Genomic DNA, 103,821 nt, shown 5'->3' with positions numbered 1-103,821 from the left:
CTCATACGCTATACCGAGGCCGGTTATTTGCCCGTGGATAATAATGCCGCCGAACGTGCGATCAGGCCCTTCGTTATCGGCAGGAAAAACTGGCTGTTCAGCGACACCCCCAAAGGCGCGACGGCCAGCGCCCACCTTTACAGCCTGGTGGAAACCGCCAAGGCCAATGGGCAGGAGCCCTACGCCTGGCTGCGCCATGTGCTCGAGCGGTTGCCGACAGCTCAAGGCGCCGAAGATTACGAGGCGCTGCTGCCCTGGAACTGCACTCTGACTGCAGCACTGTAAAAGATCGGCACGGCCGCCAACAGACGGGGTTCATGGATCGCTTTCCACGCAGGAGCATGGGCACGATCAAAGTTTGTCGGCACCCATGCGCAATATGACGCCATTGATGCCGACACCATAGAGATGGAGTGACCGCCATGGACATTCGCCCGATTCGCACCGATCAAGACTATCGCGCAGCGCTCAAGGAAGTGTCGGCCCTGTTCGATCATGAGCCGGAGCCCGGCACGCCGGAAGGCGATCGTTTCGACGTCATGGTCACGCTGATCGAGGCCTACGAGTCGAAGCACTTCCCCATGGACCTGCCGAACCCGATTGACGCCATCAAGTTCCGCATGGAGCAATCCGGCCTGACGGCGAAGGATCTGGAGCCGGCCATCGGGCGGACCAATCGCGTGTATGAAGTCCTGAATGGCAAGCGCGCACTCACTCTGCCGATGGTCTGGCGTCTGCACAGCATGTTTGGCATTCCAGCGGAAAGCCTGATCAAGCCGACCTCTCGGGCCTGAATCCCAACCCTTTCTTGATGGCTCCCACGCTCCTGCGCCCCAGAGGCGCTGAGCCGAAGTGTCCCCTGCAGCGTGCCCACGCAGGAGCGTGGGCACGATCAAAAAAATCGTCCGCAACGCCATTTCAAACAAATCGTTCGGCAGCTAGTGCAAGCTTTGGAGTACGCGCATATGGCAAAGAAAAAAATTGGAAAACTACCGCCACGCTATTTGTTCATGCTGAACCCGTATGCCGATGTGCGTCTCAGTAAATGCCCTCAGTGCCAGAAACTCACGTATTTGCGGAAATTTGCTCTCTTCATCCACATCGATGCGTGGGGGCCGATGGCGCTCGGCAAAACCTGTCGCTATTGCTCGCGGTGCGAGTTGATCATGGCGCATCAGGATGAACTCGAGGCCCAACTGGCATACAGCTTCAGTCAGATGGCTCCCGCAGTCATCGGCAACGCGTATCTGGTGCTGGGAACGATAGACAAGAAGGTCTGGAAGGAGGGACTGGCAGGTGGCGGGGAACACCAGGGAGAGATGCTGCAGCATGTCGCCGATTTCAAGCGGGTATTGCAGCTCGTCGTGGAGCCGGGAGGCTGGTATCCCGCAGAACGCGAACAGCCACAATAAACGCGAACCTGCAGGACCTTGGTCTGCTCATGGTGGCATTTTGCCTGGAATTACTGGATTGGAGCGGACACGGCCCCTGCGCACACCGGCGCCATCCGCTCCAGCCCCGTCAGCTTATTTCCACCAGTACTCCACCTGCAGGCCGAAGTTGCCGCCATGACGTTCGGAGCCGAAGGCGCCGGTGTCGGACAGCGTGGTGTCGGGATCGGCCGCGCGCTGCGCCGCCTTGTTCCAGGTGGCGTAGGTGTAGAAGACGCGCACTTCCGGGCGCGCCCAGAAGCCCATCCCGCCCGGCGACCAGGTCGGCGCGACGGTGAACTTGGTCAGCTTGCGGGTGCCGCCGGACGTCATGACCTGGTCGTGCCCCACCTCGCCGCTCAGCTTGAACTGCTCGGTGAAGGCATAGACCGGCCGAATGCCGGCGGACATCCAGCGCAGTTCGGGACCGTCGGGGTTGATATTCTTCTCGTAGATGAACTCGAACTGGCCGCCGAAACGCTCGGTCGTCTGCCAGTCGAAATATTCGACGACACGCCAGGTCTTGTTGTTCCTGTTCAGGGTCGTGTCCCCCGTGTAGCCCAGCCCCGTGCCCGGTCCCTCGCCGTATTGCAGGGCGAAGGTGTTGAACTTGCCGCCGAGAAAGCCCGCCTGCTTGTGCTGCATGCTCACCGCCCAGCCACTGTGGGCATCTTCGCTGTCCGGCTTCTGCAGGTAGCTCAGGCCTACTTGCACCTCGCCGCCGGGATTGGTCTTGAAGCCGTTGACGTTGAAGTCGTGGCGGTTGATGTAGGGCTCCTGGTTCTTGTTGTCCTTGCGCGAGAAGACGTAGCTGTAGCGCAGGTCGCCGATCGGCACTTCGTCGAAACCGAAGCCGGTGGCGCTCTGGTTCCAGTAGTAGTAGTCGGTCATGTGGATATCGTTCCGCTTGTAGTAGCGGCGCCCGACCCAGAAGTTGCCGCCGTTGAGCACCCCGGCATTCTTCCACTCGACGAACATCTGCTGGACCCGCGAGGAGCCCCCGCCATGTTCGTTGGAATCCTTGAACTTCGGCATATGCCCAATGGGATTGTAAAAGCCGCCCATCACCAGGCCGCTGAGCGTCGAGCCATCGGCAAGCTGGACGAAATCGTGGTCCCAGGTCAGCTCGCTCCACAACTCGCACTCGTTGCCGAGCCGGTATTTCGAGCGCGCTCCGGGCAACTTGAAGCAGGATTGCGTACTGCCGTTGGTATTGCCGCCAACCCCGAGGCGGTAATAGCCGCTGAAATTGAGTGCCTCGGCTGGAAAGGGCAAGAAAAGACAGACACCCAGGGAAACAAGTATCGCCTTCCTCAAACTATTGCTCATGTCGACTCCCATCTTTCTTATTGTTTTCACGAACTGGAGGACTGAACCCATGACGGCAACCGTGGCCGTCGGGCAATCGAGTAATACCTGCCGTCCTGGTTCGCTGGCTTCTATAGCGGATGGCCGGGCTCGTTCAGCGAACGCCAAAATCCCCGGACAAGTTCGTCCGCCAAGTCGCGGCGAGTCCGGGCGGGGGCACTACGCTGAAAAGCCCTGCCCCGGCAAATGCATCTCTCTACGACACCGGCGAACACGAGACCGACGATTTCATCGGTCTCGCCACGCCCGTTTTTCGGACTTTCTTCGATACCCAGGCCCATTACGCAAAGTGCCGAGTGCGAAACGCCTCACCGATAGGGAGCGAGTCGAATTACAACCGCACAACCGGTGAGCAATATTCCCGGACCTTTGTGGACAAGTGTCCGGACGCAGGCGACAACAGCGCGACGAGGTATTCGCCGATATAACCGGCGGCCTGCGATTGCACACTTGAACAATGATGAACGTTTGAAAAATCCACGCTCCAAACACTCCTCGAAGTTCAAACCGACAAATGATCTACGCCACGGTTATAGGCACTCGGCCGGAACAGGCATGTCTCGGGGTATCCCCACTCGGCAGCCGGGAAGCCGGCGCCGCGACAGCTCGCCGAATGCCTGGTGGCCTGTTTGGTCGGTCAATTTCGGCGCCCGAGGCCTCGATACCGCGTTGCCGCTAGATCTTCACCCAGCGCTCCTCCCGCGCCGACTCGCGGATCGCCTGGGCCAGGCGCTCGACCTCCCAGGCCTCCTGGAAGTCCACGCCGGTCAGGCTGCCGTTGCCGGCCAGCGCCTCGAGCAGCGAGCGCACCTCCAGGGTCTTCAGCTCGTTGTAGCCGAGCTGGTGCCCGCCCGCCGGGCAGAAGGCCGCGTAGTCGGGCAGGTGCGGACCGGACAGCAGGGTGCGGAAGCCGTCCATGCCGGGGCGCCCGCCGGCCGTGTAGAGGCGCAGCTCGTTGAGCCGCTCCTGGTCGTAGACCAGGGTGCCGCGGGTGCCGCAGACCTCGAAGGCCAGGTGGTTCTTGCGCCCGTGCTTGAGCCAGCTGGTGGACAGCGTGCCGCGCGCGCCGTTGGCGAAGCGCAGCAGGACATGGGCCTGGTCGTCGATTTCGACGCGGCGCAGGCCGCCCTGGTGCGGGCGCTGGGCGTGGGCGGTGTGCAGGTCGGCGCAGAGCGCGGCGATGTCGCCGAGCAGAAAGCGCGTCAGCGACAGGACATGGCTGCCGAGGTCGGCCAGGGCGCCGCCGGCCTGCTCCGTCTCGCAGCGCCAGCTGAAGGGCCCCTGCGGATCGCCCATGAAATCCTCGCTGAACTCGCCGCGGTAGCCGGTGATCTCGCCCAGCTCGCCGCTGGCGATCAGCTCGCGGGCCAGTTTGAGCATGGGATTTTGCAGGTAGTTGTAGCCTGCCCGGTTGACCACCCCGGCCCGCTTCGCCGCATCGCGCATGGCGGTGGCTTCCTCGAGCGTCACCGCCAGGGGCTTCTCGCAGTAGACCGCCTTGCCCGCCGCCAGCGCCGCCATGGTCATCGGGTAGTGCAGGCGATTGGGGGTGGTGATGGCGACCAGCTCCACGGCCGGGTCGTTCACCAGGCTTTCCCAGTCGCAGGCCCGGGCGAAGCCCCAGTCGGCGGCGCAGCGTTCGGCGCGGGCCGCGTCGGCATCGGCCAGGGCGGCGAAACGCAGTTTGACGGGCAGCTCGAAGGTGCTGGCCGCGTGGTGGAAGGCCAGGGCGTGGGCTCGCCCCATGAAGCCGGTACCGATCAGGCCGATGCCGATCTCGCGCATGATTCACCTCGTGTCGTTGTATGGGTTGAAGGTTGGCTGGAAAAAGATCCGCAAGGGAGGGGAGCCGCTCCCCGGCTCAGCGCTTGGCCTTGCGCTTGTTGCGGTACTGGTCGACCACCACGGCGACGACGATGATCATCCCCTTGATGATGTCCTGGATGTAGGCATCGACGCCGAGGAAGGTGAAGCCGCTGGCCATCACGCCGAGGATCAGCGCGCCGATCACGGTGCCGGTGATCCGCCCCATGCCGCCGGCCAGGCTGGTGCCGCCGATCACCGCCGCGGCGATGGCGTCCAGCTCGTAGGACATGCCCATGCCGGCCTGGCCGGTGGCGGCGCGGGCCGAGGCGACCACGCCGGCGAGGCCGGCCAGCAGTCCGGCGATGCTGTAGACGACGATCAGGTGGCGCTTGACGTTGATCCCGGAAATCCGCGCCGCCTGCATGTTGCCGCCGATCGCGTAGGTGTACTTGCCGTACTTGGTGTAGCGCAGGGCGACGTGGAAGATCGCCGCCACCACCAGGAAGATGATCACCGGCATCGCGCCGCTGCCGATGGCGGTGTAGGAGTCCGACAGCATGCTGATCGGCTGGCCTTCGGTGTAGTAGCGGGCCAGGCCGCGGGCCGAGACCATCATGCCCAGGGTGACGATGAACGGCGGGATGCCGGTGGCGGCGATCAGGCTGCCGTTGATCACGCCCGCCAGCAGGCCCACGCCGATGCCGGCCATGACCGGCACCCAGACCGGCAGGTCGGTCAGCGCCGGGAACATCGCCCGGCCGAAGTCGGAGGTCTGCGCGAGACTCGCCGCCACCATCGCCGAGAGCGCCAGCACCGAGCCGGAAGACAGGTCGATGCCGGTGGTGATGATCACCTGGGTCACCCCGATGGCCAGCAGGCCGATGACCGACACCTGCAGGATCATCAGCACCAGGCGCTGGGAGTTCATCAGAAAGCTCTGCTCGCGCATCGCCCAGCCGAACAGCTCGAAGGCCAGGCCGATGCCGAGCAGCACCAGCAGGATGCCCAGTTCGGCCGGCAGCCGCCGGCTCCAGAGCGAGAGGGTTGCAAGGGGGTTCTTTTCCAGAATGGCGCTCATGGTTCCAGATCTCCGATTGTTGTTGTACGCCGGATGAGCCGCGGGGCCGCCACGGCGCCCGCCGGACTTCGCGAGCGATCAGTGGATGACGGGACTCCCCGAGGCCAGGTGCATCACGCGCTCCTGGGTCGCCTCGGTGCGGTCGAGAAAGCCGGTGACTTCGCCTTCGTGCATGACCATGACCCGGTCGCTCATGCCCAGCACTTCCGGCAGTTCGGAAGAGATCATGATCACCGCCATGCCTTCGCCGGCCAGCTCGGCGATCAGCCGGTAGATCTCGGCCTTGGCGCCGACGTCGATGCCGCGGGTGGGTTCGTCGAGGATCAGGATGCGCGGCTGGGTCATCAGCCAGCGGGCCAGCAGCGCCTTCTGCTGGTTTCCGCCGGACAGGTTGGCGATGCACTGCTCCAGCGAGGGGGTCTTCACCCGCAGCTTCTGGCGCATCTCCTCGCAGCGCTCGCGCAGGCGCTGCTGCTGCACGAAGCCCCGGTTGGCGTAGCCGGGCAGCACCGCCACCTCCATGTTTTCCTGCACCGAGAGGCAGGCGAAGATGCCGGTGTCCTTGCGGTCCTCGGTGAGCAGCGCCAGGCCCTTGCGGATCGCCAGGCAGGGGTCGTCCATGCGCACCCGCTCGCCGTCGATGTGGATCTCGCCGGCGGTGGCCGGGGTGATCCCGAACAGGGTCTCCGCCACGTTGGTGCGCCCGGAGCCCATCAGCCCGGCGATGCCGAGGACCTCGCCGGCGCGCAGCTCGAAGGAGATGTTCTCGAACACGCCCTCCAGCCCCAGGTCGCGCACCGAGAGCAGGACCTCCTCGCGGGGGACGCGGCGCTCGGGGAACAGCTGGGTCAGCTCGCGGCCGACCATCATCGAGATCAGCCCGTCGCCGTCCATGCTCTCGGCGCTCTGCAGGCCGACGTAGGTGCCGTCGCGGAACACCGCCACCTCGTCGGCGATGGCGAACACCTCGTCCATCTTGTGGGTGATATAGATGATGCCCTTACCCTGGGCCTTGAGGTCGGCGATGATCGAGAACAGGTGGGCGACCTCCTTCTCGGTGATCGCCGAGGTCGGCTCGTCCATGATCAGCACGTCGCTGTCGTAGGACACCGCCTTGGCGATCTCGACCATCTGCCGTCCGGCGATGCTCAGCTCGCCGACGGCCATCTTCGGGTCGAGATCGATGCGCAGGCGCCCGAACAGCTCGCGGGTCTGCCGGTACATCCGGCCGTGGTCGACCATGCGCAGTCCGTTGAGCGGCTCGCGGCCGAGCCAGATGTTCTCGGCGATGCTCATCTGCGGCATCAGGTTGAGTTCCTGGTGGATCATCGCGATGCCCATCTGCAACGCCTGCAGCGGCGTCTCGAGCCGCACCGCCTGGCCGCGCAGGCGCAGCTCGCCGGCGTCCGGCTGGTGGATGCCGGCGATGATCTTCATCAGCGTCGACTTGCCCGCGCCGTTCTCGCCCATCAGCGCCAGGACGGTGCCGGGACGCACGCGCAGCTGCACGTCGGAGAGCGCCACCACGCCGGGAAAGCGCTTGGTGACATTGACGATTTCGAGCAGGTATTCGGGTGCCGCCGGAGTCGGCAGGACTGCCGGGACGCTGTGGGCACCGGTTACGGAACTGAGCATGTTCACGATCTCCTCCTAGGGTCGATACCGCCGGATGGCGGGGCGGCCAGTCACTTGCGTTGCAATTGTGCGTAGTTGCCGGGCGTTACCAGCTGCCCGCGGACGACGGCGGCCAGTTGTTCATCAGGCCCCTGCCCTTCTCGCGTCGACCGACGGCGCGATGAGGCTCCCCACGCGGCCGAGCGGGCGGATCGGGTCGCCGGCCGAATCCTCGAACTGCAGCGTGGCGCGGTCCTGCAGGGCGCTGAGCGGGTAGGCGTAGGGGGCGAACGGGCCGACGGCGACGCCGATCCGAAGATCGGCCAGCGCGGCGGAACTGGCGAAGAACAGTGCAGCGGCGAGCAGGACTGCGCGCCGGCGGGCGAAGGCCCGGAAGGAACTGGCGGTATGCATGACGGCACCGTGCTTATTGTTGTTGGTGGCTTTCGTTCGTCTGGCAGGATTGAACTCTGATTGGAAATAAAATTCCAGTCAATACAATTTTGGAATTTTATTTCCCAAAGTATTCCGACAAATACCTTCCTACCCGCGTCCCAGACGCTCCCGAGCCCAACAAACAATTGATAAGCATTATCGTCTGAATTAAAGTCCCGGCTTCCCGCAGCGCCGCTGCGCCACCCCAGGGAGCGGAATTCGATGTTCGAGCTGGACGACGTCAGCTTCAGCCTGCCCGGCCGCCACCTGCTGCAGCAGGTCAGCCTGCAGATTCCCCACGGCCAGATGGTCGGCCTGATCGGCCACAACGGCTCGGGCAAGTCGACCCTGATCAAGCTGCTGGCCCGCCAGCTCGTCCCGGCCGGCGGCCGCCTGCGGCTGGACGGCAAGCCGCTGGATGCCTGGCCCGAGCGTGCCTTCGCCCGCCACGTCGCCTACCTGCCGCAACAACTGCCGGCGGCGGAAAGCCTGACGGTGCGCGAGCTGGTCGGCTTCGGCCGCTACCCCTGGCACGGCCTGCTCGGGCGCTTCACCGCCGACGACCGGGTCCACGTCGACCGCGCCCTGGAGCTGACCGGCACCGCCGGCTTCGCCGAGCGGCTGGCCGACCAGCTCTCCGGCGGCGAGCGCCAGCGCGTCTGGCTGGCCATGCTGCTGGCGCAGAACAGCCGCTACCTGCTGCTCGACGAGCCGACCTCGGCGCTGGATCTCGCCCATCAGGTCGAGGTCCTCGCCCTGGTCCGCGACCTCAGCCGCCACCTCGGGCTCGGCGTGGTGGTGGTGCTCCACGACATCAACATGGCCGCCCGCTACTGCGACCGCCTGGTCGCCCTGCACGGCGGGCGCCTGCTGTTCAGCGGCACGCCGGCCGCGCTGATGAACCCCGCCACCCTGGAGGCGATCTACGGCATCCCGATGCGCGTGCTGCAGCATCCCGACGGCGGCCAGCCGATCGCCGTGGTGCACTGATGCGCGCCCTGTTCGCCGCGCTGCTGCTGGCGCTCGCCACGCCCCTGCCGGCCGCGCCGCCGCAGCGCATCGCCACGGTCGACTGGGGGCTCGCCGAAACCCTGCTCGGCCTCGGCGTGACGCCGGTCGGCGTGGCCCAGCTCGACGGCTACCGGCGCTGGGTCGGCGAGCCGGCGCTGCCGGCCGAAGTGGTCGACCTCGGCCTGCGCGTCGAGCCGAACCTGGAGCTGCTCGCCGAACTCAAGCCCGAGCTGATCCTGATCAGCCCGCAGTTCGAGAACGCCCGCGCCCGTCTGGAACGCATCGCCCCAGTGCAGAGCCTGGCGCTGTTCACCCCGGACGGCGAGGCCTACAGCGGCGCCCAGCGGGTGGTCCGCGAGCTGGCCGCGCTGCTCGGCCGCGAGGCCGCCGGCGAGGCGCTGATCGCCCGCGTCGACGCCCGTCTGGCGGCGGTCCGCGCGCGGCTGGCCGAGCGTCCGCAGCCGCCGCTCTACGTGGTCGGCTTCCTCGATGCGCGGCACGTCCGCCTGTTCGGCGCGCAGAGCCTCTACCAGGGGGTGCTCGACCGGGTCGGCCTGCAGAACGCCTGGCGCGGGCGCACCAACTACTGGGGCTTCGCCCAGGTCGGCATCGAGCGGCTGGCCGAACGCCCGGAGGCGGCGCTGCTCTACCTCGAACCGCTGCCGCCGGACGCCGCGCGCGGTCTGGCCGCCAGCCCGCTCTGGCAGCGCCTGCCGCTGGTCCGCGCCGGGCGCGCGCACGCCCTGCCGCCGGTGTGGAGCTTCAACGGCCTGCTCGCCGCCGAACGCTTCGCCGGACTGCTCGAAGCGCAGCTGACCGCCATCCCCTCCCCAGCCCCCGACAGATCCCAGCCATGACCGACCTGCCCAGCGCCGCCCTGCCGGCGACCGTCACCCAACCGGCCAGCCGCACGCCGCTGCGGCTGTGCCTCGTCCTGCTGCTCGCCGCCGCCGCGCTGGCCGGCGCCGACCTCGCCGCGCGCCTGCCGGCGGCGCAGTGGCTGCCGGCGCTGTTCGCCCCGGCGGCGGACGACATGCGCCAGCTGCTGCTGCACTTCAGCTGGCTGCCGCGCCTGTGCATGGCCGCGCTGTGCGGCGCCGCACTGGCGCTGGCCGGCACCCTGATGCAACAGGTGCTGCGCAATCCGCTGGCCTCGCCGGGCACCCTCGGCGTGGCCAGCGGCGCCCAGCTGGCACTGGCGCTGGCCACCCTGTGGGCGCCGGAGCTGCTGGTCGACGGCCGCGAATGGGTGGCCCTGGCCGGCGGAGGCCTGGCCACCCTGCTGGTGTTCGCCCTCGCCTGGCGCCGCGGCCTAGCACCGCTGACGGTGATCCTCGCCGGGCTGGTGGTCGGCCTCTACCTCGGCGCCCTGGCCAAGGGCCTGATGCTCGCCCGCGAGCAGGACCTCAGCGCGGTGTTCATCTGGGGTTCCGGCTCGCTCAGCCAGAACGGCTGGCAGGGCGTGGCCTTCCTGCTGCCGCGCCTGGCCGTGGCGCTGCTCCTGCTGCTGCCGCTGCTGCGCCCGCTCGCCCTACTGGAGCTGGACGACAGCGGCGCGCGCAGCCTCGGCGTGCCGCTCGGCCTGCTGCGCTTCATCGGCCTCGCCCTGGCGGTCTACGTCAGCGCCTGCGTGACCAGCAGCGTCGGGGTGATCGGCTTCATCGGCCTGGCCGCCCCGGCCATCGCCCGCCTGCTCGGCGCGCGGCGCTTCGGCCAGCGGCTGCTCTGGGCGCCGCTGCTCGGCGCGGCGCTGCTGCTGCTCACCGACCTGGCGATCCAGCGCCTGGCCGGGCCGCTGGCCGAGCTGCTGCCGACCGGCGCCGCCACCGCCCTGCTCGGCGCGCCCCTGCTGCTCTGGCTGCTGCCGCGCCTGCAACTGACCGGCGGACGCCCGCAGCCCATTGCCGGCGCCGCGGCCTGGCGCCACCCGCAGCCGCGGCAACGGCTCGCCCTGCTCGGCGCCCTGCTGCTGCTCGGCGTGCCGCTCGCCCTCGGCGTCGGCCAGGGCCTGCACGGCTGGGGCTGGCGGCTCGACGGCGCGCTGCTCGACTGGCGCCTGCCGCGGGTGGTGGTCGCCCTCGCCGCGGGCGTCCTGCTGGCGCTGGCCGGCACCCTGGTGCAGCGGCTCACCGCCAACCCGATGGCCAGCCCCGAGGTGCTCGGCCTCGGCGCCGGCGCGGCGCTCGGCCTGGTGGCGCTGCTGTTCCTGCTGCCCGGCGCCGGCCTGGCGCTGAAACTGCCGCTCGGCGCCGGCGGCGCCCTGGCGGTGCTGCTCTTGATCGTGGCGATGAGCCACCGAAGCGGCTTCGCCCCCGAGCGGGTGCTGCTGATCGGCATCGCCCTGACCGCCTTCTTCGACGCGCTGCAGGTGATCCTGCTGGCCGGCGGCGATCCGCGCGGGCAGAGCCTGCTCGGCTGGATGTCCGGCTCCACCTACTTCGTCGACGCGCCGACCGCCTGGGCGCTGCTCGCCGGCGCCCTGCTGCTGCTCGCCGCGACCCTGCCCTGCGCGCGCTGGCTGGAGCTGCTGCCGCTCGGCGAAGGCAGCGCGCGCGCCCTCGGCGTGCCGCTGGGCCGCAGCCGGCTGTGCCTGCTGCTGCTGGCGGCGCTGATGACCGCCGGGGCGACCCTGGTGGTCGGTCCGCTGAGTTTCGTCGGCCTGCTCGCCCCGCACCTGGCGCGCCTGCTCGGCCTGACCCGGGCAGTGCCGCAGCTGCTCGGCGCCAGCCTGCTCGGCGCGCTGACCCTGCTGCTGGCCGACTGGCTGGGGCGCAACCTGCTGTTCCCGCTGCAACTGCCGGCCGGCCTGCTCGCCTCGCTGGTCGGCGGGGCCTACTTCATGTTCTGCCTGGGACGGCGCTGAGGGCGGTCGGGATCGGTCGGAGCCGGCGCGCAGGCATAACAACGTAGGGGGGCAACCCGCCGTTTCGGGGCGGGCCCTTGCCATTTCCGGCGGGTTTCACCCGCCCTACGGGGGCGGCGCGTCCCGGCGCGGACAGTCGTCGCAGAGCGGCAGGCCGAGGCGGTCGAGGATGCAGCAGCCGCGGCGCTGCCGCCACGGCGGCCGGCCGGCGCCCTGGGGGTGGTAGCGGACCGGCTCGAACAGCGGGTTGCGCGTGCCGTCCGGGCGCAAGGGGGACGCCAGCAGGGCGCGGCCGTCGGCCAGCCGGGCGGCGGGCAGCGGCAGGGCCTCGAGCTGGCCGAGGAACCAGTCGAAGTAGTCGCCGGCATTGCCCCAGAACAGCCGCGGTGCCGCCTTTGAATGCGCGGCGAGGATCTGGATCAGCGGCTGCAGGTGGCCGTCGAGCAGTTCGGCGAAGCGCGCGAAGGGATCGGGCGGCGGGCTCGCCCAGGCTGCGCCGGCATGCGGCAGCTTGAAGGCTTCAGGCAAGCCGTCGGCACCGGCCACCACCTCGATGTCGTCGAGCGCCAGCGGCAGGCGCCAGTCGAGGATCAGGCTGGCGGCCAGCACCGGCGGCAGCAGCCGGCGGAAGTAGTATTTCGACCACAGCGACAGCCGCGCGCGCGGATCGCCGCCGGCGTGTTCGGGGGCGAAGCGCGCCAGCTGCCCGTCGAGCGGCGCGGGAGAAAGGAAGACGCGCGCCGGCAGGGCGGCGCGCGGGTCGTCGGCCAGGGTCAGCACGTCGCGATAACTGGCGAAGGCGCCCTGGAACAGGGGAGCGAGCGGCGGGATCACTCAGGCACAGGCCGCCTGCGGCTGGCGGCAGGCTTCCAGCAGCGCGTCGGCCACTTCCTGGGAGCGCACCGCGACCACCGACAGCAGGGTGTCGCTGAGCCCGTGGCTGTCCTCGCAGCAGCCCTGCAGGAAGATGTTCGGCTGGAACCCCGGAGCGGTCGGCAGGCGGTAGCGGCGCTCCAGCTCGGCGTCCTTATGCAGGTGGCGCTCGATGCCTTCCAGCAGGTGCCAGTGGGCGTCGCGGCGGTAACCGGTGGCGAGCACCAGCAGGTCGAACTCGTGCAGCTCCTCGCCGCCGTCCTGGGTGTCGCACAGGTTCAGGCGCAGGCCGTCGGCGCCGGCCAGCACGGCCTGGACCTGCCGGTTGGCGAGCAGCCGGCGCTGGCTGGAGCCGGTCACCTGCTGCTGGTAGAGGTCCAGGTAGATGCTCTCGATCAGGTCCAGGTTGACCACCGAATAGTTGGTGTGGCTGAGCGAGCGGATCAGTTGCTGGCGCGCGGCCTGCGGCTGGCGGTAGACCACGTCGGTGAAGGCCGGGTCGAAGATCTCGTTGACGAAGGGGCTGTCGTCCGCCGGGCGCAGCGCCTGGGCGCGCATCACCAGGCTGATCTCGGCCTGCGGGTAGCGCCCGGCGAGATCGGTGTAGATCTCCGCGGCGCTCTGCCCGGAGCCGAGCACCGCCACCCGGTAGCGGCCCTCGCGCTCGGGACAGCACTGGCCGACGCGCTCCAGGTACTGGGAGGAATGGATCAGCCGCGGCTCGCCCTTGAGGCCGGCGAACAGCTCGGGGATCGCCGCCTGGGCGCCGATGCCGACCACCAGGTTGCGGGTCAGCCGGGTGCGCAGGCGGCCGTCGGCCAGTTTCGAGACCACCCGCAGGCGCTGCACCTCGCCGCGCTCCTCGACGCCCTCGACGGCGACCACCTGCTCGCCGTAGTGCACGCGCTCGGCGAACTGCGAAGCGGCCCAGCGCAGGTAGTCGTTGTACTCGATGCGCGACGGGCTGAAGGTGCCGAGGTTGATGAAGGGCAGCAGGCGCTGCTTCTCGTGCAGGTAGTTGACGAAGGTGAAGCGGCTCGCCGGGTTGCGCAAGGTCGCCAGGTCCTTGAGGAAGGAGATCTGCATGCGGCTGTTCTCCAGCAGCATGCCGCCGTGCCATTCGAAGGCCGGCTTGCTGTCCAGGAAGCAATGGCGCAGACCGGACTCGCGGGTCCTGGCGTCCTCCTCCAGGGCGATGGCGATGGCCAGGTTGGCCGGGCCGAAGCCCACGCCGATCACATCGTATTCCAGCGTTTCTATGCTCATGTGCACTGTCGATCCTGTCGTCTATGACATACCAAGGGTGGCCGCCGGTCCGCACGGCGGGCGCGGGGGGCCGAGTTCCTGCCTGACCTCATCAGTGATGGCCGCGTGAATGCCGCGACTCGCTTTATCAAGAACGGCTCACGCCAGCCGGCAGCGGGCGAAGAAGGCCTCGCGCTCCAGCACCATCAGGGCGGCGCGCTTGTGGGGAAAGTCGAACTCCTTGAGCCGGGCGAAGCCCAGGGCCTGGAGGTGCTGGATCATCCGCGCGTTGTCGGCGCGCGGTTCGCAGACGAGGCGCCGGGTGCGCGGCTCGTCGAGGAACAGGTAGTGGGCCAGCGCGCCGAGCCAGGCGGCGACCTTGTGCGGGCCGCGGTGGCGGTCCTCGCCGACCAGCATGTGGATGCCGCGGTCGTAGTCGTCGACCGCGTAGAAGGGCGCGATGCGGTCCTCCTTGGCCCAGTAGGCCTCGTAGTAGGCGAAGGGCTCGTCGTCGAAGGTACCGATCAGGGTCAGCACCCGCGGGTCGGCGGCCAGCGCCTCGAGGTAGCGGCGGTGCTGCGCCAGGTCGCCCTCCTCCTGCCAGAAGGCGGCCACCCGCGGATGGTTCTGCCAGCGGTTGAAGCGCGTCAGGTCCTCCTCGACGTCGAGGCTGCGCAGCGCCACCCAGGCGCCGAGGCGGGCGTCGAAGCGCCGGTAGACCTCGCCCCGCGGCTTGGGCGGGCGGCGCGGATGGCGCCGCCCGGAGGCGTGCAAGCACATCTGCTCGGGATAGCCGGCGCTGCGCCGGCCGCGCTGCCAGAGCCCCGGCAGCTGCCAGAAGGCGGCGCGCTCGACGACCGGCGCCCCGTCGTCGAGGCGGACCAGGCCGCTTTCCAGCAGCGCCTCCGGCACGGCGCCGGGCAGGGCCAGCGCCAGGCGCTGGCAGTCGGGGTCGCGGCTGAAGCGCCAGTAGGCCAGCGCCTGCAGGGCGAATTCCGGCGCGGCCGGCGGCTCGCCGTGCAGCGCTCCGTCGGCGCCGTCCAGGCGCAGCAGCGGCGCGCCGTCGAGCAGCAGCAGCGCACCGTCGGCGGACAGCCGCCGGCCGTCGGGCAGCGGCAGCTCGGGATTACCAGGAGTAGGTGAGCGAGGCGGTGACATTGCGGCGATTCCCGTAGTAGCAGTAGTAGTCGCAGGTGGCGATGTACTTCTTGTCGGTCACGTTGGTGGCGTTGAGCTGCAGCTTGACGGCGTCCCAGCTGTAGCTGGCCATCGCGTCGTAGAGGGTGTAGGAGGGGACTTCCATGGTCTCGGTGTTGTCGCCCCAGCTGTTGCCGGTGTAGCGCGCGCCGCTGCCCAGGGCGAGGCCGTCCAGCGGACCGCCCCTGAAGGTGTAGACCGCCCACAGCGAGGCCATGCGGTCGGCCACCGACGAGGGCGTCTTGCCGCGTTCGTCGGCGCGCGCCGACTTGGTGGTCTCGACGTCGAGGTAGGTCATCGAGCCGGTCAGGCTCAGGCGCTCGGTGACGTTGGCCACCGCCTCGAACTCGATGCCCTTGCTACGCACCTCGCCCAGCTGGGTCTGGATGCCGCCGGCGGTGTTCTTGCGCACGTTGCTCTGGGTCATCTCGAACACCGCGAGGTTGAAGGAGCCGTCGAAGCCGGGCGGCTGGTACTTGATGCCGGCCTCCCACTGCTCGCCCTCCTCCGGCTTGAAGGGATCGCCGGTGCGGCCGTTGACCTCGGCGACCGGCAGGAAGAACTCCGAGTAGCTGACGTAGGGGGTCAGGCCGTTGTCGAACAGGTAGGCCAGCCCGGCGTTCCAGGTGAACTCCTCGTCGCGGACGTTCTTGTTCACGCCGGTGGTGCGGTTGTCGATGTCGGCGCGCGACTTGTCGTAGCGCCCGCCGAGCAGCAGCACCCAGTGGTCGTCGAGCTTGAGCTGCTCCTGCAGGTAGAGGCCGAGCTGGTCGAAGCGGGTGCGAAAATCCTGCAGGTCGGCGTCGGTCACCGACTGCAGGCTGTAGTTGACCAGGCTGACCCGGCCGCCGTAGCTGGGGTTGTAGATGTCGATGGGGCTGAGCACCAGCGGATCGCTGGCGTAGTCCTTGTCGTCGATGTCGAGCTTCTGGTAGTCGAGGCCCATCAGCAGGGTGCTCTTCAGCCGGTTGCCCTCCCATTTGTAGAGCAGGCGGTTGTCCACCGAGATCGACTCGGACTGGCCGTCGGCGTTGCTCAGCCCGCGCATCAGCAGGCGCCGGCTGGGGTCGGCACCGGGCAGCAGGTCGTTCAGGTAGCCGGCGCTGTACATCTGCCGCAGCTCGACGTCCATGCGCCCGTAGCGCAGGTTCTGCTGGAACGACCAGGCATCGTTGAAGCGGTGGCTGAACTCGTAGCCGAAGCTGTACTGGTGGCGCTCGAACTTCTCGTAGCTCGGATCGCCCACCGCGTCCTCGTCGTCGATCTGCCCGTTGGCGGCGCTGTGGGTCAGGCTGCCCTCGGAGGGCAGGAACTGCAGCATCGGGTCGGAGTTGTCGCGATCCAGGCTGGCGCGCAGGGTCAGCGAGGTGTCGTCGGTGAAGTTGAAGGTCATCGTCGGGGCGAACAGCATGCGCTCGGCGTTGACGTGGTCGACCTGGGTGCCGTTGTCGCGGCTGAGCGCGGTGATCCGGTAGAGAATCCGCCCCTCGTCGTCGAGCGGGCCGCCCATGTCCAGGGTCAGCTGCTTGTGGTCGTAGCTGCCGTACTGCACGCCGACCTCGCCGAAAGCGGTGGAGGGCGCCCGCTTGCTGACCAGGTTGATCGCCCCGCCCGGCGGGTTCTGGCCGTAGAGCACCGAGGCGGCGCCCTTGAGCACCTCGACCCGTTCGAGCAGGAAGGGGTCGATCTGCCAGCTGAAGAAGCCCGAGGAATGGACCCGGTTGCCGTCGCGGTAGAGGCCGTTGTTGGCCTGCTTGAAGCCGCGGATGATGAACCAGTCCTGCTTGTTGTCCTCGCCGAAGTAGCCGGCCTGCACGCCGGCGGTGTAGCGCAGGGCGTCGCTGACGCTGACCACCTTGCGGTCGCGCATCTGCTGCTCGGTGGTGATGGAGACCGAGCGCGGGATCTCGTTGAGCGGGGTGTCGGTCTTGGTGGCGGCCAGGGTCCGCTTGGCGGTGTAGCCGGTGTCCGGGCCGACCGGGCTGCTGTCCGCTTCGCCGACCACGCTGACCTGCTCCAGCTCCAGTGTCCCGTCGCCCTCCTCGCCTTCCTCGGCAGCCGGCGCCGGTGCGGCCCCCAGACCCAGCGTACAGAGCAGCGCCACGGCCAGGCGGCGCCGGGCGAAGGGTGCCGACGGCCCCCACGGATGGTTCGACAACCTCATGCTCCTCAACCCCCACGACCCATAAATAAGAAAACGTCTTGTTTGCATTCGAACTGCCAGTAAAGACGGATCGAGTCATGAAAAATTTATGAATATCCGTGAAAAATTTGTTTCACGACTGCAACAGGTCGATCGGCAGGGAAATCCGGCGCGCCAGGAGCGCCAGGGCCGCGACGGCGCGCAGGGTGGAAAACGCACGCAGCGATTTTCCAGCGTGACCGCGGCCAGGGCGGGAAAGCACGCAGGGCGGGTAACCGCGCAGCGTTACCCGCCAACGGCAGCGGCGCTGCCGCCCCTACCCCTCCAGCCCGTCCAGCACCTGCGCCAGCCCGGCGAGCACCTCGGCGGCGCGGACGATGCCCAGGTGGTCGGTGTCGACGAGCCGCTCGCCGGCCGGCTCGCCCAGCACCCGGCGCAGCCCGGCGCGCAATTCGTCGGCACGCCCCGGCGGCTGCGCCGCCCACCAGCAGTGCGGGCGCACCGCCACCGGCGGCAACCGATAGTCCACGCACAGACGCCGCAGGTGCTGCTCCACCGACCAGGCGAACAGCAGCTCCTCCAGGCTCTGCCGGGCCAGCGCGTCCAGCGGCTGCGCGGCCAGCCAGGCACGGCCGGCCGCCGGCCAGTCCAAGGGCGCCAGGGGCGCGAGCCGCTCCAGCAACTGGTCCGGCGCCGCCAGTTCCGGCAGCAGCAGGCGCAGGTGCCCGGCGAAACGCGCCCGCGCCTCGGGATGGCGGGCATCGTCGGCGGGGATCTCGGTGCCCGGCACGTAGCAGTCGAGCAGGCCGAGGAAGGCCACGCGCTCGCCGCGCGCCTCCAGCCGCGCCGCCAGCTCCAGCGCCAGGCTGCCGCCCAGCGACCAGCCGAGCAGCCGGTACGGCCCCTGCGGCTGTTCGGCGAGCAGCGCCGCCAGGTAGGCGTCGGCCATCGCCGCGAGGCTTGCGTCGCGCCACTGCGGGTCGAGGAAGCTGCGGCACTGCAGGCCCAGCAGGCCGTGCCGGCCCTCCAGCGCTGCGGCCAGCGGCTGGTAGCCGGTGGCCCGGCCGGTGACCGGATGCAGGCAGAACAGCGGCGTGCCCGGCGCGGTCCGGCGTGACAGGCGCACCAGCGGCGAAGGCCCGGCGGCGCCGGCGCGGACCAATGCGTCGAGCAGCGCCAGCAGCTCGGCGCGGAAGGCCTCGGCCAGCGCGCGGACGGCCTCCTCGGCGTAGTGGCCGGCGGCGTATTCCCAGGCCAGCGCCAGCTCGCCGTCGAAGATCTGCCCGTTGACGGCCAAGGGAGTGCCCAGCGGGTTGTCGGGCGCCTGCTGGGCGCCCCCGCCTTCGAGCGGGCGGAACCAGCCGTCCGCCTCGCCGGCGTACTGCCCGAGGTAGTTGAAGGTCAGCTGCGCCGGCGGCAGCGCGGCCAGGGCGGCGCGCGCCTCGGGCGTGCCGAGCCAGCGCAGCGCGCCGTAGCCGACGCCGCCGCGCGGCACCTGGCGCTGCCCGGCGAGCACCTGCTCCAGCTGTTCGAGCGGCGTGCCGGCCGCCGGCAGGCGCAGCGGGTAGAGGCTGGTGAACCAGCCGACCGTGCGGCTCGGATCGAGCCCTTCGGCCAGCGCCTCGCGGCCATGGCCTTCGAGATCGACGCGCAGCGCCGGCGCGCCGCGCCAGGCGCAGTACGCCCGGGTCAGGGCGGCGAGCAGCAGGGCGTCGGCGCGCCCGCCGGCCGCGCCGCCGAGCAGGCGCTGCGTGGTCGCGCGGTCGAAGGCCAGGCGCAGGACGCGGCGCTCGGCGAAGCTCGCCCGCGCCACAGGCCGCGCCGGCACCGGGCCGGCCAGCCGCGAGCACCAGAGATCCAGCTCCCGGCGCGCCTCCTCGCCGGTCGCCCAGCGCTGCAGATGCTCGGCCCAGGCCTTGAAGGAGCAGGTCCGCGCCGGCAGCGCGACGCCCTGCCCCGCCGCCAGCTGCCGGTAGGCGGCCAGCAGGTCCTCCAGCAGCAGCCGCCAGGACACCCCGTCCACCGCCAGATGGTGGATGGCCAGCAGCAGGCGGTCCGGCTGTCCGTGCTGGCGCAGGTAGAGCGCGCGCAGCAGCGGGCCATGCTGCAGGTCCAGGCTGCGCTGGGCCGCCGCGCAGAGCGCTTCGGCCTCGCCGGCATCGAGGGCCTCGCGCCGCCAGAGCAGCTCATGGCGCGCCTCCAAGTCCCCGTACCACTGGCGCCAGACACCGTCTTCCTCGGCGAAACGCAGGCGCAGCGCGTCGTGGTACGCCACCAGCGCCTGCAGGGCCTGTTCGAGCCGGTCGGGATCGAGCGGGCGCTGCAGCTCCAGCCACAGCGACTGGTTCCAGTGCGCCGGCGCGGCCTGGCCGAGGGCGAAGAAATGCGCCTGGATCGGCGTCAGCGGCACGTCGCCCGTGGCCGGCCCGGTGTCGACGGCCGGGGCCGTCAGCGGGCGCGCCACGCCGGCCAGATCGGCCAGACGCTGATGCTGGAACAGATCGCGCGGCGTCAGCGCCAGTCCCTGCTGGCGTGCGCGGCCGACCACTTGCAGGGCGACGATGGAGTCGCCGCCCAGCTCGAAAAAGCGGTCCTGCCGCCCGACCCGCGGCAGGCCCAGCAGCTGCGCCCAGATCTCAGCCAGAATCCGTTCGCTGTCGGTCTGCGGCGCCTGGTAGTCGTCGCGGGCCTGCCACTGCGGCTCGGGCAAGGCGGCGCGGTCCAGCTTGCCCGCCGGGGTCAGCGGCAGGCGCTCCAGCACCACCAGTTGCGCGGGGACCATGTAGTCCGGCAGCACTTCGCCCAGTTGTTTCCGGAGCTGTTGCGGATCGAGCGGGCCGCGCGGCACCAGGTAGCCGACCAGTTGCCGGCCGGCCGGGGTTTCTCTTGCAACGACGGCCGCCTCAAGCACCGGCGGATGGGCCAGCAGGCGGCTCTCGATCTCGCCCAGCTCGATGCGAAAGCCGCGGATCTTCACCTGCTGGTCGAGCCGCCCCAGATAGTCCAGCGCGCCGTCCGCGCGCCAGCGCACCAGGTCGCCGGTGCGGTACATCCGCTCGCCGGGGGCGCCGAACGGGTCGGGCAGAAAGCGCTCGGCGGTCAGCTCGGGACGCTGGTGGTAGCCGCGCGCCAGGCCCACCTCGCCGCCGATGTACAGCTCGCCGGCCACGCCGAGCGGCAGCGGGTTGAGTTCGGCGTCGAGGATGTACAGCCGGCGCGGGCCGACCGGGGTGCCGATCGGCGCGTAGGCGGCGTCCAGTCCGGTGCCGGGGAAGGCTTCCCAGATCAGCGGGGTGACCACCGTCTCGGTGGGACCGTAGCCGTTGACGATGCGTTTGGGCTTCAGCACCCGTTGCAGGCGCTCGTAGGTCTCGCGGGTGAAGGCCTCGCCGCCGAGGGTCCAGGAGCGCACCGGCAGCTTCAGGCTCTGCGCCTCGATCCAGTCCAGCAGCTGGCCGACGTAGCTGGGCGGGAAGCAGGCGATGGTCACGCCCTCCTGCTGCAGCACCGCGCAGGTCCGCTCGGCCGTCCACAGCTCTTGGTCGCGGATCACCAGCCGGCTGCCGAAGGCCAGCGGCACCGCCCAGCGCTCCAGGGCGCCGTCGAAGCTGATCGAGGCGAAGTGCAGCTCCACGTCCTCGGCGGTCATGCCGTAGCGCTGGCCGATGGTCTGCACGTGCATGGAGAGGCCGGCGTGGTTCACCGCCACGCCCTTGGGCCGGCCGGTGGAGCCGGAGGTGTAGATCAGGTAGGCGAGGTTCAAGGGATGCAGCCGAACCGCCGGCGGCGTGGCGGCATGGGAACCTAAATCCAGTGCGTCGAGGCAGATCACGGCCACCGTCTCGTCCAGCGGCACCCGCCCGCGCAGCCCGGCGGTGGTCAGCAGCCATTTCAGCCCGGAATCCTCGGCCATATAGGCCAGCCGTTCGCGGGGATAGTCGGGGTCCAAGGGCACGAAGGCGCCGCCGGCCTTAAGGATCGCCAGCAACCCTTCGATCATCGCCGTGCCGCGCTCCAGGCACAGGCCGACCCGCGCCTCCGGGCCGACGCCGCAGGCGCTCAGCTGCCGGGCCAGGCGATTGGCGCGCGCCTCCAGCTCGGCGTAGGTCACCCGTGTCGCGCCATGGACCAAGGCGACGGCCTCCGGGCGCAGGCGGGCCTGCTCGGCGATCAAGTCGGGCAGCAGACAAGCGGGGTCGTGGGACTGCCGGCAGGCGTTCCAGGCCTCCAGCTGCGCCCGGTCCTGCGCGTCGAGCAGCTCCAGTTGCGCCAGCGGCCGGTCGAGGGACTCGCCCAGGCCTTCGAGCAGGCCGGCGAAGTGCCCGGCCATGCGCGCCACCAGGGTGCCGTCAAGGCGCTCGCGGGCATGGGTGAACACCAGGCGCAGCGCGCCGTCGGGGGTTTCCTCGCTGTCCAGCGCCAGGTCGAAGATGGCGTGCGGCACCGGCTGCTCCAGCGGCGTCAGGCGCAGGCCGGGCAGTTCGTGCAGCGCGCCGAGGTCGCGGCGCTGGTGGTTGAACAGCACCTGGAACAGCGGCGTCTGCCCGGGGCTGCGCGCGGGGGCCAGGGCCTCGACCAGCCGGTCGAACGGCAGGTCCTGGTGTTCCTGGGCCTCCAGGGCACGTTCGCGCACCTGGCCGAGCAGGTCGCGGAACGAGTCGGCCGGATGCAGCTCGGCGCGCAGCACCTGGGTGTTGACGAAAAAGCCGATCAGCGGAGCGATCTCCGCCCGCTGGCGGTTGGCCACCGGCACGCCGACGCGGATGTCGCGCTGCCCGCTGTAGCGCGCCAGCAGCAGCTGAAGGGCGGCCAGCAGCAGCTGGAACAGGGTCGCGCCCTCGCCCCGGGCCAGTTCGCCGAGGCGTGCGGCCAGCGCGGCGGGAATCTCCCGCACGGTACGCGCGGCGCTGCGTCCGGCGCCGCCGTCCTGGCGGTACGGCAGGGCCAGTGGCGGCTGCTCGCCGCCCAGCCGCTCGCGCCAATAGGCGAGCTGGCGCTCGCCTTCGCCGGCATCCAGCCAGGCGCGCTGCCAGAGGGCGAAGTCGGCGTACTGGATCGGCAGGGGCGCGAGCGCCGGCGCCCGGCCCTGCTGCAGCGCGGCGTAGGCGCCGGCCAGCTCGGCGGCGAACACGCCGATCGACCAGCCGTCGGAGACGATGTGGTGAGTGACGATCTGCAGCCGCCAGCGCGCCGCGTCGAACTGCAGCAGCTGCACCCGCAGCGGCGGGCCGCCGGCCAGGTCGAAGGGCCGCGCGGCATGCGCGTCCGCCAGCTCCGCAAGGCGCTGCGGCGCGCCGCGCAGGTCGTGCTCCTCCAGGGCCGGCGGCCCCGGCGGGTCGATGACCTGCCAGGGCTCGCCGTCGGCCTCGACGAAGCGCGTGCGCAGCGCCTCGTGGCGCTCGACGATCAGCGCCAGCGCGCCGAGCAGGGCCGGGCGGTCCAGCGTGCCGTCGAGGGCGAAGGCGCCGACCATGTGGTAGGCGCTGCTCTCCGGCTCCAGCTGGCCGGCCAGCCACAGCCGGCGCTGCGCGTGGGAAGCCGGCAGGCGTTCGCCGCGCGGCGCCGGCACCAAGGGCAGCAGCTCGAAGCGGATGCCCTTGGCCTGCAGCAGTTCGAGAAAGCGCTTCTGCTCGGCCGCGCCGAGGGCCAAAAAACGCCGCGCCAGCGCGGCCTTGTCGATCGGATTGCTCACAGTGCCTCCAGCTCGTCGAGCAGCGCCGCCATCTCCTGCAGCGCCCCGTCCTCGCCCCCGGCGCCGGCCGGCGCCTGTTGCGCCAGCGACTCGGCCAGGGCGGCGAGACTGTCCAGTTCGAAGAAGGCGCGCAGCGGCACCTCCAGGCCCAGGCGCTGGCGCAGCAGGGCGACCGCCCGGGTGGCCAGCAGCGAATGCCCGCCCAGCTCGAAGAAGTTGTCGTCGAGGCCGACTTGGGGCACATCCAGCAACTCTTCCCAGATCGCCGCCAGGGCCTGCTCCAGCGCGCCCTGCGGCGCGCGAAAGCGGCGCGTCTGCCAGTGCGGCTCGGGCAGCGCGCGGCGCTCCAGCTTGCCGTTGGGCGACAGCGGCATGCGCGCCAGACGCACCAGCGCCGCCGGCACCATGTGCTCGGGCAGCGCCGCCTTGAGCGCGGCCCTCAGCCCGGCCAGCCAGGCGGCCTCGTCGGCCGGTTCGCCGTCGGCGACCAGATAGCCGACCAGCTGCTTGCCGATCTGCGTGTCGCGGGCCACCACCACGGCTTCGGCGACTCCGGCCCGGGCGGCGAGCAGCGCCTCGATCTCGCCCAGCTCGACGCGAAAGCCGCGGATCTTCACCTGATGGTCGATGCGCCCCAGGTAGTCGACCGCGCCGTCCTCGCGCCAGCGCGCCAGGTCGCCGGTGCGGTACATGCGCGAGCCGGGCGGGCCGAAGGGGTCGGGCAGAAAGCGCTCGGCGGTCAGCGCCGGGCGGCGGTGGTAGCCGCGCGCCAGGCCGATGCCGGCCAGGTACAGCTCGCCCGGCACGCCCACCGGCACGCGATTGAGCTGGCCGTCGAGGATGTGCAGGCGCAGGTTGGCGATCGGCCGGCCGATCGGCACCGCCGCCCGCCCCTCGTCGACGCAGGTCCAGTGGCTGACGTCGATGGCCGCCTCGGTCGGGCCGTAGAGGTTGTGCAGGGCGACGCCCGGCAGGCGCTGGAACGCCCGCGCCTGCAGCTCGACCGGCAGCGCCTCGCCGCTGCAGAGGATGCGCGTAAGGCTGGTGCAGGCCTCGATCCCCGGGTGGGCGACGAAGGCCTGCAGCATCGAGGGCACGAAGTGCAGGGTGGTGACCCGGTGCCGGTCGATCAGCTCGACCAGCCGCTGCGGGTCGCGGTGGTCGCCCGGCGCGGCGACGGCCAGGCAGGCGCCGGTCATCAGCGGCCAGAAGAACTCCCAGACCGAGACGTCGAAGCTGAACGGGGTCTTCTGCAGCACGCAGTCGCCGGGGCCGATGCGGTAGGCCTCCTGCATCCACAGCAGGCGGTTGGCCAGGGCCGCGTGGCTGTTGCCGGCGCCCTTGGGCTGGCCGGTGGAGCCGGAGGTATAGATGAGGTAGGCCAGATCGTCCGGGTGCAGGACGACTTCCGGCGGCGTGGCCGGCTCGGCGCTGCAGTCTTCCGTGTCCAGGCAGAGCACGGCGAGGCCTGCGGGCAGCGGCAGGCCGTCGAGCAGCCGGCTGTGGCCGAGCAGCAGGGCGATGCCGGAGTCCTCCAGCAGATAGGCCAGGCGCTCGGCCGGATAGTCCGGGTCGAGCGGCACGTAGGCGCCGCCGGCGCGGACGATGGCGTGCAGGCCGAGCACCAGTTCCACCGAGCGCTCCTGGCTGATGCCGACCGGCACGCCGGGGCCGACGCCGCGGGCGCGCAGGCGCCGGGCCAGGCGGTTGATCGCGGCGTCCAGCTCGGCGTAGCTGAGCCGGCGCGCGCCGAAGGCCAGCGCCGGGGCGTCCGGGGTGGCCGCGGCCTGGCGGGCGATCAGCGCAGTGACCGGGACGAAGGGGCCGTAGTCGCGTTCGGTGCGGTTCCAGGCGGCGATGCGCGCCTCCTCCTCCGCGCTCAGCAGCGGCAGCCGGCCGATGGCCTGCTCCGGATCGTCGCACAGGCCTTCGAGCAGACGCAGGAAGTGCTGCACCAGGCGCTCGATGCGCGGCGTCTCGAACAGCTCGACGGCGTAGCCGACGAAGCCGGACAGGCGGCCGTCGGGGTCTTCCTCGGTGTCCAGCCCCAGGTCGAACTGCGCCCCGGCCGCGCCGGGGTCGAACGGCGCGACAGTCAGCCCCGGCAGCGCGTGCAGGGCGGAGAAGTCGACCGTCTGGTGGTTGAAGGCGACCTGGAACAGCGGGTGGTGGCCGAGGCTGCGCTGCGGCTGCAGCGCCTCGACCAGCTGGTCGAAGGGCAGCTCCTGGTGGGCCAGGGCCTCGCGGCTGGCCTGCTGCAGCTCGCCGAGCAGCCGGCGGAACGGCTTGTCCGCGCTCGGCGCGCCGCGCAGCACCAGGGTGTTGACGAAGCAGCCGAGCACGCCCTCGGTCTCCGGCAGACTGCGCCCGGCCACCGGCACGCCGACGCGGATGTCCTCCTGGCCGCTGTAGCGGTGCAGCAGGGATTGCCAGGCGGCCAGCAGCACGGCGAACAGGGTGGCGTTCTCGCGCCGGGCCAGCGCGCGCAGACGCGAGGTCAGCGCCTGCGGCACATTGAAGCGCAGGCGCGCGCCGCGCAGGACGGCGCGCGGCGGCCGCGGATGGTCGGCGGGCAGCTCCAGCAGCGGCTGGTGTTCGCCCAGCGCATTGCGCCAGTAGTCCAGCTGGCGAGCGCCCTCGCCGCCCGCCAGCCAGTCGCGCTGCCACTGCGCGTAGTCGGCGTACTGCAGCGGCAGCGGATCGAAGCGCGGCTCGCGGCCCCCGGCGAAGGCCGCGTAGGCGCGGCAGAACTCGTCGATGAAGCGCTGCAGCGACCAGCCGTCGGAGACGATGTGGTGCTGCACCAGCAGCAGGCGGTGCTCGTTCTCGCCCAGGCGCAGCAGGGCCACCCGCAAGAGCGGCTGGCGCGCCAGGTCGAAGGGCGTGTGCAGCAGCTGCGCGGTGATCGCCTGCACCGCCGCCTCGCGCTCGGCCGGGGTCAGCTCGGCCAGGTCGTGGTGGACGATGCCCTGCCCGGTCGGCGGCAGGACGAGCTGGCGCGGCTCGCCGTCGGCCTCGACGAAGCGCGTGCGCAGGCTCTCGTGGCGCGCCACCAGCAGGTCCAGCCCGGCCTGCAGGGCGGCGCGGTCGAGCCGGCCGTGCAGGTCGAGGCCGGCCGGCATGTGGTAGGCGGTGTTCTCCGGCTCCAGCCGGGCGAGGAACCACAGGCGGCGCTGGGCGTGGGAGAGCGGCAGGGCACCGCTGCGCGGCAGGGCGCGGATCGCCGGCGCCGGCTGCTCGGTCGGGGCGAGGCGCGCGGCGCAGTCGGCCAGCGCCGGCGTTTCGAACAGGGCGGCGAGGCTCAGCGCCAGGCCGTGCCCGCTGCGCAGGCGCGACACCACCTGCAGGGCGACGATGGAGTCGCCGCCCAGTTCGAAGAAGCGGTCCTGCCGCCCGACCCGCGGCAGGCCCAGCAACTGCGCCCAGATCTCGGCGAGGATGCGCTCGGGCTCCGTCTGCGGCGCCTGGTAGTCGTCGCAGGCCTGCCACTGCGGCTCGGGCAAGGCGGCGCGGTCCAGCTTGCCCGCCGGGGTCAGCGGCAGGCGCTCCAGCACCATAAGCTGCGCCGGCACCATATAGTCCGGTAGCGCCTCGGCCAGTTGCCGGCGGATCTCGAGCGGATCGAGCGGCCCGCGCGGCACCAGATAGCCGACCAGTTGCCTGCCGCTGGGGGTTTCTCTTGCAACGACGGCCGCCTCAAGTACCGGCGGATGGGCCAGCAGGCGGCTCTCGATCTCGCCCAGCTCGATGCGAAAACCGCGGATCTTCACCTGCTGGTCGAGCCGGCCCAGATAGTCCAGGGCGCCGTCGTCGCGCCAGCGCACCAGATCGCCGGTGCGGTACATGCGCTCCCCTGGAGAGCCAAAGGGGTCGGGCAGAAAGCGCTCGGCGGTCAGCTCGGGACGCTGGTGATAGCCGCGCGCCAGGCCCACCTCGCCGCCGATGTACAGCTCGCCGGCCACGCCGAGCGGCAGCGGGTTGAGTTCGGCGTCGAGCACGTACAGCCGGCGCGGGCCGACCGGCGTACCGATGGGCGCGTAGGCGGCGTCCAGTCCGGTGTCGGGGAAGGCCTCCCAGATCAGCGGGGTCACGACGGTTTCGGTGGGGCCGTAGCCGTTGACGATGCGTTTCGGCTGCAGCACCCGTTGCAGGCGCTCGTAGGTCTCGCGGGTGAAAGCCTCGCCGCCCAGGGTCCAGGAGCGTACCGGCAAGGTCAGTTGCTGGGACTCGATCCAGTCGAGCAGTTGGCCGACGTAGCTGGGCGGGAAGCAGGCGATGGTCACCCTCTCCTTCTGCAGCACCGCGCAGGTCCGCTCGGCGCTCCACAGCTCCTGGTCGCGGATCACCAGCCGGCCGCCGAAGGCCAGCGGCACCGCCCAGCGCTCCAGGGCGCCGTCGAAGCTGATCGAGGCGAAGTGCAGCTCCACATCGTCCGGGGTCATGCCGTAGCGCTGGCCGATGGTCTGCACGTGCATGGACAGCCCGGCGTGGTTCACCGCCACGCCCTTGGGCCGGCCGGTCGAGCCGGAGGTGTAGATCAGGTAGGCGAGGTTCAGCGGATGGATCGCCACCGTCGGCGGCGCGGCGCTGTAGTTGCCGGTATCGAGCAGGTCCAGGCAGAGCGCCTCGACGCCCTCGCCCAGCGGCACGCGCCCGCGCAGCGCGGAAGTCGTCAGCAGCCATTTCAGCCCGGAGTCCTCGGCCATGTAGGCCAGCCGCTCGCGCGGATAGTCCGGGTCGAGCGGCACGAAGGCGCCGCCGGCCTTGAGGATCGCCAGCAGGCCCTCGATCATCGCCGTGCCGCGTTCCAGACAGAGGCCGACCCGCGCCTCCGGGCCGACGCCGCCGGCGATCAGGTGCCGGGCCAGGCGGTTGGCGCGGGCCTCCAGCGCGGCGTAGGTCATGCGCGTGTCGCCATGGACCAGGGCGATGGCATCCGGGCGACGCCTCGCCTGTTCGGCGATCAAGTCGGGCAGCAGGCGGGCGGGGTCGTGGGACTGGCGGCCGGCGCTCCAGCTTTCCAGTTGCATGCGCTGCGCCGCATCCAGCAGGTCCAGCTCGGCCAGCCGGCGCGCCGGATCGCCGACCAGTTCGGCGAGGATCTGCCGCAGCAGGCCGGCCAGCCGCTCGATGGCCGGCGCGTCGAACTGCGCGCGGTCGTAGGCCAGCAGCAGCTCCAGCGCCTCGCCCGGCAGCACCGCCAGGGTCAGCGGGTAGTGGGTGGCCTCGTGGCTCTGCGGCGTGCCCAGGCGCAGAGCGCCGCGCTCGGCCTGGCGCAGGGCGTCGCCCAGCGGGTAGTTCTCGAACACCAGCAGGCTGTCGAACAGCGCCTCGCCGGCGCGCCCGGCCCAGCGCTGGATGTCGTAGAGCGGCGTGTGCTCGTGCTCGCGCAGCGCCAGGTTGTCGGCCTGCAGCGCGGCCAGCCAGGCGCCGAGCGGCTGCCCGGCGGGCAGCGCGACCGGCACCGGCAGGGTGTTGATGAACAGGCCGGGCAGCCGCTCGCTGCCGGCCAGCTCGGCTGGCCGGCCGGCCACGGTGGTGCCGAAGCAGACCCGCGACTTGCCGGTCAGGCGTCCGAGCAGCAGGGCCCAGGCGCCCTGGATCAGGGTGTTGAGGGTCAGGCCGTGGTGCTGGGCGAAACCGCGCAGCGCCGCCGCCTGCTCCGCCGCCAGCGGCAGCGGATGGCGCGCCGGACCTTCGCCCGGCGTGCGGCAAGGCAGGCTGCCGGCGACCCGGCCGGGCTCGGCGAAGCCCTGCAGCCGGGCGCGCCAGAAGGCCTCGTCGGCCGCAGCGTCGCGCCGCGCCAGCCAGGCGATGTAGTCGCCGAACTGGCCGGAGGGCGGAGCCAAGCGCTCGCCGTGGTAGAGCGCCAGCACCTCGCCGAGCAGCAGCGCGGTGCTCCAGCCGTCGAGCAGCAGGTGGTGCAGGGTCCAGACCAGCAGCCAGTCGCGCTCGCCGCGGCGCAGCAGGGCCAGGCGCAGCAAGGGCGGCCGGGCGAGGTCGAAGCCGCGGGCGCGCTCGGCGGCGCAGAAGGCCTGCTGCGCGGCGTCGAAGTCCGTCTCGGCGCGCCAGTCCAGTTCCTGCCAGGGCAGCGCGACGGCGTCGTGTACCGCCTGCAGCGGGGGTTCGCCGTCGAGGAAGGCGCTGCGCAGGATGGCGTGGCGCGCCAGCACCTCCTCCCAGGCCCGGCGCAGACGCGCCGGATCGAGGCCGGAGAGCGGCAGGCAGAGCTGGTTGACGTAGCTGCCGGCGCCGCCGAGCCGGCTGTGGAACAGCAGGCCCTGCTGCAGCGGCGACAGCGGGTAGAGGTCCGCGACGCCGCGCAGCGCGTCCAGGCGCGGCTGGTCGAGCCCGGCCAGCGGCACGTCGCTGGGGGTCAGGCCGGCGGGCGCGTGGATGCAGTGGGCGCGGATCGCCCGCAGCTCGTCCTGCAGGCGCTGCAGCAGGCCTTCGAGGGTCGGCCGCTGCCACTGGCTGGGGCTGAAGTCGAGGCGCAGGCGCAGGGCGCCGCCGCGCAGCTCGGCATCGATGCACAGGGGCGCGTCGAGCGGCGCGTCGGCCTCGCGCCAGAGGCCGGCGTCGAGCAGGCGCAGCGGCCCGCCGCGCGCGTCCTCGAACTGGCCCAGGTAGTTGAACAGCACCTGCGGGACGACGCCGTCCAGCTCGCCGCGCCGGCGCAGCAGGCCGTAGGCCAGGCCACCGTCGCGCACCGCGCGCAGCTGCTCCTTGATCGCCTTGAGGCTGCCCGGCAGGTCGGCCGCCGGCTGCAGGCGCAGTGGGTAGAGGCTGGTGAACCAGCCGACCGTGCGGCTGAGGTCGAGGTCGTCGAACAGCGGCGCGCGGCCGTGGCTTTCCAGGTGCAGGCAGACGCAGCACTGCTCGCTCCAGGCGCAGAGCACCCGGCTCAGCGCGGCGAGCAGCACCTCGTCGGCGCGCAGCCGGTAGGCCTGCTGGGCGGCCTGCAGCAGCTCGCGGCTGAACTCGGCGGGCAGACTCAGTTCGAGACGCTGGCGCTGGCCCTCGCGGGCCGATTCGCGGGACAGCAGCGGCAGCTGCGCGCAGGCGCGCTCCTGGGCCTGCCAGAAGGCGTGCTGCGCCTGCGCCGGGCCGGCGGCCCAGTCCTGCAGGCGCTCGGCCCAAGCCTGGAAGGAGCTGGTCCGCGCCGGCAGCGCGACGCACTGCCCCACCGCCAGCTGCCGGTAGGCGGCCAGCAGATCCTCCAGCAGCACCCGCCAGGACACCCCGTCCACCGCCAAGTGGTGGATCGCCAGCAGCAGGCGCTCGGCGCGGCCCGGCTGGCTCAGCCAGCAGGCGCGCAGCAGCGGGCCTTCCTGCGAGTCCAGGCTGCGCTGGGCTTCGGCGCCGAGCGCCGCGAGCTCGTCCTCGCCGGCCACCTCGCAGAGCCAGAGCAGCTCATGGCGCTCGTTTACATCCCCGTACCACTGGCGCCAGACGCCGTCTTCCGCGGCGAAACGCAGGCGCAACGCGTCGTGGTGCGCCACCAGCGCCTGCAGGGCCCGCTCCAGGAGGATCGGCTCGAGGTCCTCGGCCAGCTCGACCAGCAGGTACTGGTTGCACGGCGCCGTGCCCTGGCGTTCGAGCAGGCGTGCTTGGATCGGCAGCAGCGGCACGGCGCCTTCGGCCGGCCCCTGCTCGATGCGCAGCGCGGCCAGCGGCCGGGCCACCGCGGCCAGCGCCGCCAGGCTCTGCTGCTGGAACAGATCGCGCGGCGTCAGCGCCAGCCCCTGCTGACGCGCGCGGCCGACCACCTGCAGGGCGACGATGGAATCGCCGCCCAGCTCGAAGAAGCGGTCGTCGCGACCGACCCGTTCCAGACCCAGCAGCTGCGCCCAGATCCCGGCGAGGATGCGCTCGCTGTCGGTCTGCGGCGCCTGGTAGTCGTCGCTGGCCTGCCACTGCGGCGCGGGCAAGGCGGCGCGGTCCAGCTTGCCCGCCGGGGTCAGCGGCAGGCGCTCCAGCAGCATCAGCTGCGCGGGGACCATATAGTCCGGCAGCGCCTCGGCCAGTTGGCGGCGGATTTCGAGCGGATCGAGCGGGCCGCGCGGTACCAGATAGCCGACCAGTTGCTTGCCGCTCGGCGTCTCGCGGGCGATCACCGCCGCCTCCACGACCTGCGGATAGGCGAGCAGGCGGCTCTCGATCTCGCCCAGCTCGATGCGGAAACCCCGGATCTTCACCTGCTGGTCGAGCCGCCCCAGGTAGTCCAGCGCGCCGTCGTCGCGCCAGCGCACCAGGTCGCCGGTGCGGTACATCCGCTCGCCGGGGGCGCCGAAGGGGTCGGGCAGGAAGCGCTCGGCGGTCAGGCCGGGACGCTGGTGGTAGCCGCGCGCCAGGCCCACCTCGCCGCCGATGTACAGCTCGCCGGCCACCCCAATCGGCAGCGGGTTGAGCTCGCCGTCGAGCACGTACAGCCGGCGCGGGCCGACCGGGGTGCCGATCGGCGCGTAGGCCGCCTCCAGCGCCGTGCCGGGGAAGGCTTCCCAGATCAGCGGGGTCACCACCGTCTCGGTGGGGCCGTAGCCGTTGACGATGCGTTTCGGCTGCAGCACCCGCTGCAGGCGCTCGTAGGTCTCGCGGGTGAAGGCCTCGCCGCCCAGGGTCCAGGAGCGCACTGGCAGCTTGAGATGCTGCGCCTCGATCCAGTCGAGCAGTTGGCCGACGTAGCTGGGCGGGAAGCAGGCGATGGTCACGCCCTCCTGCTGCAGCACTTCGCAGGTCCGCTCGGCCGTCCACAGCTGCTGGTCGCGAATCACCAGCCGGCTGCCGAAGGCCAGCGGTACCGCCCAGCGCTCGAGGGCGCCGTCGAAGCTGATCGAGGCGAAGTGCAGCTCCACGTCGTCCGGGGTCATGCCGTAGCGCTGGCCGATGGTCTGCACGTGCATGGAGAGGCCGGCGTGGTTCACCGCCACGCCCTTGGGCCGGCCGGTGGAGCCGGAGGTGTAGATCAGGTAGGCGAGGTTCTGCGGGTGGATCGCCACCGCCGGCGGCGTGGCGTCGTAGCCGCGGCTGTCGAGCAGGTCCAGGCAGAGCGCCTCGACGCCCTCGCCCAGCGGCAGCCGCCCGCGCAGCCCTGAAGTCGTCAGCAGCCATTTCAGCCCGGAATCCTCGGCCATGTAGGCCAGCCGCTCGCGGGGATAGTCCGGGTCGAGCGGCACGAAGGCGCCGCCGGCCTTGAGGATCGCCAGCAGCCCCTCGATCATCGCCGTGCCGCGCTCCAGGCACAGGCCGACCCGCGCCTCCGGGCCGACGCCGCAGGCGACCAGGTGCCGGGCCAGACGGTTGGCGCGGGCCTCCAGCGCGGCGTAGCTGACGCGCGTCGCGCCGTGGACCAGGGCGACGGCATCCGGGCGACGCCTCGCCTGCTCGGCGATCAGTTCGGGCAGCAGGCGGGTCGGGTCGTGGGACTGGCGGCAGGCGTTCCAGGCCTCCAGTTGCGTGCGCTGCGCCGCGTCCAGCAGGTCCAGTTCGGCCAGCCGGCGCTCGGGGTCGGCGACGCACTGTTCGAGCAGGCCGACGAAGCCGGCGACCAGCCGCTCGACGCTCGCCGCCTCGAACAGCTCCTCGGCCCAGGCGACGGTGAGGCTCAGCCCGCCGTCGGCGCCGCGCACGGCGTCCAGCGCCAGGTCAAAGGGGATTTCGCGGGTCGGCAGCCGCTCGAACGTCGTGTCCAGGCCGGGCAGCCAGTCGGCCGGCAAGGGTTCGTCGTGGCGGTAGTTGAAGGCGATCTGGAACAGCGGCTGCTGGCCGAGGCGGCGCTCCGGCTGCAGCGCCTCAACCAGCCGCTCCAGCGGCAGCGTCCGGTGCGCCTGGGCGCGACGCAGCCGCGCGCGCACCTCGCCGAGCCACTCGCGCACGCTGAGCCGCCCCTGCGGACGGCCGGCCAGCACGACGGTGTTGACGTGGAAACCGAGCAGCGCCTCGTTGTCGCGGGTGCGGTTGGCCACCGGCACGCCGACGCGCACCTCGGGCTGGCCGGACAGGCGCGCCAGCTGCAGCTGGAGGACCGCGAGCAGCAGGTTGAAGGGGGTCGCCCGGCAGGCGCCGGCCAGCGCCTGCAGCCGCGCGGCCAGCGGCGCGGGCAGGCGCAGTTCGCGGAAACGCGCCCGGCAGGCCGCCCGCGACGGACGCGGACGGTCCGGGACGAGGCTCTGGGCCGGCACCTCGCCGGCCAGCTCGGCACGCCAGAAGTCCAGCTGGCGCCGGCACTCGTCGCCCGCCAGCCAGTCGCGCTGCGCCCGGGCGCAGGCGGCGTAGGCCGCGTCCAGTGCGGCGGCGTCCACCTGCGGCGCCTTGCCGGCGCGGAACAGGCGATAGCCTTCGGCCAGCTCCGCCATCAGCCGGCGCAGCGACCAGGCATCGAAGACCAGGTGGTGCAGCACCATCACCAGCGCATGGCGCTGCGCGCCGAGGCGATAGAGCTGGCAGCGCACCAGCGGGCCGCGGGCTAGGTCGAAGGGCCGCGCGACGAAGTCGCCGGCCCGGCGCTCGAGCTCCGCGTCGTCGGCGCCGTCCAGTTCGATGCGCTCCAGCGGCATGGGCACGACCTCGCCCGGGCGCTGCTCGGCGACGCCGCCCTGCTCGCGCAGCCGGGTGAGCAGGATGGTGTGGCGCGCCAGCAGGCGGTCGAGGCTGTAGCTCAGGGCCTCGGCGTCCAGCGGCCCGGAAAACCGCCAGAGGCCGGCGAGGTGGTAGGCGTCGCTGTCCGGCTCCAGGCGGCTGAAGAACCACAGCCGCTGCTGGGCCGGGCCGAGCGGCTGCCAGGCCGGCGCAGCCGGCGGCAGGGGGGAAAGCGGGGAATGGGCGGTCATGTCGGCACCTCGGAGGCGGAACGGCCCGGCCGCCGGGCGGCGACCGGAAGGGCGGCGAAAGCGGACGGCGGCGCCGGTCTCACTCGGCCATGGCCTCGCGCAGGCTGCGCGGGCGCATGTCGGACCAGATCCCGGAGATGTGCGCCAGGCAGGTCTGCCGGTCGCCGCTGACGCCGACCTCCTGCCAGCCGGCCGGCACCGGCTTGTATTCCGGCCAGATCGAGTACTGCTGCTCGGCGTTGACCACCACGTGGAACTGGGTATCGGCTTGGTCGAAACTCATGGCTTGGCTCCTGGTTCGGTCGGGCGGCACGGTGCCGCATCACTGGTTACAGACGGATAAAGACGCGAATAATTTTCATTAACTTGCAAATCGGACGCGCGACCGCCCTGCCCCGGCCGTAGCCGGGGGACGTGCACGGAGAAAACGGCTAGTCGGCGGCCAGCGCCCGCGCCGGCCCGCCGATGGCCTGCAGGGCGTCGGCGCTGGCGCGCGCGCGCTGCTCGCCGGTCAGCTCGACGAGCCGGCCGCCGTCCATCTTCAGCAGGCGGTCGGCCTGGTCGAAGTAGTGGTCGTCGTGGGTGATCGCCAGCACCGTCTTGCCCAGCGCCTTCAGCTGCGGCAGCAGCTCGCGGTAGAACAGCCGGCGGAACAGCGGGTCCTGGTCCGCCGCCCATTCGTCGAGCACCAGGATGTCGCGCTCCTCGAGCATCGCCAGCAGCAGCGCCAGGCGCTTGCGCTGGCCCTGCGAGTAGCGGGTGTCGAGCAGCCGGCCGCCGGCGTGGCGGACCTTGTGCGCCAGGTGCAGGCGCTCGAGCCAGTGGTCGGGCCCGCCCTCCGCGGCCTCGCCGCCCTCGGGGCCGAGCAGCCGGGCGAACAGGTGGAAGTCGGTGAACACGCTGGAGAACAGCCGCCGGTAGGCCGGCCAGTCGGCTGCGTCCAGGGCGCGGCCGTCAAGCAGGATCTGCCCGGCCACCGGCCGGTAGAGGCCGGTCAGAAGGCGCGCCAGGGTCGACTTGCCGCTACCGTTGCCGCCGACCAGGAACAGCAGCTCGCCGCGCTCGATGCACAGGTCCAGCGGGCCGACGTCGAAGCCGCCCTCGTCGCCCTCGCCGGGATAGCGGTAGACCACCCCGCGCAGTTCCAGGCGCTGCCAGGCCGGCGCCGGCGCCGGCGCCTCGAACTCCCGGCGCAGCGGCGCCAGCTCCAGGGCCTCCAGCGCGTCCAGGGCGACCCGCGCGGCGAGCAGGCTGGGCAGCGAGCCCACCGCGGCGATCAGCGGCGCGCGCAAAAACAGCACGGTGAGGGCGAAGGTCGCCGCCACCGCGGCGCCGGCCCAGCCCAGGCCGCCGGCGCAGTAGAACACCAGGCCGATGCTGCCGAGCACCATGATGTTCGCCCAGTTGCCGGCCAGGCCGTTGTAGATGTCGGCGCGGGTCACGTGGTGGCGGTAGGCCTCGGCGTCTGCGTCGAACTCCTCCTCGTACAGGCGGCGGGCGCGCTCGCGGTTCAGGGCCAGCTCCTTGCGCCCGTCGATCAGCGCCTGGTAGTCGCGGTAGAGGCGGTCCTCGGCCTCGCGCAGCAGGCGGATGTGCCGGTTGACCCGGCCGACGTACAGCCAGCCGACCGCCAGGGTGAAGCCCATCCAGGCGAGGGTCACGGCGAACAGCGGCGGCGACAGCCAGGCCAAGTAGGCGAAGGCGGCGACGCTCAGCACCAGGCCGTAGACCAGCTCCGGCAGGTGCACGAAGGCGATGGTGAGGTTGCGGATGTCGCTCGACAGGCTGGCGAGGATGCGCGAGCCGCCGAGCTGCTCCAGGCGCTGGATGTCGGTGTCCAGCAGGCACTTCACCAGGTCCCGGCGCAGGCGGTAGACGAAGCGATGGCCGAGGCGGTGCAGCGACACCTGGGCAGCCGCGGCGACCAGCAGCAACAGCGCCAGCAGGGCGCCGAACTGTGCCAGGGCGAGGCCCGGCCGGTCGCCGACGGCGATCAGCCGCAGGTTGATGAAGGCGAGGGTGCCGATGCTGAGCAGCACGCTGGCCAGGCTCAGCAGCATGACCCCGGCCAGGGCGCGGGGATTGTCGCGGAACAGCAGGCGAAGCAGTTTCATGGGATCGTCCTGTGCGCTGCGCCGTCCGGCGCAGACGGGTCAGTCGTCGGGTTTCAGGCGGTCACGGCAGTGACCCAGGGCGTCGCGGATCAGGAAGTGCACGGCGGTCGGCGAGGCGCCCAGGCGGGCGGCCACCTCGCGCTGGCTGTAGCCTTCCAGCTGGGTCATGGCGAAGGCCGTGCGGGCACGTTCGGGCAGTTCGTCGAGGGCCTCGAGCAGGGCGCTCCATTCGCACTGGCCGAGGGTCGCCCGTTCCGGCGAGGGGGTCGTCGCGACCTGCTCGCCGAGCGACGCCTCGTCGACGTGGTAGCGGTTTTCGAGGATCAGCCGGCGCAGGCGGTCGATGGCCTGGTTGCGCACTACCCGGAACAGGTAGCGGACCGGACACTGGATGTTCTGCACGGCACGGCCCTCCCAGAGCTTGAGGAAAGCCTCCTGGACCACGTCCTCGGCCAGCGAGCGGCAGCCCAGCACCTTGAAGGCGACCTCCACCAGCAGGCGCCACTGGCTGGCGTAGATGGTTTCCAGCTCCGTTTCCAGCGCATCCGCCGCGACCTGCACGCCGAGCGAACACGCAGCGCAACCCTTCATCGACAGCTTCCCTGACTCGAGCGAAGCAGCGAATCTAAATGATAAATATTATCAATACAATACTGGCAATCCGGCAAAGTCGCATCCTTGACGCATCGGCCGCCATCCGCCGCTATTGCTCCGTCCCGGCGAAACGGGTACAGCTAGGCGCCCGCACGCCCGCTCAGGAGCACTGCACGCCCATGCTGTCCACGGAACTTCTGCTCCTCGCCGTGCCGGCGGTACTGCTGACCGGCCTCTCCAAGGGCGGCTTCGGTGGCGCCTTCGGTGGCATCGCGGTGCCCCTCCTGGCCCTGGCGGTGCCGCCCACCCAGGCCGCGGCGATCATGCTGCCGATCCTCTGCACCGCCGATGTGGTCGGCCTGCGCGCCTACTACGGCAAGTGGGACGTGGCGAACCTGAAGATCATGCTGCCCGGCGCGCTGCTCGGCGTGCTGCTCGGCGCGCTAACCTTCGGCATGTTCAACGAGCGGGTCATCGGCCTGCTGATCGGCGGCATCGCGGTGGCCTTCGTGCTGCTCAACCTGCTGCGCCCGCCCACCAGCACGGCCGGGCTGCCGCCGGCCCGCGGCAAGGGCACGCTCCTCTCCGCGCTGTCCGGCTTCACCAGCTTCGTCGCCCATGCCGGCGGCCCGCCGGTGATGATGCACCTGCTGCCGCAGCAGCTGGACAAGGTGCGCTACGTCGCCACCATCAACGTGTTCTTCCTGCTGACCAACGCGGTCAAGCTACTGCCCTACGCGCTGCTCGGGCAGTTCTCCGCCGACAACCTGCTGAGCAGCCTCGCCCTCGCCCCCCTGGTCCCGCTCGGAGTGTGGGCCGGCCTCCGGCTGCAGGCGCGGGTCAACCACGTCTGGTTCTACCGCATCGCCCGCACCGGCCTGCTGCTCGCCGGGCTCCAGCTGATCGTCAAGAATCTCTGAGCCGGTCGGCCCGCCGTTCTGGACAAGCGCCCGCCGGGCTGGCGGATGTCGGGCCGAGCACACCCTTTCCCGCATCGGGCGGACCGCCGGGATGCGTCCCGCCGCCCTTTTGCCTTAAGCTGCGCAGCCACCTGCTCGAGCAGCGCCTCGAGGGAAATCGCCACCCCCGGAATCGACCCCAGGACCCCTGACATGAAGACACGCCATTTCCTGCCCCTGCTTGCCCTGACCCTGCTGCCCGGCGCCGCCTTCGCCCACCCCGGGCATGGCGAGAACGGCCTGATCGCCGGCCTGCTGCACCCCTTCGGCGGTGCCGACCACCTGCTGGCGATGCTGGCCATCGGCATCTGGGCCGCGCTGCAGCCGCGCGCCCTGAAACTCGCCGTGCCGGCCACCTTCCTCGCCGCGCTGCTCGGCGGCTTCGTCCTCGCCGTGAGCGGCGCCGGCCTGCCGCAGATGGAAACCGGCATCGCCCTTTCCGTGCTGCTGCTGGGCCTGCTGATCGCCGGCGCCGTACGCCTGCCGGCACCGGTTGCGCTGGCCCTGAGCGCGGCCTTTGCGCTGTGCCACGGCTACGCCCACGGCCTCGAAGCCAGCGGCAGTCTGGCGGCCTTCGCCGCCGGCTTCCTCGCCGCCAGCCTGGCCCTGCACCTGGGCGGCGGCCTGCTCGCCGCCACCGTGCAGCAGCGCCTGCCCCTGCTGGCCCGCAGCGCCGGTGCGGCCATTGCCGCCGGCGGGGCGCTGCTGATGATCTGAGCCCCCGACACCCTCCGGACCGGGCCTTGGCCCGGTCTTTTTTTGCGCAGCCACTCCCCCCAGCAAGCACGGCCAACCCTCTTCTTAAGTGACACGGATCAACGAAGGGTCACTTTCCTGCAAGAATCGCGACAAAATTTCTGTCGCCATCGCGACACTTTGTCGCGAGAGCCGCCCTTTCTGATGGCTAAGTGCTTGATTTTCTGTATTCAACCGTTTGGTATGTTTCGTGCATTGGTACAGTAGGAAGCCCACTGAAACGACTCTCGGAGGAACCGCCATGAACATGCACACGTTCGGCATTCTGACCCTGACCTTCAGCCTGCTGGCCCTGAGCAGCGTGCAGGCCGACGAGATCGTCGGGGAAACCGAAGAGCGGACGTCCGGCCAGTCGGCAGGCGGCATCACCGGCATGATGGTCGGCGCCATCGGCGGCCCGATCGGCGCGCTGGTCGGCGCCGGCGTCGGCGCGCTGGTCGGCAGCTCCAGCCAGGAGGCTTCCGCCACCGGCGATCGCACCTATCAGGTCCGCACCGACAGCGGCAGAGTGAAAGCGGTGCGCTCTCCCAACCGCCGCGGCGACCCAGTCGAGATCCGCGACAACCGCCCGAATCCAAAGTCCGCCGGCAAGTCCGCCGCCCTGGCCAATGCCAGCAGCGGTGCACGCACCCTGCACTGAAGCCGCCGCTTCCGCGCCGGATAACGCAGCCCCGCCGCCTACCAGATGGGGGCACCTAGCCCCGCATTTCCTGCCGCTCCAGCCTGGCCCGACCGCAGGCCGATGACTCCGTCGCGCCCGGGCAAGCACAGCACCCGTCGCAGACCCCCTCCTTAAGCATAAGAAGCGGATTCTTTTCTTGATCCACATCAATTGAAGGGTTAATTTCTATCCCAACGAAGACGAAGCCCTGCCAAAAGCACCGCGCCGCGTCCCGACCAAGCCCGATTTGACCCAGATCGCTGGAATGTTTCCTCGGAGGAACCGCCATGAAAAAGCTCGGCACCCTGGCCCTGACCCTGACCCTGCTGGCCGCCGGTAGCGTACATGCCGCTGAAGTTCTCGAGGAAACCAAGGATCACACCACCGGCAAATCGGTCGGCGGCATGAACGGCATGATGATCGGCGCGATCGGCGGCCCGATCGGCATGCTGATCGGCGCCGGCATCGGTGCCCTGTTCGGCGGCGAAGCCCAGGAGGCCGCCGGCCTCAGCGACCGCGCCTACAAGGTCCGCACCGCCGATAGCAAGGAAAAGGTGGTGCGCTCGCCGGCCCAGGAGTTCGCCGTCGGCGACAAGGTCGAAACCCGCGGCAACCGCGTGCATGACGCCGCCGAACTGGCCGACAACCGCCTCTACGACAGCGCCTACAGCTACCGCGAATAAGTTATCCACACCCCAAAACCCGGCTCTCCAGCCGGGCTTTTGCTTTTCGGGAGAGGCAGCCCGGCGTGCGACACGCATACCGCCTTCGAGACTCGCTGCACGTTTCGCCGAGCACGGCGAATCCAAGCCGCACCCGCCCGCCGCCTGCTGCCCTGTTCCCCCACCCCGCCTGACCATTGCTCCAGCCTCCTCCGCGACGCCGCCACGCCGGCTTTTGCGTGGTCTGCCATCGAGTCCGCCCAGCCACGGCACAAGAAAGCATTTCTCTTCTTGACCCACATCAATTGTAAGGTTAATTTTGGTTCCAACGGAGACAGAAGCCCTGCCAAAAGCCGTGCGTCGCGTCCCGATCAACGATTTGACCCAGATCGCTGGAACGTTTCCTCGGAGGAACCGCCATGAAAAAGCTCGGCACCCTGGCCCTGACCCTGCTGGCCGCCGGTAGCGTACATGCCGCTGAAGTTCTCGAGGAAACCAAGGATCACACCACCGGCAAGTCGGTCGGCGGCATGAACGGCATGATGATCGGCGCGATCGGTGGCCCGATCGGCATGCTGGTCGGCGCCGGCATCGGTGCCCTGTTCGGCGGCGGAGCCCAGGAGGCTACCGGCCTCAGCGACCGCGCCTACAAGGTCCGCACCGCCGACGGCAAGGAAAAGGTGGTGCGCTCGACCGAAGCGTTCGCCGTCGGCGACAAGGTCGAGACCCGCGGCAACCGCGCGTTCAGCGATGTCGCCATGGCCGACGACCGTCTCTACGACGGCGCGCTCAGCTACCGCGAGTAAGTATTTGCAAGTCCGAAAGCCCGGCTCTTCAGCCGGGCTTTTGCTTTCTGGGGGCGCCAGGTTGGTCTGGGCCTCAAGCCTTGTGTGTGAGCGCCGCGCGGGCCGAGGAAAGCAGGCAGCTTGAATAACCCAAGGTTAGGCCAACACCGCCCTTCTGACTTGTCAGCAAATCCTCGGTAACTGCTCCCCGTTCAACCAGTCCACCATCCGGCTCCCGCCGAACAGCGTCTCCATCTGCACGAAGCGGCGCTCGTCGGCCACCACCGTGCCGATGATCGCCGCCTCGCACCCCTGCGGATGGGCGCGCATGACCTCGAGCAGACGCTCGGCCTGCTCGGCCGGGCAGATGGCGACCAGCTTGCCCTCGTTGGCCACGTACAGCGGGTCGAGGCCGAGGAATTCGCAGGCGGCGCGCACCGGTTCGCGCAGCGGGATGGCCCGTTCGACGAGCTGCATGCCGACCCCCGACTGGCGGGCCAGTTCGTTGAGGGTGTTGCCCAGGCCGCCGCGGGTCGGGTCGCGCAGGCAGCGGATCTCCGGCACCGCCTCGACCATCGCGGCGACCAGCCCGTGCAGGGCCTGGGAGTCGGAGCCGATGTCGGCCTCGAAGCCGAGCCCTTCGCGCAGCGAAAGGATGGTCACGCCGTGGTCGCCGATGCTGCCGGAGAGCAGGATGCGGTCGCCCGGCCGCGCCTGGTCGCCGGAGAGGTGCAGACCGGCCGGCACCACGCCGACCCCGGTGGTGGTGATGAACACCCCGTCGCCCTTACCGCGCTCGACCACCTTGGTGTCGCCGGTGACCACCGGCACGCCGGCCTCGCGGGCGGCGGCGGCCATCGACTCGACGATGCGCGCCAGGTCGGCCAACGGAAAACCTTCCTCGAGAATGAAGCCGGCGGCCAGATAGCAGGGCCGGGCGCCGGCCATGGCCACATCGTTGATGGTGCCGTGCACGGCGAGGCTGCCGATGTCGCCGCCGGGGAAGAACAGCGGCGAGATCACGTGGCTGTCGGTGGCCATCACCACCCGCCCGGGCGGCAGCTCGAACTGCGCCTGGTCGTTGCCCTGGTCCAGCCATTGGTTGCGCAGGGCGCGGGCGAACAGCTCCTCGATCAGCTGGCCCATGGCGCGGCCGCCGCTGCCATGGACCATCTCCACGCTGCCGTTCTTCAGATCGAGCCGGCTCATCGGGCCACCTCCACGGCCGCCGCCTGGCGCTGGCGGCCGTAGGCGTACCAGGCGGCGCAGGCGCCCTCGGAGGAAACCATGCACGAGCCGAGCGGGTTGTCCGGGCTGCAGGGGTTGCCGAACAGCTTGCAGTCGCGCGGGCTCTTCGCCCCGCGCAGGATCGCCGGGCATTCGCAGGCCTTGTTCTCCAGCCCGGTGCGCGGTTCGAGGGCGAAGCGCCGCTCGGCGTCGAACGCGGCGAATTCCGCGCGGATCTGCAGGGCGCTGTGCGGCACGGCGCCCAGGCCGCGCCATTCGAAGCTCTCGCGTACCTCGAAGACCCGCTCGGTCAGCGCCTTCGCCTTGCGGTTGCCTTCGGCGGTGACCGCGCGGGTGAACTGGTTCTCCACCTCGGCGCGACCCTCGTTGAGCTGGCGTACCAGCATCAACAGCGCCTGCAGCAGGTCCAGCGGCTCGAAGCCGGCGATCACCAGCGGCGTGCCGTACTGCGCGGGGAAGGGCGCGTAGGGCGCGCTGCCGATCACCGTGCTGACGTGGGCCGGGCCGATGAAACCGTCCAGCTGCAGAGCGCCGGCGCGCGCCTCCGGGGTGGCGAGGATCGCGTGCATCGCCGCCGGGGTCAGCACGTGGTTGCAGAACACCGAGAAATTCGTCAGACCGAGCTTCCGCGCCTGCTCGATCACCAGCGCGGTGGGCGGGGTGGTGGTCTCGAAGCCGATGGCGAAGAACACCACCTCTTTATTCGGGTTGTCCTGCGCCAGCTTCAGCGCCTCGGTCGGCGAGTAGAGCATGCGCACCGCGGCGCCTTCGGCGCGCGCCTTGAGCAGGCTGACCCGGCCGGAGGCGGGCACGCGCAGCATGTCGCCGTAGGTGCAGAGGATCACTTCCGGGCGGCGCGCCAGCTCGATGGCCATGTCCAGCCGGCCGATCGGCATCACGCACACCGGGCAGCCCGGGCCGTGGATCAGCCGCACGTTGGCCGGCAGCAGGTCGGGGATGCCGTAGCGGAAGATCGCGTGGGTGTGCCCGCCGCAGAACTCCATCAGCCGGTACGCACGCGCGGAATCGGCCTCGGCGGCGATGCGCGCGGCGAGCTGGCGCGCGGTGGCGCCGTCGCGGAATTCGTCGACGTACTTCATGGTGCCTCTCCCTGTGCGGCCTGTTCGGCCTCGGCCAGTTGGCCCAGTTCGGCGAGCAGCGCCAGGGTGCGCTGCGCCTCGGCCTCGTCGAGCTTCTGCAGGGCGAAGCCGACGTGCAGGATCACGTAGTCGCCGACCTTGAGATCGTCGAGCAGGGCGACGTTGATGGTCTTGCGCAGGCCGCCGATGCAGGCGACCGCGCTCTGTTCGTCGAGCAGTTCCTCGATGCGGACCGGAATGGCCAGGCACATCACGCTTGTCCTCGTGTCGATGGGATATCCGGTGCCAGCAACGTCGCCCAGGCCTGGCCGAGGGCCAGACCGCCGTCGTTGAGCGGCGCCCGCCGCGGCAGCAGCGGCTCGAGACCGGCAGCCTGCAGGCGCATGCAGAGCCCGTCGCGCAGCCAGGTGTTCAGGAAACAACCGCCGCCCAGGGCGATCCGGCGCAGGCCGGTGGCTTCGGCCGCACGCGCTGTCCAGGCGGCCAGGGCCTCGATCAGCACGCCGTGGAACAGCTCGGCGCCGACCTGCGGGTCGTGCAGGTCCGCCAGGCGCGCCAGCAGCGGCGAGAGGTCCAGCCGGTTGTCGTCGCCGATCCGCCAGAGCGCGGGAACCGCTTCCGGCAGGCCGACCACCCGCGACTCCAGGCGCAGCGCCGCCTCGGCCTCGTAGCGCTGGCGCTCGCCGAGACCCAAGAGGCCCGCCGCGGCATCGAACAGCCGGCCGGCGCTGCTGCTCGGCGGGCAATTGAAGCCGCGTTCGAGCATCCGCGCAATGGCCGTGCTGCCCGGCTCGGCGGCGAAGCGCGTGGCGATCTCGTCGCCGCGACCCAGCGCGTGCAGGGCGCCGGCAGCCATGCGCCAGGGCTCGCGCGATGCCTGGTCGCCGCCCGGCAGCGGCAGCGGATTCAGCTCGCCGAGCCAGGTGCAGCCGTCCGCCATCACCTTCAACAGTTCGCCGCCGCGCAGCCGGCCGTCGGCGCCGAGGCCGAAGCCGTCCAGCGCCAGGCCGAGCACCGGCTCGGCGAGGCCGTGCTCGGCCAGCACCGCGGCGATATGGGCGTGGTGGTGCTGAACGGGGTGCAGCGGCAGGCCGTGGCGCTCGGCATGCTCGCGGGCGAAACGGCTGGCGAAGAAATCCGGGTGCAGGTCGCAGGCGATGCGCTCGGGACGGACGCCGAGCAGCTCGCCGAACTGCGCCACCGTGCGCTCCAGAGCGCGGCAGGTGTCGGCGCTGTGCAGGTCGCCGATATGCGGGGACAGCCAGGCACGGTCGCCCTGGGTCAGGCAGATGGCGTTCTTCAACTGGCCGCCGAGGGCCAGCACCGAGGGGCCGCTGCGGGCCAGGCGGATTTCCTGGGGCGTCAGGCCTCGGCCGCTGCGGATCACCACCGGCGCGCGGCCCAAAGCGCTGACCACCGAGTCGTCGACACGATTGACGATCTCGCGGTCGTGCAGCAGCCAGAGGTCGGCGATGCCGGCAAGCTTCTCGCGCGCCTCAAGGTTGTCGGTGATCAGCGGCTCGCCGCTCAGGTTGGCGCTAGTCATCACCAGCAGCAGATCCTGGGGCGCGGCGGTCCAGGCGCTGCCGGCCGGCCGCCCGGCGGCCTCGTGAAAGAGCAGCCAGTGCAGCGGGCTATGCGGCAGCATCGCGCCGAGCCAGGCCAGATCCGGCGCCACCTCGGCGGCGAGCAAGCCGTCGGCGGCGGGCCGCCTGCGCAGCAGCACCACCGGCGCGGCCGGGGCGCTCAGCTCGGCGAGACCGTTTTCGTTCAACTCGACCAGGGCCTCCAGCGACGCCGGGTTGGCGACCATCAGCGCGAAGGGCTTGGCCGGGCGGCGCTTGCGCCGGCGCAGCGCGGCCATCGCCTCGGCATTGCGCGCATCGCAGGCCAGGTGGAAGCCGCCGACGCCGCGCAGGGCGACAACTTCGCCGCGGCGCAGGGCGGCCAGCGCCAGCTCGACGGGATCGCCGGGCAGGCGCCGGCCCCCGCCGTCCTCGCACCACAGCCGGGGGCCGCAGGCCGGGCAGGCGATCGGCTGGGCGTGGAAACGGCGGTCGGCCGGATTTTCGTACTCGCGCCGGCAGTCCGGACAGAGTTCGAAGGCCGCCAGGCTGGTCTGGGCGCGGTCGTAGGGCAGGCGGCGGATCAGGCTGTAGCGCGGGCCGCAGTGGGTGCAGTTGATGAAGGGATGGCGCCAGCGGCGGTTGTGCGGATCGAAGAGTTCTTCGAGGCAGGCCGGGCAGACCGCGGCGTCCGGCGGCGGCGCCAGCACTCCGCTCCTCTCGTCGCGACTGGCCACGATGGCGAAGCCGGAAAAGCGCGTCCCGGCAGGGAGGTTCTCGTGCTGGAGGGCATCAAGCCGGGCCAGCGGCGGCAGCTCGGCGGGCAGGCGCCGCTCGAATTCGGCGAGCCTGTCCGCCGGGCCCTGCAGGTCGATGCGCACGCCCTCGCCGGTGTTGCACACCGCGCCGGACAGGCCGAGGGCGGTGGCCAGACGGTGCACGCCGGGGCGCATGCCGACCCCCTGCACCCGGCCGCGCAGCAGCAGGCGCACGCCCGCCTCCGCCGGCTGATTCAGAGCAGCGCCTCGAGGGCCTGCGCCTGGGCCCGGAGGGCGTCGATCCGGGCGCGCAGGCGGGCGCCGCGCTGGCGTTCGATCCAGGCCAGCCACTCGTCCATGCCCTCGCCGCTGCGCGCCGAGACGCGGATCACCTCGATGTCCGGGTTGACCCGCCGGGCGTAGGCGATGCAGGCCTCGACGTCGAAGTCCAGGTGCGGCAGCAGGTCGGTCTTGTTCAGCAGCATGAGGTCGGCGGCGTGGAACATGTCCGGGTACTTGAGCGGCTTGTCCTCGCCCTCGGTGACCGAGAGGATCGCCACCTTGTGCGCCTCGCCGAGGTCGAAGGCCGCCGGGCAGACCAGGTTGCCGACGTTCTCGATGAACAGCAGGCCGCCTTCGAGGCCGTCCAGCCGCGTCAGGGCGTGGCCGACCATGTGCGCGTCCAGGTGGCAGCCCTTGCCGGTGTTGACCTGCACCGCCGGCACGCCGGTGGCGCGGATGCGCGCGGCGTCGTGGTCAGTCTGCTGGTCGCCCTCGATCACCGCCAGCGGCCGGCGCCGGCCGAGCAGCTCGATGCTCTTGGTCAGCAGGGTGGTCTTGCCCGAACCGGGGCTGGATACCAGGTTGAGGACGAACAGCGACAGGGCGTCGAAGCGCGCGCGGTTCTCGGCGGCGTAGCGGTCGTTCTTGCCGAGGATGTCCTGCTCGATCTGCACCATGCGGCTCTGGCTGAGGCCCGGCGCGTGGGCGCGGGCCGGGCCCTGGCCGAAGTGCAGGTTGAGGCCCTCGACCACCAGCGGCGCGGCCTCGGCCGGAGCCGGGCGACGCACGAAGGCGTGCTCGTGGTGGTGATGGCCATGATGATGGTGGTGCTCGCCCTCGATCCGGGTCTCGCCCTCGGCGCAGCCGCAAACGGTACACATGCTTACTCTACCTCCAGTTCCTTGACCCGCAGCTCGTCGCCCTGGGTGACCTGCAATCGGTAACTGCCGCACTGCGGGCAGGCGTCGTAGCGCTGGCGGATCGCCACGCTGGCGTTGCAGCCGAGGCACCAGGCGCGCCCCGGCAGCTCGACGATCTCCAGGCGCGCGCCCTCGGCCAGGCTGTGGCGGGTCACCGCCTCGAAGCAGAAGCGCAGCGCCTCGACCTCGACCGCGGCCAGCGGGCCGATCTCCAGCCACACCGCCTTGACCCGCGCGAAGCGCTGCGCCGCGGCCTGCTCCTCGAGCAACTGGACGATGCCCTCGGCGATCGACATCTCATGCATGAATGATCTTCACCTCGAACGCGACGCAGGGATCGACCGCGAGGATCAGCGCGCGCAGCAGCGCCTCGCTGTCTTCCTCGGCCACCCGCACGCCGCACAGCCAACGGCGCAGCGGGCCGTCGGCATGGAAATTCCAGTCGGTCGGCGCCAGCAGTTGCCAGGCGCCGACCAGCCCATTCTCCACCTGCACTCGGCACAGCAAAGCGCCGCGGGCGGTCTGCGCCAGGCCGACGCCCTCCCCCGCCGCCAGTCCGGCCACGGCCGGCGGCAGCGACGGCTGCTGCAGCGAGTCTATCGCCTGCGCCGTGCGCCGCAGCAGCGCGCCGACGTGCTGCTCGATCTGCGCGGCCGCCGTCGCCTGCATCCCGGCGACGGCCGCCGGGCCGGTGATCCGCGGCGCACCGGCGATCTCGGCGCGGGCATCGCCGGCACGCAGTTGCGCCAGCAGCGCCGACAGAGCGGCCGGATCGAAAACCGCCGGCAGCGGGCCGCCGAGGGCGACCTCCCGCCAGCGGCTCAGACGCGGACCCAGCCAGTCGGCCGGGATCGGCAGCTCCAGATCGGCCCAGGCAGCAGCCAGCTCGGCCAGCGTCTCCTCAAGCTGCGGATCGGCCGGCAGCGGCGAGGCACGGAAGACAGTCAGCGGCTGCAGCAAGGCCGCGCCGCGCCGACACAGGGCGACCAGTGCCTTGAGCCGCTCCAGGGGCAGCGGCAGATGCCAGTCCTGCACCAGGCGCAGCAGGGATTCGCGGATCAGCTCCAGCTCGCTGAGCTGGGTGCGGCCCTGCTCCACCTCGGGCACGGCCGGCCAGCCGGCGGCCCGCTCCAGCGCCCGCAGCGCCGCCACCTGCTGGGCGGCGGCACACAGGGCGAACAGCAAGGGGATACGCGCCAGAGCCGCCTCCGCGGTCTGCCCGACCAGCAGGCGGGAAAGCTGCGCCAGCGGGCGCTGCAGGCGGGTGTCGACGGCACGGATGACGCCGTCCTGCAAGCGAACCTCCACCTGCAGGCGCCCGGCCGGTTCAGCCCAGGCGCTCACGGCGTGCCGCCGAGGGCGCGACGGAACAGCGCGCGGCGGGTCAGTTGCGCCGGTTGCGGCGACTCGGGTTCGGACTCGGGTCCGGCAAAGATCAGCCGGAGCACCTCCTCGGCCATCGCCCGCGCCTCGGCCTGGCCGGGAAAGTCCTGCATCGGCGAACACAGCGAGGCGCTGGCGTAGCGGCCGAGGCTTTCGTCCTCGTGCAGGGTGCATTCGTAGTCGCCGGAGGGCAGCGCCAGCACCGCGCGCTCGCCCTTGGCCGGCAATTCGGCCCCGGCCGGCGGCCGCCAGAAGAGGTTCATGCACCAGGGCGTGATCAGCACGCCGAGCGCGCCGACGCCCTCGACCGCGCGCCAGCCGAGCAGTTCCACGGCGAGCGCCGGGTTGCACACCGGCAGCTCGGCCATGCGCGTGCCGACCGCCCGGTAGTAGGCCTCGATATCCGCCGCCGCGAGCATCGGCTCAGTCGTCCACGACCATGAACTGCTCGCGGTCGCCGTCGCACCGCGGGCAGCACCAGTGCGCCGGCAGGGCGGCGAAGGGCGTGCCCGGCGGGATCTGCCAGACTTCGTCGCCCAGGGCGGGATCGTAGCGATACCAGCAGACCTTGCACTCCAGCACGGCGTCGTTGGCCAGACGCGCGGCGTCCCCCAGGTAGCTGCCCTCGAAGCGCGTGCTCACTCCAGCGCCTCGCGGATCTCGCGCAGCCGCTCGGCGGAGTCGTCGATGTCCTCCTGGGCGGCGCAGGCCACCTGCGGGATGCTGGTCACCTCCAGGGTGTCGAGGATCAGCCGGTCGGTGCTGTTGAAGTACTGCACGCGCCAGATCCCGGGGGTCGCGGTGCTGGCGATGCGGCAGTTGCCGTAGCCGCGCGACAGCACGGTCACCGGCCCCTCGCCGAGTTGCTCGGCGAGGAAACGCTGGTCCTCCGCGGAGAACGGCAGCAGCGACAGGTTGATCACGTGCGGCGTGGCGCATTCGCGCTCGGCATGCTTCTTCGCCGCGTCGAGCAGTTCCACCAGCACCGGGCCGGCGTTCAGCAGATCGTCCGGCAGCGTCGCGCCGAGGCGCGGCCAGCGGGCCTCGGCGAAGGCCCGGCGGCGCACCAGCGCGGGAACGTCGGCGACCTCCAGCCACTGGCCGACGACCTCGCCCAGACCGACCTGCAGTTGCACCCACCAGACCCCGGCGAGCACGGTTTCCTGGATGCGCACCGGGCGCTGGCCGCCCACCTGCACCGCCACCTCGCCCTCGCCGAGGATCTGCTGGAGCAGCGCCAGGTCGGCCTTGGGCTGGCGGTCGAGGCCGATCACCCGGCTCTGCTCGCCGACCCGGTAGGCGATCAGCGCCTCCTGCAGCCGCTCCAGCAGCGCCAGGGCGATGGGGTGCTTGCCCAGTTGCTCGGGCTCCGGCAGCGGCGGGCGCTCGAAGGTGTGCATCGCGCGGGGCATCGGCAGGTAGTCGAGCTGTTCCTCGTCGCCGAGGGAGCCGGGGCCGAAACCGGCCGGGAGAATGGGCAGATTGCCGGTCATGGTTGGCTTGCCTCCGTCGGGCTGCAGGTGGGTGCGCCGCGCTCCGGCGACAGCACGGGAAGGGGGGGAAGATCCTGGGGGGTGCCGGCGAGGATCGGCGGGATGCGCTCGAGGTATTCGCCCCAGTTCAGCACCCGCGACAGGCTGCCGAGGAAGCGCCCCTCCTTGAGGAACACCAGGCTCGGCCAGACGGAAAAGCCGTAGCGCCCCTGCAGGCCGGCTTCGTCCGCGCCGACGATCAGCGCAGGCGCGAGCTGCGGGAAGGCCTTGACCAGCTCCGGGAGGATCACCGCGACGTCGAGCGTCTCGGGAAAGCGCCTGGGATCGCCGGCGAAGAACAGCACGGAGAACGGCTGCGCCTGCACCTGGCGGTCGAGACCGGCGGCGTCCAGCAAGGGGTAGCCGAGCGTCGCGGTCAGACGCTCGATCAGGGGGTGGCTCATGGGGAATTCGGCTCCTTGGGGGGCAGTTGTGCCTGCAGGTGGGGCGGCAGTTGCGGCTCGCGGTCGAGGTCGGCGAACAGCCCGTCGAGGGCGGCCAGATCGCCGCTCTGCACCGCCTGCAGCGCACGCAGGGCCTCGCGGATCTGCGCGGCGCGCTCGGCGTCGAGGGCTTCGCGGGCGGCATCGAGGAACACCAGCAGCCAGTCGCCGGGCGCCGGCGGCTCGATCAGCCGGGTATCGATCCAGCGACTGTCCTGGCCGTCGCCGCACAGCGCACGGCCCGGCGCGCACTCCAGCACCTGCAGGGGAATACCGATGCACATGCTCAGTCGTCCCCCCGACCCGGTTGCGGGATGAAGCGGATGTCGCCGTGGCGGTAGGCCAGCTCCTCGGCCGGCCGCTCGGCCTCGTAGCGGCCCAGGGCCAGTTGCTCGGGAGCCAGTTGCTCGGCACAGTCCTCGCGATGCTCGGGCAGGATGCCGCGCTCGGCGAGGTAGGCCAGGGCGATCGCCAGCGCCGGCTCCAGCTGGGCCCGCACCGGCTCGCGCAGGCTGCCGCCGAAGTCCTCCAGCTCCGCGGGCTGCACGCCGACCAGCAGCAGCTCGCGCGGATAGGCGCCGGTGAACTCGGCGAGCGCCAGCACGTCCTGGAAGCCGGTCTGGTGCAGGCTCATGCGCTTGGCGCCCATGAACTTGGGCACCTCGTCGTCGCGCACGATCTTCAGGGTGCCGGGCGGCAGGCCGTAGTCGACGGCGTCGAAGACGATCAGGCAGTCGGCCTGCTGGACGTGCTGCACCAGGTAGATGCCCTGGGTACCGCCGTCCATCAGCCGCACCCCGTCGGGAAAGCGGTAGCGGGCGTTGAGCAGCTCGACGCAACGTACGCCGAAGCCTTCGTCCGCCCAGAGCAGATTGCCGATGCCGAGAATCAGGATGTTGGGGCTGGAGCCTGTCATGGATCGTTTACCACCGGGCGGCGCGGCCCGGACCGTGGGTCAACTCGCACGTCCCTGATGGCGAAAACCCGTGACGACCAGCGACCCGGGCGGTGAAAAACAGTGCGGCGCAGACTGCCTACGCCCCCTGGCGGTGCGCCAGCGGCGGTCAGTCCGGCCGGTCGTCCTTGAACATCCGCCAGCCGCCGACCATGGTGGAGATCAGCGACTGCCGGGACACGATGTCTTCGCGCACGGCCAGGTAGACATGCACCATGACGAAGACCACGAGGTACCACATGCCAAGATGATGCCAGGTATGCACATCCTGGCTCTGGCCGAACAGCGGGATCACCCAGCCGAACAGCCGGTCGGCCCAGCTGCCCTGCCCCAGGCCCTCGGCATAGAGGGCGAAGCCGGTGACGCTCATGAAGAGCGCGCCGACCACGAAGAAGCAGAACATCGCCAGCTGGCCCAGCGGGTTGTGGCCGATGTACTTCTTCGGGATCTTCTCGAGGAACAGGTACCAGCGGATCTCGTGCCACAGCTCGCCCCACCAGGCCTTGCGGTGCACCGGGACGAGGAACAGCTCGCGGGCGTGGTGGTTGCCGACGAAGGCCCAGTAGACCCGGCCGACGAAGCCGATCGCCAGCACGTAGCCGGCGGCGAAGTGGGCGAAGCGGATGTAGCCCATCAGGTAGTTGTCCGTCGCCTCGCCGGGCATCGCCGGCAGCGGCGCGCCGATCAGGTAGCCGGTCACGCCGAGCACGACGATCGACAACGCCGTCACCCAGTGCCAGAGGCGCAGCGGCGCCTCGTAGACATACACCGCGGTCTGCTTGCGGACCTTCTCCTGGCCGTCGCCGGTTTCCAGGGATTTTTCCAGTGCCATCGTGCAATCCTCCGGTTCAGCGGACCTTCACCCGGGTCAGCTCCTGGCCGTCCGGCGACATCACGTGGGTCGAGCAGGCCAGGCAGGGGTCGAAGCTGTGCAGGGTGCGCAGGATCTCCACCGGCTCGTCCGGACGCTCCATCCTGGTGTTGAGCAGCGCGGCCTCGTAGGCGCCGATGTTGCCCAGGTGGTCGCGCGGGGTGCCGTTCCAGGTGGTCGGCACGATCGCCTGGTAGTTCTCGATCTTGCCGTCCTTGATCCTGATCCAGTGGCCCAAGGCGCCGCGCGGCGCCTCGTTGATGCCGACCCCCTTGGCCTCCTTCGGCCAGGTGCTCGGGTCCCACTTCTCGACGTTGGCGGTGGCGCGGTCGCCGGCCTTGATGTTGCCGACCAGGGCCTGCCAGTCGTCGAGCATGCTGTCCACCGCCAGCTCGCACTCCAGGGCGCGCGCCAGGGTGCGGCCGAGGGTCGAGGGCAGGAACTGCTTGAGGCCGAGGGCCAGGCCGGTGCTCTGGTTGAAGGCGGCCAGCGAGCGGTCGACCTGTTCCTTGACGTACTCGCGGCCGGAGGCATAGGCGATGATGTAGCGCGCCAGCGGGCCGACCTCCATGGCGTGGCCGCGCCAGCGCGGCGCCTTGATCCAGCTGTACTTGTGCGCCTCGTCGAGCTCCTGGATGTTGGTGCGGCTGCCCTTGGTGTTCGGACCGAGTTCGAATTTCGGCTCGGTGACGCCGTCCCAGGGGTGCAGGCCCTTGGTCTCGTCGGCGTAGGTGTACCAGGAGTGGCTGACGAACTCCTGGATCTCCTGGGGATCGCGCACGTCGACCGGCAGCACCTCGTCCCAGTTGCCGCCAACGATGGCGCCGGCCGGCAGCAGATCGCTGGACTTGTCGTACGGCACCTTGGTGAAAGTGCCGTAGGAGAGCAGGTTGTGCCCGGCCAGGCCGCCGCCGTACAGCCAGTCCTTGTAGATCCCGGCGACTGCCAGGACGTCCGGCAGGTAGACGTTCTTGGTGAACTCGCGGGCCTCGTGGATGCGATCGAGGACGAAGTTCAGGCTGACCATGTTGACCGGCGCGCCGGCGGCGCCGACGTCGTCGAGGTTGATGGCGCAGGCCACGCCGCCGACCATGTAGTTCGGGTGCGGGTTCTTGCCGCCGAAGATCGTGTGGATCTTGACGATGTCCTTCTGCAGGTCCAGCGCTTCCAGGTAGTGCGCCACCGCCATCAGGTCCGCCTCGGGCGGCAGCTTGTAGGCGGGGTTGTCCCAGTAGCCGTTGGCGAACAGGCCGAGCTGGCCGCTCTCGACGAACTTCTTCAGGCGGGTCTGCACGTCGCGGAAGTAGCCGGGGCTGGACTTGGCGTGGGCCGGCGAGACCGCCTGCTGCAGGGCGGAAGTCGCCTTGGGGTCGGCCTTCAGGGCGTTGACCGGGTTGACCCAGTCCAGCGCGTGCAGGTGGTAGAAGTGCACGATGTGGTCGTGCACCTGCAGCGTCTTGTCCATCAGGTTGCGGATCAGGTGCGCGTTGTAGGGGATCTGGATGCCGAGGGCATCCTCCACCGCGCGCACCGAGGTCAGCGCGTGGGTACCGGTGCAGACCCCGCAGATGCGCTCGACGAAGGCCCAGGCATCGCGCGGATCGCGGCCCTTGAGGATGACCTCGAGACCGCGCCACATGGTGCCGGTGGAGACCGCGTTGGTGATGACGTTGTTGGCGTCGACGTTGACCTCGCAGCGCATGTGGCCTTCGATGCGGGTCACCGGGTCGACGACGATGCGCCGGCCGGACTTGTCCAGCTGGCTGGCGTTCGGAAGGCTGCTCATGCCTGATCCCCCTTGTTCTGCAGACGCTTGATGGCGGTGACCGCGGCGTGGGCGGCGATGGCGGCACCGACGCCGCCGGCGACGGCGGCGCCGATCTGGTCGGCGTTCTTCTCGATGCCGAACTGCGGAATGCTGCTCAGCCGCTCATAGAACGAGCCCTTGTCCCAGAAGCCGTCCTCCGAGCAGCCGATGCAGCCGTGGCCGGCCTGGATCGGGAAGGAGGTGCCTTCGTTCCAGCGCACCGTGGAACAGGCGTTGTAGCTGGTCGGCCCCTTGCAGCCGACCTTGTACAGGCAGTAGCCCTTGCGCGCGCCCTCGTCGTCCCAGTGCTCGACGAACTGGCCGGCGTCGAAGTGCGGGCGGCGGTAGCATTTGTCGTGGATGCGCTGGCCGTAGAACATCTTCGGCCGGCCCTGGCGATCCAGCTCGGGGAGCTTGCCGAAGGTCAGCATGTAGGTGATCACCCCGGTCATCACCTCGGCGATCGGCGGGCAGCCCGGCACCTTGATGATCGGCTTGTCGGTGATCACCTTGTGGATCGGCACCGCCTGGGTCGGGTTCGGCCTGGCCGCCTGCACGCAGCCCCAGCTGGCGCAGCTGCCCCAGGCGATCACCGCCTTGGCGTCCTTGGCGGCGTGCTTGAGCTGGTCGACGAACGGCTTGCCGCCGACGATGCAGAACATCCCGTCCTCGTTGAGCGGCGGGTTGCCCTCCACCGCGAGGATGTACTCGCCCTTGTACTTCCTCATGGTCTCTTCGAGGGCCGCTTCGGCCTGGTGGCCGGCGGCGGCCATCAGGGTGTCGTCGTAGTCCAGGGAGATCATCGACAACACCACGTCCTTGACCAGCGGATGCGCCGAGCGGATGAACGACTCGGAGCAGCAGGTGCATTCCAGGCCGTGCAGCCAGAGCACCGGGGTGCGCGGCTTGGTTTCCATCGCGTGGGCGATCTGCGGGGCGAAGGCGGGACCGAGGCCCAGGGCTGCGGCCGTCAGACTGCAGTACTTGAGAAAGCTGCGCCGGGTGATGCCCTGACGCCGCATCACGTCGTAGAAGGTTTCGAGTTGAGACATGCCGTTACCCTTGTGGCCAGGTCGCTGCGACGCCCCTGCGTGCCACGTTCCGGTCATGGCGGTGCGCCGGTGGAGTTGTCCACGGTTGGTGAAGAAAAAACCGCGCGAATAATGCGCCAATGCCATGATTTTGTCATGACTCGGCATGGGGGTATTCGTCGGAAGCCAGGCCCGGCCGCTCTGGCCCGGACCTCGGATCAGGCCAGCAGCGCCACCGCCTTGATCTGCGCCCACATCCGCTTGCCGGGAGCGATGTCGAGCTGGTCGCAGGAGCGACGGGTGATGCGGGCGATCAGCGGGGTACCTTCGGCATCCAGACGCACCAGCACGTGGGCCGGGGTGTCGGCCTCGACCACCTCGCGGACCGTGGCGGGCAGCACGTTGGTGATGCTGGTGTCCTCGATCCGATGGAGCGCCAGGCTGACGTCGCGGGCGTGCACGCGCAGCCGCAGGCGCTGGCCGAGGGCCTCCGGGCGGCGCGCGACGAGGACCGCGCCGCCGGGGAATTCGAGACGGGTGAGGTGATAGCGGTCGTCGTGCTCGGCCACCCGCGACTCGACGACCACCCCGGCGTCCTCGCTGAAGGCGGTCGGCAGGTCGAGCCGCGCCAGGGTTTCCTGCAGGTCGCCCTGGGCGGCCACGCGGCCCTGATCGAGCAGCACCACATGGTCGGCGAGGCGCGCCACCTCGTCCGGCGAATGGCTGACCAGCAGCATCGGGGTGTCCAGCTCGTCGTGCAGGCGTTCGAGGTAGGGCAGGATCTCGTTCTTGCGCTTGAGGTCGAGCGCCGCCAGGGGCTCGTCGAGCAGCAGCAGGCGGGGGCTGGTGAGCAGCGCCCGGGCGATGCCGACGCGCTGGCGCTCGCCGCCGGACAGACGGCCGGGCAGGCGGTCGAGCAGGTGGCCGATGCCGAGCAGTTCCAGCACCCGCTCCCAGGACACCCGCCGGCCGGCGGCGTCGACGCGCTTCATGCCGTATTCCAGGTTGCGCCGCACCGACAGGTGGGGAAACAGGCTGGCCTCCTGGAACACGTAGCCGAGGGCGCGCTTGTGGGTCGGCAGGAACACCCCGGCGGCGCTGTCCTGCCAGAGTTCGCCGTTGATCTCCAGGCGCGCCTCGGCGGCCCGCTCCAGGCCGGCGACGCAGCGCAGGATCGTGGTCTTGCCCGAGCCGGAGTGGCCGAACAGCGCGGTCACGCCATGCCCCGGCAGCGTCAGGTCGACATCCAGCGCGAACCCCGGATAGGTCAGCCGGAAACGGGCACGGATGCCATCCGCCGGCACGCTGGCCGAACGGGCGGCGGCTCCGCTATCGGCGACAGAGAGTTCGAAGGTGGTGCTCATCGGTGAACCTCCCGGCGGATCAGCTCAGCCCCGGTTTGAAGCGACGACTGGAATAGAGCGCGAGCAGCACGAAGAAAGAGAACAGCACCATGCCGCCGGCGAGCCAATGGGCCTGAGCGTACTCCATCGCCTCGACGTGGTCGAAAATCTGCACCGCCACGGTACGGGTCTTTTCCGGGATGTTGCCGCCGATCATCAGCACCACGCCGAACTCGCCCACGGTATGGGCGAAGCCGAGAATCGCGGCGGTGACGAAACCGGGCCGCGCCAGCGGCAGCACCACGGTGAAAAAGGTATCCCAAGGGCCGGCGCGCAGCGTCGAGGCCACCTCCAGCGGGCGGTCGCCGATCGCCTCGAAGGCGTTCTGCAAGGGCTGCACGACGAAGGGCAGGGAATAGAACACCGACGCCACCACCAGGCCGGTGAAGGTGAACGGCAGCGTGCCAAGGCCCAGGGACTGGGTCAGCTGACCGATGGGGCCGTGCGGCCCCAGGGTCACCAGCAGGTAGAAGCCGATCACGGTCGGCGGCAGCACCAGCGGCAAGGCCACCACCGCCCCGATCGCCCCCTTCAGGCGCGAGCGGGTGCGCGCCAGCCACCAGGCGATCGGCGTGCCGACCACCAGCAGCAGCAGGGTGGTCAGCGAGGCCAGCTCCAGGGTCAGGCGAATCGCCGAGAGGTCGTGTTCGGACAGCGGCATTGCCGGGGCTCCTGCGCTTACTTACAGGTCGTAGCCGTAGGCCTTGATCACCTTGGTAGCCTTGGGCCCCTTGAGGTAATCGACCAGCGCCTTGGCCGCCGGGTTGTCCTTGCCCTTGGCGAGAATCACCGCGTCCTGGCGGATCGGGTCGTGCAGGCTGGCCGGCACGGTCCAGCCGGAGCCTTCGGTGAGCTTGCCGTCCTTGGACACCTGCGACAGGGCGACGAAACCGAGCTCGGCGTTGCCGGTGGCGACGAACTGGTGCGCCTGGGCGATGTTGGCGCCCTCGACGAGTTTCGGCTTGACCGCCTCGCTCAGGCCGAGCTTGGCCAGCACCTGGGTGGCGGCCAGGCCATAGGGCGCGGTCTTCGGATTGGCGATGGCCAGGTGCTTGAAGGCGTTCTTCTTCAGTACCTCGCCCTTGTCATCCACGTAGCCGGGCTTGGCCGACCACAGCACCAGCTTGCCGATCGCGTAGGTGAAGCGCGAACCCGGGACGGTGGCGCCTTCCTTCTCCAGCTTCTCCGGGGTGGTGTCGTCGGCGGAGAGGAAGACCTCGAAGGGCGCGCCGTTCTGGATCTGGGTATAGAAACCGCCGGTCGGACCGAAGGAGGCGATCACCTTGTGGCCGGTGTCCTTCTCGAAGTCGGCGGCGATTTCCTTGATCGGCGCGGTGAAGTTGGCGGCGACGGCGATCTGTACCTCGGCGGCCTGGGCGGCACAGGCAATCAGACCGGCACTCAGGGCGACGAACAGGCGGGACGGCGAAAAGCTCATGGGTGGCACTCCATGTGAAGGGAAAGGGGAAAACTGACGGCTCAACCGTAGGCGGCGAGGATCACGCTGGACGACTTGAAGAAGGCGCAGGCCTCCACGCCCGGTGCCAGGCCGAGGGCCTCGCAGCTGTCGCCGGTGACCACGCAGGTCACGCTGCGTCCGGACGGCAGGGCCAGGGTCACCTCGCTGTTCACCGGCCCCTCGTGGATCTCGACGACCTCGCCCCACAGCTGGTTGCGCGCGGTGAGCTTGAGCGAGCGCTCGGTGGTGAGCATCACCGAGGAGGACTTGACCAGGGCGAAGACCTCCTTGCCCATGGCCAGCTCGAGGTTTTCCGCGCTGGCCTTGGTGATGATCGCGGCGATCTCGTTCTGCGCATCGAGGCGGATGCGCACCTCGTAGTCGACGCCGCCGACCCGCAGGCCGGTGATGGTGCCGGCGAACTGGTTGCGCGCGCTGGTCTTCAGGCTCATCGAGTGCATGAGCCGCTGGAAGGACTGGATGTCGCCGCCGGTCACTTCGTTGAGGCGCTCGGAAAGGCGGTCGAGGGCGCTCTGGTACTCGATCTCCAGGGCGCGGTACATGGCGATGATACGGCGGCCGTACTCGGTGAGCTGGGTGCCGCCGCCCTGGCGGCCGCCGGCGACCCGTACCACCAGAGGCTCGGGGGCGAGGTTGTTCATGGTGTCGATGGCATCCCAGGCCGCCTTGTAGGACAGCGGCACGGCCTTGGCGGCCCGGTTGATCGAGCCCTCGCGCTCGACCGCCTCGAGCAGGCGGATGCGGGTATCGGACAGGGCGGTGCCGACATCGGTGTCCAGGGACATGCGGGCAAGGAAACGGGTGGCGGTCATCGTCGGTGGCCTGCAACTTATCTATCTAGCGAGGTTTATATAAGGCAATTCACATGCCAAATGGTACTTTCCTAGTGTTCCGTGTCTACAACAGCCCTGTCTATACTCCAGACTCGCATAGCCCGTCGGCTTTGCGACAAATTATGTTGTGGATGATATAACGGTTGTACCAAAACCTGCACGCCATCGGACGAGGAAAACAGCATGAAAATCAGTGCCCGCAACGTCTTCAGCGGTACCGTCAGCGCTCTTAAAGAAGGCGCGGTCAACGCCGAGGTGGACATCGCCCTGAGTGGCGGCGACAAGCTGGCCGCCGTGGTGACCATGGAAAGCGCCAAATCCCTAGGACTGGCCGCCGGCAAGCCGGTGGTCGCCGTCATCAAGGCGCCCTGGGTCCTGCTGATGACCGACGGCAGCGGCTATCGCCTGTCCGCCCGCAACATCCTGACCGGCACCGTCAAAACCATCGAGGCCGGCGCGGTCAACGCCGAAGTCACCCTGACCCTGGCCGGCGGCACCGAGATCACCTCCGTGGTCACCAAGGAAGCCGTGGCCGAGCTGGGCCTGAAGCCGGGCGGCAGCGCCAGCGCGGTGATCAAGGCCTCCAACGTGATCCTCGGCGTCCCGGCCTGAGACCGAGCGGCCCCCTTGTCCGGGGCGGCCGGAGGCAAGAGGCGTGCCGGCAACGGGCACGCCTGCCCGCTCTCCCGCTCTTCTCCCCCGCGCCTCCCACCCGGCGCAACGCCCTGTGCGCCAGTACCCGACCTCGGCCAGCGGCCCCAGCGAACTCGACCGGCCACCGGCCATCGTCCGCGGCGAAAGCCTTCAGCTCCGGCTGACACAGGCCTGGCGGCGCTCGCGCGCAGCAGCGGGCATCCGGGGCCGGGTTCGGCAGCCTGGAGAAAGCCCCACGCACGGCGGGCGGAAAGGGTGTTGACCAAGACGGGAAAAGGACGGGGCGCAGCGGGGGATACGGGGGAATTGCGGCAAGGGGCGGCGTGGCCGCCGCCCCTCGGGAAGGCGACAGCTAGTGCTGGTGCCCTTCCCCGCCGCAGGAGTGCTCGTCGTGGGGCTTGCCGGGCGGCAGCTCGTTGGCCAGGTAGGCCTTGACCGCCCGTTCCGGGTCGCTCTCGCCGGTGGTGAGCAAGGTCACCCCGCGCTCGCCGAGACGGCGGATCACGCCATCGCCGGCGGTCGCGGCGATGGCCACGTCCATGCCGTGCAACGGATGCCGCTCGGGGTACTCGGTAGTGTGCCAGAGGTGCAGGGAGGCCTGCTCCTCCAGCTCGATGGCATAGATGTTCGCCGGCGCCTGGCCGGGCCAGACGTCGAACACCACCCAGCGCTGGGCACGCCCGGCATGGTCGGCCACCCGACCCTGGCGATCGACCGCCACGGCAATCAGTCGACGTGCTTCGCTCATGCCTTGACCACCTCTTCCTCGTCGGACACGGCGAAGCGCACGCGCTCTTCGGCGGCAACGCCGACGAACTTGGCCAGCCACGGCGGCGGCGAACCGGCCATGACCGCCTGCAGCTCGGCGATGGCTTCCTGCGCCGCACCGCCCTTGGGCTTCTTCAGCGGATGGATACCGGCGCGGACCACCTTGGCTGCCGCCGGTCCGCCGATGGAGACCACGTAGAGCACCTGGCAGTCCTGGATCTGCTCGACGCGCCAGGCGTTCTTGTCCTCGGCCAGCGCTACGTCCAGGGTCGAGCGGATCTCGACCAGCGCCTTCTCCTTGGCGCTCACCTGATAGATGAGAAAGCGCAGGCAGGAACCGAAGTGCCCGTCCAACTGCTCGCCGTTGTTGGAGGCGATGGCCACGCGGATCGAGCCTTCCGGCATGCGCTCCAGCTTCACCGGCTGGGGCAGGCTGTCGACCTCGGCCTCGCCCCAGAGGATGCGTACCGCATCCTTCAGCGCCGACATGGGGGTGTCGAGCATGTCGACATCTTCCTCGGAGCCGGCCAGACCGATCTTCAGGTCGGTGACGCTCACGCCTTGCAGGCTTTCCTCGGTCAGCGGACCGTCGATCTGCTGATGCAGGATTTCCAGCAACTGGCCAACCGTGGTACCGGGCAGAGCCCTGGCAGCCAGGGCAATACGCAGGGCGGTTTCGCGACTCATGTTCACGGGGGTTACCATAAGCGGCCTCCTGGGCGACTCAACTCAAGCGTCATCGTCATCATCGTCGTCGTCGAGTACCCGCGTGATGCGCTGGTAGACCTCCACGCGGTCGCCTTCCTTGAGCGGACTGTCCAGCTTGACGAACTTGCCGAACACCCCGACTTTCTGCTTCTTCAGGTCGATGTCCGGGCAGCAGCGCAGCAGGCCGGACTGTTCGATCGCCTGCTCCACGCTGCAGCCGTCCTCCACCTTGCAGCTGAGCAGGAGGGGCTTGGCCGGATCGGCGTATACCACTGAAACTCTCATCTTGAACTCACTCCTCGGCCGGGGGTTACTGCAGGACCACCAGCTCGCCATGGGTCTTCTGCCGGCGTTCGGCGCGCTTGCGGTCGATCACCCGCTTGGCGGCCAGCAGGAAGCCTAGGACGATGAAGGCGCCCGGCGGCAGGATGGCCAGCAGGATGCCCTGGAAGTCGGGAATCACGGTGATTTCCATCCACTTGAAGTACGGGCCGAGCAGCGAGGACGCCTGGGAGAACAGGGTACCGCTGCCGAGGATCTCGCGGATACCGCCGATCACCACCAGCACGGCGGTAAAGCCGGCGCCCATGCCGGCGCCGTCGAGCATCGAGGGGATCACCGGATTCTTCAGGCAGAAGGACTCGGCACGGCCGAGCACCGCGCAGTTGGTCACGATCAGCGCGATGAACAGGCCGAGCACCTTGTACAGCTCGTGCATCCAGGCGTTCATCGCCATGTCGATCAGGGTCACCACGCCGGCGATCACACCGATCATCACCGGGTTGCGCACCTCCGGGGAGATGGTATGGCGCATCGACGAGATGAGCGCGTTGGTGAGGATCAGCACCAGGGTGGTGGCCAGGCCCATGCCCAGGCCGTTGGTGGCGGTGGTGGTCACCGCCAGGGTCGGGCAGAGCGCGAGCATCTGCACCAGGGCGACGTTGTAGTCCCACAGGGCCGAGGTGAAGTAGTGCCACGGCACCTTCTTTTCGGGCGCACTGACGGTGGGGGCTCCGCATTGACTCATGGTTAGGCTCCTCTTACTCGGCTTTCAGCTGCTCGGCATGCCGGACCTGGAACTGCAGGCCCTGGAGCACGGTCTTGACCACGGCACGCGGGGTGATGGTGGCGCCGGCGAACTGGTCGAACTGGCCGCCGTCCTTCTTCACCTTCCACTTGTCCAGCGCGGTGTTGTCCAGCGACAGGCCGTCGAAGGACTTGATCCAGTCGCTGCGCGAAACCTCGATCTTGTCGGCCAGGCCGGGGGTTTCCTTGTGCGACAGGATGCGTACGCCGAGGATCTTGCCCTGGGCGTCGACGGCCATCATCTGGTTGACCGGGCCGCCGTAGCCGATGTTGCTGCCCTGGAAGACCACCGCGGTGAGCTTGCCCTGCAGGCGCGCCGGGAACACCTCGACCTCGCCGAGCTGTTCGTCCTGCACCTTGAAGCCGTCGGCCAGGGGGTTGTTGTCGTACAGCGCGTCGGGCAGCACCTGGCGCAGCGTGGCCAGCCGGTCAGCCATCTGCTGGTCGGCGATGGTGCCCCGGGTCATGACGTTGCCGACCAGCAGGAGCAGCGCCACCACGGCGCAGATCAGGCCCAGCGACAGGCCCTGGTAGGCCACCTGCGGGCGCCAGCGTTCCAGGCGCTCGAGGAGCGAAGGTTTGCCCGCGACCGTCTCGGCGGGCGCGGCGGCCTCTTCGGCCGGAGTCATCGTCGTCTGGTTCATACCTTGTCCACCTCTTTAACCTGGCTGGTCCACTTGGCCGCGACCAGCGGCTTGCCCCGGGTATTGCGGCCGTAGGCGCGCGGGCGCCAGTAACGGTCGATCAGCGGGGTCAGCGCGTTCATGAAGAGCACTGCGAAGGCCACCGCCTCGGGGAAACTGCCCCAGGTACGGATCACGTAGACCAGCACCCCGCAGCCGACGCCGAAGATCAGCCGCCCTGCGCGGCTGATCGGCGAGGTGACCGGGTCGGTGGCGATGAAGAAGGCGCCCAGGATCAGGCCGCCGGAAGTCAGGTGATAGAGCCCGCCGGCATAGCGCTCGGGATTGATCAAGTAGGCGAGGGCCGCCATCACGAACACGCTCGCCAGCATGGCGACCGGGATCTCCCAGTGGATGATCCGGCGCAGCACCAGCCAGCCGCCGCCGACCAGCAGCAGCAGCTCCGAGGTCTCGCCAAGGCTGCCGGGGGTGCTGCCGAACAGTGCCGAGATCACGCTGAAGCTGCCGGCCAGGATGTCCTCGGCGGTGCGATGGAGGGTCAGTTCGGTCTTCAGGTTGCCCAGCGCGGTGGCGCCGGTCATGCCGTCGGCCAGCGGAGCGCCGCCGAAGGTGATCGCCAGGCTGTCGAAAAAGCCCGGGGCCGACGCCGAGAACAGCGGGTGGGGCAGCGCCCAGGTGGTCATGTGCAGCGGGAAGGCGATCAGCAGGGCGACCCGCGCCAGCATGGCCGGGTTGAAGATGTTCTGGCCGATGCCGCCGTACAGCTGCTTGCCGATGCCGATGGCGAAGAGGCTGCCGCCGACGCCGATCCACCAGGGCGCCCACGGCGGCAGGGAAATCGCCAGCAGCCAGCCGGTGAGCAGGGCCGAACCATCGAGCAGGCGGCGCATCGGCTGCCCCATCAGGTGCAGGCAGGCCGCCTCGATGGCCAGGGCGCTGGCGCAGGTGACCAGCCACAGGTTGATCGCCGGCCAGCCGAACATCACCAGGCCGAACAGGGTGGCCGGGGTGAGCGCCAGGCACACGTCCAGCATGATGCGGTTGACCGAGGAGCGGTCGTGGGCGAACGGCCCCGCCGCGACGCTGATGGTACTCATGACTCTACCTCACTGCTCGGCTCGCCAGCCGGCTTGGTGTCTTTCGCCTTGGCGGCCTTGGCGGCCTCCTTGGCGGCCTTGGCCGCCTCCTTGGCGGCTTTGGCGGCGGCCTTGGCGGCCTCTTCTTCTGCCAGACGCGCGGCGCGGGCCTCGGTCTGACGCTTGATGTGGTCGGACTTGCGGGCCGCGCTGCGGCGCTCGTCCTGCTGGCCCTTGGCGTACTGGAAGTACTGCACCAGCGGGATGTGCGAGGGGCAGACGTAGGAGCAGCAGCCACAGAGGATGCAGTCGCGCAGGCCGTATTCGCTGGCGCCGTCGTAGTCGTCGACGCGGGCGTAGAGGGCCATGTCCAGCGGGGTCAGGCCCATCGGGCAGGCGTCCACGCAGCTCGCGCAGCGGATGCACGGCGCCGGGTCCTTGTTCGGCAGCTCGTGCCGGGCCAGCGCCAGCAACCCGGTGGCGCCCTTGATCACCGGCACCTGGGTGGAAGGCAGCACCGCGCCCATCATCGGCCCGCCGAGCAGCAGCTGCTCGGGGGTGCCGGTCAGGCCGCCGCAGGCATCGATGAGCGCCTGGACCGGGGTACCGATCAGCACGTCGAGGTTCTGCGGGGTCTTCACGCAGGCGCCGGACACCGTGACCACCCGCGAGATCAGCGGGCGGCCGAAACGCAGGGCCTGCTGGATGGCGTACACGGTACCGGCGTTGTGCACCAGCACGCCGACGTCGGTACTGCGCCCGCCGGCCGGCACTTCGCGACCGGTGACCGCCTGGATCAGCTGCTTGGCCGAACCCATGGGATAAAGCGCCGGCACCGACACCACCTCGATGGCGCCGAAATGTTCGGCGGCGGCGCGCATCGCGGCCAGGGCCTCGGGCTTGTTGTCCTCGATGGCGATGACCACGCTGTAGGCGCGCAGGATGTGCTGGATCAGCCGGGCGCCGTCGACGATGTCCTCGGCGCGCTCGCGCATGATCCGGTCGTCGCAGGTCAGGTAGGGCTCGCATTCGCTGCCGTTGACCACCACGGTCTTGATCTCGTGGCGGGTGCCCTGCTTGAGCTTGACCGCCGCCGGGAAGATCGCCCCGCCGAGACCGACGATGCCGGCCTGGGCGACGCGGTCGGCGAGCACCAGCGGGTCCTCGGCGAACGGATCGCCGGACACCTCGAGGTCGATCCAACGGTCTTCACCGTCGCTTTCGAGGACGATGCCGGTGGTGGTCAGACCCGACGGGTGCGGGGCGGGAATCGGCCCGATGGCGACGATGCGCCCCGAGGTGGGGGCGTGTACCGGCGCGGAGACCTCGGTGGGCGGGAAGGCCAGCAGTTGGCCCTTGAGCACCGTGTCGCCGACCTTGACCATCGGCAGGGCCTCGGCCCCGGCATGCTGGCGCAGCGGCAGGTAGAGACGCGGTGGCAGCGGCAGGCTGCCGATGGGCTGCGCGGCCGAAAGATCCTTGTGGGCGGCCGGATGGACGCCACCGCGGATACTGGAAAGATTGAAGTGCATGCGAAGGCTCCGTAATCGACTCAGGCGGCGGCGGGCTTGTCCCAGCGCCAGGTGTCCAGGGTCTGCTCCTGCGGGGCCAGGAGGACGCAGTCTTCCGGACAGGCGTCGCGGCACTTGCCGCAACCGGTGCAGGCATCCTCCAGCACCACGTGGACCTGCCCGCTGGCGCCGACGATGGCGTCGGTGGGGCAGGCACGGTAGCAGCGGGTGCAGCCGATGCATTGCGAGGCTTCCACCCGCGCCATCATGGGGGCGGCCATCTGGCTGGCATCCAGGGCCACGCCGAGGATCGCGGCGAGCTTCTCGGCCAGACCCACGCCGCCGGGCGGGCAGCAGGTGACTGCCGCATTGCCCTCGACGATCGCCGTGGCGGCGGCGCCGCAGCCCGGGAAGCCGCACTGTCCGCACTGGCTGCCCGGCATCAGGTCACTGACTTCCTTGATCAGGGGGTTTTCGTCGCTGACTGCGAACTTGCGCGCCGCCAGGCCGAGGCCGCAGCCCAGGAGCACGCCCATCACGGCCAGAGCCAGAGTTGCCTCTATCATAAATTGCCCTCCTCTCGTCGCCGGTCGTGCCGGCCGTCAGTGTCAGAATCAGATCAGGCCGCCAAAGCCCATGAAGGCCAGCGCCAGCAGGCCGGCGGTGACGAAGGCGATCGGCGGACCGGAAAAGGCGGCCGGCACGTTGGCCAGGGCCAGACGCTCGCGCAGCCCGGCGAAGATGATCATGATCAGCGAGAAGCCCAGGCCCGAGCCCAGGCCGAACAGCACGGCCATGGTCAGGTTGTGGCCTTCGCGCACGCTGAGCAGCGGTACGCCGAGCACGGCGCAGTTGGTGGTGATCAGCGGCAGGTAGATGCCCAGCGAGCGGTACAGCGGCGGGCTGACCTTGCGGATGATCATCTCGATCAGCTGCACCATGCCGGCGATGACCACGATGTAGGCGAGGATGCGGATGAAGCCGATGCCCAGCGGCAGCAGCACGTAGTGCTCGAGCAGCCAGCTGCTGGCGCCGCCGAGGGCCATCACCAGCGTGGTGGCCACGGCCATGCCGATCGAGGGGTCGAGTTTGCTCGACACGCCCATGAACGGACACAGGCCCAGAAAGCCCACCAGCACCACGTTGTGAACCAGCACGGTGCCTAACAGAAACAAAACGTAATCCATAGCGACCTCACCTACTCGGCTGAACCTTATCCATGCACCTTTGTCGGGCGCACGCTATTGCCGAGTGTTTTCTGCATCAAGCATGCCACCGCTCAAAATTTGTCCGGGCGCACCTTGCATGCCCCGAAAAGATTGACCTAAATCAATAAATGACTTCGCCAGGCCGACCGCCTATCCACCCGGCGCCCCCGGTTTTGTAAGGTTTGTGACAGCTCGTTACGGCGCCCGCCGCCCGGCTGTGCGCTTTCGCACAGCTTGAGAGCGATGCCCCCGGAAAACCGCCGCGGCGCGATTTTCCCCAGCAACCCGAGGTGCCCCGGCATCCGATGTACGGCACAGGATTTGCTAATTTTTTCAGGCCAAACGCACCGCTCCGGCAGACGCGCACCCCGCGATCGCCGGTTCCCCTGGATAGACGAGGCACAGCATGACCCCGGCCAACCCGACCCTGAGCAACGAGCCACGCGCGCCTCACGCCGAGAGCGACGAGCTGCTCCCCGAGATCTTCCGCCAGACGGTGGAGCATGCGCCCATCGCCATCTCCATCACCGACCTCAAGGCCAACATCCTTTATGCCAACCGCGCCTTCCGCACCATCACCGGCTACGACAGCGAGGAAGTGCTCGGCAAGAACGAATCGATGCTCTCCAACGGCACCACGCCGCGCCTGGTCTATCAGGCACTGTGGGGCCGGCTGTCGCAGAAGAAGCCCTGGTCCGGCGTGCTGGTCAACCGGCGCAAGGACCAGAGCCTGTACCTCGCCGAACTGACCGTGGCACCGGTGCTCAACGAGGCCGGCGAGACCATCTACTACTTGGGCATGCACCGCGACACCAGCGAATTGCACGAACTGGAACAACGCGTCAACAACCAGCGCCTGATGATCGAGGCAGTGGTCAACGCCGCGCCGGCGGCGATGATCGTGCTCGACCGCCAGCACCGGGTGATGCTCTCCAACCCGAGCTTCTGCCGCCTGGCCCGCGACCTGGTCGAGGACGGCAGCAGCGAAAGCCTGGTGGCGCTGCTGCGGGAAAACCTCGCCGCCGCCTTCGAAACTCTGGAGAACCAGGGCAGCGCCTTTTCCGGCAAGGAGATCTCCTTCGACCTCGGCGGCCGCTCGCCGCGCTGGCTGTCCTGCCACGGCCGGGCCATCCACATCGAGGACGAGCAGGCCCACGTGTTCTTCGCCCCCACCGAGGAGCGCTACCTGCTGCTGACCATCAACGACATCTCCGAGCTGCGCCAGAAGCAGCAGGACTCGCGGCTCAACGCGCTGAAGGCGCTGATGGCCGAGGAGGAGCTGCTGGAGGGCATGCGCGAGACCTTCAATGCCGCCATCCACCGCCTGCAGGGGCCGGTCAACCTGATCAGCGCGGCGATGCGCATGCTCGAGCGGCGTCTCGGCGACCAGGCCGGCAACGACCCGGTGCTGAGCGCCATGCGCGAGGCCAGCGCCGCCGGCATGGAGGCGCTGGACAACCTCAGCGGCTCGATCCCGGTGCGCCTGGGCGAAACCAAGATGCCGGTCAACCTCAACCAGTTGATCCGCGAAGTGATCACCCTGTGCACCGACCAGTTGCTGGCCCAGGGCATCGTCGTCGACTGGCAGCCGGCGCTGCGCCTGCCCTGGGTGATGGGCGCGGAAAGCGGCCTGCGCAGCATGATCAAGCATCTGGTCGACAACGCCATCGAGTCGATGAGCCAGAACCAGGTCAGCCGCCGCGAGCTGTTCATCAGCACCCGCGTGGAGAACCATCTGGTACGCATGGAGATCACCGACAGCGGCCCGGGCATCCCGTCCGACCTGGTGCTGAAGGTGTTCGAACCGTTCTTCAGCACCAAGCCGCCCCACCGCGTCGGACGCGGCATGGGCCTGCCGGTGGTCCAGGAGATCGTCGCCAAGCACGCCGGCATGGTGCATGTCGACACCACCTATCGCGAGGGCTGCCGAATCGTCGTCGAGCTGCCCTTCTCGGCCTCCACTTGAACAGCGACAGGGAATGCCCATGAATGCAACCATCCCTCAGCGCTCGACCAAACAGACCCAGGTCGAACTCTATGACCTGCAATTGCAGGCCCTGGCGAGCATCGCCCGCACCCTCAGCCGCGAGCAGCAGATCGATGAGCTGCTCGAACAGGTCCTCGCCGTGCTGCACAACGACCTCGGCCTGCTGCACGGCCTGGTGACCATTTCCGATCCGGAGCACAGCGCCCTGCAGATCGGCGCCATCCACACCGATTCGGAAGCGGTCGCCCAGGCCTGCGAGGGGGTGCGCTACCGGAGCGGCGAAGGCGTGATCGGCAACGTGCTCAAGCACGGCAACAGCGTGGTCCTCGGGCGCATCTCCGCCGACCCGCGCTTTCTCGACCGCTTGGCGCTGTACGACCTGGAAATGCCCTTCATCGCCGTGCCGATCAAGAACCCCGAGGGCAACACCATCGGCGTGCTGGCGGCCCAGCCGGACTCTCGCGCCGACGAGCAGATGCCGGCGCGCACGCGCTTTCTGGAGATCGTCGCCAACCTGCTGGCGCAGACCGTGCGCCTGGTGGTGAACATCGAGGACGGCCGCGAGGCCGCCGACGAGCGCGACGAACTGCGCCGCGAGGTGCGCGGCAAGTACGGCTTCGAGAACATGGTGGTGGGCCACACCCCCACCATGCGCCGGGTCTTCGACCAGATCCGCCGGGTCGCCAAGTGGAACAGCACCGTGCTGGTGCTCGGCGAGTCCGGCACCGGCAAGGAGCTGATCGCCAGCGCCATCCACTACAACTCGCCGCGCGCGCACCGCCCGTTCGTGCGCCTGAACTGCGCCGCGCTGCCGGAAACCCTGCTCGAGTCCGAACTCTTCGGCCACGAGAAGGGCGCCTTCACCGGCGCGGTGAAGCAGCGCAAGGGACGCTTCGAACAGGCCGACGGCGGCACCCTGTTCCTCGACGAGATCGGCGAGATCTCGCCGATGTTCCAGGCCAAGCTGCTGCGCGTGCTGCAGGAAGGCGAGTTCGAGCGGGTCGGCGGCAACCAGACGGTGCGGGTCAACGTGCGGATCGTCGCCGCCACCAACCGCGACCTGGAAAACGAGGTGGAAAAGGGCAAGTTCCGCGAGGACCTCTACTACCGCCTGAACGTCATGGCCATCCGCATCCCGCCGCTGCGCGAGCGCACCGCCGACATTCCCGAGCTGGCGGAATTCCTCCTCAGCAAGATCGGCCGCCAGCAGGGCCGCCCACTGACCGTCACCGACAGCGCGATCCGCCTGCTGATGAGCCACCGCTGGCCGGGCAACGTGCGCGAGCTGGAGAACTGCCTGGAGCGCTCGGCGATCATGAGCGAGGACGGCACCATCACCCGCGACGTGGTTTCGCTGACCGGGGTCGACAACGAGAGTCCGCCGCTCGCCGCTCCGCTGCCCGAGGTCAACCTCGCCGACGAGAACCTCGACGACCGCGAGCGGGTGATCGCTGCCCTCGAACAGGCCGGCTGGGTGCAGGCCAAGGCCGCGCGCCTGCTGGGCATGACGCCGCGGCAGATCGCCTACCGCATCCAGACCCTCAACATCCACATGCGCAAGATCTGACAGGAACCCCCGGCAATGGATGGCCGGACCTCCCTCCCCTCTTCCCGAACCCGCCCGCCACGGGCCTCCGCCCACGGCGGCGGCACCTTCCCCATCCCTGTTCGCCACACTTGTCGCTTGTCGTACAGAAGCGCGCGCCGAGCCGTGCGGATTTGTCCGTTGCGCGACAAACCGGACCCTGAATTTTCAACTAAATCCTTTAAAAACAGATACTTAATTAATCGGCACGGGTATTGCTGGGCTCTTGGGGTAAAGACTCTCTCAGCCGGAGACCAGACCATGGAACTGAGCGTACTTGGGCAAAACAATGGGGGGCAGCAAAGCGCTGGCGGCTGCTCCTCAAGTAGCTGCGGCAGCACGAACGATCAGCTCTCCCACCTGCCGGACCACATTCGCGAGAAGGTGCACAACCACCCCTGCTATTCGGAAGAAGCGCACCACTATTTCGCGCGGATGCACGTGGCGGTGGCCCCTGCTTGCAACATCCAGTGCCACTACTGCAACCGCAAGTACGACTGCGCCAACGAGTCGCGGCCGGGCGTGGTGTCCGAGGTACTGACCCCCGAACAGGCGGTCAAGAAGGTCAAGGCCGTGGCCGCCACCATCCCGCAGATGACCGTGCTCGGCATCGCCGGCCCCGGCGACCCTCTGGCCAACCCGCAGCGCACCCTCGAGACCTTCCGCATGCTCAGCGAGCAGGCGCCGGACATCAAGCTGTGCGTCTCCACCAACGGCCTGGCCCTGCCGGAGTGCGTCGACGAGCTGGCCAAGCACAACATCGACCACGTGACCATCACCATCAACTGCGTGGACCCCGAGGTCGGTGCCAAGATCTATCCGTGGATCTACTGGAACAACAAGCGCATTCGCGGCGTCAAGGCGGCCAAGATCCTCATCGAGCAGCAGCAGAAGGGTCTGGAGATGCTGGTCGCACGCGGCATCCTGGTGAAGGTCAACTCGGTGCTGATCCCCGGGGTCAACGACGAACACCTGAAGGAAGTGAGCAAGATCGTCAAGGCCAAGGGCGCCTTCCTGCACAACGTCATGCCGCTGATCGCCGAGCCCGAGCACGGCACCTTCTACGGCGTGATGGGCCAGCGCAGCCCCGAGCCGGAAGAACTGCAGGACCTGCAGGACGCCTGTGCCGGCGACATGAACATGATGCGCCATTGCCGCCAGTGCCGCGCCGATGCGGTCGGCATGCTCGGCGAGGATCGCGGCGACGAGTTCACCCTCGACAAGATCGAGTCGATGGACATCGACTACGAAGCGGCGATGGTCAAGCGCGCCGCCATCCATGCCGCGATCAAGGAAGAGCTGGACGAGAAGTCCGCGAAGAAGGCCCGGCTGGCTGGCCTGTCTGTTGCATCCGTACAGAACAGCACGAGCGGCCGCTACCGTCCGGTGCTGATGGCCGTGGCCACCAGCGGCGGCGGACTGATCAACCAGCACTTCGGCCATGCCAGCGAGTTCCTGGTGTACGAGGCCTCGACGTCCGGCGTGCGCTTCATCGGCCACCGCCGGGTCGACCAGTACTGCGTCGGCAACGACACCTGCGGCGAGAAGGAAAGTGCCCTTGCCGGCAGCCTGCGCGCCCTGAAAGGTTGCGAGGCGGTGCTCTGTTCGAAGATCGGTTTCGAGCCCTGGAGCGACCTGGAAGCCGCCGGCATCCAGCCCAATGGCGAACACGCCATGGAGCCGATCGAGGAAGCGGTCATGGCGGTCTACCGGGAAATGATCGAGTCGGGTCGCCTGGAAAATGACGGAGCCCTGCTGCAGGCCAAGGCCTGAGCAGGGTACGGGACAGTTCGAGGATTGCGTGGAGGTGCGTTATGGCGCTGAAGATTGTGGAATCCTGTGTCAATTGTTGGGCCTGTGTCGATGTCTGTCCGAGTGACGCGATCTCCGAGGGTGGCTCGCACTTCAAGATCAGTGCAAGCAAGTGCACCGAGTGCGACGGGGGCTACGAAGAAAAGCAGTGTGCGAGCATCTGTCCGGTCGAAGGCGCGATCCTGCTCGCCGACGGCACCCCCGCCAACCCCCCGGGCTCGCTGACCGGCATTCCTCCGGAGCGTCTGGCCGAAGCCATGCGCGAAATCCAGGCCCGCTGAGAGGAGAGCCGAGATGACCAGCACCAGTATCGTCTTCTACGAAAAACCCGGCTGCGCCACCAACCGTCTGCAGAAGCAGCTGTTGCGCTCGGCCGGCCTGCAGCTGGAAGTCCGCAATCTGCTCAGCGAACCCTGGACGTCCGAACGCCTGCGCTCGTTCTTCGGCGAGCGGCCGGTGGTCGAGTGGTTCAACCGCTCGGCGCCGGCGATCAAGTACGGCGAGTTGGACCCCGCGCAACTGACCGCCAGCCAGGCGCTGGAGATGATGCTGGCCAACCCGATCCTGATCCGTCGCCCGCTGATCCGCTACGGCTCGCAGTACATGGCCGGTTTCGACCTGGTCAAACTGTGTACCCACCTGCCGACCCAGGGCGATCTGCCCGAGCCCGATGCCGAGCTGGAAAGCTGCGCGGTCGGCCAGGGCTCGATCGGCTGCCTGGCCGCGGGGAGCCAGTAATGGCCTCGGCAGTGGCCTTCCAGGAGGCCATCCCGCCAGCCGTGCGCCAAGATGGCGCCAACCGCCTCTGGCTGGAGCAGATCGTCCGCTCCCAGCGCGGCGGACTGAGTTGCCTGCCGTTCCAGCTGGGCCTCGACGAGCAGAGCTACGCCGAGCTGATCCGCACCTATTTCCCCGCGCTGGCCACCCAGACCAGCGCCGGCCAGGGCTCGCTGGCCCACGAATGCAGCGAGCTGCGCGAAGACCTGCTGGAAATGCGCCGCGACGAATGGGAAGAACTGCGCGACCTGCTGCTCGGCAGCCGGCGCGGCGACGCCCCGGAGGAAATCTGGATCGCCAGCATCGTCGCCGCTGCCTGCCTGGGCGGCGACCACCTGTGGCGCGACCTGGGGCTGGAATCCCGCCAGCAGCTGCACGACCTTCTGACGCACAACTTCCCCAGCCTCGCCGCGCGCAACGTGCGCAACATGCGCTGGAAGAAGTTCTTCTACAAACAGCTGTGCGAACAGGAAGGCGGCTACGTCTGCCGCTCGCCCAGCTGCGAGCAGTGCCCCACCTACCACGACTGTTTCGGAGAAGAAGTATGACCCCGTTCGCCCGCATCGGCGTCGAGCAGGCCGAAGCCCTGCTGACCGGCCAGGACAATGTCATGCTGCTGGATACCCGCGACGCCCGCGCCTATTGCCAGGGGCACGATCCGCGCGCCATCCATCTCAGCGACCTGAACCTGCGCACCCTGCTGAAGGTCACCCCGAAGCAGGTGCACCTGATCTTCTGCTGCGCCGACGGCGATTCCAGCCCGGACATGGCGCGCCTGTTCGGCGAATTCGGCTTCATCAACTGCTACAGCCTGGAGGGTGGCTACGCCGCCTGGCAGGCCAGGCCGTCGCGCGCGGTCAAGGCACACGGCATCCGCGCGCAGCACACCGCTGCCCTGCCGGCATAAGGAGAGAACCATGCAAGTACTGGACACCGAAGCACGCATTCGCAAGCAGATCGCCGAGAACCCGGTGATCCTCTACATGAAGGGCACCCCCGCGGCACCGGAATGCGGCTTTTCCCGTGCCGCCGTCGGCGCCCTGAGCAAGATCGGCAAGCCCTTCGCCTTCGTCAACGTGCTGGCCGCCCCGCACATCCGCGAGAAGCTGCCGAAGCTGTTCCAGTGGCCTACCTTTCCGCAGCTGTTCGTCAACGGCGAACTGATCGGCGGCTGCGACATCGTCCTCGAGATGGAAGCCGACGGCAGCCTGCAAGCGCTGCTGGAAAAGGCCACCGCCCAGGCCTGACCCCGCTCCGGCACCCCACCGATCCGCCGGAGTTTGCTGCTTCTCGAACCGTAGGGCGTAGGGGGTGAAACCCGCCTTGTGGAGCGGCTCCCACCACGTCCGGCGGGTTGCACCCGCCCTACCAGCGGATCGCCGCAAGCTGGCTCCTACAACGGCGCCGCGCCCTCAGCGCAACCCCAGACGCCTGGCCAGGCGATGCAGGTTGGCGCGGTCCACGCCGAGCGCACGGGCCGCGGCGGCCCAGTTGTGGTCGTGGGCCTCGAGAGCGGCGAGGATGCGCTCGCGCTGGAACCCCTCCACCGCCTGGCGCAGGTCGCCCGTCGCCGGCGCCTGTGCGGCGTCGGCCGCAGGCGTCTCGCTGCTCACGGCAGCCGGCAGATCCAGCAGCTCCGGGCCGACGCTGAGAATCCGCCGGTGCTCGCCGCCGGCCATCGCCCTGAGCGCCGCACGGCCGATCAGGTGCTCCAGCTCGCGCACGTTGCCCGGCCAGTCGTAGGCGAGCAGCGCGGCCTGGGCCTCGGTACTCAGGCGCAGGCCGCGCAGGCCGAGGCGCGCGCGGTTCTCCTCGAGGAAGAAGCCGGCCAGCAGCAGCACGTCGCGGCCGCGCTCGCGCAGCGGCGGCACCGGCAGCGGATAGACGCTGAGGCGGTGGTAGAGGTCGGCGCGAAAGCGCTCGGCACGCACCTCGCCGGCCAGGTCGCGGTTGGTCGCGGCGATCACCCGCACGTCCACCCGGTGCTCGCGGTCGGAGCCGACCCGCTGCAGCTGGCCGCTCTGCAGCACCCGCAGCAGCTTGGCCTGCACCGCCAGCGGCAGTTCGCCGACCTCGTCGAGGAACAGGGTGCCGCCGTCGGCCAACTCGAACTTGCCGCTGCGCTCGGCCACCGCCCCGGAGAAGGCACCGCGCACGTGGCCGAACAGTTCGCTCTCCACCAGGGTATCGGGCAGCGCCGCGCAGTTCAGGCTGATCAACGGCTTGTGGGCACGCGCCGAAGCAGCGTGGATGGCCTGGGCCACCAGTTCCTTGCCGACCCCGGTCTCGCCGCTGACCAGCACGCTCAGGTCGCTGCCGGCGACCACCGCGATCTCCTCCAGCAGGCGCCGGTGGGCGCGGCTCTGGCCGATCAGTTCGTGACCGGCCTGGCGGTCGGCGGCCTCGCGGTAGGCCTCCATCAGCCGCTCGTCGCGCTCGGCGCGGCGGGTCAGCGCGCTGATCCGCTCGCCGACCTGCACGGTGGCGGCCGCCAGGCTGGCAAACGCCTCCAGGGTCGTCAGGTCGATGCCGTCGAAGCGCGCCGGGTCGAGGGCATCCAGGGTCAGCAGGCCCCAGGGGCGCTCGTCCAGGTACAGCGGACAGCCGAGGCAATCGTGGACCTCCAGTTGGCTGGAAAGTCCTTCGACTAGGCCGTCGTAGGGATCGGGCAGGCTGCAGTCGCTGGCGAAGCGGGTCGCACCGCGCCGCTCCAGCAGCGCCTGCAGGCGCGGGTGCTCGGCGAGGCGGAAGCGCCGCCCCAGGGTGTCCGGGCTCAGCCCGTCCACCGCCAGCGGTACCAAGAGATCGCCGTCCAGACGCAACAGCGCCGCGGCGTCGGCCGGCAGCAGCCGACGCAGAGCGCCGAGCAGGCGCCGGTAGCGCTCGTCCTCCGGCAGTTCGCGGGTCAGGTCGGCGACCAACGGAAGAAAGGCGGCAAGCAGCGGATGCGTAGTCATTTCGATAACATGCTGTCTGGTTGACTACGCAGCACCGTAGTCAAAAGAACAGCAATAGGCAACCGGCCGGCGATTTCCGCGGCCTGCGGCCCTGGCACGAAAACTGATGGCAATTACTGTATCGCTGGCGGCGCCTCGAGCGACCGCCCCCTTGCAAGTACCGTTACAGGAGTCGCCCATGCTGACCGATCAACAACGCGCCATCGTCAAGGCCACCGTGCCGCTGCTGGAAACCGGCGGCGAAGCCCTGACCCGCCACTTCTACCGGATCATGCTCGCCGAGTACCCCGAAGTGCGCCCGCTGTTCAACCAGGCCCACCAGGCCAGCGGCGAGCAGCCGCGGGCGCTGGCCGGCGCCGTGCTGATGTACGCCCGGCACATCGACCGCCTGGAGGCGCTCGGCCCGCTGGTCGGACAGATCGTCAACAAGCACGTCTCGCTGCAGGTGCTGCCGGAGCACTACCCGATCGTCGGCGCCTGCCTGCTGCGCGCGATCCGCGAGGTGCTCGGCGAAGAGATCGCCACCGACGCGGTGCTCGACGCCTGGGGCGCGGCCTACGGGATGCTCGCCGGGCTGCTGATCGGCGCCGAGGAAGCGGCCTACGCCGCCAACGCCGCCGCACCGGGCGGCTGGCGCGGGGCGCGGGCGTTCCGCGTGGCGCGCAAGGTGGTGGAGAGCGAGGAAATCGTCTCCTTCCACCTGCGCCCGGCGGACGGCGGCGCCCTGCCGGCCTTCCTGCCCGGCCAGTACATCGGCCTGCGCCTGCTCCTCGACGGCGAGGAAGTGCGCCGCAACTACTCGCTGTCGGCGGCGTCGAACGGCGAGGAATACCGCATCAGCGTCAAGCGCCACGCCGAGGGCCGGGTCTCCCGCCACCTGCACGAGCAGGTCCGCGAAGGCGACCGCCTGGAACTCTTCCCGCCGGCCGGCGAGTTCGTCCTCGATGCGTCGGACAAGCCGCTGGTGCTGATCGGCGCCGGCGTCGGCGTCACCCCGCTGCTGGCCATGCTGGAAGCGGCGCTGCCCGGCGGCCGGCCGATCCGCTTCATCCACTGCGCGCGCCACGGCGGCGTACAGGCCTTCCGCCAGCAGATCGAGGCGCTGGCCGCGCGGCATCCGCAGCTCAAGCCGTTCTTCTGCTACAGCGAGCCGCGCGCCGAGGACCGCGCCGACGCCAGCGGCCGGCTCGACGCGCAGCGCCTGGCCGCCTGGCTGCCGGCGGAGCGCAACCTGCAGGCCTACTTCCTCGGCCCGCAGCCGTTCATGGCCCAGGTCAAGCGGCAACTGCGCGAACTCGGCGTACCGCAAGCACAGTGCCACTACGAGTTCTTCGGCCCGGCGCAGGCGCTGGACTGACGCCGCCTGCAGGCGCTGCCGGCGCGAGCCGGCGGCGCCCGGTGGACAGGCCAAAGCCATCCCCTCTAGAGTGCGGCCTCTGCCGACGCCGGGTCGGCACAGCGGACCCTCTCTCATGGCTCAGGAACACCTCTTCGGCGAAGCCTACCAGCCGGCGCAGATCGCCCGGCGGATCGAAGGCATGGGCGTCGCGAAAGCCCGCGCCGACGCCCTCACCGTGCTGGTGCTGGCGGTGCTCGCCGGTGCCTTCGTCTCCCTGGGCGCCCTGCTCTACACCGTGGTACTCAGCGAAAGCGGCCTGGGCCTCGGCCCCTCCCGGCTGCTCGGCGGCCTGAGCTTCTGCCTAGGCCTGGTGCTGGTGGTGATCGGCGGCGCCGAACTGTTCACCGGCAACAACCTGCTGGCGATGGCCTGGGCGAGCCGGCTGATCGACAGCCGCGCGGTGCTGCGCAACTGGGTGCTGGTCTACCTGGGCAACGTGGTCGGCTGCCTGGGCACCGTGCTGCTGGTGGTCTGGGCGGGCACCGCCGGCCTGGGCGACGGCGCGGTGGGCGAAATGGCGCTGAAGATCGCCCACGGCAAGGCGCAACTCGGCCTCGGCGCAGCCTTCGCCCGCGGCATCCTGTGCAACGCCCTGGTGTGCCTGGCGACCTGGCTGGCGATGGCCGGGCGCAGCGTGACCGACAAGATCCTCGCCATCCTCTTTCCGATCGCCGCCTTCGTCGCCCTTGGCTTCGAGCACTCGATCGCCAACTGGTTCTTCCTGCCGTTCGGGCTGGTGCTGGACGGCCAGGGCACGCTGTCGCTCGCCGGCGTCGCCGGCAACCTGCTCGCGGTGACCGCCGGCAACCTGGTCGGCGGCACCCTGCTGGTCGCCGGCATGTACTGGCTGGCCTACCTGCGCGGCGACGACGGACAAGCGCGCCCGTCCTGAGCCATCGCCCGCCTGCTCGAGCCGCAAAAGCGAAGGGGGCCCGAAGGCCCCCCTTGCTGTGCGCGAACGGCTATCAGGCTTCGAGCTTGCGTGGCGCCATGAAGAACATCCAGGTCAGCGCCAGGAAGTACATGCTCGGGATGGCGATGAACAACACGGCGTAGTTGTTGTTGGTGGCGGTCAGCACGTAGCCGACGAGCTGGGTCATGAACATGCCGCCGATCGCCGCGCACATGCCGCCGAAGCCGAACACCGAACTCATCAGGTGCTTGGGCGTGTAGTCCATCACCAGGCTCCAGATGTTGGCGGTCCAGGCCTGGTGCGCACCGACGGCCAGGGAAATCGCCAGCACCGCGATCCACAGGCCGCTGGCATTGGCGGCGAACACCACCGAGCAGATGCAGGTGGCGAAAAGCAGCATCGACAGCAGACGCGCGCGGATCGCATTCATCCCGCGACCGATCAGGAAGGAGGAGAGGATACCGCCGCCGATGCTGCCGAAGTCGGCGGTCAGCCAGATGACCATCAGCGGGATGCCCATCTGGGTGACGCTGATGCCCAGGCTGTACTGCTGGTTGAGGAACGGCGGCAGCCAGTACAGGTAGAACCAGAACACCGGCGCGGTGATCATGTAGGCCCCGGCGAAGGCCCAGGTGCCGCGCCGACCCAGGATGCTCGCCAGAGACGCCTTGGCCGGCTCGGGCTCGACTTCCTTCTGGATATAGGCCAGTTCGCCCGGCTTGACGGTCGGGTGCTCTTCCGGGTTGTAGTACTTCAGGGCCCAGAACACCACCCAGACCAGACCCAGAGAGGCCATGGCGACGAAGGCGGCCTGCCAGCCCCAGACGCTGAGGATCAGCGGCAGCAGCGCGGGGGTGAGCATCGCGCCGACGTTGGTGCCGGCGTTGAAGATGCCGGTGGCCAGGGCGCGCTCGCCGGCCGGGAACCACAGGCGGGTGGTTTTCACGCAGGCCGGGTAGTTGGCCGCCTCGGTCAGGCCGAGGATGAAGCGGCAGACCATGAAGCCAACCGCGGAGGTCGCCAGGCCATGGGCGCCGGTGGCCAGGCTCCAAAGCAGCACGGCGAAGAAGAAGGCGCGCTTGACGCCGACCTTGTCGATGAAGCGGCCCTGCAGGAAGAAGCCGACGGCGTAGCCGACCTGGAACCAGAAGTTGATGTTGGCGTAGTCCATGGTGGACCAGCTCATCTCCTTGGCCAGGATCGGCTGCATCACGCCCAGGGCGGCACGGTCGATGTAGTTCAGGGTGGTGGCGAAGAACACCAGGGCGAGCATGCCCCAACGTACCTTGCCGACGGCGAGGGCGGCACGGATCTTGGTGCCGACCGAGTCATGGACCGATGCAGAGGGTCCGGCAGCCATAGGTGTAGCCATGGAATTACCTTGCGAAGTGAACATTTTCAGTAGCCATCCGTTCAGGGACCAGGAGCGCAGCTGCCCGGTCGAACCTCTTTCGTGCCCCAGTAATGCCGGCGGAGCCAAGCGTCCTTTTCCGGGCGTGCAACGGGCCATCCGGCCTGCCGGCGGGAATGCTCGGAATTACTGGTTGCGGTGAGTGGCGCGGGTTCAGCGGAAAACGATCGGGTCGCGACTAGACCAAAGAATGACGACGCAGGCGGCGCGAATGCCGTTGGAGCGGGATACCCGCACGGGCATGGCGAGGAAGAACGCAGGCTTGGCGGAATTGAACTATGCACATGAGCGTTTACCAATCTTGAAGTTGTTATGGTGTGGTGGGCTCTGGTTGCCCGACGAGTCGGCCTGCAACCTGACGACAATCTTGGACAGTGCTCAAAAAAGCGTCAATCGACTAACCGGGCTTCTGGTCGATAACCGAACAGAACTAACCATCCGGTACATTTTGCCACCGATCCGTGCCCAGACCTGTCCTCGGCGTCACGATCATATCAGTCTGCGCCACGGCCCCTGCGCGGCACAGCGACGGAGAGGGGGATCGCCCGGTGCAGACACGGCACCCGGCGGCGGGCCGGACGATCAACGCGCCAGCGCCGTTGCGCACGGACAGCCGGCAGCCGAGCGGCTTCTTCAGACTGGATTTTATACACACGCGCCGACCACCCACCGGGATGGGCGGCGGCGAGAAACGCTCCGGAGGATCGAGATCCGTCGAGGCCTGCCGGAAAAAGAGGAAGGATCGGCGGGACGCCATCCGCTTTCGCCGGACAGCGCCCCCCGTGCCGCCTCAGGCGGCGACCGGCTCGGACTGCGGGGTGCCGATCGCCTCGAGTTCGGGGGTGGAGGCGAAGATGAAGTCGTCCGCGGAAAGCTGGTCGACGTGATTGCCCTCCAGGGCGATCTCGAAGCGGTTGCCCTCGGCGTCGCCGTCGAGGTCCTTGAGGTAGGTCTTGGTGCCGGCATCGTTCAGCACCACCGCGAGGGTGCCGCCGTAGCCGTCGCCCAGACCGCTGTAGCCCAGGGCGGAGAGGTCGATGAGGTCGGCGCCGTGGGTAAAGTCGCCGATGCTGTCGGTGCCGTTCACCCCGCTGGTGTAATTGCGGAAGCTGTCGAGTGGGTCGCTGAAACGGAAGACGTCGTCGCCGCTGCCGCCGATCAGGGTGTCGCGGCCGGCACCGCCGTCGAAGATGTCGTTGCCGGCCCCGCCATCCAGATTGTCCTGCCCGGCTCCGCCGAGCAGTTCCTCGGCCGCGCTGCTGCCGACGATCGTATCGTCGGACTCGCTGCCGCTCAGCACGGCCCGCTCGTCGAAGATCAGGTTGGCTTCGCCCAGCGTGCCGTGGTTGCCGTTCAGGGCGACCTCGAAGCGCTCGCCCTCGGCATTCGCCTCGAAGCTCTTCAGGTAGGTCCGCGTGCCGGCGCTGTTCACCTGCACGGCCAAGGTGCCGTCGTAGCCGTCGCCCAGGCCGCTGAAGCCGAGGCCGGAGAGGTCGATGCGGTCGCTGGCCTGGTCGAAGTCGACGATCAGGTCGTTGAAGGTCGAACTGGCCGTACGGTAGCTGTCGGTCAGCTCGCTGAAGCGGAACACGTCCGCCCCGCCGCCGCCGCTCAGGGTATCGCGCCCGCCGCCGCCGTGGAGGGTTTCGTCGGCGTCCGTGCCGGCCAGCGTATCGTTGCCGGTCGTGCCCTCGAGAAGCAGCGGCCCGCCGGGCGCGGCGAAGACGAAGTGCTCGGCGCCGAGCAGCCCCTGGTAGTTGCCGTCGAGGGAGAGTTCGAAGCGGTAGCCGCTGGCGTCGCTCTCGTAGCTCTTCAGGTAGGTACGGTCGCCGGCGCTGTTGAGCACCACGGCGAGGGTGCCGTTGTAGCCGTCGCCGAGGCCGGAAAAGCCCAGCGCGGAAACGTCGAGGCGATCCTCGGCCAGGTCGAAATCGACGACGCGGTCGACCTGGTTGTCGGGGCTGTCGTAGTTGCGCTGGCTGTCGGAGCGCGCGTCGAAACGGAAGATGTCCGCCCCGGCGCCACCGGTGAGGGTATCGCGCCCGGCGCCGCCGACCAGCAGGTCGTTGCCGCCGGCGCCGTCGAGGTTGTCGTTGCCGGCGTAACCGAGCAGCGTCTCGGCGGACGAGGTGCCGAGCAGCGCATCGTCGCCCGCGCTGCCCTCGATGGCGGCACGCTCGAAGAGCAGGTTGTCGGCAGTCAGCAGGCCGGTGAGGTTGCCCTCCAGGGCGACCTCGAAGCGCCGGCCTTCGGCATCCGCCTCGAGGCTCTTCAGATAGGTGCGGCTGCCGTCGGCGTTGGTCTGCAGCAGCAGGGTGCCGTTGTAGCCGTCGCCCAGGCCGGAAAAGCCCAGTTCGGAGAGGTCGAGGCGGTCCTTGGCCGGGTCGAAGTCGACGATCAGGTCGTTGAAGCTGGCGCTGGCGGTGCGGTAGCTGTCCTCGCGGGCGGAGAAGCGGAACACGTCGGCGCCCTCGCCGCCGGTCAGGTTGTCGCGCCCGGCGCCGCCGTCGAGGATGTCGTTGCCGGCGCCGCCGTCCAGGCGGTCGTTGCCGGCCCCGCCGAGGACCAGCTCGTGGGCGTCGCTGCCGGTCAGCACGTCGTTGCCGTCGGTCCCCTCGATCGTCGCCTGCTGGCCGGTTCCGGGCTGGTCGGAAACCGTCGAGTGGGCGCCCTGGAGCAGCACGGCATCGCCCAGCACGCCGTCGATGCTGTTGTCGTAGAGGCTGCTGTAGTCGGTGCCGTCGTTGCGCTCCTGAATGCCGTAGGTGGAGTTGGCCGAGCCGCTGATGACGTTGCCTTCGATCCAGGTGTTGACCGTCGCGTAGAAGTTGCCGGAAACCCCGGCGGTATCGTCGTAGGACTGCAGGGTGATTTCGGGATAGCCCCCGTTCTGCGCGTTGTCGTGGATCTGATTGTCGAGGATCTGCACCTCCTGGGCGCCGTAGACGCGTACGCCCGAGGAGCCGTTGCCGTAGATCTCGGCATCCTGCACGGTGACGTTGTTGCTCAGCTTGATCAGCACGCCCTCGAGACCGTTGTCGTAGTAGGAACCGCCCTCGATGAGGATGTTGGCGGGGTGGGCAAGGTCGTACGAGCCGCGCTGCACCACCACGCCGGCGCCACCGTTGCCGTAGGCGACGTTGTTGCTCAGGACGAAGTCGTGGGTGCTGGTGACGACGTTGAAGCCGTGGCGGTCGTTGTCGTAGGAGACGTTGTTCTCGAACACCCCGTCGATCTGGAAGTCGGCGACGAAGCCGTCGAGGCCGTTGTCGTGGGCGACGCTGTCGCGGATCGTCAGGTTGATGGTCTGCTCGTGGGGATCGAAGCCGTAGCCGGACATCTCGCGGATTTCCACCCGCTCCAGGGTGACGTCGCGGTCGGCGCCCTCCTGGCCGGGGATGTAACCGTTGAACCAGCCGTCGACCTTGCCGGTGGTGTTGTCGCGGTTGCCGTCGAGGGTCAGGTCGCTCATGCCGAAGTTGCTGGTTTCCTCGCCGTAGGCCGAGCGGACCAGGCCGGTGATCTTCTGGTCCGAGCCGTCGACCAGCTTGATCACCGTCTCGCCCATCCCGGCGCCGACCAGATAGACATTGCTCTTGAGCATCAGGCAACCGTCGGAGGGCTCCTCGCCGCCGCTGACCCGGTATTCGCCGGCCGGCAGATAGACGGTGCCGCCGCCCGCCATCCAGGCGGCATCGATCGCCGCCTGGATGGCGGCCGTATCGTCGCTGACGCCATCGCCCAGCGCCCCGTAATCTTTAACATTGAAATCCATCTGCCCGCTTCCCGATCCAGTGATGTGCAGCCGGACGCTGCGTGAGAAATGGAGGAGGAAAAGTCGACTGTGCGAACAAGTCTTTCCCGTCTCCGGCTTGGACGCGACTGCACGGCCCGGCTCGCCGGCGCCGGTAAGGCGCGCGGGCGAAACAGCCGACTGCGTTGTTGCCGGATGAGACTGGCGGGGGATTCTTTAGTTCGCCCGGCCCCGGGCGAGTGCGGGGCCGTCCGGAGCCGGGCAGGCGGGCCGCAGCGGCCCGTTGCGTCAGGCCGCCAGGTCGGTCGGGGTGCCGGCGCTGCCGAGCACTTCCAGTTCGCTGACGGTGAAGGCGATGTCGGCCTCGGAGAGGCTGTCGGAGTAGTTGCCGTCGAGAGCGATCTCGAAGTGGTTGCCTTGGGCGTCGGCCTCGCGGTCCTTGAGGTAGGTCCGGGTGCCGTCCGCGTTCAGCAGCAGGATGAGGGTACCGTCGTGGCCGTTGCCCAGACCGCTGTAACCAAGGGCGGAGAGGTCGAGGAGGTCGGTGCCGACGGTGAAATCGACGATGTCGTCGACCTGGCCGGTCCCGGCAGCGTAGTTGCGGGAGCTGTCCAGGCGGTCGGCGAAGCGGAAAATGTCCGCACCGCTGCCGCCGGTCAGGGTGTCGCGACCGAGGCCGCCGTCGAGCAGGTCGTCGCCCGCGCCGCCGTCGAGCAGGTCGCGTCCCGCTCCGCCGAGCAGCTCTTCGGCCGCCGCGCCGCCGGAAAGCCGGTCGCCGCCGCTGCTGCCGTTCAGGGTCTGGCGCCCGTCGAGGATCAGCTGCTGTTCGCCCAGACTAGAGAAGTCGCCCTCCAGGGCGATCTCGAAGCGTCGGCCGTCGGCATCCTCGTCGAAGTTCTTCAGGTAGGTGCGGTTGCTCGCGCTGTCGAGCCACAGCTGCAGGGTGCCGTCGTGGCCGTCGCCCAGACCGCTGAAGCCCAGTCCGGAGAGGTCGATGCGATCCTTGGCCGGGTCGAAGTCGGCGATCAGGTCGCTGAAACTGTCGCTCGCGGTGCGGTAGCTGTCGGTCAGCGACTCGACGCTAAAGACGTCCGCCCCCTCGCCGCCGGCCAGGTGGTCGCGCCCCCGACCGCCGGACAGGTTGTCGGCGCCGGCGCCGCCGTTCAGCAGATCGTCGCCCCCGCCGCCCGCCAGGCTGTCGCCGCCGCCGGCACCGTCGAGGGTTTCCGCGGCCGATGTGCCGAGCAGGGTGTCGTTGCCCTCGCCGCCGGCGATGGCGCGGCGCGCGAAGATCACGTTGTCGGCGTCCAGCAGGCCGGTCTGGTTGCCTTGCAGGGCGAGCACGAAGCGCCGGCCGTCGGCGTCGGCTTCGTAGCTCTTCAGGTAGGTGCGGCTACCGTCGCTGCTGGCCAACACCGCCAGGGTGCCGTTGTAGCCGTCGCCCAGACCGCTGAAGCCGAGTCCGGCGAGGTCGACGCGATCCTGACGGGCATCGAAATCGACGATCAGATCGGTGAAGTTGCTGCTGGCGGTGTGGTAGCTGTCGCCGATCGCCGTGAAGCGGAACAGGTCGGCGCCCTCGCCTCCGGTCAGCCGGTCGCGGCCGGCGCCGCCTTCGAGGATGTCGTCGCCGGACGCGCCGTCCAGGTAATCGTTGCCGCTGGCGCCGAGGAGCAGGTCGCCGGCCGAAGTGCCGGTCAGCGTATCGTCGCCGCCGCCGCCCTCGATCAGCTGTGCCGAGCCGCCGGACGACTCGCTGAAGGTCGAGTGTTCGCCGCCGAGCAGCACCGTGCCGCGCTGGGTACCGCTGATGCTGTTGTCGCTGACGGTGCTGTAGTCGGTGCCGTCGGTACGCTCCAGCACGCCGTAGGTGGAGTTGGCCGAGCCGACGATGGTGTTGCCCTGCACCGTGGCGTTCAGCGTCTCGTAGTAGTTGCCGGACGCCCCGCCGGTATCGTCGTAGGCATCCAGGAGTACTTCGGCATTGGCGCCGTTCTGCGCATTGTCGTGAATGTCGTTGTCGAGGATCTGCACGTTCTCGGCGCCCTGCACGCGCACCCCGGCCGCGCCGTTGTTGTAGATCTCGGCGCCCTGCAGGGTGACGTCGGTGCTCATCTTGATCAGCACACCCTCCCCGCCGTTGTCGTGGAAGGCCCCCCCCTCGACCTGGATGTTGTAGGGCAAAGGCCGGTCTTCCGAGTTGCGTTGGATCACCAGGCCGTTGGCGCCGTTGCCATAGGCGACGTTGTTGCGAAAAACGATGTCGTGGCTGCTGGTGGTGAGATTGAAGCCGTGGCGGCCGTTGCCGTAGGAGACGTTGTTCTCGAAGGTGCCGTCGATCTGGAAGTCGCCGACGAAGCCGTCCTTGCCGTTGTCGTGGGCGACGCTGTCGCGGATCGTCAGGTTGATGGTCTGCTCGTGGGGGTCGAAGGCATAGCGAGACACCTCGCGGATTTCCACCCGTTCGGCGGTGACGTTGTAGTCGGCGCCGTCCACCTCGGGAATGTAGCCGGTGTAGAAGCCGTCGACCTCGCCTTCGGTGTGGTCCTGGTTGCCGTCGAGCGTCAGGTCGCTGATCCCGTAGTCGTGGGTCTCCTCGCCGTTGGCCGAGCGGATGATGCCGGTGAGTTTCTGGTCCCAGCCGTCGACCAGCTTGATCACCGTCTCGCCCATCCCGGCGCCGACGATATGCACGTTGCTCTTGATGATCAGCGCGCCGTCGGAGGCCTCGTCGCCGCCGCTGACCCGGTACTCGCCGGCCTCCAGGCGAACGGTGCCGCCCCCGGCCTTGTAGGCGGCATCGATCGCCGCCTGGATGGCGTCCGTGTCATCCGTTTGTCCATCTCCTTTTGCACCAAAATCCTTGACATTGAACTCCATCTACTTCGCTTCCGTATGCAAATTGCGCAGCCGAGCGCTTTTGAGGGAAGTGAGACGAGGAAATGCCGACTGCCCGAACAAGCATTCCCTGCCTCCGGCATCGTCGCGACTGTTCGACCCTGCGCCCGAAGCGCGTCCGAGCGCTCCCTGAATGGGCATGGGAAAATGCTCGGCGGAAAGGCCGACGCGGTGCCGTTCGCCTAGACTGACGAACTAATATTTAGTTCTTTATGGAATTATGAATTTATTTTTAATAATTGACATGCATCACGAAAACGCACTCCAAAACCCGCCTCAATCGCTCGGCAGGCCTTGTCCCATCAGCATTTCGGTACGTTCGTACTCGTAAAAACCATCCGCTTTTCTTTCCCAGGGGGCATGTGCCGCCCATCGCTTCCTCGCGAACCAATCATTGGCACGCCAGTCCCACCCCCCGGTACCGCGTCGGCCTGATCTCCCGGAGCGTTTTTCCATGCCCTTCGCAAGCGCCCGGAAGCGCTTCGGGCGCAGAGGTCGAACAGTCGCGACGATGCCGGGGGCAGGGCAAGGCCAGCCGGCATTTCCCGCCTCGACTCCTTCAAACCGCGCTCGGCTGCGCATTCAGTATACGGAAGCGAGTAGATGGATTTCGATGTCAAGGATTTTGGTGCAAAGGGTGATGGCAAGACCGACGATACGGATGCCATCCAGGCGGCGATAGACGCCGCCTACAAGGCCGGGGGCGGCACCGTTCGCCTGTCGGCCGGCGAGTACCGGGTCAGCGGCGGCGACGAGGCCTCCGACGGCGCGCTGATGATCAAGAGCAACGTGCATATCGTCGGCGCCGGGATGGGCGAGACGGTGATCAAGCTGGTCGACGGCTGGGACCAGAAGCTCACCGGCATCATCCGTTCGAAGAATGGCGAGGAGACCCACGACTACGGGATCAGCGACCTGACCATCGACGGCAACCAGGATCACACCTCGGGCGAGGTCGACGGCTTCTACACCGGCTACATTCCCCGCAAGGACGGCGCCGACTACAACATCACCGCCGAGCGGGTGGAGATCCGCGAAGTGTCGCGCTACGGCTTCGACCCCCACGAGCAGACCATCAACCTGACGATCCGCGACAGCGTCGCCCACGACAACGGCAAGGACGGCTTCGTCGGCGACTTCCAGATCGACGGCACCTTCGAGAACAACCTCTCCTACGACAACGGCCGCCACGGCTTCAACATTGTCACCAGCAGCCACAACATCCTCCTGCGCGACAACGTCGCCTACGGCAACGGCGCCAATGGCCTGGTGGTCCAGCGCGGCTCGGAAGACATCGAGCATCCCTACAACATCCAGATCGAGGGCGGTTCCTACCACGACAACGGCGAGGAAGGCGTACTGATCAAGATGACCAGCAACGCCAGCCTGCAGGGCGCCGAGGTCTACGGCAACGACGCGGCCGGGGTGCGCGTGCGCGGCGTCGACGGCGTGCAACTCCTCGACAACGACATTCACGACAATGCGCAGGGCGGCGGCAAGGCGGAAATCGTCCTGGAGGACTACGACGACCACGACGGGGTGTCCGGCAACTACTACGAGACGCTGAACGCCACAGTGCAGGGCAACCGCGTCGACGGCGCGGCGCAACTGCTCAGCAGCGAGGGGCGCGACCTGCTCGACGGCGCGGCGGGCAACGACCTGCTCGACGGCGGCGCCGGGCGCGACACCCTGAGCGGCGGCGGCGGTGCCGACACCTTCCGCTTCGCCGACCGCCAGGACAGCTTCCGCAACTACGAGGGCGACACCAGCCGGGTCGACGACATCGTCGACTTCACCCCGGGCGCCGACCTCATCGATCTCTCCGGGCTCGGCTACAGCGGCCTGGGCAATGGTCACGACGGCACCCTCGCCCTGCTGCTGAACGAGGACGGCACCAAGACCTACCTCAAGGACCGCGAGGCCGACGCCGGGGGCAACCACTTCGAGATCGCCCTCGACGGCAACCTCGTCGACAGCCTCTCGGAGGCCGACATCGCCTTCGACGCCACCCAACTCGAACTGCTCGGCACCACCGACCTGCAGGCCTGAGCCGCCAGCCCGGCCCCGCGCAGCCCCCTTGCGCAGGGGCCGGGTTCTGCCGCTCCGCCCGCGGCAGCGAAACCATTCCCTTCGCCACGCCCGACGGATAGCGCCTGCCGCCGCTCAGCGCCGGCAGGCGGCGCGGCCGATCGCCCGTTCGATGTCGCGCTTGCAGGCCAGCAGCGCCTCGCGGATCGCCTCGATGTGCCGGGCGGCGCGCGCCGCGGGCAGCACCACGGAGATCGCATAGCAGCCCAGGTAGGTGTCCAGGGACACCGAGCCGCCGCTGATGCCTTCGCTGCACTCCTCGTGGTCGAAGGTGAAGCCGCTCTTGCGGATCTCCGCCAGCTCGGCCAGCAGGGCCGGCAGGTCGCGGGTGTGGCGGGTCATCAGCGGCAGCGGATCGGGCAACAGCGCACGCACCTCGTCGTCGCCGAGGCCGGCCAGCAGCACCTTGCCGGCCGAGGTCGAATGCATGGGCGCGAAGGCGCCGATGGGAAAGACCACGCGCAGATCGCGCTCGGCGACGATGCGGTCGAGCACGTGGATCTTCTCGCCGGCCCGCTTGGACAGGGCCACCGACTCCTGCAGCCGGTTCGACAGGCACTCCAGATAGGGCCGCACCAGGGAAATGATGTCGGTCTGGGTCTGGTGGACCAGTTGCCCCAGCGCTGCGCCCAGGCGAAAGCCGCCGCTGGGACCGAGGGCCTCGACCAGGTATTCGGCCTCCAGTGCGCAGACGATGCGCTGCACCGTGGAGCGCGGCAACCCCACCGCCTGGGCGATGGCCGCCAGGCTGAGCCCCTGGGGATGCTCGCTCAGGGTGCGCATGATCGCCGCGGCGCGGGCGATTACCTGGATGCCGCCCTGTTTGCTGTCGTCGCCGCTTTCCGGCTCTTGTCTGCTCATCGCTGGCTACTCGTCAAAATCATCGCGGCCCCTCCGTCCGCACAACCCCGGCGCGGAATCGTCGAATCGACCATCCCTGCCGCTCCTCCCTGGACCGGCCGGCATTTTCTCGTCTGTCACAGGTTTTTACGAATCCACTATTACCCCGCAAAAACCACCTAATGATACACTGCACCGCAATACGGTACAAAAATCCTCCTTCCCCCTTTCGTCAGGAGACCCGCCCCGTGAAACGCAGAGCGCCGTTCCCCTTCATCCAAAGCCTGCCGCTGGCCGCAATCCTGCTGCTGGCGGCGTGCAAGGAGGCCGAGCAGGCGGCCGCCCCCGCACCCCCGCCCGCAGAAGTCGGCGTGTATACCGTGCAGGCCCAGCCGCTGACCCTGACCACCGACCTGCCGGGCCGCACCTCGGCCTTCCGCGTCGCCGAAGTCCGCCCGCAGGTCGGCGGCATCCTCCAGGAGCGCCTGTTCACCGAAGGCAGCGAGGTGAAGAAAGGCCAGCCGCTCTACCAGATCGACCCGCGCACCTACGAGGCGGAAGTGGCCCGCAGCGAAGCCAACCTGGCCAACGCCGAGAACCTCGCCAGGCGCTACGAGCGCCTGCTGCAGACCAGCGCGGTCAGCCGCCAGCAGTACGACGACGCCATCTCCGCCCTGAAGCAGGCCCAGGCCGAGGTGCGGGTCCGGCGCATCGACGTGCAGTACACCAAGGTGCTGGCGCCGATCAGCGGACGCATCGGCCGCTCCACCATCACCGAAGGCGCGCTGGTCACTACCGGCCAGACCCAGGCGCTGGCCACGGTGCACCAGCTCGACCCGATCTACGTCGACGTCACCCAGCCGATCGTCCGCCTCCTCGAACTGCGCAGCGCGCTGGAGTCCGGCCGCCTGCAGAGCAGCGGCAAGGACCAGGCCGAGGTCAGCCTGACCCTGGAGGACGGCAGCGTCTATCCGCTGACCGGCACCCTGAAGTTCTCCGAGGTCAACGTCGACCAGGGCACCGGCTCGGTGACCCTGCGCGCGGTGTTTCCCAACCCCGAGCGCAAGCTGCTGCCCGGCATGTTCGTCCACGCCCAGCTCAAGGAAGGCGTGCAGCAGAACGCCATCCTGGTCCCGCAGCAGGCGGTCATTCGCGATGTCCGCGGCGTCGCCACCGCCTGGGTGGTCAAGCCGGACAACAGCGTCGAGCTGCGCGAACTGGAAACCCTGCGCACCGTGGGTAACGCCTGGCTGATCGGCAAGGGCCTGGCCGGCGGCGAGCGGATCGTCGTCGAAGGCACCCAGCGGGTGCGCGGCGGCGCCACGGTCAAGCCGGTCGAGGCCGGCAACGTCAACCTGGTCGCCGACTTCGCCCCGGCCACCGGCCAAGGGGGACGCTGAGCCATGTCGCGCTTTTTCATCGACCGGCCGATCTTCGCCTGGGTGATCGCCCTGGTGCTCATGCTCGGCGGCGGCCTGGCCATCCTCAAGCTGCCGATCACCCAGTACCCCAACATCGCCCCGCCGGCGATCCAGATCAGCGTCACCTACCCCGGCGCCTCGGCGCAGACGGTGCAGGACACCGTGGTGCAGGTGATCGAGCAGCAGCTCAACGGCCTCGACGGGCTGCGCTACATTTCCTCGGTCAGCAACGCCGACGGCAGCCTGCAGATCACCGTGACCTTCGAGCAGGGCATCAACCCCGACATCGCCCAGGTCCAGGTGCAGAACAAGCTGCAGCTGGCCACCCCGATGCTGCCCCAGGAAGTGCAGCGCCAGGGTATCCGGGTGGTGAAGTACCAGGTCAACTTCATGCTGATCCTCGGCCTGGTGTCCACCGACGGGCGGATGTCCGGCTTCGACATGGGCAACTACATCACCTCCAACCTCCAGGACCCGATCTCGCGGACCAAGGGGGTCGGCGACTTCCAGGTGTTCGGCTCGCAGTATGCGATGCGCATCTGGCTCGATCCGGAGAAGCTCAACAGCTACCAGCTCACCCCGCAGGACGTGGTCGACGCCGTCTCCGCGCAGAACGTGCAGGTCTCCTCCGGCCAGCTCGGCGGCCTGCCGGCCAGCAAGGGCGTGCAGCTCAACGCCACGGTGATCGGCAAGACTCGGATGCGCACCGCCGACGAGTTCAAGGAGATCCTCCTCAAGGTCAACCGCGACGGCTCGCAGATCCGCCTCAAGCACGTCGCCGAGGTCGGCCTGAGCGCCGAGAACTTCTCCATCGCCTCCAAATACAACGGCATGCCGGCCGCCGGCATGGCCCTGCGCCTGGCCCCCGGCGCCAACCTGCTGGACAGCGTGAAGGCGGTGCGCGAGACGGTGGACAACCTCAAGCCCTACCTGCCCGAAGGCGTCGAGGTGGTCTACCCCTACGAGACCGCGCCGATGGTCTCCGCCTCCATCGAAGCGGTGGTGCACACCCTGTTCGAGGCCATCGTGCTGGTCTTTCTGGTGATGTACCTGTTCCTGCAGAACTTCCGCGCCACCCTGATCCCCACCCTGGCGGTGCCGGTGGTGCTGCTGGCCACCTTCGGCGTGCTGTTCGCCTGCGGCTTCACCATCAACGTGATGACCATGTTCGCCATGGTGCTGGCCATCGGCCTGCTGGTCGACGACGCCATCGTGGTGGTGGAGAACGTCGAGCGGATCATGGTCGAGGAAGGCCTGTCGCCGAAGGAGGCGACCCGCAAGTCGATGGGGCAGATCTCCGGCGCGCTGGTCGGCATCGCCCTGGTGATCTCCGCGGTGTTCCTGCCGATGGCCTTCTTCGGCGGCTCCGCCGGGGTCATCTACCGGCAGTTCGCGATCACCATCATCTCGGCGATGTCCTTCTCGGTGCTGATCGCCCTGATCTTCACCCCGGCGCTCTGCGCCACCCTGCTCGCGCCGGTCGCCCAGGGCGAGCATCACGAGAAGCGCGGCTTCTTCGGCTGGTTCAACCGCACCTTCGAGCGCAGCGCCGACGGCTACCAGCGCGGCGTGGGCGGGATCATCAAGCGGCGCTGGCGCTTCATGCTGATCTACCTACTGCTGATCGGCGGCGTCGCCTTCATGTTCCAGAAGCTGCCCGGCTCCTTCCTGCCCAACGAGGACCAGGGCACGCTGTTCGTGCAGGTGCAGCTGCCGCCCAACTCCAGCGCCGAGCGTACCGAAGCGGTGCTGGCCGAGGCGCGCGACTACCTGCTCAACGAGGAAGGCGCCACCGTGGCCTCGGCGTTCACCGTCAACGGCTTCAACTTCGCCGGCCGCGGGCAGAGCTCGGGCCTGTTGTTCGTCAGCCTGAAACCCTTCAGCGAGCGCCCCGGCCTGGACATCTTCTCCCTGGCCCAGCGGGCGGCGGTGCGCTTCGCCAGGATCAAGGATGCCATGGTGATCCCGGTGGTGCCGCCGGCGGTGCGCGAGATGGGCAACGCCACCGGCTTCGACATCTTCCTGCAAGACTACGCCGGCCTCGGCCACGAGGCGCTGATGGCGGCGCGCAACCAGTTCCTGCGGCTGGCCGCGCAGGAGCCGATGCTGACCATGGTGCGCCCCAACGGCAAGGACGACGAGGCGCAGTACCAGGTGACCATCGACGACGAGAAGGCTCGTGCGCTGCAGGTCTCCATCGAGGAGATCAACAACACCATGTCGGTGGCCTGGGGTTCGTCCTACGTCAACGACTTCATCGACCGCGGCCGGGTCAAGCGGGTCTACGTCCAGGGTAAGCAGGACGCGCGCCTGGCCCCGGAAGACTTCGACAAGTGGTACGTGCGCAACGCCCAGGACGAGATGGTGCCCTTCTCGGCCTTCGCCAGCGGCCAGTGGGTCTACGGCTCGCCCAAGCTGGAGCGCTACAACGGCATCGGCTCGGTGGAGATCCTCGGTCAGCCGGCCGCCGGCTACAGCACCGGCGACGCCATGGCGGTGGTGAACCGCATCGCCGCCCAGCTGCCGCCGGGCATCGGCATCGCCTACACCGGGCTGTCCTACGAGGAACGCGCCGCCGGCTCGCAAGCCCCGGCGCTCTACGCGCTGTCGCTGCTGATCGTGTTCCTCTGCCTGGCGGCACTGTACGAAAGCTGGTCGGTGCCCTTCTCGGTGATGCTGGTGGTACCGCTCGGGGTGCTCGGCGCGGTGGCCGCCACGATCCTGCGCGGGCTGTCCAACGACGTGTTCTTCCAGGTCGGCATGCTCACCACCATGGGTCTTGCGGCGAAGAACGCGATCCTCATCGTCGAGTTCGCCAAGGACCTCCACGAACACCAGGGCCGCACCCTGCTGCAGGCCGCCAGCGAGGCCGCGCGCCTGCGCCTGCGGCCGATCATCATGACCTCGATCGCCTTCGCCCTCGGCGTGCTGCCGCTGGCCATCGCCATCGGCCCCGGCAGCGGCAGCCAGCACTCGATCGGCACCGGCGTGCTCGGCGGGACCCTGGCGGCGACCTTCCTAGCTATATTCTTCGTGCCGCTGTTCTACGTCACGGTGGCCAGGGTGTTCGAAAGGAAAGAGAAGACGGCCGAAGAAACGCAAGGAGTGACTGCTTGACTGCTCCCCTCCCTGAAGGAAGGGAATTCCCAATTCAACGAGAACAGGACAACGGTACTTGACCGATGCCACTTACATTCTCTCCAAGGGCTAACACCGCCAGCCCGGCGGCTTTGATGTTGACCGCGGCGTTCACGTCGCGGTCATGCGCGGTTCCGCACTCCGGGCAGGTCCAGGAGCGGATCTGCATGGGCAGGGAAGCGACTGTGTTCCCGCAACGCGAGCAGCGCTTGGAACTGGGATACCAGCGGTCGATCCCGACCACCTGCCTCCCGGCCCAGCCACCCTTGTATTCCAGCTGGCGGACGAACTCGCCCCAGCCGGCATCGGCGATGGCTTTGCTCAGTCTCGGGTTGCGGATCAGGTTCTTCACGGCGAGGGACTCGATGCAGACCACTTGGTTCTCGTTGATCAGTCTGCGGGACAGCTTGTGCAAGCGGTCCGTCCGGCAATCGGCGATCTTGGCGTGAATACGGGTCACCTTCAGCCGAGCCTTGGCGCGGTTCTTCGAGCCGAGCGTCTTCCTGCTCAGTCGACGTTGCGCTTTGGCAAGGCGGGCGGCGTATCTGGCCGTATGGCGGGGATTGCCGACTCGTTCGCCCTCGGAGGTGACGAACAGGTCTTTCAAGCCCAGGTCGATGCCGATCGTCTTCGGCGTGACGGGCAGGGCCTCTGGCTCGAACTCGCACAGGCAGGAGACGAAGTACCGGCCTGCGCAGTCCTTGGAGATGGTAACGGTAGAAGGCTCACAGGGAAGTGGCCGACTCCAGCGGATAGCCAGAGGCTCGTCGCACTTGGCGAGGAACAGCGTTCCGTCACGGTAACGGAAGGCCGAACGGGTGAACTCGGCGGACTGCCGGTGCTTCTTGCTCTTGAAGGCCGGGTACTTGGCCCGTCCCTCGAAGAAGCTCTTGAACGCCGCCTGCTGGTGGCGGAGGCACTGCTGGAGCGGGACGCTCGACACCTCGTTGAGAAAGGCTGTTTCCGGCAGCGTCTTGATCGCCGTCAGCCGGGCGCTGGCCTGCGTGTAACCGACCGCCTGCTGTTCCTTGAAGAACGCATCGGTACGCCAGCGCAACACCGAGTTGTAGACGAAACGCATGCACCCGAACGTCCTGGCAAGCAGTTCTGCTTGTTCGGGAGTTGGGTAGAAGCGGTATTGGTAGGCGCGTTTCGTCATGTCTCTGAATAAACAAATCAATGTAAAGATAGCAACCACCTGAGAAGGAGGCAGCGAGAACAGGGGCGCTCTGCGAGCGCCGCGCTATCCCTCCCCGCCCTAAAGGACGGAGTTTCTCGCGCAAATCGGATGAAGCACGGATACCTGAGCCTGGCGGTGGCCTGCGCCCTGGCGCTGCCGGGGTGCACCCTGATCCCCGACTACTTGCGCCCGGAAGCGCCGGTCGACGCCGCCTGGCCGCAGGGCGCGGCCTATGCGCCGGAGCAGCCGGCCGCCGGACCGGCCGCGGACCTGGGCTGGGAGGCGTTCTTCCGCGACCCGGCGCTCAGGCGGATGGTCGAGCTGGCCGTGGACAACAACCGCAACCTGCGCCAGGCGGTGCTCAACGTGGAAGCCTACCGGGCGCTGTACCGCGTGCAGCGCGCCGAGCTGTTCCCGGAGATCGGCGTGGAAGGCACCCAGAGCCGCCAGCGCTGGCCGGCCGACTATCGCAGCGGCGGCGGCGGCGGTTCCGGGGGCAGCGGCAGCGGCAGCGGCGGCGGCCAGTCGGGCACCAGCACGACCACCACCAAGGCCGAGGCCTTCATCCAGACCCACCACTCGGTGACGCTCGGCACCAGCGCCTGGGAGGCGGACTTCTTCGGACGCATCCGCAGCCTCACCCGCCAGACCGAGGAGGACTACCTGGCCACCGAGGAAGACCGGCGCAACGTGCACATTGCCCTGGTCGGCGACGTGGCCACCGCCTATTTCGCCTGGCGCACCGACCAGGCCCAGCTCAAGCTGACCGAGTCGACCCTGGCCAGCTACCAGGAGAGCCTGAAACTGATCGAGGCCAGCGAGGAAGTCGGCATCTCCTCGCAGCTCGACGTGCGCCAGGCGAAGACCCTGGTCGACCAGGCCCGCGCGCAGAAGGCGCTCTACACCCGGCAGATCGCCGAGGACGCCAACGCCCTGCAGCTGCTGATCGGCGGCCCGATCCCCGCCGACCTGCCGGCGGGCCTCGAGGTCAAGGACGCCATGCTCGCCGACTTCCCCGCCGGGCTGCCTTCGGACCTGCTGCTGCGCCGGCCGGACATCCGCGCCGCCGAACACCGCCTGCTGGCCGCCAACGCCAGCATCGGCGCGGCGCGCGCGGCGTTCTTCCCGAGCGTCAGCCTGACCGCCCGGGCGGGTACCGCCAGCCGCGACCTGTCCGGCCTGTTCGACGCCGGCTCGGGGACCTGGAGCTTCGTGCCGACGATCACCGTCCCGATCTTCACCTTCGGGCGGCTCAGGTCGAACCTGGAATACGCCAAGCTGCAGAAGGACATCAACATCGCCGGCTACGAGTACAGCATCCAGACCGCCTTCCGCGAGGTCGCCGACGGCCTGGCCGCGCGCGGCACCTACGACGACCAGCTCAAGGCCCAGGGCGACCTGGTCGACAACAACCAGGCCTACTACGAGCTGGCCCGCCAGCGCTACGACGAGGGCGTCGACAACTACCTGACGGTGCTCGACGCCCAGCGCGAACTCTTCGCCGCCCAGCAGCAGCTGCTCACCGACCGCCTGCAGCAGCTGAACAGCGAAGTCGGCCTGTACAAGTCGCTCGGCGGCGGCTGGGAACGCAACAGCGTGACGACGACGGCCTCCGCCAGTACCCCCTGAGCCCAGCGGGCCACCCCGGGTGGCCCGCTTTTGGCTGCGCCGGGGCCGCCCCCGTCAGGGCATGACCGGCATCCGGTACTCCAGCGTGGTCCCCAGCGCCCAGAGCAGCACCAGCACCAGCGGTGTGTGCGCCAGCAACTGGACGAAGGAAAAACCGATCACGTCGCGCGCCTTCAGCCCCAGCACGCCGAGCAGCGGCAGCATGTAGAAGGGGTTGATCAGGTTGGGCAGCGCCTCGGCTGCGTTGTAGATCTGCACCGCCCAGCCCAGGTGGTAGTGCAGCTCGTTGGCGACCTGCATCACGTAGGGCGCCTCGATGATCCACTTGCCGCCCCCCGACGGGATGAAGAAGCCGAGCACGGCCGAATACACCCCCATCAGCAGGGCGTAGGTATCGTGCGAGGCGATCTGCACGAAGAGCGTGGAGATGTGGTGCGCGAGGGTCTGGCCGTCGCCACCGGCGACCTTGGTCATGATCGCGGCGACGGAGCCGTACAGCGGAAACTGGATCATCACCCCGGCGGTGGTCGGGACCGCCCGCGCCACGGCGTCGAGGAAACTGCGCGGCCGCCAGTGGAGCAGCGCGCCGAGCATCAGGAACAGCAGGTTGTAGGTATTGAGTCCGGAAATCGCCTCGATGGCCGGCTTGCTGGCGAACTCCTGGGCCAGCCAGCCGGCGGCGAGCAGCACCAGCAGGACGATCAGCAGCGGGCTGTATTCCAGCCATTCGCCGGGCCGCGTGCGCGGCGCCAGCGGCGGCGGCGCGAAGCCCGGGTCGACCCCGCAGTCCTGGGCGACGCGGGCGCTGGCGGCGCCCGGCGCGGTGGCGTAGGCGATCAGCAGCGACACCCCGATCAGCGCTACCAGCATCACCCCTGACTGCCAGAGGAAGATCGTCTCGGTGAAGGGAATCACCCCGGTGATCGACAGGATCGACGGCGGCAGGCTGCCCGGATTCGCCTGCAGCTGCGCCGCCGAGGAGGACAGGCCGAGCGCCCACACCGCGCCCAGCCCCAGATAGGCGGAGGCACCGGCGGCGCGGTAGTCCATCCGCAGCTCCTCGCGCCGTGCCAGCGCGCGCACCAGCAGCCCGCCGAACACCAGGCTCAGGCCCCAGTTCAGCAAGGAGGCCAGCATCGACACCAGGGCCACCCAGCAGACCGCCGTGCGGCCGTTGCTCGGCACAGCCGCGAGCCGGTCGATCAGCCGGGCCGCCGGCGGCGAGCTGGCGACCACGTAGCCGCAGATGACCACGAAGGCCATCTGCATGGTGAACGGAATCAGGCTCCAGAAACCGTCGCCGAAGGCCTTGGCGGTCGCGGCCGGGCGTGCGCCCATGGCCAGCGTCGCCAGCGCGACGACGACCACCGCCAGCACGGCGAAAACCCAGGAATCGGGGAACCAGCGCTCGGCCCAGTTCGAGCAGCGGATGGCGAAACGGGCATAGCGACTGTCTTCTTCTTCGGCATAGCGACTGTCTGTGGCATAGGTAGTCATCGCGGTCTTCCTTGTTGGTTTTATGCTCTTCCAACGGCCCTCACGGGCTGTTTTCTCCCTCGACGCCCTGCAGGGCTTCCCATCTTCGGCGCCGCTTCGCCAGTCCCGGCAGCGCGGCCGGCCAGACGGCGCGCGGCGCGACTCAAGGCTTCAGGGCATGGCGCAGCTGATGGGCGCGGCGCTGGAGAATCCGCTCGCGGCGGACATCGTCCCAGCGATAGAACCCCTCGCCGCTGCGCAGGCCGGTGCGACCCCCGCCGACCGTCTCCTCGAGCATAGCCAGGACGCTTTCGTCCTTGGCCAGGGTCGGCATCAGATGGCGGGAGATATCCAGGAAGGTATCCAGGCCGCCCATGTCGGCCGCCTCCAGCGGACCGACCATGGCGTAGCGGCGGCCGAGCGAGGCGCGCATCACCCGGTCGACGGTTTCGGCGCTGGCGGCGCCGCTCTGCACGATGTGCAGCGCCTCGCGGAGGATGGCGAACTGCAGGCGGTTGCCGACGAACCCGGGGATCGCCTTGTCGAGCACCACGGCCTCCAGTTCCATCCCCGCCAGCAGCGCGCGGACGCTCTCGAGATGCTCGGCGCGGGTGGCGCTGCCCGGAACGATCTCCACCAGCGGGATCAGGTGCGGCGGGTTCCAGAAATGCGCGATCAGCAGCCGCTCGGGATGGTGCATACCCTCGGCCAGCGCGTCCGGCGGCAGGCCGCTGGTGTTGCTGGCGATGATCGCCTCGGCATCGACGAGCCGCTCCAACTCGGCATACAGCGCCCGCTTGAGATCGAGCCGCTCGGGAATCGCCTCGATCAGCAGCCGCGCGCCGGCGACCTCCTCGAGCCGTGCGGTGGTGGCGAGCCGCGCCAGGGTCGCCTCGGTCAGCGACCGGTCGAAACGTCCGGCGTCGGCCAGCTCGGTCAGGATGCCCCGGGCCACGACCGGCACCTCGGCGAGCCGCTGCGCCGAGGGGTCGCGCAGCAAAACGGCGTGACCATGGCGGGCGAAATGGGTGGCGATGCCGATGCCCATCAGGCCGGCACCGAGGATGACGAAGGGGGATGCTGTCATGGAGGGGTTTCCGTTCTTGTTGTCGTCGTCCCTGGCCCGACAGGCGCCGGTCGCGCCCGAGCGACAGGGTTACGGTCCTGCATAACGGATTTCCCCCTCGGGGGCAACCGGCTCCGGCGCCCTGCGGGAACGGTTTCGCGGCCTCCGAGACGCCACCGGGCCACGCCAGGCAGCCCGCTCGCCGGCTCGCCCGGCGACCTCAGTCGAGCAGGAGCAGTCCGAACAGACCGCCCAGCGTGCTCCATTTCAGCGTGTAGTAGAGGTTGCGGCTGCGCTTTTTCAGCGCCTTGCCCTGCAGGCGCAGCCGGTAGAGGTACTTGAAGGCCCGATTCACCCCGCCGGTCCTGTCGCCGGCATCGTTGGGCGAGCTGGCGGCCCCCATCACGGTGCGGCTGAACCAGCGGTTGAGGGCGGTCGCCCAGCCGTACTTGAGCGGACGCTCCATGTCGCAGAAGAGGATCAGCCGATCCCGGTCGGTGGTGTTCTCGGCGTGGTGGATGTAGGTCTCGTCGAACACCACCGCCTCGCCGTCCTTCCAGGCATAGGGCTCGCCGTCGACGCTGATGAAGCAGCCCGGATCGTTGGGGGTGGACAGGCCCAGGTGGTAGCGCAGCGAACCGGCGTAGGGATCGCGGTGGCGCACCAGCCGCGCCCCCGGCGGCAGCACGGCGAACATCGCCGCCTTGACCGAACCGATCTCCGCCAGCAGCGCGGTGGTCTGCGGACACAGCTTGCTCGCCGAAGGATGGTCGTCGCCGTACCACTTCAGGTAGAAGCGCTTCCAGCCGCTCTTGAAGAAGGAGTTGAAGCCGGCGTCGTTGTAGACGTCGGAACGCTTGATCGCCCCGGCCTCGAACAGCGCCTGCGCCTCGCCGCGGATCGTCTCCCAGTGGTCCTGGAGGGGCTTCATCTCGGGGAAGTCGTCGGGGGGCAGGTAGGGCCGGTTGGGCACGCGGGAGGTCAGGTACAGGAGGGTGTTCAGCGGCGCCAGGAAGCTCGAATGGTCGGTCAGCTGGCGGGCGAGCGTGTGGCGGACCCGGCCACGCCGATGCACGTAGCCGACGGAAAAAACCAGAACGGCAAGGATGAGGAATTTCACGGTCGATACGAAGGTGTGTGGACAAAAGGAAAGCCATGCTATGTCGGAGCCGCTCGAGACACCATCAACGAACGGGAAACCAGGGCGCCGCCCGCCCCCTCCGAAACGGCGGAAAGCCCCGTACCGTGCGGGCGCCAGCATTATTCGACGATTTGGTACGCCCGTCATAAAAATGTCATGGGCCTGCCGTGAAATGCTAGGGCACACCCCCCGGCCTTCGGCCCTCTCTCCCCAGGCAGCCCTACCATGACCGTCACCGAGCAGCTGAGCGCCCTGGACCTGATCCTCGCCCGCGGCAGCCTGAACACCCTGTTCCAGCCGATCCTCAGCCTCTCCGAGCGGCGCATCCACGGCTACGAGGCGCTGACCCGCGGTCCCTCCAACGGCCCCCTGCACGCACCCCTGCCGCTGTTCGGCGCCGCCCGCCTCGCCGGCCGGCTCAGCGAGCTGGAAGCCCTGTGCCGGAAAACCGCCTGCCAGCGCTTTCGCGAACGCGGCCTCGCCGGCCGGCTGTTTCTCAACGTCTCGCCGGAAGTCCTCCTCGAACCCGAACACCGCAGCGGGCGTACCCTGCAGCTGCTGCGGCAACTGGGCATCGCCCCGCAGCAGGTGGTGATCGAGCTGACCGAACACAGCCCCATCGAGGATTTCGCCCTGCTCGACGCCGCCCTGCGCCACTACCGCGCGATGGGCTTCTCCATCGCCCTCGACGACCTCGGCGCCGGCTACGCCAGCCTGCGCCTGTGGTCCGAACTGCGCCCCGACTACGTGAAGATCGACCGCCACTTCATCGACGGCATCGACCGCGACCCGCTCAAGCGCGAATTCGTCGACTCCCTCCTGCGCATGGCCAGAGCCTCCAACGCCCGGATCGTCGCCGAGGGCATCGAACGCCCCGAAGAACTGGCCACCCTCGCCGAGATGGGCGTCGACCTGCTGCAGGGCTACCTCTTCGCCCGCCCCGCAGAACACCCCGACACCGACCTCCGCCAGTACCTGCCGGCAGCGGAGCGGCCGAGGATGGCGATGGCGTTCCGCTGAGAAGGCCGACCCGGCAGCCCATCCCCTGCCTGATCGTGCCCACGCTCCGGCGTGGACAGCCTGCCCCCAATCGATGCCGAACCCTGTACATTCGCCCCATCCGGGCACGCTCAGCAGTGCAGGGACTCAGCTGTGCCGGAATGGCCCGTCCATGCCGGCTCGAAAAGGATCAGGCAATGGACAAAAAGTCGCTCTCCGAACGGGACATCTGCAGCAAATTCATCATGCCGGCCATCCAGCAGGCCGGCTGGGACCTGCACAAGCAGATCCGCGAGGAAGTCAGCTTCACCAAGGGCCGCATCGTCGTGCGCGGCAAGCTGCACAGCCGGGGCGAGGCCAGGCGCGCCGACTACATCCTCTACCACCAGCCCAACCTGCCCCTCGCCGTCGTCGAGGCCAAGGACAACCGGCACTCGGTCGGCGCCGGCATGCAGCAGGCGCTGGGCTACGCCGACGCGCTGGACGTGCCCTTCGTGTTCTCCAGCAACGGCGACGGCTTCCTGTTCCACGACCGCAGCGGCACCGGCGCGCAGACGGAAACCGAGCTGAGCCTGGCGCAGTTTCCCAGCCCCGCCGAACTCTGGCAGCGCTACTGCCAGTGGAAGGGCCTGGACGACGAGATCCGCCAGAAGGTCGAGGCGCCCTACTACGACGACGGCTCAGGGCGCCTGCCGCGCTACTACCAGATCAACGCCATCAACCGCACCGTCGAGGCGGTGGCCCGTGGGCAGGAGCGCATCCTGCTGGTGATGGCCACCGGCACCGGCAAGACCTACACCGCCTTCCAGATCATCTGGCGGCTGTGGAAGTCGCGGCAGAAGAAACGCATCCTCTTCCTCGCCGACCGCAACATCCTGGTCGACCAGACCCGCAACAACGACTTCAAGCCGTTCGGCCCGGCGATGACCAAGATCGCCAGGCGGCAGATCGACACCTCCTACGAGATCTACCTGTCGCTGTACCAGGCCGTCACCGGCAGCGAGGCAGAGAAGAACGTCTACAGGCAGTTCTCCCCGGACTTCTTCGACCTGGTGGTGATCGACGAATGCCACCGCGGCAGCGCCGCCGAGGACTCGGCCTGGCGGGAGATCCTCGCCTACTTCGCCAACGCCACCCACATCGGCCTGACCGCTACGCCCAAGGAAACCAAGGAGGTTTCCAGCATCCAGTACTTCGGCGAGCCGGTGTACAGCTACAGCCTCAAGCAGGGCATCGAGGACGGCTTCCTCGCCCCCTACAAGGTGGTGCGCATCGACTTCGACAAGGATCTGCTCGGCTGGCGGCCGCCCAAGGGCATGCGCGACAAGCACGGCGTACCGATCGAGGACCGCATCTACAACCTTGAGGACATGGACCGCCAGCTGGTCATCGAGGCGCGCACCCGGAAGGTCGCCGAAAAGGTCACCGAGTTCCTCAAGGCCACCGACCCCTTCCAGAAGACCATCGTCTTCTGCGACGACATCGACCACGCCGAGCGCATGCGCCAGGCGCTGGTCAACCTCAACCCCGAGCGGGTGGCGGAAAACCGCAAGTACGTCATGCGCATCACCGGCGACGACCAGGAAGGCAAGGCCGAGCTGGACAACTTCATCAACCCCGAGGAGCGCTACCCGGTCATCGCCACCACCAGCAAGCTGATGACCACCGGCGTCGACGCCCAGACCTGCAAGCTGATCGTCCTCGACCAGCACATCCGCTCGATGACCGAGTTCAAGCAGATCATCGGCCGCGGCACGCGCATCAACGAGGACTACGGCAAGTACTGGTTCACCATCATGGACTTCAAGAAGGCCACCGAGCTGTTCGCCGACCCGGCCTTCGACGGCGAGCCGGTGCAGGTCTACACGCCGCAGGGTGAGGACTCGCCCGTACCGCCCGACGACCAGGAGGAGAGCGACGGCACCGTCGCCGGAGACCACGGCCAGGCCGATGACAGCGACACCGGCCTGCCGGACATGAGCGAGGACGACGGCAAGAAGCGCATCAAATATGTGGTCGACAGCATCCCGGTCTATGTCGTCGCCGAGCGCGTGCAGTACTACGGCCCGGACGGCAAGCTGATCACCGAATCCCTGCGCGACTACACCCGCGCCTGCGTGCAGAAGCAGTTCGCCTCGCTGGACGACTTCCTGCGCCGCTGGAGCGACGCCGAGCAGAAGAGGGCGATCATCGACGAACTGGCCGCCCAGGGCATTCTCTGGGAAGCCCTCGCCGAAGAGGTGGAAAAAAAGCAGGGCACGCAGCTCGACCCCTTCGACCTGATCTGCCACGTCGCCTTCGACCAGCCGGCCCTGAGCCGCCGCGAGCGTGCCGAGCAGGTGAAAAAGCGCAACTACTTCGCCAAGTACTCCGGCGCCGCCCGCCAGGTGCTGGAGGCGCTGCTCGACAAGTACGCCGATACCGGCATCGAGCATATCGAGGACATCAAGATCCTCCAGCTCGACCCGTTCAGCCGGATCGGCGCGCCCATCGAACTGGTCAAGGCCTTCGGCGGCAAGACCGGCTACACCAAGGCCGTGCAGGAACTGGAAGAACAGCTCTACGCCGGTTGATTGCGTAGGGCAATGAAATGGACTCCCCCCTCCTACGGCGTCAACGCGCCAGACTGAAGTTGCTGGAAACAGCAGTCATCAGAAGGAGGGAGTCCCCATGAAACTCAAGCGGATAGGCGTCGATTTGGCAAAGCAGGTGTTCCAGCTTCATGGCGTCGACAGCCACGAACAGGCGGTCTGCCGCAAGCAGCTCAAACGCTCGCAAATGCTGGACTTCTTTCGTCGACTCGAGCCCTGCACGGTGGCGATGGAGGCCTGTGGCAGTGCCCATTACTGGGCGCGGGAACTGCGGACCCTCGGGCACGAGGCGCGTCTGATCGCACCGCAGTTCGTCAAGCCCTACGTCAAGAGCGGCAAGAACGACGCCAATGACGCCGAGGCGATCTGCGAGGCAGCCAGTCGACCGAGCATGCGCTACGTCGAGGTGAAGAGCGCCGAGCAGCAGGCCGGCCAGGCGCTGCACCGGATCAGGAGCCGCCTGATCCGGGCGCGGACGGCGCTGGTCAACGAGATTCGCGGACTGCTGGGCGAGTTTGGCCTGGTCGAAAGCCGGCACGGCATTGCGGCTACCCGCCGACTGGCGCAGACGGCCCTGGATGCGCAGAACGGCCTGCCTGGGCAGATGCGCGAGCTGCTGGCGGAGTTGCGTGGCGAGTTGGACGAGCATGACGCGCGGCTGTCCCGTCTCGACGACATGATCCGGCGCCAGGCCCGCGAGGACGAGCGCGTGGGGCGCCTGATGCAGGTCGAGGGTATCGGTCCGATCACGGCCACCGCCCTGGTGTCGGCCGTGGGCGATGCCCGACAGTTCCGCAGCGCCCGGCAGTTCGCTGCCTGGCTGGGGTTGGTTCCTCGCCAACACTCCAGCGGCGGCAAGGAGCGCCTGGGCTCGATCAACAAACGAGGCGATACCTATTTGCGGACCCTGTTGATTCACGGCGCCCGAGCGGTGTTCAGGCACTGCCAGGACAAGGCGGATCGACGCAGCCAGTGGCTTCGGCAGCTGGTGTGCCGGCGCAACCCGAACATCGCCACGGTGGCCCTGGCGAACAAGAACGCCCGGATCGTCTGGGCGATCCTCAGCCGGGGCGAGGGTTATCGGCCTAGCTGAGGCCCCCGGGCTGTAAAGCCTGGGAGACGTTGAGCGGTAGATCCACCACGATTGCACAGTGACATGCAGCGATGACGAACCGGGCGAACCGGCATGTGTGAAACCTGCTTGTACCCCAGACCCTCTGCTCACCAAGGCCGCTAGGGCGATCAGGCGCACATGAGCGGATATTCATCATGGCTCGGGGCAAACAGAGCCCCCTCGAAAGCCGGATATACGGAAGCAGTCGTACCAAGGTCGTCGACACAGCGTTTCACTGGCAAACCGGGGGGAGTCCATATACGG

79 protein-coding genes and 2 pseudogenes are annotated in these 103,821 nt (G+C 69.1%); 29 read left to right on the top strand and 52 right to left on the bottom strand.

The features are described 5' to 3' along the window. The 3 genes from BMY22_RS09710 to BMY22_RS09700 form a co-directional block, all read left to right on the top strand. Positions 1-285, top strand: a 285-nt coding sequence (locus tag BMY22_RS09710; RefSeq protein WP_143068476.1) for a transposase domain-containing protein, incomplete at its 5' end; no start/stop codon positions are given. A gap of 137 nt (positions 286-422) precedes the next feature. Next, positions 423-794: a helix-turn-helix domain-containing protein gene (locus BMY22_RS09705; RefSeq protein WP_090621554.1), complete on the top strand. Its 372-nt coding sequence runs from the start codon at positions 423-425 to the stop codon at positions 792-794. Between the two features lie 171 nt (positions 795-965). Continuing rightward, positions 966-1,412, top strand: coding sequence for a hypothetical protein (locus BMY22_RS09700; protein WP_090621553.1), 447 nt, complete (start codon positions 966-968; stop codon positions 1,410-1,412). A gap of 114 nt (positions 1,413-1,526) precedes the next feature. On the opposite strand, the gene BMY22_RS09695 is transcribed toward BMY22_RS09700, so the two are convergent. From BMY22_RS09695 to BMY22_RS09675, 5 genes are all read right to left on the bottom strand, one after another. Further along, positions 1,527-2,759 (bottom strand): maltoporin, encoded by a 1,233-nt coding sequence (locus BMY22_RS09695; RefSeq protein WP_090621551.1) that lies wholly within the window; start codon positions 2,757-2,759, stop codon positions 1,527-1,529. A 714-nt stretch (positions 2,760-3,473) separates the two neighbouring features. After that, complete coding sequence (locus BMY22_RS09690; protein WP_090621549.1) at positions 3,474-4,583, bottom strand: Gfo/Idh/MocA family protein; 1,110 nt, start codon at positions 4,581-4,583, stop codon at positions 3,474-3,476. 76 nt (positions 4,584-4,659) lie between these two features. Then, positions 4,660-5,682 (bottom strand): ABC transporter permease, encoded by a 1,023-nt coding sequence (locus BMY22_RS09685; protein ID WP_090621547.1) that lies wholly within the window; start codon positions 5,680-5,682, stop codon positions 4,660-4,662. Between the two features lie 78 nt (positions 5,683-5,760). Then, positions 5,761-7,317 (bottom strand): sugar ABC transporter ATP-binding protein, encoded by a 1,557-nt coding sequence (locus BMY22_RS09680; protein ID WP_090621546.1) that lies wholly within the window; start codon positions 7,315-7,317, stop codon positions 5,761-5,763. A gap of 123 nt (positions 7,318-7,440) precedes the next feature. After that, entirely contained in the window at positions 7,441-7,710 is a 270-nt protein-coding gene (locus BMY22_RS09675) for a hypothetical protein (protein ID WP_090621544.1), read from the bottom strand. Between the two features lie 243 nt (positions 7,711-7,953). On the opposite strand from BMY22_RS09675, the gene BMY22_RS24635 reads away from it, so the two are divergent. The 3 genes from BMY22_RS24635 to fhuB are packed head-to-tail and all read left to right on the top strand — an operon-like array spanning position 7,954 to position 11,605. Next, the gene (locus tag BMY22_RS24635) at positions 7,954-8,721 is read left to right on the top strand and encodes an ATP-binding cassette domain-containing protein (RefSeq protein ID WP_090621543.1); all 768 of its coding nucleotides are present in this window, start codon (positions 7,954-7,956) and stop codon (positions 8,719-8,721) included. Beyond that, the gene (fhuD, locus tag BMY22_RS09665; RefSeq protein ID WP_208599259.1) at positions 8,721-9,599 is read left to right on the top strand and encodes a Fe(3+)-hydroxamate ABC transporter substrate-binding protein FhuD; all 879 of its coding nucleotides are present in this window, start codon (positions 8,721-8,723) and stop codon (positions 9,597-9,599) included. Before BMY22_RS24635 ends, fhuD begins: the two co-directional genes overlap by 1 nt. After that, entirely contained in the window at positions 9,596-11,605 is a 2,010-nt protein-coding gene (fhuB, locus tag BMY22_RS09660; protein WP_090621540.1) for a Fe(3+)-hydroxamate ABC transporter permease FhuB, read from the top strand. Before fhuD ends, fhuB begins: the two co-directional genes overlap by 4 nt. Positions 11,606-11,710: 105 nt before the next feature. On the opposite strand, the gene fhuF is transcribed toward fhuB, so the two are convergent. The 9 genes from fhuF to BMY22_RS09615 form a co-directional block, all read right to left on the bottom strand. Beyond that, complete coding sequence (fhuF, locus tag BMY22_RS09655; RefSeq protein WP_090621538.1) at positions 11,711-12,439, bottom strand: siderophore-iron reductase FhuF; 729 nt, start codon at positions 12,437-12,439, stop codon at positions 11,711-11,713. Continuing rightward, a complete protein-coding gene (locus BMY22_RS09650) occupies positions 12,440-13,744 on the bottom strand; it encodes a lysine N(6)-hydroxylase/L-ornithine N(5)-oxygenase family protein (protein ID WP_090621537.1) in 1,305 nt (434 codons plus the stop codon). 138 nt (positions 13,745-13,882) lie between these two features. After that, on the bottom strand, positions 13,883-14,881 hold the full coding sequence (locus BMY22_RS09645) for a GNAT family N-acetyltransferase (RefSeq protein ID WP_090621535.1): 999 nt from the start codon (positions 14,879-14,881) through the stop codon (positions 13,883-13,885). Then, positions 14,850-17,078: a TonB-dependent siderophore receptor gene (locus tag BMY22_RS09640; RefSeq protein WP_208599258.1), complete on the bottom strand. Its 2,229-nt coding sequence runs from the start codon at positions 17,076-17,078 to the stop codon at positions 14,850-14,852. Before BMY22_RS09640 ends, BMY22_RS09645 begins: the two co-directional genes overlap by 32 nt. A 301-nt stretch (positions 17,079-17,379) precedes the next feature. Beyond that, positions 17,380-22,755 (bottom strand): non-ribosomal peptide synthetase, encoded by a 5,376-nt coding sequence (locus BMY22_RS09635; protein WP_208599257.1) that lies wholly within the window; start codon positions 22,753-22,755, stop codon positions 17,380-17,382. Further along, positions 22,752-33,584 carry a non-ribosomal peptide synthetase gene (locus BMY22_RS09630; protein WP_090621532.1) on the bottom strand — a complete coding sequence of 3,611 codons (10,833 nt, stop codon included), beginning with the start codon at positions 33,582-33,584 and terminating at the stop codon, positions 22,752-22,754. Before BMY22_RS09630 ends, BMY22_RS09635 begins: the two co-directional genes overlap by 4 nt. A gap of 79 nt (positions 33,585-33,663) precedes the next feature. Further along, entirely contained in the window at positions 33,664-33,867 is a 204-nt protein-coding gene (locus BMY22_RS09625; protein WP_090621531.1) for an MbtH family protein, read from the bottom strand. Positions 33,868-34,015: 148 nt separating this feature from the next. Beyond that, positions 34,016-35,698 carry a multidrug ABC transporter permease/ATP-binding protein gene (locus BMY22_RS09620; protein ID WP_090621529.1) on the bottom strand — a complete coding sequence of 561 codons (1,683 nt, stop codon included), beginning with the start codon at positions 35,696-35,698 and terminating at the stop codon, positions 34,016-34,018. 39 nt (positions 35,699-35,737) lie between these two features. Continuing rightward, a complete protein-coding gene (locus tag BMY22_RS09615; protein WP_090621527.1) occupies positions 35,738-36,289 on the bottom strand; it encodes a sigma-70 family RNA polymerase sigma factor in 552 nt (183 codons plus the stop codon). 182 nt (positions 36,290-36,471) lie between these two features. Between BMY22_RS09615 and BMY22_RS09610 the strand changes: the two genes are divergently transcribed. The 5 genes from BMY22_RS09610 to BMY22_RS09590 all read left to right on the top strand — a co-directional run bounded on the left by BMY22_RS09610 (position 36,472) and on the right by BMY22_RS09590 (position 40,136). Then, positions 36,472-37,212, top strand: coding sequence for a sulfite exporter TauE/SafE family protein (locus BMY22_RS09610; protein WP_090621526.1), 741 nt, complete (start codon positions 36,472-36,474; stop codon positions 37,210-37,212). 192 nt (positions 37,213-37,404) lie between these two features. Continuing rightward, positions 37,405-37,968, top strand: coding sequence for a HupE/UreJ family protein (locus tag BMY22_RS09605; RefSeq protein ID WP_090621524.1), 564 nt, complete (start codon positions 37,405-37,407; stop codon positions 37,966-37,968). Between the two features lie 286 nt (positions 37,969-38,254). Then, positions 38,255-38,647: a hypothetical protein gene (locus BMY22_RS09600; protein ID WP_167363720.1), complete on the top strand. Its 393-nt coding sequence runs from the start codon at positions 38,255-38,257 to the stop codon at positions 38,645-38,647. Positions 38,648-38,955: 308 nt separating this feature from the next. After that, positions 38,956-39,351 carry a hypothetical protein gene (locus BMY22_RS09595; protein ID WP_090621521.1) on the top strand — a complete coding sequence of 132 codons (396 nt, stop codon included), beginning with the start codon at positions 38,956-38,958 and terminating at the stop codon, positions 39,349-39,351. A 398-nt stretch (positions 39,352-39,749) separates the two neighbouring features. Beyond that, on the top strand, positions 39,750-40,136 hold the full coding sequence (locus BMY22_RS09590) for a hypothetical protein (RefSeq protein ID WP_090621520.1): 387 nt from the start codon (positions 39,750-39,752) through the stop codon (positions 40,134-40,136). Between the two features lie 162 nt (positions 40,137-40,298). On the opposite strand, the gene hypE is transcribed toward BMY22_RS09590, so the two are convergent. The 20 genes from hypE to BMY22_RS09490 all read right to left on the bottom strand — a co-directional run bounded on the left by hypE (position 40,299) and on the right by BMY22_RS09490 (position 57,705). Beyond that, positions 40,299-41,324, bottom strand: a complete 1,026-nt coding sequence (gene hypE, locus BMY22_RS09585) for a hydrogenase expression/formation protein HypE (protein ID WP_090621519.1) — start codon at positions 41,322-41,324, stop codon at positions 40,299-40,301. Continuing rightward, a complete protein-coding gene (gene hypD / locus BMY22_RS09580) occupies positions 41,321-42,463 on the bottom strand; it encodes a hydrogenase formation protein HypD (RefSeq protein WP_090621517.1) in 1,143 nt (380 codons plus the stop codon). The genes hypE and hypD overlap by 4 nt, the downstream gene beginning before the upstream one ends. Beyond that, a complete protein-coding gene (locus tag BMY22_RS09575; protein ID WP_090621515.1) occupies positions 42,460-42,714 on the bottom strand; it encodes a HypC/HybG/HupF family hydrogenase formation chaperone in 255 nt (84 codons plus the stop codon). The genes hypD and BMY22_RS09575 overlap by 4 nt, the downstream gene beginning before the upstream one ends. Beyond that, positions 42,714-45,020 carry a carbamoyltransferase HypF gene (gene hypF / locus BMY22_RS09570; RefSeq protein ID WP_090621514.1) on the bottom strand — a complete coding sequence of 769 codons (2,307 nt, stop codon included), beginning with the start codon at positions 45,018-45,020 and terminating at the stop codon, positions 42,714-42,716. The genes BMY22_RS09575 and hypF overlap by 1 nt, the downstream gene beginning before the upstream one ends. 20 nt (positions 45,021-45,040) lie before the next feature. Further along, a complete protein-coding gene (hypB, locus tag BMY22_RS09565) occupies positions 45,041-45,949 on the bottom strand; it encodes a hydrogenase nickel incorporation protein HypB (RefSeq protein WP_090621513.1) in 909 nt (302 codons plus the stop codon). Between the two features lie 2 nt (positions 45,950-45,951). Further along, entirely contained in the window at positions 45,952-46,293 is a 342-nt protein-coding gene (gene hypA, locus BMY22_RS09560) for a hydrogenase maturation nickel metallochaperone HypA (protein ID WP_244158835.1), read from the bottom strand. Next, complete coding sequence (locus BMY22_RS09555; RefSeq protein WP_090621511.1) at positions 46,286-47,332, bottom strand: nickel-dependent hydrogenase large subunit; 1,047 nt, start codon at positions 47,330-47,332, stop codon at positions 46,286-46,288. The genes hypA and BMY22_RS09555 overlap by 8 nt, the downstream gene beginning before the upstream one ends. Further along, a complete protein-coding gene (gene hybE, locus BMY22_RS09550) occupies positions 47,329-47,790 on the bottom strand; it encodes a [NiFe]-hydrogenase assembly chaperone HybE (protein ID WP_090621509.1) in 462 nt (153 codons plus the stop codon). Before hybE ends, BMY22_RS09555 begins: the two co-directional genes overlap by 4 nt. A 4-nt stretch (positions 47,791-47,794) precedes the next feature. Beyond that, the gene (locus BMY22_RS09545; protein ID WP_090621507.1) at positions 47,795-48,013 is read right to left on the bottom strand and encodes a rubredoxin; all 219 of its coding nucleotides are present in this window, start codon (positions 48,011-48,013) and stop codon (positions 47,795-47,797) included. After that, on the bottom strand, positions 48,010-48,864 hold the full coding sequence (locus tag BMY22_RS09540; RefSeq protein WP_090621505.1) for a hydrogenase expression/formation protein: 855 nt from the start codon (positions 48,862-48,864) through the stop codon (positions 48,010-48,012). The genes BMY22_RS09545 and BMY22_RS09540 overlap by 4 nt, the downstream gene beginning before the upstream one ends. Beyond that, positions 48,861-49,307, bottom strand: a complete 447-nt coding sequence (locus tag BMY22_RS09535; protein ID WP_090621503.1) for a thioredoxin domain-containing protein — start codon at positions 49,305-49,307, stop codon at positions 48,861-48,863. Before BMY22_RS09535 ends, BMY22_RS09540 begins: the two co-directional genes overlap by 4 nt. Then, on the bottom strand, positions 49,304-49,630 hold the full coding sequence (locus BMY22_RS09530) for a HypC/HybG/HupF family hydrogenase formation chaperone (protein WP_090621501.1): 327 nt from the start codon (positions 49,628-49,630) through the stop codon (positions 49,304-49,306). Before BMY22_RS09530 ends, BMY22_RS09535 begins: the two co-directional genes overlap by 4 nt. A gap of 2 nt (positions 49,631-49,632) precedes the next feature. Beyond that, positions 49,633-50,262, bottom strand: coding sequence for a HyaD/HybD family hydrogenase maturation endopeptidase (locus BMY22_RS09525; protein ID WP_090621499.1), 630 nt, complete (start codon positions 50,260-50,262; stop codon positions 49,633-49,635). Positions 50,263-50,410: 148 nt separating this feature from the next. Then, positions 50,411-51,133, bottom strand: coding sequence for a Ni/Fe-hydrogenase, b-type cytochrome subunit (cybH, locus tag BMY22_RS09520; protein ID WP_090621498.1), 723 nt, complete (start codon positions 51,131-51,133; stop codon positions 50,411-50,413). Between the two features lie 16 nt (positions 51,134-51,149). Continuing rightward, positions 51,150-52,958: a nickel-dependent hydrogenase large subunit gene (locus tag BMY22_RS09515; protein WP_090621496.1), complete on the bottom strand. Its 1,809-nt coding sequence runs from the start codon at positions 52,956-52,958 to the stop codon at positions 51,150-51,152. Then, entirely contained in the window at positions 52,955-54,031 is a 1,077-nt protein-coding gene (locus BMY22_RS09510; RefSeq protein ID WP_090621494.1) for a hydrogenase small subunit, read from the bottom strand. Before BMY22_RS09510 ends, BMY22_RS09515 begins: the two co-directional genes overlap by 4 nt. Before the next feature lie 197 nt (positions 54,032-54,228). Beyond that, positions 54,229-55,374, bottom strand: coding sequence for a molybdenum ABC transporter ATP-binding protein (gene modC, locus BMY22_RS09505; RefSeq protein WP_244158834.1), 1,146 nt, complete (start codon positions 55,372-55,374; stop codon positions 54,229-54,231). A 19-nt stretch (positions 55,375-55,393) separates the two neighbouring features. Further along, the gene (modB, locus tag BMY22_RS09500; protein ID WP_090621493.1) at positions 55,394-56,074 is read right to left on the bottom strand and encodes a molybdate ABC transporter permease subunit; all 681 of its coding nucleotides are present in this window, start codon (positions 56,072-56,074) and stop codon (positions 55,394-55,396) included. A 21-nt stretch (positions 56,075-56,095) separates the two neighbouring features. Beyond that, positions 56,096-56,851, bottom strand: coding sequence for a molybdate ABC transporter substrate-binding protein (gene modA / locus BMY22_RS09495; RefSeq protein WP_090621491.1), 756 nt, complete (start codon positions 56,849-56,851; stop codon positions 56,096-56,098). A gap of 41 nt (positions 56,852-56,892) precedes the next feature. Beyond that, positions 56,893-57,705: a TOBE domain-containing protein gene (locus BMY22_RS09490; RefSeq protein ID WP_090621489.1), complete on the bottom strand. Its 813-nt coding sequence runs from the start codon at positions 57,703-57,705 to the stop codon at positions 56,893-56,895. A 204-nt stretch (positions 57,706-57,909) separates the two neighbouring features. Here BMY22_RS09490 and BMY22_RS09485 point away from each other — a divergent pair, with 204 nt between their 5' ends. Beyond that, positions 57,910-58,338, top strand: a complete 429-nt coding sequence (locus tag BMY22_RS09485) for a TOBE domain-containing protein (protein ID WP_090621487.1) — start codon at positions 57,910-57,912, stop codon at positions 58,336-58,338. A gap of 394 nt (positions 58,339-58,732) precedes the next feature. Here BMY22_RS09485 and BMY22_RS09480 read toward each other — a convergent pair whose 3' ends face one another. The 9 genes from BMY22_RS09480 to rsxA are packed head-to-tail and all read right to left on the bottom strand — an operon-like array spanning position 58,733 to position 65,360. Continuing rightward, positions 58,733-59,128 carry a NifB/NifX family molybdenum-iron cluster-binding protein gene (locus BMY22_RS09480; RefSeq protein ID WP_090621485.1) on the bottom strand — a complete coding sequence of 132 codons (396 nt, stop codon included), beginning with the start codon at positions 59,126-59,128 and terminating at the stop codon, positions 58,733-58,735. Next, positions 59,125-59,853 carry a nitrogen fixation protein NifX gene (gene nifX / locus BMY22_RS09475; RefSeq protein ID WP_090621483.1) on the bottom strand — a complete coding sequence of 243 codons (729 nt, stop codon included), beginning with the start codon at positions 59,851-59,853 and terminating at the stop codon, positions 59,125-59,127. Before nifX ends, BMY22_RS09480 begins: the two co-directional genes overlap by 4 nt. Before the next feature lie 24 nt (positions 59,854-59,877). Beyond that, complete coding sequence (locus BMY22_RS09470; protein ID WP_090621482.1) at positions 59,878-60,141, bottom strand: RnfH family protein; 264 nt, start codon at positions 60,139-60,141, stop codon at positions 59,878-59,880. A 25-nt stretch (positions 60,142-60,166) separates the two neighbouring features. Further along, the gene (locus BMY22_RS09465; protein ID WP_090621480.1) at positions 60,167-60,883 is read right to left on the bottom strand and encodes an electron transport complex subunit E; all 717 of its coding nucleotides are present in this window, start codon (positions 60,881-60,883) and stop codon (positions 60,167-60,169) included. A gap of 13 nt (positions 60,884-60,896) precedes the next feature. Then, positions 60,897-61,586, bottom strand: coding sequence for an electron transport complex subunit RsxG (gene rsxG, locus BMY22_RS09460; protein ID WP_090621479.1), 690 nt, complete (start codon positions 61,584-61,586; stop codon positions 60,897-60,899). Continuing rightward, positions 61,583-62,683 carry an RnfABCDGE type electron transport complex subunit D gene (locus BMY22_RS09455; protein ID WP_090621477.1) on the bottom strand — a complete coding sequence of 367 codons (1,101 nt, stop codon included), beginning with the start codon at positions 62,681-62,683 and terminating at the stop codon, positions 61,583-61,585. The genes rsxG and BMY22_RS09455 overlap by 4 nt, the downstream gene beginning before the upstream one ends. Then, complete coding sequence (gene rsxC, locus BMY22_RS09450) at positions 62,680-64,194, bottom strand: electron transport complex subunit RsxC (RefSeq protein ID WP_090621475.1); 1,515 nt, start codon at positions 64,192-64,194, stop codon at positions 62,680-62,682. Before rsxC ends, BMY22_RS09455 begins: the two co-directional genes overlap by 4 nt. Positions 64,195-64,214: 20 nt before the next feature. After that, complete coding sequence (locus BMY22_RS09445) at positions 64,215-64,739, bottom strand: RnfABCDGE type electron transport complex subunit B (RefSeq protein ID WP_090621473.1); 525 nt, start codon at positions 64,737-64,739, stop codon at positions 64,215-64,217. A 48-nt stretch (positions 64,740-64,787) separates the two neighbouring features. Continuing rightward, the gene (gene rsxA, locus BMY22_RS09440; RefSeq protein ID WP_090621472.1) at positions 64,788-65,360 is read right to left on the bottom strand and encodes an electron transport complex subunit RsxA; all 573 of its coding nucleotides are present in this window, start codon (positions 65,358-65,360) and stop codon (positions 64,788-64,790) included. Positions 65,361-65,787: 427 nt separating this feature from the next. Between rsxA and nifL the strand changes: the two genes are divergently transcribed. The 8 genes from nifL (at position 65,788) to grxD (ending at position 72,789) form a co-directional block, all read left to right on the top strand. Further along, positions 65,788-67,347 (top strand): nitrogen fixation negative regulator NifL, encoded by a 1,560-nt coding sequence (nifL, locus tag BMY22_RS09435; protein ID WP_090621470.1) that lies wholly within the window; start codon positions 65,788-65,790, stop codon positions 67,345-67,347. Positions 67,348-67,366: 19 nt separating this feature from the next. Then, a complete protein-coding gene (gene nifA, locus BMY22_RS09430) occupies positions 67,367-68,935 on the top strand; it encodes a nif-specific transcriptional activator NifA (protein ID WP_090621469.1) in 1,569 nt (522 codons plus the stop codon). Between the two features lie 279 nt (positions 68,936-69,214). After that, the gene (gene nifB / locus BMY22_RS09425) at positions 69,215-70,726 is read left to right on the top strand and encodes a nitrogenase cofactor biosynthesis protein NifB (RefSeq protein WP_090621467.1); all 1,512 of its coding nucleotides are present in this window, start codon (positions 69,215-69,217) and stop codon (positions 70,724-70,726) included. 41 nt (positions 70,727-70,767) lie between these two features. After that, positions 70,768-71,046, top strand: a complete 279-nt coding sequence (locus tag BMY22_RS09420) for a 4Fe-4S binding protein (protein WP_090621466.1) — start codon at positions 70,768-70,770, stop codon at positions 71,044-71,046. Positions 71,047-71,059: 13 nt separating this feature from the next. Then, positions 71,060-71,503 (top strand): ArsC/Spx/MgsR family protein, encoded by a 444-nt coding sequence (locus tag BMY22_RS09415; RefSeq protein ID WP_090621464.1) that lies wholly within the window; start codon positions 71,060-71,062, stop codon positions 71,501-71,503. Continuing rightward, a complete protein-coding gene (locus BMY22_RS09410; RefSeq protein WP_090621462.1) occupies positions 71,503-72,090 on the top strand; it encodes a nitrogen fixation protein NifQ in 588 nt (195 codons plus the stop codon). The genes BMY22_RS09415 and BMY22_RS09410 overlap by 1 nt, the downstream gene beginning before the upstream one ends. Then, positions 72,087-72,449, top strand: a complete 363-nt coding sequence (locus BMY22_RS09405; protein ID WP_090621460.1) for a thiosulfate sulfurtransferase GlpE — start codon at positions 72,087-72,089, stop codon at positions 72,447-72,449. Before BMY22_RS09410 ends, BMY22_RS09405 begins: the two co-directional genes overlap by 4 nt. 10 nt (positions 72,450-72,459) lie before the next feature. Then, positions 72,460-72,789 (top strand): Grx4 family monothiol glutaredoxin, encoded by a 330-nt coding sequence (gene grxD, locus BMY22_RS09400; RefSeq protein WP_090621458.1) that lies wholly within the window; start codon positions 72,460-72,462, stop codon positions 72,787-72,789. Positions 72,790-72,954: 165 nt separating this feature from the next. On the opposite strand, the gene norR is transcribed toward grxD, so the two are convergent. Next, the gene (gene norR, locus BMY22_RS09395) at positions 72,955-74,499 is read right to left on the bottom strand and encodes a nitric oxide reductase transcriptional regulator NorR (RefSeq protein WP_090621456.1); all 1,545 of its coding nucleotides are present in this window, start codon (positions 74,497-74,499) and stop codon (positions 72,955-72,957) included. A gap of 178 nt (positions 74,500-74,677) precedes the next feature. On the opposite strand from norR, the gene hmpA reads away from it, so the two are divergent. Both hmpA and BMY22_RS09385 read left to right on the top strand, forming a co-directional pair. After that, positions 74,678-75,856, top strand: a complete 1,179-nt coding sequence (gene hmpA / locus BMY22_RS09390; RefSeq protein WP_090621454.1) for an NO-inducible flavohemoprotein — start codon at positions 74,678-74,680, stop codon at positions 75,854-75,856. A 115-nt stretch (positions 75,857-75,971) separates the two neighbouring features. Then, a complete protein-coding gene (locus BMY22_RS09385; RefSeq protein WP_090621452.1) occupies positions 75,972-76,790 on the top strand; it encodes a formate/nitrite transporter family protein in 819 nt (272 codons plus the stop codon). A gap of 73 nt (positions 76,791-76,863) precedes the next feature. Here BMY22_RS09385 and BMY22_RS09380 read toward each other — a convergent pair whose 3' ends face one another. The 3 genes from BMY22_RS09380 to BMY22_RS09365 all read right to left on the bottom strand — a co-directional run bounded on the left by BMY22_RS09380 (position 76,864) and on the right by BMY22_RS09365 (position 84,856). Next, positions 76,864-78,183 carry an MFS transporter gene (locus BMY22_RS09380; RefSeq protein WP_208599256.1) on the bottom strand — a complete coding sequence of 440 codons (1,320 nt, stop codon included), beginning with the start codon at positions 78,181-78,183 and terminating at the stop codon, positions 76,864-76,866. Positions 78,184-79,012: 829 nt separating this feature from the next. Further along, positions 79,013-81,997, bottom strand: a complete 2,985-nt coding sequence (locus BMY22_RS25200) for a glycosyl hydrolase family 28-related protein (RefSeq protein WP_090621449.1) — start codon at positions 81,995-81,997, stop codon at positions 79,013-79,015. A 267-nt stretch (positions 81,998-82,264) separates the two neighbouring features. Next, on the bottom strand, positions 82,265-84,856 hold the full coding sequence (locus BMY22_RS09365) for a glycosyl hydrolase family 28-related protein (RefSeq protein ID WP_090621447.1): 2,592 nt from the start codon (positions 84,854-84,856) through the stop codon (positions 82,265-82,267). 621 nt (positions 84,857-85,477) lie between these two features. On the opposite strand from BMY22_RS09365, the pseudogene BMY22_RS09360 reads away from it, so the two are divergent. Then, positions 85,478-86,875 (top strand): annotated as a pseudogene (locus tag BMY22_RS09360) (right-handed parallel beta-helix repeat-containing protein); the annotation flags it as partial. Positions 86,876-87,037: 162 nt separating this feature from the next. On the opposite strand, the gene BMY22_RS09355 reads toward BMY22_RS09360, so the two are convergent. Next, a complete protein-coding gene (locus BMY22_RS09355; protein WP_090621443.1) occupies positions 87,038-87,823 on the bottom strand; it encodes an IclR family transcriptional regulator in 786 nt (261 codons plus the stop codon). A 227-nt stretch (positions 87,824-88,050) separates the two neighbouring features. Here BMY22_RS09355 and BMY22_RS09350 point away from each other — a divergent pair, with 227 nt between their 5' ends. Next, a complete protein-coding gene (locus BMY22_RS09350; RefSeq protein WP_090621442.1) occupies positions 88,051-89,202 on the top strand; it encodes an efflux RND transporter periplasmic adaptor subunit in 1,152 nt (383 codons plus the stop codon). A gap of 3 nt (positions 89,203-89,205) precedes the next feature. Then, on the top strand, positions 89,206-92,340 hold the full coding sequence (locus tag BMY22_RS09345; protein ID WP_090621440.1) for an efflux RND transporter permease subunit: 3,135 nt from the start codon (positions 89,206-89,208) through the stop codon (positions 92,338-92,340). Positions 92,341-92,374: 34 nt separating this feature from the next. Here BMY22_RS09345 and BMY22_RS09340 read toward each other — a convergent pair whose 3' ends face one another. Beyond that, a complete protein-coding gene (locus BMY22_RS09340) occupies positions 92,375-93,520 on the bottom strand; it encodes an RNA-guided endonuclease InsQ/TnpB family protein (protein ID WP_090621439.1) in 1,146 nt (381 codons plus the stop codon). 129 nt (positions 93,521-93,649) lie between these two features. Here BMY22_RS09340 and BMY22_RS09335 point away from each other — a divergent pair, with 129 nt between their 5' ends. Then, complete coding sequence (locus tag BMY22_RS09335; protein ID WP_090621437.1) at positions 93,650-95,170, top strand: efflux transporter outer membrane subunit; 1,521 nt, start codon at positions 93,650-93,652, stop codon at positions 95,168-95,170. Between the two features lie 54 nt (positions 95,171-95,224). On the opposite strand, the gene BMY22_RS09330 is transcribed toward BMY22_RS09335, so the two are convergent. The 3 genes from BMY22_RS09330 to lpxO all read right to left on the bottom strand — a co-directional run bounded on the left by BMY22_RS09330 (position 95,225) and on the right by lpxO (position 98,832). Next, positions 95,225-96,667: a short-chain fatty acid transporter gene (locus BMY22_RS09330; RefSeq protein WP_090621436.1), complete on the bottom strand. Its 1,443-nt coding sequence runs from the start codon at positions 96,665-96,667 to the stop codon at positions 95,225-95,227. Between the two features lie 142 nt (positions 96,668-96,809). Next, on the bottom strand, positions 96,810-97,733 hold the full coding sequence (locus BMY22_RS09325; protein ID WP_090621435.1) for a 3-hydroxyacyl-CoA dehydrogenase family protein: 924 nt from the start codon (positions 97,731-97,733) through the stop codon (positions 96,810-96,812). 199 nt (positions 97,734-97,932) lie between these two features. Beyond that, on the bottom strand, positions 97,933-98,832 hold the full coding sequence (lpxO, locus tag BMY22_RS09320) for a lipid A hydroxylase LpxO (protein WP_090621433.1): 900 nt from the start codon (positions 98,830-98,832) through the stop codon (positions 97,933-97,935). A gap of 246 nt (positions 98,833-99,078) precedes the next feature. Between lpxO and BMY22_RS09315 the strand changes: the two are divergent. The 3 genes and pseudogenes from BMY22_RS09315 to BMY22_RS09305 form a co-directional block, all read left to right on the top strand. Continuing rightward, positions 99,079-99,849: pseudogene (locus BMY22_RS09315) on the top strand (EAL domain-containing protein); the annotation flags it as partial. 200 nt (positions 99,850-100,049) lie between these two features. Continuing rightward, positions 100,050-102,425, top strand: coding sequence for an EcoAI/FtnUII family type I restriction enzme subunit R (hsdR, locus tag BMY22_RS09310; RefSeq protein WP_090621432.1), 2,376 nt, complete (start codon positions 100,050-100,052; stop codon positions 102,423-102,425). Positions 102,426-102,522: 97 nt separating this feature from the next. After that, positions 102,523-103,536: an IS110 family RNA-guided transposase gene (locus tag BMY22_RS09305; protein ID WP_090621431.1), complete on the top strand. Its 1,014-nt coding sequence runs from the start codon at positions 102,523-102,525 to the stop codon at positions 103,534-103,536. Positions 103,537-103,821: the final 285 nt, after the last annotated feature.

It is taken from the genome of Azotobacter beijerinckii (assembly GCF_900110885.1).
Classification (GTDB): domain Bacteria; phylum Pseudomonadota; class Gammaproteobacteria; order Pseudomonadales; family Pseudomonadaceae; genus Azotobacter; species Azotobacter beijerinckii.
Note: the sequence above shows the minus strand (reverse complement) of the source record. Positions and strands in the feature narration are given on the sequence as shown.

Coding starts and splice junctions, on each gene's coding strand:
- BMY22_RS09705 (WP_090621554.1), top strand. CDS start 423: ATGGACATTCGCCCGATTCGCACCGATCAAGACTATCGCGCAGCGCTC.
- BMY22_RS09700 (WP_090621553.1), top strand. CDS start 966: ATGGCAAAGAAAAAAATTGGAAAACTACCGCCACGCTATTTGTTCATG.
- BMY22_RS09695 (WP_090621551.1), bottom strand. CDS start 2,759: ATGAGCAATAGTTTGAGGAAGGCGATACTTGTTTCCCTGGGTGTCTGT.
- BMY22_RS09690 (WP_090621549.1), bottom strand. CDS start 4,583: ATGCGCGAGATCGGCATCGGCCTGATCGGTACCGGCTTCATGGGGCGA.
- BMY22_RS09685 (WP_090621547.1), bottom strand. CDS start 5,682: ATGAGCGCCATTCTGGAAAAGAACCCCCTTGCAACCCTCTCGCTCTGG.
- BMY22_RS09680 (WP_090621546.1), bottom strand. CDS start 7,317: ATGCTCAGTTCCGTAACCGGTGCCCACAGCGTCCCGGCAGTCCTGCCG.
- BMY22_RS09675 (WP_090621544.1), bottom strand. CDS start 7,710: ATGCATACCGCCAGTTCCTTCCGGGCCTTCGCCCGCCGGCGCGCAGTC.
- BMY22_RS24635 (WP_090621543.1), top strand. CDS start 7,954: ATGTTCGAGCTGGACGACGTCAGCTTCAGCCTGCCCGGCCGCCACCTG.
- fhuD (WP_208599259.1), top strand. CDS start 8,721: ATGCGCGCCCTGTTCGCCGCGCTGCTGCTGGCGCTCGCCACGCCCCTG.
- fhuB (WP_090621540.1), top strand. CDS start 9,596: ATGACCGACCTGCCCAGCGCCGCCCTGCCGGCGACCGTCACCCAACCG.
- BMY22_RS09650 (WP_090621537.1), bottom strand. CDS start 13,744: ATGAGCATAGAAACGCTGGAATACGATGTGATCGGCGTGGGCTTCGGC.
- BMY22_RS09645 (WP_090621535.1), bottom strand. CDS start 14,881: ATGTCACCGCCTCGCTCACCTACTCCTGGTAATCCCGAGCTGCCGCTG.
- BMY22_RS09630 (WP_090621532.1), bottom strand. CDS start 33,584: ATGACCGCCCATTCCCCGCTTTCCCCCCTGCCGCCGGCTGCGCCGGCC.
- BMY22_RS09625 (WP_090621531.1), bottom strand. CDS start 33,867: ATGAGTTTCGACCAAGCCGATACCCAGTTCCACGTGGTGGTCAACGCC.
- BMY22_RS09620 (WP_090621529.1), bottom strand. CDS start 35,698: ATGAAACTGCTTCGCCTGCTGTTCCGCGACAATCCCCGCGCCCTGGCC.
- BMY22_RS09615 (WP_090621527.1), bottom strand. CDS start 36,289: ATGAAGGGTTGCGCTGCGTGTTCGCTCGGCGTGCAGGTCGCGGCGGAT.
- BMY22_RS09610 (WP_090621526.1), top strand. CDS start 36,472: ATGCTGTCCACGGAACTTCTGCTCCTCGCCGTGCCGGCGGTACTGCTG.
- BMY22_RS09605 (WP_090621524.1), top strand. CDS start 37,405: ATGAAGACACGCCATTTCCTGCCCCTGCTTGCCCTGACCCTGCTGCCC.
- BMY22_RS09600 (WP_167363720.1), top strand. CDS start 38,255: ATGCACACGTTCGGCATTCTGACCCTGACCTTCAGCCTGCTGGCCCTG.
- BMY22_RS09595 (WP_090621521.1), top strand. CDS start 38,956: ATGAAAAAGCTCGGCACCCTGGCCCTGACCCTGACCCTGCTGGCCGCC.
- BMY22_RS09590 (WP_090621520.1), top strand. CDS start 39,750: ATGAAAAAGCTCGGCACCCTGGCCCTGACCCTGCTGGCCGCCGGTAGC.
- hypE (WP_090621519.1), bottom strand. CDS start 41,324: ATGAGCCGGCTCGATCTGAAGAACGGCAGCGTGGAGATGGTCCATGGC.
- hypD (WP_090621517.1), bottom strand. CDS start 42,463: ATGAAGTACGTCGACGAATTCCGCGACGGCGCCACCGCGCGCCAGCTC.
- BMY22_RS09575 (WP_090621515.1), bottom strand. CDS start 42,714: ATGTGCCTGGCCATTCCGGTCCGCATCGAGGAACTGCTCGACGAACAG.
- hypB (WP_090621513.1), bottom strand. CDS start 45,949: ATGTGTACCGTTTGCGGCTGCGCCGAGGGCGAGACCCGGATCGAGGGC.
- hypA (WP_244158835.1), bottom strand. CDS start 46,293: ATGCATGAGATGTCGATCGCCGAGGGCATCGTCCAGTTGCTCGAGGAG.
- hybE (WP_090621509.1), bottom strand. CDS start 47,790: ATGCTCGCGGCGGCGGATATCGAGGCCTACTACCGGGCGGTCGGCACG.
- BMY22_RS09540 (WP_090621505.1), bottom strand. CDS start 48,864: ATGACCGGCAATCTGCCCATTCTCCCGGCCGGTTTCGGCCCCGGCTCC.
- BMY22_RS09535 (WP_090621503.1), bottom strand. CDS start 49,307: ATGAGCCACCCCCTGATCGAGCGTCTGACCGCGACGCTCGGCTACCCC.
- BMY22_RS09530 (WP_090621501.1), bottom strand. CDS start 49,630: ATGTGCATCGGTATTCCCCTGCAGGTGCTGGAGTGCGCGCCGGGCCGT.
- BMY22_RS09525 (WP_090621499.1), bottom strand. CDS start 50,262: ATGACAGGCTCCAGCCCCAACATCCTGATTCTCGGCATCGGCAATCTG.
- cybH (WP_090621498.1), bottom strand. CDS start 51,133: ATGGCACTGGAAAAATCCCTGGAAACCGGCGACGGCCAGGAGAAGGTC.
- BMY22_RS09515 (WP_090621496.1), bottom strand. CDS start 52,958: ATGAGCAGCCTTCCGAACGCCAGCCAGCTGGACAAGTCCGGCCGGCGC.
- BMY22_RS09510 (WP_090621494.1), bottom strand. CDS start 54,031: ATGTCTCAACTCGAAACCTTCTACGACGTGATGCGGCGTCAGGGCATC.
- modC (WP_244158834.1), bottom strand. CDS start 55,374: ATGAGCACCACCTTCGAACTCTCTGTCGCCGATAGCGGAGCCGCCGCC.
- modB (WP_090621493.1), bottom strand. CDS start 56,074: ATGCCGCTGTCCGAACACGACCTCTCGGCGATTCGCCTGACCCTGGAG.
- modA (WP_090621491.1), bottom strand. CDS start 56,851: ATGAGCTTTTCGCCGTCCCGCCTGTTCGTCGCCCTGAGTGCCGGTCTG.
- BMY22_RS09490 (WP_090621489.1), bottom strand. CDS start 57,705: ATGACCGCCACCCGTTTCCTTGCCCGCATGTCCCTGGACACCGATGTC.
- BMY22_RS09485 (WP_090621487.1), top strand. CDS start 57,910: ATGAAAATCAGTGCCCGCAACGTCTTCAGCGGTACCGTCAGCGCTCTT.
- BMY22_RS09480 (WP_090621485.1), bottom strand. CDS start 59,128: ATGAGCGAAGCACGTCGACTGATTGCCGTGGCGGTCGATCGCCAGGGT.
- nifX (WP_090621483.1), bottom strand. CDS start 59,853: ATGGTAACCCCCGTGAACATGAGTCGCGAAACCGCCCTGCGTATTGCC.
- BMY22_RS09470 (WP_090621482.1), bottom strand. CDS start 60,141: ATGAGAGTTTCAGTGGTATACGCCGATCCGGCCAAGCCCCTCCTGCTC.
- BMY22_RS09465 (WP_090621480.1), bottom strand. CDS start 60,883: ATGAGTCAATGCGGAGCCCCCACCGTCAGTGCGCCCGAAAAGAAGGTG.
- rsxG (WP_090621479.1), bottom strand. CDS start 61,586: ATGAACCAGACGACGATGACTCCGGCCGAAGAGGCCGCCGCGCCCGCC.
- BMY22_RS09455 (WP_090621477.1), bottom strand. CDS start 62,683: ATGAGTACCATCAGCGTCGCGGCGGGGCCGTTCGCCCACGACCGCTCC.
- rsxC (WP_090621475.1), bottom strand. CDS start 64,194: ATGCACTTCAATCTTTCCAGTATCCGCGGTGGCGTCCATCCGGCCGCC.
- BMY22_RS09445 (WP_090621473.1), bottom strand. CDS start 64,739: ATGATAGAGGCAACTCTGGCTCTGGCCGTGATGGGCGTGCTCCTGGGC.
- rsxA (WP_090621472.1), bottom strand. CDS start 65,360: ATGGATTACGTTTTGTTTCTGTTAGGCACCGTGCTGGTTCACAACGTG.
- nifL (WP_090621470.1), top strand. CDS start 65,788: ATGACCCCGGCCAACCCGACCCTGAGCAACGAGCCACGCGCGCCTCAC.
- nifA (WP_090621469.1), top strand. CDS start 67,367: ATGAATGCAACCATCCCTCAGCGCTCGACCAAACAGACCCAGGTCGAA.
- nifB (WP_090621467.1), top strand. CDS start 69,215: ATGGAACTGAGCGTACTTGGGCAAAACAATGGGGGGCAGCAAAGCGCT.
- BMY22_RS09420 (WP_090621466.1), top strand. CDS start 70,768: ATGGCGCTGAAGATTGTGGAATCCTGTGTCAATTGTTGGGCCTGTGTC.
- BMY22_RS09415 (WP_090621464.1), top strand. CDS start 71,060: ATGACCAGCACCAGTATCGTCTTCTACGAAAAACCCGGCTGCGCCACC.
- BMY22_RS09410 (WP_090621462.1), top strand. CDS start 71,503: ATGGCCTCGGCAGTGGCCTTCCAGGAGGCCATCCCGCCAGCCGTGCGC.
- BMY22_RS09405 (WP_090621460.1), top strand. CDS start 72,087: ATGACCCCGTTCGCCCGCATCGGCGTCGAGCAGGCCGAAGCCCTGCTG.
- grxD (WP_090621458.1), top strand. CDS start 72,460: ATGCAAGTACTGGACACCGAAGCACGCATTCGCAAGCAGATCGCCGAG.
- norR (WP_090621456.1), bottom strand. CDS start 74,499: ATGACTACGCATCCGCTGCTTGCCGCCTTTCTTCCGTTGGTCGCCGAC.
- hmpA (WP_090621454.1), top strand. CDS start 74,678: ATGCTGACCGATCAACAACGCGCCATCGTCAAGGCCACCGTGCCGCTG.
- BMY22_RS09385 (WP_090621452.1), top strand. CDS start 75,972: ATGGCTCAGGAACACCTCTTCGGCGAAGCCTACCAGCCGGCGCAGATC.
- BMY22_RS09380 (WP_208599256.1), bottom strand. CDS start 78,183: ATGGCTACACCTATGGCTGCCGGACCCTCTGCATCGGTCCATGACTCG.
- BMY22_RS25200 (WP_090621449.1), bottom strand. CDS start 81,997: ATGGATTTCAATGTTAAAGATTACGGGGCGCTGGGCGATGGCGTCAGC.
- BMY22_RS09365 (WP_090621447.1), bottom strand. CDS start 84,856: ATGGAGTTCAATGTCAAGGATTTTGGTGCAAAAGGAGATGGACAAACG.
- BMY22_RS09355 (WP_090621443.1), bottom strand. CDS start 87,823: ATGAGCAGACAAGAGCCGGAAAGCGGCGACGACAGCAAACAGGGCGGC.
- BMY22_RS09345 (WP_090621440.1), top strand. CDS start 89,206: ATGTCGCGCTTTTTCATCGACCGGCCGATCTTCGCCTGGGTGATCGCC.
- BMY22_RS09340 (WP_090621439.1), bottom strand. CDS start 93,520: ATGACGAAACGCGCCTACCAATACCGCTTCTACCCAACTCCCGAACAA.
- BMY22_RS09335 (WP_090621437.1), top strand. CDS start 93,650: ATGAAGCACGGATACCTGAGCCTGGCGGTGGCCTGCGCCCTGGCGCTG.
- BMY22_RS09330 (WP_090621436.1), bottom strand. CDS start 96,667: ATGACTACCTATGCCACAGACAGTCGCTATGCCGAAGAAGAAGACAGT.
- BMY22_RS09325 (WP_090621435.1), bottom strand. CDS start 97,733: ATGACAGCATCCCCCTTCGTCATCCTCGGTGCCGGCCTGATGGGCATC.
- hsdR (WP_090621432.1), top strand. CDS start 100,050: ATGGACAAAAAGTCGCTCTCCGAACGGGACATCTGCAGCAAATTCATC.
- BMY22_RS09305 (WP_090621431.1), top strand. CDS start 102,523: ATGAAACTCAAGCGGATAGGCGTCGATTTGGCAAAGCAGGTGTTCCAG.